This is a genomic window from Zavarzinella sp. (assembly GCA_041399155.1).
GTDB lineage: Bacteria > Planctomycetota > Planctomycetia > Gemmatales > Gemmataceae > JAWKTI01.
Genome location: JAWKTI010000001.1, coordinates 2,018,500 through 2,133,842, shown reverse-complemented (window position 1 = coordinate 2,133,842; position 115,343 = coordinate 2,018,500). Strand labels below are relative to the sequence as shown.

Below are 115,343 nucleotides of genomic sequence, written 5' to 3'. Positions count from 1 at the left end.
CATACGCACGAAACTTAGCTGGTGCACAAGAAAGAATCAACTTGCACGCAGGGCAGGGGGTGCATGATACCCGTGGTTTCAGCAGCTACCACACAGGTGGAGCAATGTTCTGCATGGGGGATGCATCCGTGCAATTCGTTCGTGAATCGATTGACTTGAATGTGTACCGCAACCTGGGACGCCGCGATAGTGGTCAAGTGGGAGGTCTGCCTTAATGCTCTATCGTGCAAGCACTTGTGCTGTCTTGTCTTTATTCAGCGCGTGTGCCCTCTCTCTGCTCGGTTGTGGTGGCGGTGGTGGATCTACTTACGATGTGACAGGAATGGTGACCTTTCAAGGGAAGCCAGTTCCCAAAGGCTTTATTACTTTTGAACCAGATACTGCCAAAGGCAATACAGGCCCCGGTGGTGGAGCCACGATTGTTAACGGGAAATTCAAAACGGATAAAGGTAAAGGCGTTGTGGGTGGGCCATACATTGTGAAAATCGTTGGTTATGATGGCATCGTGGCAAACCAAAGTGGTGAAGAACTGACTGATGGAAAGCCATTGTTTGCGCCCTATGTAACCAACTTTGACTTTCCCAAAGAAGATTCGGATCAGAAGTTTGAAGTGCCTGATTCCCAGGCAAACGAATAACTTATTAAATAATTATAATTTAATGAGTTAATAATCATTTTTAGCTTTTCTTGTGTAACTTCTTCGTGCGATTTCGCAAATATGCATACATAAACTCGTCCAGGTCACCATCAATTACTTCCATTACCTGGGGCGTTTTTACATCCACACCATCGCGTTCGTCCCGCACTAATGTGTAGGGTTGAAAAATGTAACTACGAATCTGGCTACCGAAGGCAATTTCACCCTTCGCATCGTAGTGTTTTTCAATGTCCCCAAGACGTTTTGCCTCTTCCACCGCATATAGACGAGCCTTCAGCATTTTCAGGGCATTGTCGTAATTCTTATGCTGACTGCGCATCGTGCGGCTTTCTGCCCGCATGTTGGTGGGTTTGTGGATAATCCGCACACCAGATTGGGTTTTGTTCTGGTGCTGTCCACCCGGCCCACCTGAAGTGAAGGTTTGAACTTCCAGGTCAGATTCCCGCACCACAATTTCTATGTCATCATCCAGTTCTGGTAACACATCCACCGCGGCAAACGACGTCTGGCGGGTATCCCCACTGCCAAACGGGCTGATCCGCACCAGTCGATGCACACCAATTTCCGCCTGCATGTAGCCATAAGCGTATTCGCCGATGATGCGAAAACGAACGTTCTGTATCCCCGCTTCGATGTTGGGCTCAATATCGTCCTCTTCAACAGTGAAACCATGGCGTTGGGCCCACCGCATGTACATCCGGTACATCGTACCCGCCCAATCGCAGGCATCTGTCCCTCCTGCACCGGGTTTGATCTGGACAATCGCATTCCGGCTGTCCTGCTTGCCCGACATCATTGCCATAATTTCAAAAGCGTCAAACAGTTTCTGGGTGCGTTCCACTTCCGCTGCCATTTCCGATTCCAAAGTGGGATCTTCTTCGGCCAGTTCGGCAAGCGCTTCCACATCTTTCAATGCATTGGTTACCGCTTCATACGGTTTAATCAGTGCATTCAGTGCTTTCTGTTCGCCAATTACTTTCTGGGCTTTTTCGTTATCATCCCAAAACCCAGGTTCTGCCTGTTTATCCAGCAGGGCTGCTGCTTGTGTTTGTTTGCCAGCAATGTCAAAGAGAGTCTCGCAACTGGGTCAAACGGCTGGTCAAGTCTTCAACAATACGTGTGGTTTCTGCGTTCATCGGGATCCTTTTTCCTAAAATGGCTACACATTCGTGCCATATGGCTATTGTAGAATCGCTGCGTCAAATTGAAATCATTCAACACACCTGAGGTGGGGAAAAGATGTCGAATCTCTCTGGAAAAGTCGTTCTGATTACTGGTGCTGGCAGTGGAGTCGGTGCTGCGGCTGCACTGCAATTTCATGCTCAGGGGGCTAAAGTTGCCATTGCAGGCAGAAGTGCGGAAAAACTTGCGAAAACGGCTGCAGGCCACGATGACATCCTGGTGGTGCCCACCGATGTGACCGATTATGGTGCGGTGCAGCAATTATTTCAGAAAGTGAACAGCCATTTTGGCAGAATCGACATTCTGGTAAACAATGCCGGCGTTAACATTAAAGCCCGCAAAATGCGGGAATTGACGATCGACAGCTGGAATCAGTTGGTCCGTACCAACCTCGACGGGGTTTTCTACTGCATGAAAGAAGTGCTGCCCCAGATGATCGAGCGGCAGTCTGGCCTGATCATTAACATCAATTCTGTTTCGGGGAAAAGACCTTACCCTCTGGCGGGTCCCGGTTATGCTGCGGGTAAATTCGGGCTGCACGGCTTGTCAGGGTGCGTTGCCAACGAAGAATTAGAAAGCAAAATTCGTGTCAGCAGCATTTATCCTGGGGAAATCGACACCCCCATCCTCGATGAACGCCCCACCCCGGTTTCAGCAGAACAGCGGGCGAAAATTCTGAAACCAGAAGACGTGGCCGATGCGATTCTGTTTATTGCCAGTCTGCCGGAACATGTCAATATTCCAGAATTGATCATCAAACCCACCAGCCAGATGTACTTTTAATCGAAAGTGTTGATTCGCACGTTTATTTTAATATTCGAGCGTGGCTAAGAATTATTTGATTTTCTTGTGCGCTGGTGAGGCATTAATTGTGCACCCTGCGTGTAGTTTCTTCAGGCAGGGACGGCTCTTTTGTCACCACTGAAAATGAGAATTTGCTCATTATATGGCAATTCTTGTACAAACCTCACCCTGGCTTCACCCCCCGTTCCTTGCAAAGAAAGGGAATGAAAGACAGAAAAATAACTTTTCTCAAAAATATTGTAAATGCTTACAATCAAAGAGGTTGCGGCAAATAATTGCCGAATGGCCTGTAAAATTCTGCAAAATAGTTAATCAATTGCCACCCCCAAAAGGATATATTAGTATATGTGTGAATTTATGTGCACTTATTTCGAATTAACAGATATCACAAAATGGTGCACTTTGTGTGGCGAATAAGCCTGTAGATAACAAAGAGGGCTGAACCATGATGGCAGAAAAAGAAATCCGATTAGCGAATGGCTGGTTGTTTATTCCGGTGTTCTTTGCCTTGTTTCCCGTGGCGTTAGTGCTGATCATAATGCAGCACGAAAAATTGCTTGATGCGGGCTTGCATGCAGCAGTATTTGCTATTCCGTTGATCCTACTCTGGTTGCTTGGGCTTGCAGGGTTTATTGTGGTGAACCCTAACGAAGCAAGAGTGATCACATTGTTCGGGAAATATGCTGGCACTGTGAAAGATTCTGGTTTGTATTATGGCAATCCGTTTTACAAGGCACAAAAAGTCAGTCAGCGGGTGCTGACGCTGGAAACCGGACAGACTAAAACCCCACCTGTGAAGGATGCGGCAGGTAAGGTGCTGCAGGAAGCACAAACAAAACGAGCACCTTCGAAAGTGAATGATAAAGATGGCACCCCGATTGAAATTGCAGCGATCGTGGTGTGGAAGGTGATCAATACGGCAGAAGCGGTCTTTATGGTGGATAATTTCGAAGAATATGTGCAAATGCAATCCGAAGCCGCATTACGGAACCTGGCAACGCAGTACCGCTACGATTCGCCTGAAGGCGAGTTCTCCTTGCGTAGTAACATCGAAGAAATTGCTGAACGACTGAAATACGAAGTGCAGCAACGCGTCAGTCAGGCGGGTGTTGAAATTATTGAAGCACGGATCAGCCACCTGGCATACGCACCGGAAATTGCGGCGGCGATGTTGCAACGCCAGCAGGCAGGTGCGATTATTGCCGCCCGAGCACAGATTGTCGATGGTGCGGTTGGTATGGTGGAACATGCATTGGAATTGCTGGCACAGAAGAAGGTGATGGAACTGACTGATGAGCGTAAAGCAGCCATGGTCAGTAATTTGCTGGTGGTGCTTTGCAGCCACAGTGTTCCCCAGCCAGTGATCAGTGCTGGGACACATTAAGCAGATTAGCCGTTCAATTCTCGACGTAACCTTCCCATTTTCTCACCCAGGATTCGCCCCCACTGGGGTTCGAACCTAAGATAGTTGCATCGGACGCCCGTTCTATCCTTCTACACGCAACATTGATTCATGAAATACGACGCAATTATTATCGGTGGTGGGCATAACGGACTGGTAACTGCAGCCTACCTTGCCAAGGCAGGCAAGAAAGTTCTTGTATTGGAAAAGAGAGAAATGCTGGGAGGCTGTTGTGTCACGGAAGAACTCTGGCCAGGCTACCATGTCAGCACGGCAGCATACGTGAATAGTTTGTTACGCCCGGAAATTATTCGCGACCTGGAATTAAAGAAGCACGGCTTTGAAATGCTGCCCCGCAGCCCATCGTCGTTTACACCATTTCCGGATGGTCGTTATCTGATGATGGGCCCGGATAAGGAAATGACGCACCGCGAAATTGCTAAGTTCTCTGCAAAGGATGCAGAGGCACTGCCAAAGTATGAAGAGATGTTGATGCGTGTGGCAGATGTCATCGAACCCCTGCTCACCGAGATCCCACCTGATCCGCTGGGCGGCTTTCGTGATCTTTGGAAGCTGGGTACTCTTGGCCTGAAGATGCGCAAACTTGGACAGCAGACCATTCAGGAAGCTGTGGAAGTATTAACAGGCGCTGCCACACCGATTCTCGATCGTTGGTTTGAATCTGATCAGTTAAAGGTAACGTTGGCAACCGATGCCGTGATCGGTGCGTTTGCACCCCCATCCCATCCGGGAACTGCATATGTATTGTTCCACCATGTGATGGGGGAATGCGATGGTGCCCGCGGTGTCTGGGGCTACGTTCGAGGCGGCATGGGACAGATCAGTAACAGCATTGCAGCCGCTGCACGTTCCTATGGTGCGGAAATCCGCACCAATGCCAGTGTGGGCAAGATCCTCACAAGAAATGGCAGCACCTATGGAGTGGTATTACAGGATGGCACGGAATTGCTCGCAAATCAGGTGGCTTCATCGGTTGATTGCCACTTGACATTTGAAAAATTTATGGATGCTGCAGATCTCCCAGCCGATTTCCTCGCAACGGTTCGCCAGATCGATTACAACTCTGCAACGTTGAAGATTAATGTGGCCCTAAGCGAACCACCCCAATTCAAGTGCCTGCCGGGATCAGGTGTAGGACCGCAGCACCACGGAACAATGCACATCTGCCCCACAATGGAATACATTGAACGTGCCTATGATGATGCGAAATATGGCAAGCCATCTGCAAACCCAATGCTGGAATGTACGATGGCCACCGCAGTGGATAATACACTGGCACCCGCAGGGAAACATATTTTGAGTATGTTCATCCAGTACGCACCGTACCACCTGAAAGACAGTACGTGGGATATGGAACGGGAAAAATTTGCTGATCGCTGCTTTGACATTTTGAACGAGTACGCACCGAACTTCAAAGCCTCGGTGATAGACCGACAGATTCTAACTCCAGTTGATCTGGAGAGGGTTTACGGCATTACAGGTGGGAATATTTTTCAAGGTGCGATGTCGCTTTCGAACATGTACTCCATGCGTCCCGTAGGCGGATACGCCAAGTACAAAACACCAATTCAGGGATTGTATTTGTGCGGAGCAGCAGCCCACCCGGGCGGTGGTGTGCTGGGAGCGTGCGGCTGGAATGCCGCAAAAGTTATGCTGAAAGATAAGTTTTAATGGTTACCAAAGTGATGATGTACTTTGGTGAAATGCACCTTAGTAGGTGAACATCAGCCCGGCATTTGCACCCAACATCCAGAAGTTAGATGTGGTATTGAAGCTGCTTCCAACCGGAGTGCTTTGCCCACCGAAGCCACCCAGAGCACCTGCGAAGGCAGGATTCACCTGGTTAGAGAACAGTTCAGAAGGCCGTTTGACACGGCTCATGTAGAGGAAGCTACCACCCAGGTTCAACCGAATGTTGGGCGAAAATCGGTAGCCAAGCTGCAGATTCCCTTCTGGAATGTAAGAGAATGCATTTGATCGATCCGTTCCAAGGTTATTCCCACTGGCAAAGAGGCCACTGTTGTTCACATTCGTATTGCGAATTGTCGTCGCAGCATTTTGCAACGTAACAGGATTCACCGGTGCCACACCTACAGTACGGCCTTCTGCTTGTACACGTTCAAAGTTATAACCCAGCGAAAAGTTTGCCTGAGCCAGCAATGACCAGCGACCCAACAGATATTGGCTTCTCAAGCCAATAGTGCCTGCTGGAATGACTGTATGTGCTTTGAACAAATCCTGCGTATATACTTCCACTCCATTATCTAATCGTGTGAAGGTAGGGGTTGTAAATGTCGCAAACTGAGCCAAGTTTAATACGAATGGATTAAACGTATTAATAAACTGACGACCATAACTTTGGATGTTCAAGTGCTCATTAAAATCAAAATAGCTGACACCAGCAATCAGATCCAAACTGAAAGCAGAAGATTCACTCATTTCCTCACGGAACAGGTTTGTCACTGAGTGCAAACTTGCTTGCCAGTAGCGGAAAGAAGATTCAGAACTTACATAACCAATAGTACCAGGAGTGTTGGTAGGTGTAATCAAAAATGGTCCCAAAAATCCGAGTGGTGTCACATTAAAGCCATTCCCACCAGTTCCTGTTGTGACCAAAGCAGAATTTAAGCCAGTGTTCGAATTGACGAAAGCAAGGCCAGTTGCGGGTAAACCACCAGTGCTTGAACTGACGCCTGCCGATTCCGATTGACTTTCATTGAACAAGTAACTTGCCTCGACTCCAAATCGAGCATCCTGATCTAGAAACAACCCCGCAGTAAAGCGAAAACCACTGGTTGCACCATAACTTACGTTTTCATTTCCGAGTACTGTTGTCACACCTGGCTGACCGACAGCAAGCGTAGAACCACCTGGTCCTGTGGTAATAACAGGAAAATTGAACTGCACGCTTTTCGGCAACCACAAAAGATAATCTACTTTCACCCAGAAAGAAGAAGCGATAACGTTCGTCCAGGTGTACCGTGTATCCGCGTTGGGTGGGGCACCTGTTGGATCGGGGAAGCTATTTGGCATGTAGCCATCGAAACCTTGTGGGACAATAATCGGGTTCCCTTCCGGTGTTTGAAAACCGGTGCCAGGGGGCATACCCATGCTGGGATCAAACCCACCAGGAGGCATCCCCATACTGGGATCAAAACCGCCTCCCGGAGGCATATTCGGATCGAAACCTCCCGGTGCACCAGGAGGCACTTGGCCATGAAGCAAACCGCTTCCCATGACGATCACTGCCAGGATTCCCACCAGTCCTTTGCGCATAACTCCCACTCCATTGTCCGCATGCTGCTTTTTTCATCATCAAGAAAAGCAGGCAATAATTATCTTTCCTTAAATCGACCAGAAGAAGGTGCATCATTACACAATTCGGCACAAAATGAATAATCGGTACACTCGAAACAATTCCTAAACCACGTAAATTGTGCAAACCTTCAGAAATTATTAAGAATTAGTCAGTTTGGCTAGGTGTGGAAGAACAGGCAATACAGCGAAGGGGGATAAGTTTCATTCCAAAGAAGCTGAAAATCTGCTATTTCTTTTCCGGTGGGCGTACGCCACGGCGAAATTCTTCCATCATTCTCCGCATCTCTTCCATGCTTCGACGCATTTCTTCCATCTGTCGTTGCAAGTCTGCAATTGGCGGGTTAGGCACACGCAAATTGCCAATTCCGGGACGATCTCCCTCACGTGGGCGTTCTGGGTTTGGTCGATCACCGTCTCGTGGACGTTCCAAATTGCCAGGCCGGTCTCCTTCACGAGGCCGTTCTCCTCGTGGAGGTAAACCTTGTGCACGCATTAACAAACTTTCAATTTCACGCACTTGAGCCATCGCTTCAGCAGCTCTTGCACGTGCGGCTTCCAGTTCGGCACGCAATTTTTGCAATTGAACTGGTGACAGGTTCAAATCGGGCCCAGGCTTCTCCCCATCGCGTGGGCGTTCTGGGTTAGGCCGATCACCGTCTCTGGGACGTTCTGGATTAGGTCGATCGCCATCGCGTGGGCGTTCCGGGTTAGGCCGATCACCGTCTCTGGGACGTTCTGGATTAGGTCGATCCCCGTCACGCGGGCGATCAGGGTTTCCAGGTCGATCTCCCTCGCGAGGTGCAGGACGATCACCTTTTTTACCAGGTTCATCGCCTGCAAGCTGCAGATTGGAACTGAATCCAATCAGTCCTACTGTACAAATTGTTGCAAATGTCCAGCGGGACATTTTTCCTTTCCAATTCCCTTTCATCACCATCTTTATTCTCCTTCTGAGATTACTGACTGTCCCAAAACCACTAACCATGGAGTGTGACAGCCCACCATTCCCAGCGAATGATGCGGATTCCAAAATTGCCGTGGCATACACTGTGCGGCAGCCAAAAATATGAACAACCTGCAAATCGCAAATTGCTTCCTCATTCTGACGTAAGTGTGTGCGAACCAAAACCAGCAAAGGGTGCCACCAGAACATTGTTTGCACGCACAGTTCCAGCCAGCGAACCATGTAGTCTTTTCGCTGAAAATGCACCAATTCGTGGGCAATAATTACCTTAAGTTGTTCTACAGGAAGAGTTTGCACCAATTGCATTGGCAATAACAACGCACAATCCTTCCCACGTGGGCTGGGGGAATATAATGCAGGTGTTATATTACCAGGTGCTAATATAATTTTCGGCAAATGCTTCAGTTTTAATTGCTGTGCCACACTTGCGGCAATTTGCTGTACAAATCCTGACGCTTCACCTGACATTTTCAGCATGAGATTCATTTTTCGACGACGGATAAACACCTGCCAGATCAGTGCCAGGCTACCTAATCCCCAGACAACCAGCAGAATTTTCTTTGCCCCAGCCCACGAAGCCGACCATGAGGAATCACTCATCTTTATGGCGCGTTCCACTTGATTTGGCGCGATCTCTGGTACTAAATGAGCAATTTTCGGTTCACTGGCAGTAGCATCTGCTGGTATAGTTTCAAGTTCCTCCCAATCTTCTTGCCAATCGAAAAATTCCGCAGGTTCTGTGCTGGTGGGAACAGTACTGGAAATCACTTCGGGAATTGCATACTGCGGCACCACCTGTTCAGGTGGCGAAACTTCCCCCATGATTCTGCTGCTTCCCACTGTAATCTGCCAGATCGGTGGGGTGATAAACTTCAACAGTACCACGAACCACAGTGCGTAACGGATTCCCGGGTGGCGGATGCATAAATTGACCAACATTACCACCACGATCAGCACGCTGGTGCTGATTGCATGATTCAAGGTGGTGTCCAGGATTGTGTCAATCATGGTGTTTCACCTGGCTGATGGCCATCAAGTTCCTGAATCAGATCTCGCAACATCTTGCGGTCTGTTTCTGTAAGTTGTTGTCCCTTAACGAGTTGGCTCAACAGCGGTGCTACCGAACCTTCGCACAATTGCTCCGCAATTCCCTGCAGGCGTTGGCCGATCAATTGGTCCTTTTCTGCTGTGGGGGAAAAAAACTGTACTGAGGACGATTTATCCCGCACCACCCAGCCTTTCGCTTCCAGTCGTTCCAGCAATTTTAACACCGTGCTGGCTTGCATCGGCTGAGAATCAGTAGCTAACTCATCCACAATCTGTCGCAGGGTTGCCGGTGCACGATTCCAAAGCACCTGTAGCACTGCAAGTTCACTGTTCGTAACATCTTTCGGAGAACGTGCCATCAATATATCCATAAGACATTCTGTCTTAGATCATAAGACATTCTGTCTTGTGATGCAAGAGGAAATGTCAACACTTTGTAACAAGTTGGTTTATTTTGCGCTCAGCGGCATGATTTCCCACGTACGGACGAAAAGTTCAAAGCCTTCACACTGAACTGCAATTCGCCCCGCGGTGGGGAATACTTTGGAAACCTGATTCACTTGATGACCGTTCACCGAAATGGAAATCGTGTCTTTGTCTGAAATACATTCCAGTCGAGTCCAGTCATCTTTTTTGCTTTCGACATCGTTTTTTCCATTTGTATCCAGCAACTCTTTGAAATCCCAATCGTGGTTATTCCACCATAATTGCCCACGTGCTGGTGGGAATTGCTGCATCTTACCGTTCGGATCCCATCGGTGTCTTCTGCCAGAAGGATCGGTGCTTGTCGTGGTTGTGAATGAGACAGGAACTGGTTGATCGAGGTGATCTTTGCCACGAATGATGATCAGATCGCCCACACATCCCTGGGCTAATTGGCATTCGATGCACGCAGGCCAGGTACCACCTGCCCCACCATCTTTGGTGGCACAATGCAGCAGTAAGCCAGAATTACGCACATACTTGCCACCATCGGTCTTTTTGCCCCAACGGTATTCCAGGTTCAGGCGATAGTTTGCCCACTGTTCTTTGGTGGCGATGTAACCAAAGCCATCACCGGAAACGTGCAACTGGCCATCGCGGATCTGGAACACGCCTTTCGGGTCTTTGGTCTCAGAACCACGCAACCAGGTGCTCAAGCCGCCATGGTCTTTCGCATTCAGCAAGTTGATCTTTTTGGTGGGGGATTGCGGATCTGCAGCTATGGAAAATGAGGTGAAAAAGATCAACAGAACTGCGGCAAGCGGACTATTTTTCATGGTGTGAACTCACTCGATTGATAGGTGTTTACTATCCCACAGGGGAGTACAAAAGTAAAGAAATTCTCATTGTTGAACTTGTTGGCACATCACAAAATTCAATTGACATGCCATAGAATGGCGGTGAAATGATTTCGAAATGAAGAAAAGAACTGTGAAACAACAATTAATTATTGTTCACCTTTGTTTTGCGTTATGTTTGATGCTTGGCAGCACCAGTTTCGCGAAGCCTTTCAAAATAACTGTGGTGGATGTGGCAAACAAACAACCCGTTTGCCTGGTACATCTGACAACTACCGACGAGCAATTGTTTGTGACCGATAATGCGGGTGTGGTGGCAATCGACCAACCAGATTTGCTGGGTAAAGAAACCTGGTTCACAGTGAGCAGCCCTGGCTACGAGATCAAAGCAGATGGGTTTGGCATGCGGGGCTTTCGCACCACACCAAAATTAGACCAGGAGCTGCAGATCGAAATTTCACGAACCAGCATTTCAGAACGAATCGGCCGTCTAACAGGTGGGGGATTGCTTGCGGAATCTTCGAAATGGCAACACGTTACAGAAGCCAATCCCCACCAGATTGTGGGGTGCGACAGCGTACAAATGGTGCGTTACCAGAAAAAACTCTTCTGGCTGTGGGGCGATACCACGCTAAGGCATTATCCATTAGGAATTTTTCATAGTTCTGCAGCCATGACCGAACCTCACTGGGATCTGAAACGACCTTTGCAGCCGAAGTACCAATACTTTCAAAGTTCTGAGAAAAAAGTGAAAGGTGTCGCACCGATGCCTGGCAAAGGCCCCACGTGGATAACCGGGATAACGGTGATTGCAGATTCCGATGGAAAAGAAAAACTGGTTGCCACCTATACCAAGATTGAAAACTTTCTGGATGTTTATGAATATGGACAGTGCGTGTGGGATGAACTGAAAGAAGAGTTTACACCGCATCAGGTGTTATGGAATAAACATCGAACCAAAGAACCGCCACCAAAAGTGCTGGAAGGACATGTGGTGTACTGGCAGGATGAAAAGAAACAGAAATGGATTTTGTTTGGCAATCCGCTGCCCACAATGCGGTGCAAAGCCACCTTTGCAGATTGGAGCACCCCTGCAACGTGGGAGCAAATCGAGGTACCGAAGTCACTGAAAGATGAAAAAGAAATGAAAGTGATCCCACACAGCGGCTCGATTGCCTGGAACCCCCACCGCGAGTGTTGGGTAACTGTTTTTATGGAAAAGTTTGGGAGGCCATCGGCATTTGGTGAATTGTGGTATGCGGAAGCAGAATCGCCGTTTGGCCCTTGGGGAAATGCAGTTAAGATTCTCTCCCACCAGAACTACACGTTTTACAACCCCCGCGTACATGCTGAACTATCTCACGGTCAATATCTCTATTTTGAAGGCACCTATACGCAACAATTCGCCAATAAACCACGACCGACCCCAAGGTATGATTATAACCAGGTGCTTTATCGACTTGACTTGAACGATCCACGCATCAAGACGGCCCAAGTGACAAGAAACGGAAAATGAAAGGTGATCTTTGCAGATCAGCCGAGAAACGAAATCGTGGCTGATTTTCGAATCAAGATGCGTAGCATATTCACGAACAAAGACAGGGGAAGTCCATGAAAGCAGTTTTTTACACCCAAGTGGGTGGACCGGAAGTACTGACGTGGGGCGAACTGCCCACACCCACTCCGGGCCAAGGTGAAGTATTGGTTCGGGTAAAGGCCGTAAGTGTCAATCCAATAGATACTTACATCCGTAGTGGGGCTGTTCCGATGGCCCGTCCGGAGCCAACGATCCCTGGATGCGATCTTGCCGGTGTGGTTGAAGCCGTTGGACCAGGATGCCAGAAGTTCCAGCCTGGCGACCGCGTCTGGGGCTCCAATCAGGGCCTGTTGGGAAGGCAAGGCACCTTTGCGGAATATGCCGCTGTCAACGAAGCGTATTTGTACGCCATTCCAGATGGTGTTTCGGATGAGGTGGCAGCTGCAACAGCGTTGGTGGGAATAACTGCCCACCTGGGCCTGGTGTATCTGGCGAATGTGCAGGCGGGAGAGTACGTATTTGTCAACGGTGGCACCGGTGGCGTTGGTGCGATGGTTGTACAGATGGCGAAATGCCGAAATGCTTATGTGGCCTGCACTTGCGGCAATGAAGAGAAAGAAGCACTGGCAAAAGAACTTGGGGCCACCCGCACGATAAATTACCGCACCGAGGACATCGGGGCAGCAATTCAGGACTTTACCCAGCAACAGGGGTTGCACATCTGGTATGAAACATTACGAGAACCAGATTATGAGAAAATGGTGAGTTCCATGCGCCTGCGGGGCAGAATGATTGCCATGGCAGGCCGCACTGCAAAGCCGCCTTTCCCGCACGGGCCCTTTTATGTGAAATGTTTGACATTGTATGGCTTTGCCATGTTTCAGTTCCCACCTGAAGAGCAGCAGAAATGTGCTGTTGATATTAATGAGTGGTTGTCATCAGGCAAATTGAAACCATTGATTGGCAAAGTCATGCCACTGTCAGAATGTCAGGCAGCCCACCGCCTGCAGGAAGAAAATACCCTGCAAGGGGCGGGCACGTTGACGGGAAAAATCGTGCTAACTGTAGACTGAATAAGAACTTACCGTCGATTTCGTAAACTGGATGATAGGAAGGTAAACATCGAAGCCTGGCTGGCACTGGTAATCACCGGGCCAGTTGGTGCCACAGGTGGGGGATCACCTGCCGCAATAATTGTTGCCGATGCTGTGTTATCAGTCAGGTTCAGTTCATCCGTTACGCCACTGACCGTCGCGGTGGGGGTGTAAACACCTTCAAACGGGATAAACACAGATAATTCCAACACGGCTGATTCACCTGGTGCCAGGTCATCGAGATCCCAGATTGCCCCAGTGGGATCAAATAACCCATTGCTGGAACTTACAATGGAATTGAAGGTCAGCCCACCGAGATTCAACTGAACCGTTCCGTTGCTGGCGATTTGAGTGGAATTATTTGTTACCTGGTAACGAATCGTAAAGTTTTGCCCACGACGGAAGCTGGATTGGCTGAAAGTCTGGATGATTGCCACATTTGGCACCGCAACTTCACCAAAATTGTAGCCAGTACCTGCCCCACCGATTGGCAGGGTGATCGATGAAATCACATCGTTAGTGGTATTCAACCCACTTAGACTGCCCACGGTTTCCTGTCCATCTGCGAAGAATGGCGGTTGCACCTGAGTAATTGTGTAAGTGCCAGGTCGCAGGTCTGTGAAGGAATACTCGCCGTTGGCATCAGTGACAGTGCTCAGATCAACCGCACCCAGATCATCGGTGCCTGTCAGTTGCAGAGACACCCCAGGAATGCCAGTTTCGCCAGTCGTCAGAACCCCATCGGTGTTTTCATCGACAAATACCGTTCCAGAGAGGCTACCGGGTGCAATTTCTGCAAAGTTGAAGCCCGTTGCTGGTGTGTTAATGGTGCGTAAATCGATTCCCGCTAACGAGTCATTAGTCACAGTAGCTGCTGCGGGGGTACCATTGGTATCGATCCCATCCAGGAATCCTACTGGCTGGGTCTCTGTAAGTGTGTAAATACCTGGTAACACGTTGGTAAACGTGTAGGTTCCAGTGGCGTCGGTAGTTGCCTGCAGATTTACTGTGGTGCCAGATACCGATGTGCCCACGAGCGACACGATCACATTTGCAATTCCTGTATCTGTACCGTTCAAAATGCCGTCATTGTCATCATCCAGGAAAACCGTTCCGGACAATGTTGTCAGAGGAATCTCTGCAAAGGTATAGCCAATTGCATCCGTAAATACAGGTAATGTAATACCAGCGATCTGATTCGGTGTGACCGTGCCGCCTGAAGATCCGGCAATGGTTAAGCCATCTACATTCGCAGGAGTGGCTGGCTGTGTTTGCACCAGCGTATACGTTCCTGCCTGCAGATTGTCGAAGATGTAATTTCCATCGACATCCGAAGTGGCGGTAATCGGACCCGTTAAATTGCCGCCAGTCAAAACTACTTCGGCATTCTGGATTCCCACATCCACCGTATCAAACACACCATTGTTGTTGTAATCGAGGAAAATGCGACCTGCGATACTCGAACCTGGGGTGCCCACCACACCAAAATCGACAGTCTGGTTACTTTGATTATCAGGCGCTGCAGCAGGCAGCCCACCCACTTCCCCAGTGGGTGCGTTGGCAGTTGGTCCCAGTGTTACTGGCAACGATTGAATCGAACCGCCACTGCCTAACGTTCCAATGGTGGTGCCATTGTCATCGCCATCGGTGAGAATCAGATCAGGATCAGGCGTGTTGGCACCTTCAAATGGTGAACCCACACCACCAGTGCTGGAATCAAAACCAAATAATACCCCACCTGTATTGAAATTCGCTGCTGCCAATTCCACAACGTATTCACCAGCAGGAAGGTGGTCAAACAGATAATCGCCATTTGCATTGGTGGTGGTTTGCAGGATTTCAGTGGTCGCCGTAGCATCCAAAAGACGCACAACAACACCTGGAACGCCTGTTTCCCCAACGTCTTGCAGGCCGTTATCGTTTGTATCAAGAAAGACCGTACTACCGAGGCTGAAGTTGCGATACACACCAAAATCGAGCGTTGTATTGGTGTCGCCTGGATTGGTACCATCGGTCGGCTCCCCACCTGAGGTCAATGTAATTGGCCCACTGGTAATGAATCCACCTGCCAACAGGTTGCCGGAAATCTGGCCATTGTCATCACTGTCTACATCCAGATTTGCATCTGGGGATGCTGCACCTTCGAATGGGCCAGTAGCAGAACCAATTGTTCCTGTGCTGCTGGTGAACCCTTCCAGCACGTTCCCAGTGGTAAAGTTGGCAGATACCAACCGCACTGTATAAGTGCCTGGTGACAGATTTGTGAATAAATACTCACCATTGGCATCGGTTGTCGCCGTGCCAATTGGGGTGCCACCAGAATTCAGCAGTTCCAGCACCACACCTTGAATGCCTGTTTCTGCATTGTTGAACAAACCATCATTGTTGGTGTCGTCCCACACCTGATTCCCCAAGGTTAAAGGGACTGGAGGAGGCACCGGCACGAAACCAAAATCAAGAGTCAGATTCGTATTGGCATCTGCATCACCATCGGTATTTGGTTCTCCGTCAGCGGTCAGAAAGATCGTGCCACTTTGTACTAAACCGCCCGCTTCACCCAATGTGCCCGATACAACACCATTATTATCGTTATCCACATCCAGATCGGGATTCGCCACAATCGGTGGGGCGCTGGTAAAGTTTTCCAGTGCACCCCCAGTCAAAAAGTTGACTGCAGGTAACTGAACCTGATAACTTCCCGGTGCCAGGTTTGCAAACTGATAAAGGCCACCTGCAGCAGTCGTTGTTGTTGCCAGTGCATTCGTGGTCAACGCATCAATAAGCACTACCTGGACATTCTCAACACCGGCATCGCCAGCATCAAAAATGCCGTTGCTGTTGTTATCCAGGAATACCAGATCACCCAGGGTTAGCGTGGGGCCAGCAGGGGAAAAGCCAAAGTCAATCGAATGATCAACAATACCATCCACAGGCGTAGTCACCGCTGCAATGGCGGTGGTTCCCGTCAAGGTGGCATCTGAGTCAAGTTGATCTTCAGTGCCAGCGCCAGTCGGCGATAAATTTCGCCCACCTAACGCAGTCTGAGTGGTGTCAATTCGAACTTCTAATGCGGTGTTTGGTGGTAAATCGTCAAAATAGTATTCACCTATGGCATTCGTAGTCACGGTGTTTTGCAGCGTGGCACCATTGAACAGTTGTACCACCACTCCGGCGATACCTGGTTCATTGGCATCCTGAATACCATCTCCATCCAGATCATCAAAAACACGGTTGCCAATCTGACGAGTATTCAGAGGTGCGATAATCGCTTCCAAGTCGCCCACGCCATTGGCATTTCCAAACTTTGGTGGATTGGCCTGGGTGCTGATATCGCTGAGATATATTTGGCCACCCGAAATCCGTGTACCATCAATATTACTGAAAGTAAAGACGCCACCACTGAACGCACTGACTGGGTTGATTCCCGTTAAGGCCACGGTGGGGAAACCTGGTACTTGAGCCAGACCACCGGTAGAAATTTCCTGTGATACGGTGGTAAAACTATCCTGGAAGTAGAACTCTCCACCACCCGGTCCTTGACCGTTGCCTGCGCCACCGGTGGTGACGGTGCCTGCGGTGCCGTTACTTTCACTTCCCCAGCCACCAGTGCCGTTCGGGGTTGCCCGCAGAATATCCCCACCACCAATGAAAACAAAGGTATCGTCTAATGCGTTGCTATCGGTGTTGCCTGTGAAATAGCCACCCTGATCGCCATATCGATCGCGGAGACCCAGAATCATGGCATTGTTGTCGAAATCGATGTCTGTCAACCAGGGTTGTGGGTTAGTGACAAAGATTGGATCGGAACCCGGCTGTGCGGCAAATGTACCCGACCATGCCCGCCAGTTCCCGGGTGCTGCTGGTGGGCCACTATCAATGGTGCCGCGGGTATAGGTCAGATCCAGATTCACCACTGGGGCTAATGGATCTGCGGTAAAGGTGGAAGTTGCCTGATTATAAGAAGCAAACGTGCCCGTTGCGGGGTTAAAGGCATATACAAACGCCCGCAGATCTGCTGCCACGCCGGATGTTTGGGCGGTGTAGGTTACCCCCACAAATACCGCACCATCACGCACACCAATAGCGAATGGTCGCAGGTCATTTGCGTTAAACGAAGTAATACCGCTGCCGGTGGGATTGATCAGTGGAATTGCCGTTCGCCGCAGAGTTCTGGTAGTATCAAGAGATCCATCCAGATTGATCGGAATTTCGATCAATTCCCGCGTGGCCAGATTCACCGTATATAACGTGCGGCCATCGTCAGAGATATCCATATCTCCCAGTGCAATCTTACCGACAGCATCATAGGAATTTGTATCGTGATACCAGTCCCCACCATCAACTTCTGCTGTTGTTGGATGTGGGTCAGCACCGGTGGCAAAATCGGCTGCAACGCTACCAGCGGGAATCATGCCCGCAGGAATGTTATTCAGATCGATTAAAACTGAGACTGCGTTGCCACTGCCGCGTGCAATACGATACACCGCACCCGTGGTGCTGGCAGTACCAGCAGCATTCGGCCCAAAACCCGCATGGCGCTTCTGAAAAGATGATGCGTAGACGCTGTCGGACGATTTCTGGTAGGAAAGCCCCCAAGTGGATCCGATTTGACTTGCAGTTGCCAGATCTGTGGTGGTAACTGGTGAACCGTTTGCCCCGTAGGCAATTTCCTGTAGTACTGGCTGGGCGATGTGAGCCCCTCCAGTACGTGCAGAATCATAAACGTAACTGTTGACCACCAGCGTGGGGGTGCCTTGAACCACCTGGGCGACATTGTTCACGCCAAGATTCACATTGGTGGGATTCGTCGAGGCATCGACAAACTGAATCGTGGATCCAGCGGCATTGTTCGCCCGACTGGCACGCACAAAAGCGGGCAATGCAGCAAAGGACAACCGCACATCACTGAGATTCGTATTTAACAGATATTGCCCGGCAGCGTTGGTTGTGGCAGTTTCAATCGCCGCACCAGTCGAATCGAACGCCGTAATCACCACCCCGGAAACGCCGGGTTCATTGGCATCGATGGCACCGTTCAGGTTGTAATCGCGAAAAACCGTCCCTGATACCGATGGAACTTCACGATTTTCCAGCAAATCAAGAGCTAATCGGATGGTTTTGTCTATTTTTGTGTGGGTAGTAGCTTTCTGTGAGAACCAGTTCATCAATCCGCCTCATTGAAGTTCGCGCCATTGCATTAGCATATAGTAGGGGTAATTACAAGCGCTCGCTAGCAAGAAGTAGTGGGCAATAGCTGTTAATTTTGGTAATTTGGGCTGATTTTACCGTCTGAGCACAATTTAATTCTACCCAAAGTAACAACCGATGTTTTTCGTGAAGATTTGTTTAAGAAAAACAGTTTATGAAAAATAGTTCATCTTCTTTAGTAGTTTTTATTCTTCCGACACACCAAAACTCTGACAATCGTTTGTTTGTTAATATGTCGGCGTCCGTTTTTCATCTGTGGCATTCAATTTGGTAAGTCAGGAATCCTGCCCAGGTGGGGTGATTCGCTGAAGTTAGTTTTCACAAAAGTTTTTCCTGAACATGTTCTGATTTTCCTGAAGTTTGCCTTGCGTCATTAGCAAAAGTAGTTATTCCCACCGGTTCTACTTGGATTGGATAGTTTTTTGGTTGCGAGGTCACGGATGTCTCGACGAAATCGAACCAACATGATGTTGCTGGCATTGTTAATGCTCCCAGCATGTAATGTATCTCGCACTCACCACGATATGGTACATGACTATCGCCCTACGCGCTCGGTCGTCGTGCAGCCAAACCGTACGATCCCACCAGATCAAATTCCGCAAATGCAGCGAGTGGGGTTTGCTGAAAACCGATCCGAACAACCCACACCACCGCCTCCATTGCCAGGCCCACCCACGCCAAAACCGAAAGCGGACGTGCCAGCGAAGTCACCTGCAGCGCCAGTGCCGGCTGTAAGACCAACACCAGCACCAATCAGTCCGGCTGCTAATCTGGTACAACCTCCGATCAGACCAATCGATACTTATCCAGCCCGGCTCGAACCGCCTGTCCAGCCGATCCCCACGTTTCCGACGAATAAAAAGCTACCTGTGCCGGATAAGGATGGGATTATTAAGCCAGAATGGCCAACGATCCGCACCACGAACCATGAGCTGCCTTCTGCTGCACCAGTAATGATGCCACCTGCGGCGAGTGAGGCACCTGCAGTAACAGCGCAACCAACAGCTCCTTTTACCGCACCAGATTACCCAAAGTTACCAGAAGAAAAGTTGCCTGAATTACCATCACCAAGCGTGATTGGTGATTCTCAGCAACCTCACAGTAAGCGAGATTCCCACAAACAGGATGAGTTGCCACCAAAGCTGGTCGTGGAAACCAATCGTATCGGCCCTACAGCACACGATTCTCACCTGGTCAATGCACTGCGTTTTGTTGAGCAAGGGGACATCGAACATGCGAACGAAGCTTTGCAGAATTTACCTGCAATCAACCGGCATGTATTGTCTCGATTGCTTCCTCTGACGCACCAGATTGGTCATTATGATCTGCAGGCAGTTTCAACTGCTCAGGCAGATCGCATGTTGGCCGATATTAAACCAGTTTGTGAAATTCTGCGAGCCCGGGCATCGCTTCAAGCAAAAAATGTCTGTTTGTGTCGGGATGTGCGAAGTTATGCCAACCACACGCCTGTGCCTGCCGGGTATCGTTTTCATCCAGGAGACATGGCTTATCTGTATGCCGAACTCGAAAACTTCAGTTGCATTCACGATGCCCGCTCTGGCAAGTTTCAGGTGGTACTAGCCAGCGAAATGGAACTGCGAAATGCCGCGGGAATGGTGGTATGGAAACCTTCGCGGGCGATTCATGAGCCTGTGGAACAGTTTTCGAATATCCCACGCGACTTTTATCGTGCGTACCGCTTTGTTCTTGATCCGAAACTGCCTGCGGGTGATTACCAGTTGGTGTTGCGGATTAAGGATCAACCCACCGGCAAACAGGTGGAACACGCCGTGCTGTTGACTATTGGAACACGCTAAACGAGTCGTAGGCCTGGGGGATCGGGCTTCGACTGTTTTTTTGAAGATTCATTATGTAGGGGGCGATCGTGAAGACGATCTTATTCCGATCTTTGTTGTGTGCATTGCTGGGCATGCCGTTTGCAGTTTCCGTAAACCACTTGCCTGCTGAAGAAAAAGCAATGATGCAGCCGGTGTACACACCACTTACCCTGCTGAAGTTGCCAGTTGATCTGCCACCAGCACTGGCACAATCTGTCAAAGAAGTGCAGATGTATGTCAAGCAATCGGGCAGCAATTGGGCGAAAGTACAACAATTGACAAGTAAAGAGAAGTTGGTGTTCGAGCACCAGGTTGCTGCTGATGGCGAATATTACATCACTTTTGTGATGATTGATCAGCAGGGGAAAGCTTCACCGGAAAATTTGAATCAAGCCCAGCCCCACATGCGGGTGATTGTCGATACGATGCCACCTGAAGTGGGCTTGAAGCCAATCACCAACCGAGGCGAAAGCTATCTCGAATGCATTGTCAAAGATCTTGCAACCAACTGGTCTTCGTTGGTTGTGGAGTATGCTGCTTCCGCAGACCGTTGGGTTCCATTGCAGCCATTGAGCGTTGATTCACCCACGTTGTTCAAATTGCCGAACAACAGTGTGCTGGAAAGTCAGATCCGCGTAAGTGTGAAAGATCACGCTGGCCAGCAAACGAAGCGGATTTTCGATCTGGCCGATCCCACCGCTTCGATGGCACCCCAGGCGGGCAATTCATTTCCGGTGGCACAGGGGAAACCCGATGTTTCCATGTTCCCTGGAACCACTAATACGGTGCGAAGGACGGACTCAGCACCCAGCGTGCCAGTGATTCCATCTCTGCCGGAGAATATGAAAGTTCCCGAAGTTTCTAAACCAGTCGTCGGTGGGCTGCCAACAATGCCGGAATCCCCACCGTTCGGCAAAGCAGATCCAGAAGTAAAACCCGCAGGCTTCGATCTGAGAATGCCAGAAATTCCAAAGATTCCAGGTGTAGGCAACACTCCTGGAAGCACGGTTACGCAAAAACCAATGTCCCCACCTGACGTGCCAGCGGTTCCTTCCATGGGTGATATCATCAAACAGCCAGCTGCACCCGGTGGACTGCCAAAAGATATTATCTCCCCACCCGAGCCACGCCCGACGCCGGTTTCGATGAGTACCGAAAAACGCCCCAGCCATACGATTCTGAACTCGGCAAAGTGTACCATCCATTACCAGCCGGAAGGGGTGGTACGCGTGGCAGCACGCGTTGATTTCTGGGCCACCAAAGATAATGGTCGTACCTGGATCCCACTTCGGGATGAATCAGGTGGAGTGTCGCCAGCGAAACTGGTGCTCCCAGGAGATGGCATTTACGGCATTCGGATTCGACCAGGCTCCGGCAGCAAGCCACCAGAACCTGGAGAAGAGGCTGATTGCGTGATCGAAGTGGATACCACACTGCCTACAGTGAACCTTCTGCAGCCCACGTTGGGCACTGGTTCGGATGATGGAACCATGTTAATTGTGTGGACAGCATCAGACAAAAATCTGGTGATTAATTCGATTAATCTGTACTACGCCACCCACCCGGAAGGTCCGTGGAAGGTGATTGTGCAAGGACACAAGAATGTGGGACTATATCGCTGGACTATGCCCAGTGAAGTAACAGGTACCCTTCATTTAAGGATGGAAGCCAGCGATCATGCAGGGAATGTGGGGAAACACGATCTTCGCACCGTGGTACCTGCCAGTGGCAGTGCTGCTCGTGTGAAAATTCTGGAAATTACCCCCGGGAAGTGATCATCGTAGAATCGAGTGCATGTCGCGGTGAATCCGTTTCCTGACAAGGGCTTCCTCTTCATTGAGCATTTGCTGCGTTGCTTCACCCAGCGTGAATTGATCATTGACGAGTGCTCGCAGTACTTCTTCCACAATGACAACGTGCACCCGCGAAAAGTACTTATTCGTACTGAAACGGTTTGGAAGTTTTGGCAGTTTCTGAAAAAGCTGATTCAATAATTCAATCGATTGCTGTGCAGGCAATTGCCCAATGGCTCCAATAAATGCAGTAAGTACATCGAGATAATGTTTTGAGTGGAGTGCTGCATTTTCTGCAGGAGACTGCACAACCACCGACATTGCTAATTCAAACAGTTCTTTTGGCAATTCACCTGGATCGTACTGCAGTTGGGCCTGTTTGATTCTGAGTAATGCAGCCAGTGCGACCAGCCAATCTGACCCCACTGTTTCAGAGAGGCGTGAGAAAGGAGCATTCCTACATATTTTTGCAGTAACCTCTGCAAAAAATTGATCGAGTTTTTTGAACAGCGATTTACGATGTCTTGTTCCCATACCAGATTTCACCAGTTTCATCACATTGTCAGCAAGTGAATTACCAGTAAGTGCTCTTGCTTCATCGACCAACATTTTCAGCAACGATTGTTCCCAATCGTGCAGTTCGTAATTATTTGCCAGAACCATACTCAGGTGGTAAATCTGCCAACGGTCGGCTTCAGGATCATAATTTGAGATACTTGCCCGGTTATTCCTGGCGTTCGCCGTGGTTTCTGGCACATAGTGTAGTAGCTGGTGAACAAAATCGAGGCCTGCACGACTGGCATACTGCAGGCCGATTTTCAAAATCGTCAGCCGGGCGTGGGGAGTGTTATTGACAGGTGCCAGCCAGATTGCCGACCACGCTGCTGCCAGCTTTTCACCATCGCGCATCGTACCAAGTGGTAGTAAAGAGTTGTAAAGCGGGCTCCCCACAGCTAGTTGTTTACTGTAAGCGTCCAGAGATTCGTCGGGCATCAGCACCCACGATACTTCACAAAACCGTTTGATCGTGAATTCAAACATGGAATCGGAGCTGTTGGCCTGGGCTTTGGCATTAATTGCTTCTGAAAAATTCCCACGGTGTGGGCGTTTTTCTCTGGCTTGCTGAATGCGATACTGAAATGCTTCCTGAAACCACTGGTGCACCGGTTCTGAATGATTCGGAGCATGTTCCAGGTATTCTTTGGTCTTCTGAAGTCGATGGATCGCTGCGTTTTCTTCCGAAAGATAAAACTCTGTAAATGCCAGTGAGTATTGGAGATACGGATAATTTGCGTGCGTATCTTCTGCCTCGTGCCACTGTTCGATACGCGAAAACAATTCACTGATTCTGGAAATAATGGTGCGTTGACGCTGGGATTCTTCATTGTTGTTAAAGCGATACAACCGCGGGAAATCCCGCTCGATGTTCAACCCATTTTCAAGAAGCCGACTGAGGATCCGATCGCGAGTGCGAACGATTGAAAGCGTATCAATCTGATCCGGGTGGCCATGTGCCAGTAACCACTGACTGATCCAGGCTTCTTTGATCCCCAGGTGGGGCTCCAGGGCCAGAATCGCCTGACCGAGTTCGCCAAGCAGTTGCCAAACCCATTGCGGGGGTGATTGATTACTAAAATAGTAGACAATTGTCGCCAGCAACGTGCTAGTAGCGCGAGTGTCGAGTGTTTTTTTCAATGCTTCTTGGGTGAAATGTGATGCACGCATACCCGCTAAATGCTGGAAATAATCTTCGCGGTGTTCTGAAATTGCCTCCGGCGTCCACCAGAAAGCCTGCATCCAGCACTGTCGACATCCAAGTTCATCCTGCATCGCGTGGTGCAAACCCGCCATTTTGACCCACATATTGGTGCGGATCGGATCATCAATGGAGCAGGTTAATTCGCGGAATTCCTGTTCCAACTGTAACAATTCTTCCCGCAGCAAATCGACCGAAGGTGTTGCCAGATCGATTGTTCCGACATTTTCTGTTTGAATTGGTTTGTGTGTATAAGAAAGTTTTTTTCTGCTACCGAACGCCTCCAGGTTATTTTGAGGTGGTGGTTGTTTCGGTTTTTCCATAGGCTGATTTTTCTTGCGAGATGGATTGATCGGGTCGTCTTCATCGCAAATGTACTTATCAAATCGAAATTCGGCTGCACCCAGCCAATGAGCCAGTGCCACTCGGTCGTGGTGAATAATGTAGTCCACCCACTCCGACAGTGGGCGAAAAGCTTTATCTGGCAAAGAGTTAGGAATGAAATCGCCATCAGTTTCTTCCCGCAGCCAGATAATCTGTTCCGGATTCGGTGCGAGCAGTTGCCGCACTGTTTCGCGTCGTAACTGGGGCAAAATCCGTTTTGCGGTGGGGATAAATAAATTAGGAATCTTCCAGAAGGGTTTGTACTGGTGCGCGTGCTTAAACTGGAGTGGGATTTTTGTTGCTTTTTGGTTGCGTGCCCGAATCACTACCCACGTGGTAGGGTTTTGTTCAATCACAGCAAAGGAGAACTGTTCCAGAATGCCATGCGTGGCTTCACGCACAAATGCATCCAGTTGATCAATGGCATCATTTTCGATGACATGTAGTTCCGATGAATCGGCAGCATTGCCCGCAACCAGTTTCAGTGGTACCTGAATTGGTTCATCCCACGTTTGTGGGGTCCAGGTGGTGCTGGAATTGGCGATCCGAATATCCAGAATCTGGTAAATATCGGCAAATTGCTGAGGAAAGATTCGGAACCAATCACCAGTACTGGAAATGAGTATTTCTTCACTTTCGGGGGCCACCAACTGATCTGCAAATGGGTGACGGTAGCCGTATTGCACCCAGATTCCCGTTTTTTGTGGGAGATACGCACGCACCGATTGAGTAGGTGGGGCATCGATCGCCCGTAATACTGTGTAATACGGTGGCTCAATCACCCTCAGATACACATAGTTGTTTTCTCCCACAGAGGTTTGCCAGTAACTGATGCGGTCGTTGCCCAGCCGAAGCAGTTCCTGCACAATTGCGGTCGATTCCGTGGGAGCTAGTTGAAAAATGATCTCCTTCAGTGGCTGGCTATCTGCTTTTGGATTTTTTTTCAGTGGCACCAGGTGCAGCCAATTAGGATGTTGTGCAGCACTCGAAGACAATTTTCCCGCGTTCGCAACCACGCCCAGATCAGCAAGTGCATCAGTTACGTTCTTTGCCCGCGACCAGCTCGAAGGTTCAACAAGAACGATTTCGTTTTCGAACAGATACTTGACTGGGGCGACCACGATTTCTTCCGGGATGGCACCAGTTCGCAGGCATTGCTCCAACGTATTTAAGTTAGGAAACGTAATGATCATAATTCTTGGGAGTCTTGCTGATGAATAAAGATTATTCGCCCTGCTGCAGTGCATGGCGTTCTGCTTCTGTCTGAGGATTTTCAGGCAAGGCTGTTCTTTCTGCCTGTCGCTCGATAATTACTTTCCCAACGTTCTCTTTGCCCAGTAGTTTTTCTACTACTTCACGGTGTTGCTGTTCATGTTCGTGGGGCAGGGCATCATCATCCGACCGCAGATCAATCAGAATATCGTGCTTCCCTGTTTCCGGGTCTTGACGTAACCGGATGGTTATTTCAGCCATCATTTATCCTCATTGCTGGTGGGGCTGCCGTAATGGTTGTGGTCGAGATTCCTTTCGCTTTCTCAGGTGCCAGTTCTGCAAAAGTTCTGGCATCAATTGTTTTATGTTGCAGCAGCAAATCCCGCAGAGTTTCTACTAACTGACGATTTTCGTGGATAATCTGTTGGGCACGAAGACGTTGTTTTTCGACGACATCCCGAACTCGCAAATCGAGTTCTTCAAGAACTTTGGCCGATAAATTGCTGAACCGATCCCCTTTATCCAGGCGACGGTACTGCAATAAATCATCACCCCCTCCATAGCCGTGAACTTCTACCAATTCACGGGCGATCATCGTGGCGGATTGCAAATCACCCGTTGCACCCAAAGAGAGATCATCCAGCAGCAGCCGTTCCGCTTCCCGTGCACCCAGTGCCACGCAGATCATATCCAGGTAAAATCCAATTGTTTGAATGTATTTGTGGGCGGGATCGGAATGGCGGACATAGCCGAATGACCAATGCATTTCACTGGCGATGGTGATCCGTTCAATCGCGGGTGCCAGTGGACAATGCAGCGAGACAATGGCATGACCTGCCTCGTGGGTGGCCAGGACAAACTCTTCTTTCGGAGTCATTTTGGGGCGATCCAGCCACTCGGTCAGTGCCGTTTCAACATCCGCAGTGCTGGTTGGTGCTGTCAGGTTATTTTTCAGTCGAAGGCGGGCGATCGAACGGCAAAGTGCATTCAGATGGTCGCCACTGTAGCGAGTGCCCGCAGCCGCACCGATCACGAAATCGCTAGTTCGTTTGACCGCATAATCAACCACGGCATCGGTCATTTCCAAGTGCATTTTTCGGTTGTAAATCTGCAGAATATCCCGCCGATCATCATCATCAGGGTAGGGGATGTGCAGGTGAAACTCAAACCGCCCCGGACGGAGCAGTGCTGGGTCGAGGCTTTCCACAAAGTTGGTGGTGCCAATCACAAAAACCAGCTCTTCCGACTGGAATCCATCCATTTCGGTCAGCAACTGGTTAACCATGGAATGTTCCACGCCACTGCCGCTATACGTACCACGTGCGGTGGCGAACGAGTCCAGTTCATCAAATACAATGATGGACGGTGCCGACTGGCGTGCCTTGTAAAAAATCTGCCGGAGATTTTCCTCTGACTCGCCCACCCATTTTGATTTCAGTTCCGGGCCGGAAACAACAGTAATCGCCGCACCGATGGCAGCAGCAACCGCTTTGGCAAAAAAGGTTTTTCCCGTTCCGGGTGGGCCCCAGAAAATCATCCCACGTGGGATCAATTCTTCGTATCTTTTAATTTCCGCTTCAGTCGATGCTTCATCACGCTTGCGCAATATACCAATAATCTCATCCAGTAATCTTTTCTTAACCTGTCGATATCCACCGATTTCCGATTGTAGGTCGATGTTAGGGATTTCCAGTGTGCCTGTTAATGTTGATTGTCGTAGCTTTTTGTAGGCCAATGTTGGATCGGCTGGGTAATCTTCCCCGTCCAAAGTAGACAGTAATCGCCGTAAACGGACAGGATTCACCCCGGAAACGTACTTATACAGGCCCCACGGGTTGAAGTTTTTGCCAAATTTCCTGCTTTCGCGTTGGGTAACCATCCGCACCAACTGATTGCGGGGCAATCCCAGGAAACTGGTGCGGTAGGGGAAGAGGTTTTCAATGACTTTCGGCAATGGGAAGCTTGGGTCCTTGAACCCCAGAAACATGATGAGAGGGTTTTCATAGAGCAGCACAATCACTTCCCGAGCTTCACCTGTCAACCCACCCTGACTGGTGGTTAACAAGTCCAGGTGGGGCAGCACCAGAACGGTACGCAGGGCATTACCCTGAGCATCGGTTTGTTCTGTACTGCCTCGCACAGCATCTCGTAACTGGGTGATCATCGTGCCCATGACACCCATCGGCATCTGGCCGGCATCACCAGCACGTTGTCGACCATCCAGATAAGTGCAACGTATCTGCTGTTCCCGCAAGCGGTTACGCAGATTCATAAACAGGTAAGGAGCCAGGTCTTTATCACACTCGATCAGGCAGGGAAGCCCACGTTGTAATTTATCTGACACCACGGCTAATTCAGCAGCGCAGGCGGCTTCGACTGATTGTTCAATGGTCAGTTCCAGCGGCAGGCTGGATTCTGGTACGTGTAAACTCATAATTTTGGTGCGGCGAAAATTCCGCGAGACTAGACCTCAACCTTGATTGTCAGCGTGCCTGCAGCAGGATCTTCGGACATTTCTTTAATAGCACCCATTTGGGCTGCCTTCTGTTTCAGGGCTTCGCGTGTGATGGCGTTAATTGCCTCGTTCAATTCTTTTCGAACGTCGGCCAAGGCACCTTCCAGTTGCTGACTCACTTCTCGCTGCAACTTTTCTTGTTTGTTCGCTTTCTTGCGTTCCAGCTCTTCTTTGGCGGCCTTTTGTAATCCTTCTCGAATTTTTTCTGCAGCCGGCCCCACATCATCGTAGGCGGTTCCTGAAGTCTCTACTTGCAGATCAACATGTTCGGAGCTTTCATTACGCACCGAAACGGTTCCCTGAAGTGGGTCAACAGTGACCACTACTGAGCCAACTTTTTTTGTCAGATTGCCTTCTTCTTCGACATACCCACGTTGGCTGAGTTCTTTCGCCAGCAGATCGGACATGGTTTCTGCGGGCAGAATTTCCAGAATTTCCAGATCAGAACAGATTTCGTCGCTGGCATCCACATCAAGAGAGATGCTTTCTTTCACTCGAATTCGATATGCTCTGCTCATGAAATTTCTCCTGCTGTTAGTCGTTTGATCACGAATTCGATTGAAAAGGTTCCATTTCCTGCCGTAATCTCTGGACTGTCTTGGCGATTGTACCCAATTGGAAACGCTCCCACTCATTCAACCAAAGTCGACTGATTTCGTAATCTTCATCCATAAAACTAGTATCTCTGGCATGGAAATACCACTTCTGTAGCTGTTGCACCTGAGATATTGTACCCAAACCTGCCCGCATCGTTTGCAGGCGATCTGCAATTCGGGTGGGGCCACCAGCTTGCAGATTGCCTGTCCAGAAGTTAAGGCTCATCTCGCCGTTGCCAAAAATCGTTGAGAGCATACTGGAAAAGAAACGACACAGGTCCTTGCGGTTGGTTCGTTCCACTTGTGCGAGAAATTCGCCCAACGTAGTCTGCTGAATCTCAGAATCACGCAGATACTGTTCCCAGTCGGTTGTTTTGCTCTTCTGGTGCTCCATTTTTAACCATTGCTGTGAAAGCTCGCTTTGGTAAACTTCCAGCAGAAAGATCAGGTGGGGCTGGAAAAGCAACGAATAATCAGGTGCCGGTGGGGCTTTGATCCGTGCAAAATCTGTGGGGTAAAACAACCGCACTAAGGCATGTTCCTGAAATAATTTCAGTTGTGAGCAGACCTGGCGCAATTCATGATCCGCTCGGATTGCCCGATAGGCGAGAAAAACCAGCAGATAATCTCCATTCGATTGGGGAAAATGTTCTGAATACCAACTGGTTGTTTGTGCCCGCAGCGAATTGGTATTCAGCCAGAACAGAAACTCCAGAGAGTCTTCTGTGAACGAAAGTTTGATTTCTTCAATCTTTCGCCGTTCCCACAATCGGCCAAAAACTGCCTTTTGCCCATGCCAGAAACGATCACGAATCCATGCCCCACTACGGGTTAGGTTGAGCACCACTCCTTTGCACAGGTGATCTTTCACTAAAGCGATGGCGGCCTTGCTCATGCATTCCTGATGTGGGTGGCTGCCATTCAGCAGTTGTACCCCAATTGCTGTGGGCAGTTGCTGAACACAAAACCGGATGATGCGTAACACGTTTGCTTCAAATCGTGTGACTTGTACTGGTTCCGTTTCTGCAGAAGTCATGGCAGCAATCTTGGCTAAATTAATGAAATTAAATTAATTTTTGGGTGCAATAGGTTTTATTTTTCGCCACACTGGCTTCCACTCGGGGGCGGGAAAACCATTAATGGTGATTTCCTGCCCCACCACACGCAGTTCCAGGGTATTGCGTTCCTTCCAGTAATCATCAGTAGAAGAATATCGGTCAGTGAAAAAATGGATCTGTTGATTTTTGGATCCAATCCACCTGCGTTCCGTGTCGGGCTGGGTGGCATCATACAAACCGTCTACCAGAATATCGCAATATTGTAATAATGCGATCTCTTCTGTGTTCTTCCGAGTTTTTATTTCCTGTAAGGTATTTCCAGTGAAAATCATCACCGTCAGACCACGTTCCTGGCTGAACTTTGCTATTTGCAGTGCCGCACCCGCTTGAAAAAATGGCTCCCCACCTAACAGCGTGATCCCTTCAATTCCCAGTTCTTCGTGGGCACGAACAATCTGATTACACAATTCGCCTATTGCCATTTTCGTGCCACCCTGGGTGGACAGGAATTCTGGATTGCAGCACCCCACGCACCGAAACGGGCAGCCTTGAAACCACAACGCAAACCGCTTTCCAGGTCCTTCTGCCTGCGTACAGGGCACAATTTGTGCCACCACAGCGTCATCAATCGCGTTCATCATGCCATTATAGCTTTTTTCTTGGAACAATTCGGTCTGAAAAGTTACTATCAATGACATGAAGGCCTGAATTTCTGTTCGCAGGAAGAGAACCCTATGATTCGTGGGATCCCCATTTCACCCGGTATTGGCGTGGCACGTGCGATGCGGATTGACCCGCACCTTGCCCGCAAAAATCCGGATATCATCGATTCTGCGGCACTTTCAGCCGAAGTCAGACGCTTTGATGCGGCTTGCGATGTGGTTAATACGGAACTTACCGCAACGATTGAGCGTGTTCGAAAGGATATCGGTGAAAATGAAGCTGCAATCTTTCAGGCCCACCGTTTGTTGCTCAATGACCCCGCTCTGGTATCGAAGGTCAAAGGGATTATCATTCGCGATCAGGTCAATGCGATCGCCGCACTCGACCGCACTCTCGAAGAATATCGCACCTTATTTAGCGCGATTCCCGACGATTACCTGCGGGAACGCCTGGCAGACATTAACGATGTGATTGACCAGATTATTTCTCACCTGACTTACAAGGAAAACGAAGATTACATGGCATCAGGTGAACCTGTGATTCTGGTGGCACCTGAAATTCGGCCGTCGCAGACGGTGATGTTCGACCGCTTTCCGATTGCGGGGATCATTACCGAAACGGGTGGCACCACCAGCCACGCGGCAGTGCTGGCCCGTGGGCATGGAATACCCGCTGTGACTGGCCTGACCAACATTATGAAGCAGATTTCTTCAGGTGATCTGGTCATTGTGGATGGGCGAGAAGGCATCGTCATGATTAATCCGGGGGCAGAAATTGAAACTGCCTATCGGAAAATTCAGCGTGAGTTTGTTAGTTTAAGGCATGCACTTGCAGAAAATCGCGACTTGCCATCCGTTACGAGAGATGGCGAACATGTGGAACTGTTGGCAAATGTCAATGTCGTATCGGATGCTGTAGCTGCACTGGCTGCCGGTGCTGAAGGGGTGGGCCTGTTTCGCACAGAATATGTGTTTCTAAGTCAGCAGGCAGCACCCTCTGAAGACGAACAGGTGGCCCGCTATTCCCAGATTATCGATGCCAGCCCACAAAAGAGAATAATTGTACGGACATTAGATCTTGGCGGGGATAAGCAGGTCACATATCTTCCCCACCACATGGAATCGAATCCCTTTCTCGGGTACCGCAGTATTCGTATGGCTTCGGAACATCCGGAGTTTTTTGAAATGCAGATCCGTGCGGTCCTGCGTGCTGCCACACGCGGCCATGTCAGCCTGATGTTTCCAATGATCAGCACCATTGAGGAAGTTAGGAAATTGAAAAGGCTTGTCGATTCGGCAAGGATGTCGCTTTATCGCGAAAAAAAGCCCTTTGGTTCCAACTTACCCCTGGGGGTAATGATTGAAGTGCCGGCAGCGGTGATGTGCATCGATCACATTCTGAAAGAAGTGGATTTTGTCAGCATTGGCTCCAACGATCTCATTCAGTACACGATGGCTGCCGATCGAGACAATCCCAAAGTAGCCCACCTGTGCGATCCGTGCCACCCCGCATCATTGCGGGTCATCCATCGTGTGATCCGTGCGGCAATCCAGGCCAACAAACCAGTCACAGTCTGTGGGGAAATGGCTGGCCGACCTGGTTACGTTTTACCCTTACTTGGTATGGGTTTACGTCGATTCAGCATGGGGCCAGCCTTCATTCAAGTCATCAAGGAAGTTGTCCGTTCTGTGACAACGGTTGATGCACGCAGAATTGCCCAAAAAGCGTTGCGATTACAAACAGCAGACGAGGTGCGGACCTATTTGAAACGTGCTTTGCACCGCTTGAGTCCCGAAGTGGCTGATCTCGAAACATTCTAAAATATATCAAATTAATTATCTATTCGTGCCGTGAAAAAACTCACCATTGTTGCGGATGATTATGGCTTCGGGCCAGAAACTTCGCGTGCCATTCTGGAACTGGCGAATTCAGGTCATCTCCAGGGCACTGTTTTAATGGTGAATTCCCCATATGCTCCACAGGCGGTGCGAGATTGGCAACTGAGCCAACCAAACGCAGAGTTGGGCTGGCACCCTACTTTGACTTCGGATCGCCCGATATCAGATCCACAATTAGTGCCGAGTTTGGTGGCGAAAGATGGCAATTTTTACCCACTCAAGCAGTTTTTGCAGCGGATTGTGTTGGGAAAAATTCGTGCCACTGAAGTGGAAGCGGAATGGCAGGCACAGTTACAGCGTTTTCAGGAATTAACCGGTCACCTGCCACAATTGGTCAATTGTCACCAGCACTGTGGGATCTTTCCACCAGTAAGCAAAGTCTGGCATCAAATTGTAAGTTCATTGCCTAAAAGTACATACGTTCGAAACGTGGTCGAATCACCAAAAACACTTTGCCGAATCCAGGGTGCCAGCATCAAGCGGGCAATATTGTCTATTTCTCATCGATTATTCATTTCTCAGTGGTCTGGAAACCCACAAAACAATGCCCTGGTGGGTGTTACCGATCCCAAGTGGGTTGCAGATCCTGATTTTCTCATCAGGTGGGTGAAGACAGCTTCAACAGCAACTCGACTGGAAATTTGCTGCCATCCCGGGTATCGTGACGAATCGTTGATCGGTCGCGATTGCAGTACCGGCGAACTGATTCGTAGGGAAGGCGAGCGTAAACTCTTGCTTGATATGCATTTGCGACGATTAATTGGTGAACTTGGCTACCAAATAGTACTACCCACTGAAATGCAATGAATGCATGGAACCGCACCACGGTTGAACCGAAGCACCTGCCATCTGTCAGCATCGTTGTGCCTGCCTTTAATGAAGCCAGTGTGCTGCCAATTTTTCACCAGGCGTTGGTACAGGTTATTGAAAACCAGCCCCACTTTCGGTGGGAAATTGTCTATGTGGATGATGGCTCGAAAGACCACACACTGGCATTGATGATGGGTTGGTCGCACCTGGATGCTCGGGTGCGTTATGTGTCGCTTTCCAGAAATTTCGGCCACCAGGCGGCCCTTTGTGCTGGGATGGATGCGGCAACCGGCGATGCCGTCATCAGCATGGATTGTGACATGCAGCACCCACCTACGGTCATTCCACAACTGTGTCAGGCATGGCGGGAAGGATTTGATGTAGTAGTGACGATACGCTCCAACCACCATTCCCTGGGCTGGTTCAAGCGAGGCACTTCGTTTCTATTTATGAAAATGCTCCGCAGCATCAGCGGGCTTGATATACGCCCGGGGGTGTCGGATTTCCGGTTGCTTTCCAGGCGGGCGCTCACTGCATTGCAGGCGCTACCCGAAAAACAGCGTTTTCTGCGTGGCATGGTCCAGTGGCTGGGGTTTGAAAAGAAAGAAATTCCATTTAACGCACCCCCACGTGCAGCGGGAAAGTCGAAGTATCGATTATTGTCGATGTTGTTGCTCGCCCGCGATGGCTTACTTTCGTTTTCACGCTTGCCTATTCATTTGGCTCTCATTTTTGCGTTGATCTGCCTTGGTGTTAGTTTTGTGGGCAGCATGATTGCAGCCCTGGCCAGCAGTTCGATACCCAGTTGGATCTATGCAGCCATCATCGGTGGGCATGCCACTGCCTTTGGATTCTGGGTTTGTCTCTTTGCTTTCAGCGAATATCTGGCACGTATTCATGAAGAAACCCTGGCACGTCCTGTGTATATGGTGCGGCATCAGTCTGCTGCCACCATCTATCAGGTTTCCACAACCAGCGATGCCCGATGAAGTTCACGGTGAAGCATGCCCTGGGCTTGTGGCTACTGTTGTGGCTGATTGTCAGCGCGCATAGTTTGCTGCCACGCAAGCAGGGGAAGTTGTACATCACTTTTGCCAGCGCAGGTGAGCATTTCTGGCATGAGCAGCCGTTGTATGGAGACTTTCCAGAAACGCACGACCAATATCGCTACAGTCCCTTCGTTGCGGCACTCCTGGGTCCGTGGCATTGGTTGCCACCGTGGCTGGGGGAATTCTCTGGCGTGGGTGCCTCGTGGGTGCAGTCATCATTAGTTGTCGCTGGTGGCAGGATATCTTTCCGGGTATCCCATGGTGGCACGTGCTGATCCTGAGCCTGCCGTTGATCGCACCAAATATCAAGAACGGTCAGGTCAATCCGTACGTTTTTCTGTTGATGACAGGTGCTGTGTGTGGGGCTCTGCGGGGCAACTTCTGGTGGGCTGCCTGGTCATTGGCACTGGCCGTGGCCTTCAAAGTCTACCCCATCTCGCTTGGCTTGTTACTTCTGATCATTTACCCACGCCAATTGCTGTTACGTTTGCTCATTGCCAGTGCTGTTCTGTTTTTTCTGCCACTGTTTTTAAAGTGGGACTATAGTTGGCAGCAATATTTGCTCTGGTTCGAAAAGCTGGCCTCCGAAGACCGCACGATGCAAAGTATCGATCGGGGATACCGCGATTTTCAGAAAATTTTAATGACTTGGGGGTTGCCCACGTCGATCCGCACGTACCGAATCATGGAAGTGCTTGCAGGAATGGTACTTGCGGCGATCTGCCTGAAATGGCGTGGGCTGGTTTTCACACCACGTTCGGAGCGAACAGTGGGGCAATTTGCTCTGTTCAGCAGCCTGTTATGGTGCACCCTTTTTGGGCCGGCGACAGAATCCGCCACATACATGTTGCTGGCCATTCCTGCCGCCTGGGCAGTTCTGATCGGGGCGACGACAGGAGGCAATAACCGCTTTCTGGCTTATCTGGGCTATGGATTATTGCTGGCCATGCTGATAGGGCAGTGGTTCCCGAAAGACATTTCGTACCACGTGCGAGTGGTGAACCCACAGCCCTATGGGGCAATTGCTTTAGGAATATGGCTGATCTGGTATTTCAGGCAGCAAAAAGTGGCAGTGGCTGGGCAGGAGAATCGGCCACCTCATTCAACGTAAATCTTTACCAGACAATCTTTTAGAACTGATCCAGCCAGAAGTGATTGCCACGGTAGTACTTGTGGGGCATCCACAGCATATGGTGCCAGTTTGGCTCTTTGAATGCAGGGTAGGCCATGTATGCGGGTGGACGCATGTAAGGAGCACCCTTAGGTTCCGGGTACTGTGGGCTGTACGAAGGCCAATAGTTGTGTGGAAAATACACGTACGGATAATAGTAACCACGTGGTAGTTGTGGTTCTGCTGCCAGTGATTTTGCTGGTGACATCACAAAAAGGCTGCCAACCAGGAACATGCCGACAATCAAGCGACGAATCATTTGTTTCCTCCTGAACGCACTGACCACCGTAGTGCGGCCAGCATCCACGAACAGTATCGTAATTCCCCCACGGTTCCTGTTGGTGGGAAGCTGGGTAAAGGAAGAAATAAATAGAATTTCCAACCTGCTGTAACTATCCTGAGATATTTACGTATTGCAGCAATCGGGCGGCTGAGATGAATCGTTGCCGGCAGCAGCTCGAATTCAACCAGTTTTTTCAAAATTAGGTTAAAGAAAACGGATGACAACAGAACGCGATTTGGTTTATGAGAATCCTCTCATTGGTAGATATGCTTCCCGCACCATGGCCGAACGGTGGGGGGCTCAACGCAAGTTTTCAACATGGCGTCGCCTGTGGCTCTATCTTGCGGAAGCTGAAGCCGAACTTGGCCTGATGAAAGACGATGGTGTTACCCCACGAATCTCCGGGGACCAGCTTCAGGCAATGCGGGAACATCTGGATGATATTCAGTTTTCCGTTGCAGCCAGTTACGAAAGAAAATTCCGGCACGATGTGATGGCCCACGTGCATACTTTTGGTGACTGCTGCCCAATTGCAAAGGATGTTATCCACCTGGGGGCAACTTCCTGTTACGTTACCGACAACACCGATCTGATTCTGTTGAAAGAATCGATGATTGACCTGGCGGGGAAACTGGCGGCAGTCATTCACCAGCTTTCCGTATTTGCGGAAAAGTGGAAGTCCGAGCCGACGCTCGGGTTTACCCACTTTCAGCCAGCCCAGCTTACCACTGTGGGGAAACGGTGCTGCCTCTGGATCAGCGATTTGGTGCTGGACTTACACGAACTGGAACATCGGATAGCCACCTTGACATTCCGTGGAGTGAAAGGCACCACGGGCACTCAGGCGAGCTTTCTGGCACTGTTTCAGGGCGACCACGGCAAGGTGCGTCAACTCGATGAACTGGTGACACAAAAAGCGGGCTTTGAAAAGAAAACGATCATTTCCGGCCAGACTTATACTCGAAAATTCGATTCGATGGTTCTCGATTCGCTGTCTGGAATTGGCCAAAGCCTGCATAAGTGGGGCAATGACCTGCGATTACTGGCCCACAAACAGGAAATTGATGAGCCGTTTGAGCAGGACCAGATTGGCTCTTCGGCAATGGCTTACAAGCGGAACCCAATGCGGGCCGAGAGAATTTGCAGCCTGAGCAGGGTGTTGATGGGCTTTCCCGCGATGGCTGCCAATACCACAGCAACGCAGTGGTTTGAACGCACCCTGGATGACAGTGCGGCACGCCGGGTTTATCTACCCCAGGCTTTTCTGGCTGCAGATGCCTGTCTGCAGATTGCCTTGAACATTTCATCCGGCCTGGTGGTCAACAAAGAGATCATCCACCGCAACCTCATGGAATATCTGCCATACATGATGACCGAAAACGTGATGATGGCAGCAGTAGCAAAGGGAGAGGACCGGCAGGAAATCCATGAAATTATCCGCCAATTCAGCCACCAGGTAACCGCAGGAATCAAAACGGGCGAAATGACCAGCGCCTTTTTGGTGGAGTTATTAAAGAAAGATAAGCATTTTCAGGGGATCAATATTGATGCGGAGATGCAGCCCAGCCGATTTGTGGGGCGTTCTGCGGAACAGGTTGAAGAATTTTTGTTACAGGAAGTCGCCCCCATTCGTCTCCGCTACCACGATCTGCTGGATCAAAAGGGAATTCTGAAGGTTTAGAGGCACGTTTACTTACGATGAAACCGGAAACCGCGATAATGGCGGTTATGCTATGGGTTCGCCAATCAGATCACTACCGATGGTACCTGGACTTACAGCTACGATGATTCCGGCAATCGCACAAAAAAATCGCTGGGAAGCAGTGCTGAAACCTGGACCTACGAATATGGCCACAATAACCATCTTGTTCGGGTAGAGCAGCGGTCTACCGATGGTACCCTGTTGGTACGTATCGATTACACGTACGATGTCTTCGGCAATCGGTTGAGCATGGCTTGGCTGATACTGTTACACTTCTTGAAGGTTATGGCGTTAAAATTAAGGATGTCAATCATAATATTGGTATACCACTTAGAGAAGTAGACATCGAACTTGAAAATGGAATCATTATTCAAGTAAAAAACCTAGGCGGTGCAAAGAAAATGACGAGGCAGCTAGAAGATACACAGAAGGCAACTGGCAGAACTGTGATTGGCTACATAGTTGAAACTCACGAAAATTCTACTGATATTATCAACAACATAGACAAGGGAAATCAAGTTGCAACAAATAGCATAGATGATTTAATTGATTTGGTTAAATAAAGGTGATACATCCATGGGCGCTCCGATAGTAACGGTTTTTTTGCCTGATAAATGTGAATATAATTCTCTATTGGATTACATTGTGCATCAATTATCTTTGCACGTATGAATTGCCTCCGGGCTTTCCATTTTCTTTTTTGCGCTCAAACTCTAGGCCGCGACTATTTTCTCGTTCAATTTGACAATGACTCATTAGAGATTATAGAAGAGATGTTATTATGGGATAAACCTACTGATTCTTATAAGAAACTTCTTGCAGATTGCAAGCCCAGCATAAATATACACTATAGAAATATTGACTTTGCAAAGCAATGTTTGCTTGTAGTTGCCAAATTTTTAGACAAATTATCTTGCATTAGTATTTTTGAGAATGGCTTAGGATGTTTATTGCTTCTCTCTGATGTGTCAGAATCATTGGCATCCGATTCTACTTGGACATGGGAACGACAGACTTTTAGTGACATTCCAGGAGTTGCCGATTCAGAATGGCTTGAATAGTCTTATGCAAAAAAAAACTAATTCTTAGCAATGGCACTATGCTTCATGCATTCTTAAACACGTATTTCGATACACGATTTTAGTAAGCATATGATTCAATATTTAAATTTCTAATTTTTCTAATATTGGCTTTATGAGTGCCATGATTATTATACGTAATAACAGGTCTGATCAACCTTTTGCATATCTGTTGCTGGCCGAAGGATGCATCCGTGGTGAACGAGAATAGGCCATTGAATTGTTTTGAGAAATGCCCATTCAATTGGCAACTTCTTGCATCGATTTCAATCTGCGCGATAGTTGGTGATCAGAATGACCGTTCTATCGTAAGTAGGAGCAAAGAAATTGAACCCAGAAACAGACATCACACGAAAGATGCAGTTGCTGCACTGGCGGACCCACACCATGCTCGCCGAAATGACTGGCGAACTGCATCATTATTACGTGGCGGTGCGGTATCTGCCGGAATCGGCAGAGAGCAAAGCGCCTTGGGTTGTGCCCTGGCTCGTGCAGGTCATCTGCATGCTGCCCGTGAATATTTGCAGATGGCTGTTGCAGAAATGCCCTGTGATCAGCAAGTGGCCTGGGCATATTATCAGGTGTTGCACGATATTGGAATGCGGATCGAAGCCCGCTGTTTTGCCGAAGAACGGAAAGTGTTGCAAGCAGCCCACCCCGAGCAATTGCCTGTGGAATCCTGGTTCGCTGATGTAGAACGAACTGGTGCGGAATTAACCAGTATTCTGATCCCCTGCCATAATCAGTGGCACTACACTGAAGCCTGTCTGCAAATTTCTTCATAGCCCGAAGCGTGAGCAAGGGTTTTGAGCGAGAAGAACTCTTGCTCACGCTTCGGACTATAAAGATACGAAAACATGAAAGTAAACCCGCGGCATACGCCGTCAGTTCACTTATGATTCGGAACGATAGAAATTCCCTTGTTGGTGCTGCGGGCTAGGGAAGTAAAACAACCTGCGGCTACTAACAAGCTGAACTGGATTCCCGCCTGCGCGGGAAAGACGTTTGTTGTCACAACCGTCTCAAGTTTTACCGCGGCTATCACCGTCGGCTCACAAAATTGCATAGATGGTACTGCACATTGTGGGCATGGTGGGTCCGATGAGCAACGAAACCGCACCCTCACAGCAATTGGCAACTGGCTACCAGCAACTGGAAGAACTGCCGTTTTTTTGCGATGCAGATACAGAAGCAGCACAGCCAGCAGGCACTAAACGTGAAACGGTGAAAAGGTTTTTGCCTGGCGGTGAGGCGTGATGTGGTGCAGCAGATCGGTGCTATGGATGAACAGTTTGGCACCGGTTTTTTTGAGGATGATGATTGGAGTGTGCGGGCGTTGCAAGCTGGTTTTCAATTGCTGGTGGCCAAAGATGTGTATATTCACCATTTTGGCAACCGCACGTTCCAGTGCTTGGGGCTGGACACACCAGCATTGCTGGCAGCCAATTTTCAGCGTTTTCACCAGAAATGGGGCAGTGCGTATTCGGCTGGATACCGTACAGGTGGGCAATCAGATGCTCAGGGCAATGCAGGTCCTGACATGCAGCCCGCTGAAAGACATGGGCGAGACGCCCTTGTTACGAAAATCCCTGCTTCAGAAACCGCACTTGCAAAAGTTTCGCTGTGCATGATTGTGCGGGATGAGGAACACCACGTACTTGCCCTAATAATTTAACAACAGTTCTAATTTGTGTTTTCTTTTCCACGTATCCGTTCGAGAAATCCCTGCAAATCTTTCGGTAAATCCATTTTCCAGCCGATTTGTTCCCCGCTTTCGGGGTGCTGAAAGCCCAGTTCAAGTGCGTGCAGGGCTAACCGTGGGGCATTGCTGGGATCAGCAAGTTCGCGACCATCGACGGTGCGATTGTATACTTTCTCCCCACAGACCGGGTGGCCAGATTCCGAAAGGTGAATCCGAATTTGGTGCGTGCGGCCTGTTTCCAGTTTACATTGTAATACCGTATGTTGGGGCAGTTTCTCAAGCACCGTCACGTGGGTGATTGCCTGTTTGCCGACACCTTCCAGTCCGCTGCCACGTCGACCATCACCGCGATCACGCACCAGCCAACTGCTGATCGTTTGTGGCAAAAACCGTCCATTAACCACTGTCCAGTAAAGCCGTTTGACGGTGTGGCGGTGAAATTGTTTCCCAAGGAGGCGTTCTGCCAGCACAGATCGTGCGAAAACAACGAGCCCACTGGTATCTTTGTCTAAACGCTGCACAATCCGCAGTGGGGGAAGCGATTTGGCATCCCGGCCCAGTTCCTCGGCAATTGCCCACTGCGTAATATCCTGCAACGTGGGGGCCAGTTTCCGACGCTCTTCCCCCCATTGAAGTTCGGCTGGGTGACGCACCGTGTTGATGCCACTGGCCTTTTCAATCACGACTAGATGGTCGTCCAGATGTCTGATTGTCAGGTTTTTGGGGCTTTCCCCACGAATGGTGGGGGCAGGGCGTGCCAACATTTCAACTGTTTCCCCTGTTTTCACTCGCCTGGCGTGGTCCATGCAGACACTGCCAGAGATTTTGACATGGCGTTGCTCAATCAGTTTTCGCACTTGCGACCAGGAATTGGTTGGCAAATAGTGCCGCACCCACCAGGCCAACGTGCGGCCTGTGTTTTCAGAAGTAATGGTAAAGGGTTCGATAAGGAATTCAGACATTCTTGGAACAACAGTTAATAATATTGCAAAATGATTATATAACCATTTTGGCATCTTATGGTTTTTGATACCACTTCAGTGCGTTTTCGCGGAAGAACAGTGCCTGACATCGCTCGCACTGTCCCTGCATGAATTGATCTACGATATTGTGAACTGTTTTGTAACTGGCAAAGCGTAAACAGACCGGCCAGTTGCTGCCGAACATGATGCGATTTTCACCAAAACGGTCCACCACGTGGGAGATTACGCCGTGGTAATACTTCATCTCCGTTGGTGCTGTGCCATCAGATTTTCCACTGCCTTCCACTAACGCGGAAATTTTACAGGCGACATTGGGCAGATCGGTCAAACCATCAATTGCTTTCACCCAGTCTGCCGGTGGGGATTTGCCATCGATCCGTACATTGCCCACGTGGTTGACGATGATTCTTAATTTTGGGAATATCGTGCCCAGTTCTTTTGCCATGTGCAGGCAATCCAGCCCACCATTCAGATCCAGGCTGATCTGGTGGTCAATCAGCAACAGCAGGTGCTGCTTCGCCAATCTGGTTTCCCACACCCGTTTAATTTCGCCAGCGTTCTGGCGAATGCCCACAAACTTTGGCTGGTTCTTCAATTTCTGCAGCGGTGCGGTAAATTGCTCCCCACCCACGGGTAATCTTCCAACGATTGACAAAATATTAGAGTTTTTTTCAGCCAGTTTCAGCAACCAGAAATTATCATCGATCCGTGGTGAAGCTTCCACCACCACCGTTTGTGCTACCTGATGTGGTGCGGCTACTTTGGTAAAATCTGCTGGCAGATAGGGCTTGTACAGCAATTGATCTTTTGGGTTGGGCCAATCAACACCTTCAGAACGAGTGGGATCGTAGAAGTGTGTGTGCACATCAATTTTCTGTAACTCATTACCGGGCAAGCAATTACTGCTTGCTGCCGTGGCAGCCAGTGTGGCCAGAAAGTGACGTCGATTGACCTGAATCATGAAGAAAAACTCACTTTTTAGCAGAAACCTGGTAACACCAGATGGTATCTTTTTCTCGAAGATACATTTTCCCACCAATTACCACGGGGTGGGCCCAGCAATTGCCATCACCATTTGGTAATTTAAACGAACTGATCAATTGGTATTTTGCAGGATTTGCTGAAACCAGACCCACATAACCATTCTGCCAGCGGACAAAGAGCAAGCCATCAGCGTAAGTCATGGATGCAGAACCGCTTGCGCGGATGTCATCTTTTCTGGTCCAGCGGATGGTGCCTGTTTTCACATCTGCACACCAGATCCGACCACTGTCGTCGCTGTCGCCATAGATGAAATTGCCCACCAGAATCACCCCACCGTGCTTGTTCTTCAATTTGTTCGACCAATACACTTCGGTGGCGTTCATCATGCCTCGGTTGTTGCGAATGGTCAGGAGGGCACCACCACGGTCGTAACCTGCGACTGCAAAGACCTGTTCTTTCATTGGAATCGGTGTGGGAATGTTGGCGGTATTGTCTGCAAAGCGATCACCGCGTGCACCATAGTTCCACAGTAGTTTGCCGGAAGTGGCATGAAAACTGACCACGCCCTTCGAAGTCAGTGTCATGTACTGCTTCACCCCACCCAGTGTGCAGGGAACAATCGACGAATAACCGGCGGCATCATCGCTGGGGGCAACACCTTTCCATTTCACTTCGCCGGACTTTTTATCAAGTGCAACCATCGTTGCTTCGGGACCACCGGGAGTGCAAAGGACCAGATTACCATCAACCAATGGCGATTCTGCAAATTGCCAGGCCCCGTGCCTGCCGCCAAAATCATTCGTGAAGCTTTTACGCCAGACTTCTTTGCCATCAGCAAGTTGCACGCACACCAGGTCGCCATATTGGCCAATCCCGTAAACGTAATCACCGTCAATGGATGGGGTGCAACGTGGGCCTGGGTAGCCACCACCACCGCCAGCACGGCCTACTTTAGTCGACCAGAGGGAAGAACCGTCCGATCGCTTAACGGCAAAAAGCTGGCAGGAACCGTCTGCATCACCCATGGTAACAACGGTATCGCCTTTCATGGCCACGCTGGAAAAACCCTCGCCCACACCAGTGGCTTTCCAGACCAGCTTGGGGCCATCTTCCGGCCAGGCTTTCAGAAGTCCTTTATCTGGCGAAATATTTAATCGCCCCGGCCCACGAAATTGCAACCAGTCGGTGGTTGTCGTCTGGCCACAGACCAGGCTCGCAGAAAACCCGCACAATAGTACTGTCAGGGATAGTTTGTTCATCTTCACTGCCTCATTTTCAACATCGTACCACAGGAATGGAATGGCGGCTGCAACAAATTTCTTTCTCCATAAAATAGAAGAAAACTAGGATCTGGAACAATGAAGTATACCTTTTCAGGGGCGAGAATCTTAATCGCTGATGATAACAGTCAGGGCTGTGAACTCCTGGAGGCCTATCTGGCCGATACCGAATGTGACTACCGAATCGCCACCAACGGCGAAGAGGTGTTGCACGTGGTGGCCGATTGGCAGCCCCACATTATCCTGCTGGATGTGATGATGCCCAAGCTCAGCGGGTTTGAAGTCTGCAAGGCCATCCGCAGTAACCCCACCACGGCAAAAATTGGCATTATCATGGTCACGGCACTCGACCAGCAATCCGACATCGATCGTGCGGTGGATGTGGGCACCGATGATTTTCTGACCAAACCGATTGATCGGCTGGATTTGCTGATCCGTATCCAGGCGATGCTTTCCTCTCTTGGTCAGCAAAACGATATGGAACGCTCTTTGCAATATATTGCAGCTGTTGATGCAGGTGGGCATTGAGCACACCACAAGTGATATTGAAAACACGCAAAGCACTCCCATTTTTTGCCCGCCACCCGTGGGTATTTAATGGGGCAATTGCCAAAATCGATCCCACCTTGAACGATGGCGACACAGTGGACCTGATCAGTGCTGAATCGGTCTGGATAGCGCGTGGATTATATAACTCCCGAAGTAAAATAACGGTTCGGTTATATACATGGGATCAACAGGAGTTTCTGGACCGCACCTGGCTGCGGAATCGGATTCAGCAGGCGATTGCTGTACGCACGCAACTTGGGGTCAGGCACCCTTCACGTGGATGTCGCTTGATTTTCAGCGAAGCGGATCAATTATCTGGCCTCGTGGTCGATGAATATGCCAATTATTGCTGCGTTCAGGTGACTTCGCTGGCATTGGCGATGCGGTTGGAAGAAATCTGCGACATTCTGGAAGAAATCCTGCAACCCAAAGGGATTTTTGTCCGCACGGAGCAGGGGATTCGGAAGCTAGAAGGGCTGGAACTGAACGACCACCTGCACCGTGGGGAATTACCACCGGAAGGATTTGGTATATCTGAAAACGGCATTTTTTTTGAAGTAAATCTGGCAGAAGGACAGAAAACCGGTTTTTATCACGATCAGCGGGATAATCGTCTCCGCAGTCGGCAGTTTGCCGTTGGGAAAAAAGTGCTGGATGCCTGCTGCTATACAGGTGGCTTCGGTCTGAATTGTCTCAAGGCTGGTGCCAGCCAAGTTGACTTTCTGGATACTTCCCAACTCGCTTTGGATATCGCTGCCAGAAATGCGCAGCACAATTCGCTGCCGAACGCTAGTTTCTGGAAAGGTGATGTGCTGAAAATTCTCCCACAGTGGGTGGCAGAAGGCAGAAAATACGACCTGATTGTGCTTGATCCGCCCAAATTTGCCCGCGATCAGGCGACTTTTCGCGAAGCATTAAAGGGTTATCATAAATTGCATCAGGCCGCACTGCAGTTGTTGGTGGAAAATGGCACATTGATCACTTGCAGTTGCTCCGGGTTGCTCGACATGGAGCAATTTCTGCGAATTATTCAGGAAGCTGCTTCCCAGCAACGGCGGCACGTGCAAATTATCGAAAAACGTGGGGCAGCTCTGGACCACCCAATTGCACTTAGTTGCCCGGAAACAGAATATCTCAAATGTGTGATCTGCAGAGTGGGTTAAACCATGCGAATCCGTGGCCAGCATTATCGAACTGGTGATTTGATTGATCTGGAACTCCTCCAGCAACAGGTGACTGCCGTTTCGGCAGCACAGTACGATATCGATGTCGACCACCACCACGATTGGCTGATGCCAGGCATGTTTGACCCCCAGATCAACGGGGCAGTGGGGATCAGCTTTAACAGCCCAGAGCTTTCTGAAGCGGGCATCATGAAGGTGGTTGGGCATTGTCGAAGGCATGGCATTACGCAGTTTTTTGCAACTTTGGTCACTTGTGCCCACGAAGTAATGGTGCGGAATCTGCAACTGATCGCTGCCATTCGGGCTGATATCCCTGCAGTTCAGCAGGTGATTGCCGGAGTGCATCTGGAAGGTCCCTGGCTCTCGCCAGTAGATGGCCCACGTGGGGCCCACCCGAAGGAGCATATTCGACCTGTGAATGAACAGGAACTGCGGCGTTGGCTGGAGGCTGCACCTGGTCTGGTTCGCCTGGTGACGCTGGCACCGGAAGTGGCTGGTGCCGTCGAGATGATTCCCACATTAACTGCGAATAATATTGTGGTTGCGATTGGTCACACGGCCGCAACTCCTGCTCAGATAAGAAGTTCCGTCGATGCGGGTGCCACGATGAGCACCCACCTTGGGAATGGATGTTCGGCAATGCTGCCCCGCCACGATAATTTTCTGTGGGAGCAATTGGCGTGCGATCATCTCTATGGTAGTGTGATCGCTGATGGTTTTCACTTGCCCGATGCGGTGCTGCAGTGCATGATCCGCTGTAAAGGGTGGGAGAGGCTGCTGCTGACCTGCGATGCCAGCAGTCTGGCGGGATTACCACCTGGGCCTTACCACGAATGGGGAGTGGATCTGGAAATACTGCCCACCGGGAAAATTGTGTTGCAAGGCACTCCGTATCTGGCGGGCAGTGGGGTATTTCTGGACACCTGTGTCCGACACTTAGTGGATAGGCTGCGCTGCCCATTGGGAAAAGTGCTCCACGCGGTCACCGATCACCCACGCCAGTTTTTTGGATTGGCTGCAGAAGGCACAGATAACGGCTTTGTGCATGGGGTGATCGGCGTCGACTGCGACCCCACCAGCCAACTGCAATTTGATCTGAATTATCTGTTAGCGCCCACGTAAGATGGTGCAATCATTTGGGCGATTTTCGGCTGTATTCTGTTGCGAAGAAGTCTTCGGATGGGTATTCTAATAAAAATGTTGTTTTACTTTCGACACTACGATGAACATTGAGCAAACGATTTCCGATCTTTCGACACTCTCTGTAAGTGATCGATTGCGGATTGTGCAGGAGCTTTGGGATTCAATTCCTGCGACTACCGAGATTTCAGTTTCTACAAGTCAACATGAGGAGTTGTCTCGTCGCATCGCTGCGCATAACGCCAATCCTGAATCCGCTATCTCACATGAAGAACTTCAGAGTCGATTCGAAAGAAAGAACTAATGGCTACTGTTCGTTTTCGCCCGGAAGGTGACCTTGCTGCTATTCAAAAATGTGACTGGAGATGTAATTACTAGGTGTTTCCTTTAGCGACCTTATTCGGTGTAAATGAAAAATACAATTATTGAAAGAGTTCGCGCTTTCTTTCTGCAATCTATGCCAGAAGAAAAGGTAACTGCCTCTTTCAATGCGGATCAACTGCAAGTGATGTTGCCTGATGGAAGCATTTGCATTATGATTCGAACCAAAATCCAGATGATCGGTATTCTAACCACTTCAAGTGGTCCTTTCTTAGAGGATGTCTACTGGGCAATATCGGACCACGAATCTACGATCTTCGTGCCACAAAAATCAGCTGACTTTTCAAGTCTGCTCAGTGATTTTCAGACGATGCCCAACTTTAATAATGATGCATTTATAGACGCAATGTGTTGTACAGAAGATAGATTATTTGTATGCTGGGAACGAGAATAGGATCACCAGAAGTAATTTTGCTTTCAGCCGAAATACACCATTCATAAATCGCTTTTCCCACGGTACATCCATTTATTTGATGGTACCTTCTACCTGGGGTATTTTTGACGTGAACTGGATAAATTGGCTTCTTGAGAATGGCACTACCTCCGATGAGCAAATTGCAGAAGCCTTACAACTTTCGAAAATTCGCTCCATGTCTCTTGCCGACACATTAGTTGCGCAAGGGTACGTGGATCTCTGGGATATCACACAGGCCTTTGCAGTTCAACAGGGTGTTCAGCCCATAAACTTTTATTATGCCACCATTCCATCGGATGTGATTCGGGCGATACCTGATCTATTAGTCAGGGATTTATTGGTCCTTCCTGTAGCATTGAGCAATAATATACTTTGGTACGCAACACCACATGTCATTGATCAAGACCATCAGTTGAGGTTATGCAGGATTTTGAACCGAGATGCTCGCCCGTTGTGGGCCAGTAGTGATTGGGTTTATCGCGCAGAGCAGGAATACTACATCTACTACCATATTACAAAAGCTCAGACAGCGTGGTGTTTCAGAAAATACAACGATGACCAATGGCTACTTTTACCTGGTAACCGCTATTGGGATTACTGTATTGCTAAACGCAGTAGCGAGAAGAATGGAAATGAAAATGACGTATCTAAGATTGAGGACCTAATGTGATGATGGTAGGTAGTAGTGTGTATTCTAAACTGTAATTGCTTTGCTGGTCGTTTCCGCGACATTCCACATCTTGGACCAAAATAAGGTAGCCCCTATGGGTGCTGAAGAAGTCTGGAAAAGTGTTTTTAAGCGATGTAATGTCACCAATTGTTGGCTGGCTTTGCTTTGAAGGCAATCGTTTTCGGCATAATCAGTATCTGCTTTGGTGCTTTAAGCAACCAGCCGATGACTTCTTCGTCATGGATGGCCAGAATCCTGCGTCGATGCGACTTGATTCCTACAAATCTGTTACTAATCGTTGTTACGCTAGGGCGTGTTGACGAATCGGAGTTTCTTTCTAAACCCTTTTATTACAGGCACTTAACGTCAAGGCAGGCGCATCATGAGAGCAATGCTTACACCCAAAATTTGGGCAATTTTTAGGCCATTGGTCGAACGAGCCAAGAGATCCGCTGCTGGTGCAAAGCCAAAACTTACTGATCTTATGTTCTTTGAGGCACTGTTATTTCTTATCAGAACTGGGCTTCCTTGGAGAGATTTACCTTCAAGATTTGGCGACTGGAATGCAGTTTATCAGCGGTTCAAACGTTGGCGTGAAAACAATGTTTTTCAGCGACTTTTTGAGGACATGCCGAAAGATACACCACTGGAAAACATCAAACGAATATTCATCGATAGCTCAGTAGTTCGAGCACATCAACATGCTGCTGGCACGGCAAAAAACTGGTGATGACGATGATCAGGATCTTGGGAGAAGTAGAGGGGATTGAGTACGAAGATTCACGTTGCATGTCTTGACGAAAACACGTTAATCGCAGTGGAAGTAACTCCTGGACAATCTGGAGATGCACCTGAATTCGACAATCTGTTTGATGAAAGCATCATACAAGTTCCTGATATTGAGGAAGTTGTTGCAGATAAAGCTTATGATAGCGATAGTATCCGATCAAAAGTGATCGAAGAAGGGGATATTCCAGTACATATCCCAAACAAATCAAATGCGAAGGAAGAATGGCCAATCGACGAAGAAGCTTACAAAAGCCGGAACAAAATAGAAAGATTCTTTAATAAATTGAAGCAATTTCGAAGAATTGCAACTCGATACGACAAACTGTCAGACTGCTTTCTGAGCTTCATTCATCTGGCTGCTACGTTCATCAAATGCCGTTCATTCGTCAACAGAACCTAGTGTATTGTGTTCGCGAGCAACTTCGAGGCCCCTTTGCTATAAGCAAGTTGCAATGGTGTAGGTTAGTTGAGACGGTCATACAGGCTTGGGCTATCAGAAAAATACATTCTGAGGCCTTATTCGGCCTATACCCCATTGGCCAAAAATGTCCAATGAGCTTGGTTCGACTAATTGAAACCCGCTCCAAATGCAATTCCTTGAAAGGATCTCTGTGCATTTTTCACTTGAGTTTTGCCCCCCAGGGTAACAACCTGGCCAAAGAAAATTGTTTGATTCATACTCAACAATAATGCCTTGAATTCGACATTATTGTAGGTGAATTTTTCCACAGCAACAACTCTGTTTCGAATGCCTGCTCACAGCAGAAATCTTTTGTCCTGGGAAGAATATGTTGTTTGTCCTGGGAAGAAAGTTGTAAGGATTTCTTCCCAGGAAGGTATCCTTAAATGAGTGAAACTGTTTTTGTTTTAACAAAGGAGTGTCATTGCAATGCCTCGAGATACTCTTGAAACAATCATTCTGATTGTTGTAATTCTGTGGCTGTAAGGCTGGTTGGTTGTGCCGATTGGTGGCAATCTGACCCATCTGTTACTGGTAATTATTCTCGTAGTGATCTTATTTCGATTGCTGCAAAGGCAACGTCCTTTGCCGTAGAGAATCCAGTAGTTTTTTGTTTTAATTAACAGGAGATCTATTATGAAAATGCTTGTAGTACTTGTGTTGGTAGCTGGTATTGGTGTTGTATTTTATGGTTATTCCCAGGATTGGTTTACTGCCAAAGTTAAGAACGATGGCAATCAAACCACTATTACCGGGGGAATAGACAAAGAAAAGTTTCAGAAGGATACAGACGCCTATCTGGAAACTGTTCAGGAGAAATTGGCTGATCTCCAGGCGAACCTGGATAGTCTGAAGTCTAAAGCCAAGGATGCTAAAGGTGACACGAAAGAAGCATTAGACAAAGAAATCGCCGCCTTGTCTGAACGCAAAGAAAAACTTGGAGACAAGTTATCTGAGATGAAAGATGCCACAGCTGAGAAGTGGGAAGAGTTGAAGTCCGGTTTCGAGCTGGCATTTTCCGATCTCAAGAAAGGATTCCAGGATGCGGTATCTCGCTTCAAATAGGCGAAGCTGTCTGATGGGAACCATTTTTCTGAAACTTGGTTCAATGATATCGAAAAGTATCTGGACCCGTCATAGTTAATGCATCCTGCTGCTGAACTGAAAACATTTCCGAGAAACCCCGACAAAGGATTGGGATTTTTCTAAATTTATCTCAATTGAGTCAGCGGATGCAAACTATGAAAAAAATCTTTGTTTCAGCTATCAACAGCGACTTTCACAAACCGCCTGTCAATCCTGAAAACGTAGGGTGGTTTGTAGGTGGTCTGTACCAAGCTTTGCACCAGGGAAAAACTGGGTGATTTCGTTGTAATACTGTTTTGGAAATGGCATTGCGGCTGAAAAGTGGGTCAACCACAATTGCTCCACACCCGCAGCTTTGCCCAGCAAGCCCGCTTCGGCAAAGGTCATATGCTTATTTTCCTTTGCTTTGGGCAGATCGGCGGGGTCACCATATGTACCTTCACAAATTAGCAAATTGGAACCTTCCACGAACTCCACCAGATTCTGCGTGGGGCGGCTGTCTGTTATATAACCTAGTCGTAATCCAGGACGATCCTCCCCCATCACCTGGTGGGGGTAATAGGTGGTGCCGTTATGTTCCACTGTTTCACCACGTTGAAGATCTTTCCAGCGTTTGATCGGAATATCTAATGCTTTTGCTGCTTCTGGCAAGAACTCTGCCGCCCGAAACAGGTCGAAGCGATAACTCAGGCAGAATATTTCGTGATCTGCAGGAGTGGCAGAGATACTGAAATCTTTGAACTGGTAAAAATCTTCCAGTTGGGCATCCATTTCGACCAATTCAATAGGAAATGGCAAACGCGGTGCGATGACACGTAACGAGTCAACGACCCTTTTCAGCCCTTTAGGTCCCGCAATAATCAGCGGTTCATTTGCTTCTCTACCACTGTTGCCAATGGTCAGCAGTAATCCCGGTAAACCAGAAATATGGTCGGCATGAAAATGTGTGATGAGGATGACACCAATATTCCGCAATCCCCAGCCCAATTCCCGCAAACTGACCTGTGTGCCTTCCCCACAATCGATGAGAATTAACTCACCCTGATAGCGAATCAGGGCGCTGGCGAGATAACGTTGTGGTAAAGGGAGTGTGCCTCCGGTGCCCACCAGGGCCACATCAAGCATTCCATATTCCTCGTGAAACCGATCAGTTTATGGATTTCAATTCATTCGACATGGTTCGGTGGGGGATAACCATTTGCTTATTTTTGTGCAGTAGCAGGCGATTTCAGTCCCGCACCATTGACAGCCACGACAGAGTAGTTGCTGGAAGCATCTGTGATCGGAAATTGCATTCTTTGAAAATCCGGCATTGGCGTATCGTGGTAGGAAATCGATTGAAACACTTTTGCCGCAACTCCTTTGGCTTTCAGATTTTTGAGTTCGCTGACTACTTTTCCGTTTTGCAGAATTTCAAAGTGGGAAACTCCACTTTCCAGGTCAGCGTGGGCATCCCAGATCAAGAATGTTTTACCATTTTGCGTTACCACCTGCACATCAAACGGAGCTGCCGGTGGGGTATTATCTTTCACCCACCCGGCGGAGACGTATTCCTGCCACAATTTTCGGAAGTCCTTACTGGGAAACCAGATTGGGTGGGTCAGTTCATCATCAACTTCCTGAAATGTAGATGAGAACTCTTTAATTTTTACTTTCTCAACCAGCCTTCCTTCCTTTGGGATTGCCGCCAAGGATGGATCACCCGCTTTTTTAGAGAGTCGCAGGCCCAGGCATGTATCAAAAAATGGAATTGCCAGAAACCGACTTCCCCCACATTCGTGGGCTGTGACTGGATCGGGGCAGAAGCAGATTGGGGCATTTTCGGCACGGTAGGCGTTCATCATGGCTACCGCACCGGTCCAGGCACCGTTAAATTGTTTGTGGCCACGTTCTTTGAAACCAGGATTCAATGCCACGGGGACTTCAAATACTTCTTTGGTCAGTTTTACTTCAGGAATTTCGCCTTTAGTCCAGGCGGGGAGTGCGGTGCCAGAACGGCACCAGATTGCGACAATTCGCGTGGGATACAGTGTTTGCATAATGCTGGCCCAGAACCCGCCACCGGAATGACCCCACAGGCACCACGGAATCGTTGTAAGTTCGGGTCGTTTCGACTGTTGCGAAAAATCGTCCAGACATTTCAGGAACGTTTTTGCAGACCCGTTGCGAGGATCACACCACAAACGACAGTTTTGTTTTTCACCCTGGCCGTACGACGGTCCCAGCAGGGCACAGTTCCATTTGCGTGCCAAAGCCTGCCAGTGCAAATCATCTGCTGCCGTGCGGCCACCCTGACAAGCCCCCACCCCACAGCCGTGCTGGTGCACAATTACTGCACGCAGCGGTTCTTTGGTGTCTGGCACCCACAGGCGGTAGGTAACGGGCATTTGTAACCCCAGCGTATCGGTGGGGTATTCCACCTTATAAATGGTGCCATCTGCCTGAATAGGCCCAGTGCAGCACCACAGCATTATTGCTACAAGCACATTTTTTTTCATTTTTCCTTCATACTCCTGATGAAAATGAGCGATTTTTCACGTTTTCCGATCAAAAAGATAACCGGTTGGTGATATTGACCTCATTTCACCAGAAGGCGGTGCCACTGGCAAACAAAATCTGTTCAATTGGCCCACCGAAAATCTTTTCCTGAAATCCGGTATCAAATGCGTATAATAACTAGATTAGCAATGGAAGACTGCGTCAGGGAGCAGGGGATGGCGGAACAGAAAACCATTTTGATTGTGGATGATGACCGAGAGTTGAGCGATGGATTACGCACGTTACTGGAAAAGCATGGTTTTCGAGTCAGTCAGGCGTCTGATGGCAAGCAGGCCAAAACGCTGATTTCCAACAATCGTCCTGACCTTGTAATTCTGGATATGATGATGCCCGGGATGGGTGGTTATCCGGTGCTGGAGCATTTTCGCGATAAACCAGACGCCCCACCGATGATTATGATTACAGCCAACGAAGGGAGCCGCCACAAAGCTTATGCGGAATACCTGGGGGTAATCGATTACATTCGTAAACCCTTTGCGATGGAACGGTTGATGGAAGCAGTAAATAAAGCGTTCGCAACTCCTGATGAATCAGCAGCTTAGGAAGTTTGTTCTTTCAAATCGAGTTCAATTTATTTGAAAGATGGTGGGTAGTTCCAGAGTTTCTTCTGGAAGTAGTTTACATGTTTGTTGTTTTTGGATCGCTTCCAGCAGGTGCTGCTCAACGCACGATTCACAACTCAGAAAATAAGTTTTCATTTCAGCAGTATTACCATCGCTCCACCGTGCTGCCACTTTGTGGGTAGCAGTTCGCCCACAGTTTTTGGTCTGGCAATAAATTTTGTAAGCAAATGGCTTAGACATCGGTCATTCCGCTGGAAAATGGTACCGGCTGATCTTCAATTTCTGCAAGAGCATTTGCTGCTGCCCGAATCTCAGCCGATTTTTTTGAATTCCCCCACGCGGGGGAGAAGGTGCGGGATTCGTACTGCACCGCAATCAAAAATTGCTTCAGATGATCTGGTCCGATCTCCTTGATTATTAAGTACTTAGGAGTTTTGCCATTCTTGCGCTGGGTGTATTGCTGCAGTTGGGATTTCGCATTTTCAATTTGCAGTACAGGATCAATTGCTTCCATTCGGTGCTTCAACACCGGCAAAAGAAATCGTGTTACCTCTTCCAACCCACCGTCCAGATAAATTGCCCCCAGAATCGCTTCAAACGTGCCCGCAAGAATACTTTCAGGCAATTCTTCCGCATTGCCGAGCCCTTTGCTGATCTTCAGATAAGTGGCGAGACCCAGTTCCAGCAACATTTCTTTACAGGAAGCGCGACTAACCAGAAACGATTTCAGTTTGGTCAGGGTACCTTCATCTGCTTCTTCCTGAAATCGAAACAGAAATTCGACGCACACCAGGCCCAGGACGGCATCCCCTAGCAATTCCAGACGTTCGTAGGAATCCAGGCGGGTGCATGCAGAACTACGGTGGGTGAGGGCAGTCGACAGTAATTTTGCGTCCCGAAATCGATATCCCAGGATTGCTTCGCAACCTTCGATATCGGTAGTGTTCACACTTTCGCTTACAGGCAACATCCTGGTTTTGCTCGCATGACCATTAATTAAGTAGTTTGGTGATCAACTTAGTAGGCTTTGCCAGATTCTCCAGCATATGGTGCCACAAAAAGTTGCTAAATCCCAGCTTTGGAAAATCTTAAAGTAATCTTAACAGAAATTTTCAACGGATTCCAACATTAATTGCTTGCCCATCTGCACGCATTGTGATTTACTAAAGACCGATTTTTCACTGAACTGATCATTTCAGCAGAAATTTCGTCCCTTCTTGTCAATTACTGTGAGTTTGGGTGAAATGATTTCCCAAATGGATGCGATTCGTGGTTGGAAAAGTGCTGTCAGCCCAGATTGCCTTACCGAAGTCGTACAAAATTATTTGAACCGGTTTGTCACATCTGGTGCTGTGTTGCTGCTCAATCGCCAATTGCATCAACAATGGACTGGCTGCCTCTTTCTGCGAGAATCGGGTCAATTTCATGCACATCGTGTTACGCTCAGCAGTGAAGATGTTACGGAGTTGTTACATTCATCGCCCACGATCACACGTCCATTAGAAACTTTGGTACGCACGGATCACAGCATCACAACAATTTTTCCCGGCAGATCAAGTCTGGAGATTTGCATCGTGGTGGATCAAGAGCAGTTGCCCCCCACTTCTGAAAGTAATCATTCGATTCAACTGCTTCTGCTGCAATACTTTACGGAAGTCAGTCGGCTTGCACTGCTGAACGAACTGGAAGAAGTCCGTTTGCAGAATGCCCGCGAAATGCAATTGATCGCCGCTCTGCAAAAATCGCTGTTGCCAAATGCATTGCCAGTCATTTCTACGTTGCAACTGGCCGTGGAATATCTGCCTTCCAGCCACGCGGGTGGGGATTATTACCACGTACTGCGACTCCCACGGGGCAGGTGGGGGATATTGGTGGCCGATGTATCCGGCCATGGTGGCCACGCAGCGATGGTGATGGCCATAGTTCATTCACTGATACAGACATATTCCGGCCCCACTTCGCAGCCTGGATTATTGCTGGAGTACATCAACCGGCATCTGGTGCAGATGGAAACCCATTCCAAGGGCATTTTTGTGACTGCAGTTTATGCAGTTTACGATCAGGACCGCGCGGTGCTGCAGATATGTAATGCTGGCCACCCGGCACCCCGAATGCGAAATTCTGTTGGGAATTCAATCACGGAATTGCGTTCACAGAAGCGAATACCACTGGGTATTATGGCGGAGGTGGAATATCAACACACCGATTTTTCGGTGCGGCCCGGAGACGAAGTGCTGTTTTTCACAGATGGTGTAACCGATGCCACGAACGAAAACGAAGAACCTTTTGGTTTAGACCGACTGGACCAGGCGGTTTTGCAGTCGCAAGGGAACGCACGAAACACTATTCAACAAGTGCTTTCCCACCTGGACGATTATTTGGGGACTGCCCACGCAGCCGATGATTGTACCCTGCTGGTGGCAAGTTTCGTGAAATCGAAGAAAAAAGCGGGCGAGATTACTGGCGAATTCAAGATCCCCAAGCTGAATTAGATTGCATATCAACTAATTGCGGATCAGTTAATTTAAAAGTGATTATCTTGCGATTGAGATATTGATACGTCAATTAATTGGTGGCTGGTAAATCATTTTTCAATTTTCCCCACTTTTTCATTTGACAACCATCGAATTGATCTGGTAATCTCACACTTGTCTCTTCTCTGTTCCGGCCCCGTTGTACAAAGGTGGATGCCTGCGGCAACGGGGTTTTTTTACGCACTCAACAATGAAATAGATTTAGACGCTTCGTGTGGGATGAATTATTTTTCGTTAGCTTTCATGATATTCTGAGCTTCTTGAGCACTAGCACCAAAGTTTTGAATCGCTTTCATAAAAGTAGGTTCACCCATCGAAGCAAGGCCTGCTTTCATCGCAGTTTGGCTCAACGTTTTGCCAATTTCATCAAACTTGGGTTTGAATTTTTCTTCGAGATATTTTTCATCGTCCTTTGTGATCTTCAGATCTTTATTTTTTTCTGCTAATGCCTTAATTTGCTGGCCAAGTTGATCCAATTTGGATGCTGCTGCCTTGGCAGAATCCTTGTCTTTCACTGAAGCAAGTGTGTCGTTGAACTGTTGAAGTATTGACAGCATTTCTTCAACAACTTTCTCTGCTTTGGCTCGATTGGAGCAACCGCTTGCTGTCAGCAGTAATACACCAACGAATGTAATTCCGATCAACTTCTGCATAACATTTCCTTTAAAAATAAACAACTGCCAAACACTGGCAAAATACAGTATATCTTTCGAATGTCTGAATGGTAGAATGTTGTTACCTTTCCCCTACTGGAGTAAGCAAATTGGCTTTCAATTGGTACAAGTATTTTCAAACCGTTTTGATTTTTTCGTTGGCAACATTGTCCTTTGCTGAAGAGCGAAATCTGCCACGTCCCAATGTAGTGTTTATTCTGACCGATGATGCTCGGTGGGATACCATTGGTATTTCTGGCGGAAATCCGCACCTGAAGACTCCCAACATTGATCGGTTGGGAAAAGAAGGTGTTTATTTTCCCAATGCATTTTGCACGACTTCGTTGTGTTCCCCTAGCCGTGCATCGATACTCAGCGGATTGTATGCCCACTCTCATGGTGTGGTAAATAACTTCACTGAATATCCAAAAAACCTGCAAAGTTTCCCGCTGATGTTGCAGCAGGCCGGGTATCAGACTGCCTACATTGGCAAGTGGCACATGGGCGAAGAGAACGACGACAAACGCCCCGGTTTCGATCACTTTGTTACCCACCGTGGGCAGGGAAAATATTTCGATACCGAATTTCGAGTCAATGGTGGGGAGCGCAAAGTGGTACCCGGTTACTACACCCACGTGGTGACGGAAATGGCCACAGACTGGCTGCAAAACGCAGCCCAACAAAAGAAACCCTTTCTCTTAATGGTAGGGCACAAGGCACCGCACAGTTTTTACTATCCTGAAAAGAAATACGAACACTCATTTGATCGTGTGAAGATTCCATATCCGGATTCTGCTTTTCAATTGAAAGACAAACCCGATTGGTTCCAGAAACGGCTCGATACCTGGCACGGGATTTACGGCCCACTGTTTTCGTATCGCAAGAAGTTTCCGGACCGTTCCCCGGAAGCTGTCAAAGATTTTGAAGCGATGACGCGGGCATACTGGGGCACCATTCAATCGGTTGATGATAGTGTGGGGGTGCTTTACGAGAAATTGGATAAACTGGGCGTTCTGGATAATACGGTTTTTATCTACACCACTGATAATGGCCTGTTAAATGGTGAGCACGGCATGGTGGATAAACGCACGGCCCACGAACCAAGTATTCGGTTGCCTCTGGTGGTGCGCTATCCCAGGTTAGTTCCGGTAAATCAGCCAAAAGTATTGAAGCAGCAAGTACTTACGCTCGATTTTGCTCCAACAATTCTGGAGTTATGTCAGGCGAAACCACTTCAGAATATCCACGGAATGTCTTGGGTACCATTGCTTCGCGGAGAAAAGGATGCGTTCCGCACCGCCTGGTACTATGAGTACAACTACGAAAAACAGTTTCCCTACACACCTAACGTACGTGCGATTCGTACCGATCGTTATAAGTACATTCGCTATCCCCACGGTGATGGCACAGCCGATAAGCACATGGCGGAATTGTACGATTTGCAGAATGATCCCACTGAATCGAAAAACCTGATTCGAAGTGCCGAACATGCCACGTTGGTAAAGGAATTACACAACCAGTTAAATGAGTTGATACAGAAAGCAGGGGCGAACCCAGATAAAATGCCGATTGATGAGGGGATTCGCAGTGGGCTGCCCGATCCCAAAATCCGTTAGTGAACGCCGGGTAACATCATTTCGATCCCACCTCGATAATTCATTTCAGAGACAATTCAATGGTTCAATACTGATATTGCAATTCTGCTCGGAGTGAAAAATTCGTTTTTATCCTCAAATTCTACCATGAATTCAGCCATTGCCTGAATTCTCTTCTGGCAGTGTTTGTTCAAAATTCCTGCGAGACAATAGTTGGACGATTTGGATTATTTTTAGTTGAGTTTTATCGATCAGATACTAGTTTTCAGCATCGGAATTATGCTCGCACTTGCAATTCCGACAGCACCAAAACTTTGGTGCAAAAAACTTACCAAGAGCGGTTCACACCTTGGATTCGTGTTGTGAACCAGGAAATTATGTCCGTTTGTGGAGTCAAACATGTCTTTCCCAGCCGTGGAAAAATCCTCAAAGTTTCGTTTCAGTATTGTTGCCGTCGCGTTAACCCCCCTGGTGCTTGCAGGTGGGGCACTGGCACTACAGGGGCAACTCGATACCCAGGCATTACTGTTGATTGTGGGTGCTGGCAGTGCCGTGATCACAGGAGCCTTATTGTGGGTACTGAGTGCACCGGTCGCCCGCCTGACGAGTGCCGTGGGCCAGTTTCATGGAGCCCGGCAATTTGAATCGCTGCCACTTGAGCGACGCGATGAACTGGGCTTCATTGCTTACACGATCGATCAGTTATCGCAGCAGCTTGCTGCACGCCAGGAGTTGTCCAATCAGGTGCAACAGTGGGTGCAGGAAACCAGCAAAGATATTCCCAACGCACAGGTTTCTGTCGGTAAGCAGCTCAATACCAATAATTCAGAACCCAGTTTGGATGCGGCACTAAACGAATACAATAAAGCCGTTTTTCACGAATTGAACGTAACCCGCCAACGACTGAACCTGACCGCACGCATTTTGAACTCATTGGCAAGTCCGGCAGTTACTATTGATGAAAATGGCATCATTCGGTTGATGAATACATCATGCGAAGAGATGTTCCAGCTTCCACGAATGTCGTGGCAGAAAAAGTCGATTACCGACCTGTTTTCACCCAATCCTGCAGAGATGTCGCTCGTTGAAGATCCGAACGTAAACGTATGTCGAAACAGCGAAGTGATGGAGTGGTTGCAGAGCAACGAAACCAGCACGCTGGCTGCAATTGACCAGGGCAATCGGATCGTCCGACTTTCGAAAGGTACACCATTCCAATACGGCAAAGAAAAATGGTTTCCTGTTTCCGTGCGTGAAATCTCTTCTGAACGTGAATCTCTGGCACAGATGCTGGTGCAGGCACGTGGGGAAATGTTCCGCCAGGTAACTGGACGATGGCTGAATGAGACCCGCTCCACCTTGCAATCTCTGGCACCTGTAGTTCGTGGGGCTCTCGACAGCACGAAAAAATCTGCCGATCGTGCCACCTTGCTGCCAAAAGTAAGTGGTATCTCCCGCATGCTGAACGAGTTAACCAGCACCATCGAAATCATGGATTGGTTTGCCACAGCATTCTGGAGTGAAATCCCAGCACCTGGAAACCGCGAGTTTATTGCTGCAGAAGTGGTGCAGAGTGTTGGTGTCCGATTGGAATCGCGTTTCTTCGCACGCGATAACTCCCTGAAGATTATCAACCAGGGTGGCTGGATGTGCTTCGATGAAGAATGGTTGAAAGTGATGGTGGGTGCGTTATTGATCCATGCCTGCGAATCAGTCAAGAATAGCCAGATTGAAGTTCGAATTGGCAGAGCTCAAGCTGGAACCCGCGATATCGAACCACCGATCGAGTTTACTATTCCTGATGCTGGCCCACTGTTGCAATCGAACGAAATGCAGGATCTGCAATATCCCCTGGGTGGCTTGCGGGCTCCTTCTCTTGATTATTACAGCACCGGTGGCTTCCCACAGGGTCTGATTCTGGTTTCCCGCCTGAGTGAAATTGTCGGCGGGGAATTGAAAATCGAAGAATCTGCTTCGAAGCGACTCCAATTGAAACTGGTGCTGCCGGCATTGCTGCCTGCAGTAATCGAAGAGGCGGAAATGGGCGAGTTTATCGAAGTTGGCCCGATTGATGAACTGTGCGTGGGCTGGAAACTGGCCAAAGTGGATTAAGCAACAGGAAACCAACAAGACTCGTAAGGAGAATACCATATGTCGAATACAAATGCGATCGATAAACCGTCCGAACAAAAATTACAGTTGATCTGGCGTCAGGAAGCTGATTTGAAATCGCTCACACTGCTGAGACGCACTGGTGTCAGCGATGGTCGGATCCGCCGCACCATCGGGATTCAGGAAGGCACCCAGGCCTACAAACATAACCATTATCACGATGAAGAATTTTATCGTGAAAACCATGCAGATGGTACCATTAGCAATCCTTACGGTCAACGGATGATCCGTGTGGGAGAAGACTTCATGGTGGCCATGTTGGGTTCACTCGAAGATGAAGTGGGTAATGCCGCTGCTCGGGAAATTATGTACAAGTGTGGCTATCAGTGGGGTATCCGCGATATGCAACGCTTTGTCGGCCGAATGCAGGCAGAGTTTGAAGCCGAACTGGACCGCATGCGGGTTGATTTTCTGATGGAAAGTTGGTGGTGGCCCCTGACAATCACTGGTTGGGGTACCTGGCGTTACGATTTTCGCCAGAAAGACAAAGGTTTGCTCTTTGTGGAACTTTATGAATCTGCAGTAGCAAAATCGGTGGGCGATGTTGGTGATGTTCTTTGCTACTTTTATGCAGGGCTATTGGCATCAGCTTTCAGTGTCATGGTGAAACGCCCACTTGGTTCAACGGAAATCCAGTGCTATGGCACTGGGGAGGATTTCTGTAAGTTTGTGATTGCCGACCATGACCGTGCTGAAGCTGCTGCTTTCTGGCGCTCTGAAGGAGCCTCAGCGAAAGATATTCTCAAGAAAATCAACAATATGTAACGGTTACCTTGAATTGAAATATAAGGAGTTTCGAATAATGTCCAATACTTTGAATGAGCCATTTCAGGGTGCCTTACGCTTACGCGGCAACCTGTATGGCGGAATGAAATACTTCCGAACAAACGTAGAAACAGGTGCAAGCCACAACGCTGATGGAGACCGTGTCTGTGCTTTGACAGATGATTTTCTGCTCGGTTTCCGGGATGCACTGATGTATGAAGTGGGCCAATCCTATGGCCAGGTCATGAAACAGTGCGGGCGAACATGGGGCAAACAGTTTGCCAATAAGTTCCTGCAAAAGCTTCAGAAAGAGTACAACGAACTGCCTGCTGAACTGGGTATTCGAACGATTGTAACCTGTCTGAGCGATGCATTTACCGCCCATGGATGGGGGCGACTTTCCATTCAGCGGATTGATGAAGACGCTGCCACATTGGTCATCGTGTTGCAGAATTCGATCCTGCCCGATCTGGTGATCGAATCAGATCAGCATGAAGATTTTATCTGGACTGGTTTCTTTGCTGCATTCTGGGGTGTTGTGCTTGGCAAAACACTTGATGCAGTGCAAATCGAATGCGTCACACGGAATGGCCGCTTTAGCCGTTTTGTGGTGGCACCAAAAGAAGATCTGGAAAAGCAAGTTGCATTCGTTCAATCGGAAACTTTTGAAAATGGTCAGGAGGTAGGCTGATGAATACCTGGATGATGGAAATTGTTAAAGATAGTAATGAGCGAATCTTTGCTGATGCAGATTTGCAACAGATGATGTCTTATTATCAGACATTACCAAACCGGTTACGACTGATTGATGAAATGGAGCGAGCAGAGAGCAATCTACCTGCTTCCATATGGAAAAAAATCCAGGGAAATACTGAAGCCTGGGTTACGAAAGATACTGTGAAGGATCTGGTGATCAGTTTACGGCACCTCGGCTTGACTATTCTGGCAAATGATCGAGGCATCGTGCAACATCGCTGGATTGGTCATTTGAATCGAACTCTGGAACTGCACCAATTGTCGAAGTCGGTAATTATCGACATCTATCGGCTGATCGAAGAAGAAGTTTCGCAGAACCTGACGGAGAATCTGCGTGATTTGTTTCATGATGCGATGTCGGACATGATTGACCAGTTGACCAAACCAGAAGTAAATACGATCCATCAGGAAGTTTTAGTAGGGAGCGAATCATGATTTTACCTTTAATTCAGAAACTGGATAATCGCTGGCCCACTCAAAAAGAAAAAGCCGATCTGCAGGCCTATCTTTCAACGACAAAATCCCGTCGCGCGGCTCTCGATGAAATTGTTGCCAATGCGGACACCGTTGCAGACTCTGTCGTGCGTGAGATACGTGCTATGTATCCTCAGTTTTCCAAATTTCATGGCAGTGGCTATGAAAAAGGCAAGCGTGACGTGGCACTGTTAACGAATATTACCGCGAATTGCATGTTCCTTGGTGAATCGGAAACGATCGACCATCAGTTTACCATCTGGTATCGAACGATTCTGAAGTCGGTTCACGTGACGCCTCAGTTTATGGCTGACACACTGCATTCCTGGCAGCGTCATCTGGATACTGCACTCAGTTCAGAAGCCTATTCATTGATGAAGCCTTATATTCATCATTTTATTGATCTTCTGACTGATTTTGCTGTGCCAGCACGACCTGAAGTTGGTGATCGTGTTAGTCAAACTGCCCGGAAAAAGTAAGAGTCGTTTTTGATAAATTTTGTATCTGAACATTATTATTTGATTGAGTATCTACCCCCTCACTAGGATGATTGTTATGACAGTATTAGCAAAATTACGAGCAGCAACTGGTCCTATCCACCAGCAGATTGAAAACCTTAGCTTTACCCAACGGATGGTAGCTGGTGCAATCAGCAAAGATGAATATCTCGATCTGCTGCAACACCTTTATCACGTGCACGTTGCATTCGAGCAACATCTGGATCAGTTACCAGTCGATTTTGTTCACGGGAACATCCAACGCTCCCATCGTGTATGGAGTGATCTACAGTTCCATGGTGTTGATCAACTGCTACCGGTGCACGAAGAGATCAATAGCTGGCTGGTCGAAATGGATCAACTAGCCACGGTCAGTAGTGCCGCATGGGTGGGCGCATTGTACGTATTTGAAGGATCGCGAATGGGCTCACGGATGCTGGTGGGACCACTATGCCAGGCGTTACAATTGCCTCCGGAAATGGGTAATGGCCTGGATTATCATGTGGAAAACATGCATGATCGTGGGCAGACATTCCGACAGTTTATGGCTGCTCTGGATAATTATCCTGCAAAAGAAGAGGTTGCGACGGTCATCGTTGAAGCAGCAGTGAAAACTTTCCAACTGCTATATCAACTGCATCTGGCGATGACGGAAGCTACTGTGGCTGTGTAATTAGTTTTTATTTGTGAAGGACTCTACCAGGCAACATTATCACGCATGAAAAAGATCAGTATTCAACCGATCAACGAAGCTGCGATTGTGCAAACGGGCACAAAATTATTGACCGCACTCGTTTCCAAGGATCTCAACATCCCAATGTCCTGTGGTGGGAAAGGGATCTGTGCCACCTGCCATGTGCGGGTGAAACAAGGTTCTGATAATCTCTCTCCGATGCGGGATCGCGAACGTCGAACCCTGAAAATGGTTGCTGATTCTTGTGCAGAAAGCCGCCTTGCATGCCAGGCGGGAATTTTTGGCGATGATATCGCGGTGGAAGTCCCCGAAGGAATGTATCTGCAACGTTCTGAAGATCTGGTGGCACTACTCGGAACGCCCGCGCCAGAAAATATTCTCCACCCGATCCGTGGGCATATTCTGATTCCGAAAGGAAAGCTGATTACTCGAACGCTTCTAGAGCAATCCCGTAACCTCGACAAAGAACTGGAACAGTTGCGAAAGTTTGAAACCGATACGGGGCATTCCCACCACTCCCACAGTGGGCCGCGTTTTGATTCGACATTACGGAATTCTCATCATTCGACCCAGCACCGCACTGCGCCGATCATCAGCATGATTAAGGCTGCACCGAGCACCCGCTATTCAGACGATTCGCAACGCCATGATACTTCGCAATCTCCATTTGCCACTGCTACCGGTGGGGCGAGTACCCATAGCGACGCCAGGCCACGCACTGGGAAGAATTTTGTTCCGGAACCAGGTGCCACGATCGATAAATACCTGCTGATTGAAAAAATTGGTCAGGGTGGAGTGGGGGTTGTTTATCGGGCACTGCACCAGAAACTCAACTGTCTGGTAGCCATCAAGTTTCTGCGGGATCGCAGCACAGATACGGGGCGACTGCAAAGTTTTTGTGCGGAGGCCAGACTGCTGGCACAAATCAACCATCCAAACATTGTGCGGGTGCTGGACTTTGAAGATTCGCCCGAAATGCCCTATGTCGTCATGGAATACGTTGATGGGGTCAGTGGTGCGGATTTGTTGAAACAGACCAACAAAATCACTCTGGATCGTGCTATCAATCTTGTAGTGAATGTCTCTAGAGGTCTTGCTGGGGTGCAGCACCTCGGCATTGTTCACCGAGATATCAAACCTGCGAATATCCTCCTCGACCGTGAGGGCGGGGTACGCCTGGTCGATTTCGGATTGGCATACCGACCGATCGGGAATTCTGAAAGTGCTGATGGTTATGTGAAGGGAACTCCCGCTTATATGTCGCCGGAACAGATCAAACATGTGAGCAAAATTGATCATCGAGCAGACATTTACTCCCTTGGTGCAACCTTGTTCCATCTGGTAACTGGCCAACCGCCTTTTCATGCTGGCAGTCCGCAGGATATTATGAGAAAACAATTAGATTCGCCGATTCCGTTGGCCCACTTGGTGAATCCTGATTTGCCCGAGTTGCTTTCAAAAATTATCGTGAAGATGATGGAAAAAGATCCATCTCAGCGGTATGCAGAATATGCGGAACTGATTGCGGATTTGAACCAGTTGCAGCCAGAAGCAGTGGGCGTCTAACGACTCAATTCACAGGCAGTTTTTCGAAAATAGATCCCTGTTTACCACCCAGAATCAGAATATCCAGTTTGTAGGAATATTGCAATGAAGTAATATTCTGATTTTTTCGAATCGTTTTTACTGTTTTGCCTTTCGTCAGATTCCAGAACAGAAGATTGTTTTCTTCATCTACAGAAATGAGAGTGTTATCATCTTTGCCCCAGGTCAAGTGGGTTACGTCTGCTTGATGCTCAAACAGTTGTCGAATCTTTTTCCTGCTGGCGGTGTCCCACAGAATAATGGTTTTATCTCTGCTGGCGGTGGCAAACATTTTACCCGAACGGCTGCTGGCAATTTCTGTAATCGCACCTTCATGACCGGAAAGTGATTCCAGTTCTTTCCATGTTTTGGTAGACCAGACTCGAATTTCAGCATCACCATCGACACTGATCAGCAGCTCGCTGTCATGTGGGATATTCAATCCAGCGATGTCATATTCATTTTCATGTGTGAGAATATTTTCACATTTCTGCGTTTTCCGATTCCAAATGCGAATTGCATCATCGCCACTGCCACTAATCAGGTGTTGGCCACCGTTTGCCCATTGAAGTGCGGTGATATTTTCACGATGCCCTCCAACATTAATGGTTTTCTTTGCTTGATAATCCCAGAGAATGATCTTGCCATTCCAGCCACCCACCGCAAGGATTTGTTCTGTTGGGTGAAAGGCCAAAGCGGTTGCACCTTTGCCACCGAGTTTCAGTTGGCCAGCCAGCTTTAGTCCCGGAATGTGCCAGAGAAATACCTGGTCATCATCCCCAGCAGTGGCAATGTAGTTTGGAGAAACGGCAACAGCATTCACCCAGCCACGGTGGGCCTTTTCCATTTTGGGAAGTTCTTCGGACTGAACAGTGAAGGTAGCGGTTACAAGCAGGATGAAACAGAAGTGTCGATTCATGGAACGCCCACCCATTCTAGGGCAGAATATCGAAAGTTATTGTGAATTAGGAACTTACGACTGCCTTGTGGGCTGGGCTTGTGCACTGTTGGCAGTGGTTTTGTAGTTGCCATAGCGTGGGTCTTCTTTGTCCAGGATTTCGACGCTTTCTTTCGCAAGATCGTACCAGGCTCCGTCGCCAAAATCGACCAGAATTTTGCCGGTGCAGTTCACTGTAACCACTCGACCTACCCAATCGGCAAAACGCTGAAGTTCAGGCACGTCCGCACGCACCACGACGCGTAAATCAGTCCATTCTTCTCGAACCTGTTCAATATTATGAAAGGAATTTAACATAGATATTCTCAAATTTATGAATTTTTATTCACATTCGTGGTTGGGGCAGGAAAGTTCAATCGGTGGGCAAATTGAAAAGCCTCGCGTGCACCAAACTCACGATCCATCCCACGATCATGGAATTCTACGGACATGGCACCTGAATATTGAATATCATTGAGAGCCCGGATAAAGGCTTCCCAATCAACGCCCCCACGTCCAGGACAGCGAAACTGCCAGCCACGGTGCGGGTCGCCACTGGGCAGCCCACTGTTTAATAAGCCCGATCGACCATTTAGGGTAATTGCAGTATCCTTCAAATGTACATGGTAAATCCGATCGGCAAATCGATGGATGAAGGCAACAGGATCGAGCCCCTGCCACAGAAAATGACTGGGATCGATAGTAAAGCCAAATTCGGGTCGGCCATGGATTGCATCCAGCAGCCGTTCAGCAGAATAATAATCAAATGCTAATTGTCCTGGGTGTATCTCAAAGGCATAGCAGACACCAATCTCTTTTGCATGATCCAGAATCGGGTTCCAGGTTGCGGCAAACTCGTTGAGTGCATTCACCCACTGTGTTTCGGTGGGGCCCGGATAGCCAGTGATTGCCGACCACATCGGCGAACCGGTAAATCCACTGATCGTGGAGGCTCCGAGTTCTTTTGCAAAGCGGAACCCTACTAATAACTCTTGAATTGCCCGTTGTCGGATGTGTTGTGGCTTCCCTTCGCCCCAGATCCGCTCGCTGACCAATGATTGATGGCGGGAATCGATGGGATCGCCAATCACCTGGCTTAGTTGGTGAAATGACACCACCGGTATCGAAAGCTCGTATTCCGCCAACAGGGCAATAATCGCATCCAGATATTCCCCACCTTCCTCTGCTTCCTGGATGTTGAAGTGGGGATTTCTAGCCGAAAGTTCCAGCCCACCGTAACCCCACTCGTTTACTTTGGATGCAAGTAAATCGAGTGGAAGGTCAAGCCATTGATTCGAAAATAAAGTAATAGGACGAGCCATCCGTGTATCCTTTTCAGCAATTCGTACTGGTTAAGCTACAAAATTGGAAAAGGAAAGCATTGGCTGTGAAAACTGTGGGTGATTGAAAAGGAAGGGCAACTTAAATTAGGAAGCGGCGGGATCTTTGCCATTGATCCAGGGGCCTTCAAGCTTCTGGTATTCGGGTGGAATCACCACGCTACCAGCATCGCCACCTTGCCAGCCAATGATCTGGCTGGGTTTGTCACGCTTTTTACTGCGTGCTTCCAGTTTATCAGCCCAGGAAGAATCTGCCTCTTTGACCTTACGTTGTTCTTTATCCCAATGCAATGCTTTACCAAAACGGTAGCTTTGTACGCCCATGTTCACTGTGGAAAAAGCAGCAGCACCCAGTTCTGGTGTGCACAACGTAGCACGTTTGCGAGATGCAACGCAGGTAAGGAAATCTTCCCACAGTGCGTAGGTGGCATTACCTGTTTTGCCTGTGCGAATTTGTTCGATTGGCTCACCAAAACCTTGTTTCGGTTTTGCAGGACCACCAGAAATACTTTGACCATAAACATCAAAGCCCTGCAGGAAATCGCCCCCACCGACGAACTTGATGGTTCCTAATCGACCGCGGATTACTTCACCGAGCTGGGTATCATTACACATTGTTGCGGAAATGATCACCTGGCAGCCTTCATCGTAGTCAGCCACAACCGTGCCTACGTCTGGAACATCGCGACCATCATATTCAAGATAAATGCCACCACCACCAACTACTCGGCCTGGGAAACGGACGCCCATGGCTGCAATCAGGTGGGTTGTCTGGTGCACGAACAGGTCAGTAAACATGCCACCGCCAAATGGCCAGTAGCAACGCCATTGTGCCCACAAGGCGCGGTCAAAAGGCATATCTTTTTCCGCAGGTCCCAGTTTCTGGCCTGCACATTCAAATTCATGGCCCAGGAACATTTTCCAGTCAATGGTCTTGGGGGTCATGTCTGCTTTCAAAGGATAGTAGCGCCATTGCCCACCGATGTAGTTTCGGTAGTAGCTGGTTTGGCCCTGCATGATATGGCCCAGTTTGCCAGAAGCAATGTAGTCGTGTGCGGCCGTCCACACCGGATCGGCCATCGACTGAACACCCACTGTCATTACCTTGTTATGCTTGACAGCAGCATCGACAACAGCGATTGCCTCTTCAATTGTGCGGGTCATTGGCTTTTCGCAATAGACATCTTTACCCGCTTCAAACGCGTCAATCGTCATCTTGGCGTGCCAATGGTCTGGGCTGGCCACAGTGACAATATCCACATCTTTCTGTTCGAGAATAGTGCGATAGTCTTTCGATACGTGTTTTTTGTCCATCGTGTCGATGCCACAGCGTTTGGCAGTGGGGTATAATCCACGACCTTTGCCGGAGCCCAATTCCTGATCACCGTCCCACACATCGCAAACGGCGACGGGTCGAACAGCTTTTTTCTCTTTTTGCATCTGGAGGATGACATCAACATGCTGTTGACAGCGGCCACCAACTCCCAGAAATCCAACACGGAGAGCTTCGTTGGCACCCAGAACACGGTCGTAACTTGCGGCCGTCATGGCGATCGTGGCACCAGCGACGGTGCTTGTCCGCAGAAAATTGCGGCGATCGATATTGGCATGGTTTTCGGACATGGCGGAACTACCTCCAAATGTTGGTAAGAGAGCCTGGTATAGCCCATTTGGCAACCAGGTGGATTGAGATCGTCTGTTATCTTACACGGTTGTTGCGTAATGGCACAGGAGACGGGGTAGATTTTCCCGCAGTGTAATACTGGTGATGAAATGTGATACGTGAATCAATTAGCCTGAGATTTTACATCACAGGTTGGATTTCATTTGCTTTGCTGTAGCCAGTGCAGTAATACACCCCACCTGGCGGCAGATTGAGTGGCACCAGTTTGAAGGAAACATTACTGAAATATCGCTTGTAAAGTTTACGGTAAATCCAGGGCATATTGGTCAATTGGCGAAAATCGCCTTCAGGTGTGAGCACTTTTGCGGACATCGCAATAATGGAATCCCGCAGTGCAGCAGGAAAAGAGGGGAGTGGGAGGCCGCTGATGACGTGGTCTGCGTGGGAGATTCCGCGTTCTGCCAGAATCTGATCCAGCTTGCAGGCGTCCCCTTCAATAATTTCATGGTTTGGAAACTTGTGCCGCAGCACTTTGCAGAAATCAGGATCAAGTTCCACAATCACCAGGCGGGTGTTCGGGCCAGCTGCTTTCACCAGTTCTCTGGTAATCGGTCCGGTTCCCGCACCTAATTCAACGACGCATTTCGCCTTGTCCCAATTGATCCCCTTGACAATCGATCGGCAAAGAAACCGTGAACTCGGAGAAAATGATGCAATTGAAGTGCCATGGGAGACGAACTTTCTTACCATCAACCACCATTCCGGGCCACGAGTCCCTGCTGGTTTTGTGTTGGTAGGTTTGAGAGAAATCGGGTTATTCGGTGGTGTCATCAGCTTGTTTGCCTGCTTGGTTTATTCATGATTAACTTGACAAAACTGGGGTGGGCTGTGGGGGTTGTTGCCGTGAGAAAATGAACCACGAGTCGGTTAATCAGCCACGGTTTTTCGATCTGCGGTGCATGTCCACACTGTGGAAGTGTGATGGAAAAACCATTCGGTAAATCCTGAGCTGCCCGCTCTCCTTCCATCGGATCAACGATTTTATCTTCCCGCCCACCTATTAATAATGTAGGGCAGTGCATTAATTTCATACTTGGGCGTACGGTATGGTCGTTTGTGCCCTTAACTGTACGAATCAGGCCCATTTTCCAGCGGCGACTTTCGAAACAGCGTTTGTAATATTTCAACAGGTTTGAATCTGCTTTCCGTGGGGTGTAAAACACGCTTTTAATGATTTGATTGTAATCATTTTTGCGGACGCCATCCATAATGGGCAACCGTTCCACGTCACCCATGCCGGATGGACATAACAGAACAACGCGATTGACAAGTTCGGGGTATTTTACTGCAAACTCAATCGCGATTTTGCCACCAAGACTACTGGAAACAATATGGTATGGGGGTGTTTGGGCAAACTGGTGAAGATAGATGTATAGTTGCTCAACCAGGTAATCAACGGTAATTGGTTGATCACTTTTGATCCTTTCCTGCAGAAAGGTACCTTCGTATGCCAGCAAATTTGGAGTATGAATGTCGAAAAATTTGTTCCAAAATCGGACATTCCTGTACCAAGACTCGCTTTGTTCAGCAAGTCCATTCAGTAAAACTAATGAATGCTTTCGTCCGTATTTTTTCGGGCGTACACGTTCCAAAAACTCTTGCCATTTGGACGGCATGTATTGATTCCGACAATTAGAAGAGGAAAAATACCACACCAGTACAGTAGTGTTTTTTACACGTTCTGTGGGCAAGTGCCAATGGAATGCCACAACTTTTTTTCGGAAAGTCCACTACAAGCGGCATGATTTCCCTATCTTATTGGCCTATCAAGAAGAACTTTTCACAGGGAAAGCCGTCAATCCGTTAAAAAATGAAAAATTGATGAAATTCAAAGAAGGTGGCAATAATTACGGTATTGATATGTGACAATATTGCAATAAAGATGCTTAGCGCTGGGTCAGATAATCCTGAATGACACGTCGCACATTTGTGAGATCCTGGTTGCTGGCACTACCACGCCAAAGAACGTTGCCTTTTCTGTTCAGCAAAATTAGTGTGGGGACATATTTTACCTGAAACTGGTCCCGCACTTTCCCTTCGCTGCCATCTGGTTCCAAGTAGACGCGATAGTTCAATTGCTGATACCGTGCGTATTCATCAACGGTCTGGGCACGATCTTTGAAGCGATCCCCTGGTTCCAGTGCCAACGCCACCACTTCCAGTCCGGAATTACCGAAATCGCTCTGTATTTTTTTCATTCCTGGCACTGCTTTCTGGCATGGCACACAACTGGTGCTCCAGAATTCAAGCAGAATCAGCCGAGATTCCGATTTTCGGAAGCTCCAACTGCGGCCAAGTGGGTCAACCAACTGCAGATCCGTAATCTCTTTTGTCAATTCTGTTGCTGAAACTGGTGGTGCGGGTAAGTCTGTTTCCGTGCGGGTCACTGGTGCAGGTGCCCCACGAATATTTAATGTGGGCGGAATTACCCCAGCAACCTCGGCGATATTTTCTGGTCGCCGTGGTGGGGGAGGCAACGGCGGAAGTTCTTGTCTGGAAGGTGGTTGCGGCGTTGCTTTCGCATTGTCATCTCCAAACAATTTATCATTGGTGCGGAACGGACTGTCGTAGCCAATTGGCGGTGGAGGCAATGGGCTAACGGAAGAAACAGCCTTTTTGCTCAACATCAACTTAATGTTGCGGTGCGGCGGTCGCACCTGGACACCACCGGCAAGTTGAGTGCCAAACTGTTCGCGGGCAGCTTCCAGTTCGTAGGTTTTACTGTATTGCAGGTCGGGGATCATAAAGTGCCCCTGATCGTCCGTATCGACGGTCAGGCCACGACTACCGGATTCCGAATCAGCCAGCCGAACGCGGATAGTGGTTCTGCCACGTATGATATCATGCCCGGTTTCATCATAAACATCCCCTTCGAGGATACCACTTTTGACTGTTTTCTGCAGAGAAGATGGGAATTCGCGGTTCGATTCCGGTGGTTCACCAGAACCTTGCCAGAATGGCTGATTGGGTGCACGCCCACCAACATTGTCCTGAACAGCGTTGTTCCTTTCACGCGATAGGGGGGCACAGCCAACATTCAGGACGTTAGCGCACAGCACAGCGAATACAAAATACCGTATCATGGTGATCCCCCAACTCAATCGGGCTTCACAACCTCAGTCTGTGGATAACGATGTCCCACTTGGGTAGTGCAATATTTGCATTCCTGTAACGCTCTCTCCTGTCGTTCATGCAAAAATCCTTTCATTATGTATCGACGAATCGACCCTTAAGGATGAAGCAGATCCTACTACCGTTCCGACATGGTCGATTCAACTAACACGCAAGTTGCGAAATGCCAGCAACTTATACTTAATTGTGAACTTCGGCAGGTTGCTGGTCAAACGTATCTTCGCTATCTTCCGAACTTTCCCTGTATTGCGCACTCTTACATTCGCACGATTCTGTACAACCATTACAATTTGTTGGCCACTACTTTGCGGTACAATCGGTATAAAATGGATAGATAACGCACTGTGAACTGGACAATTGCGGCTGTAAGTATACAAAATTATACAAGTGTTGACGCCACCCGCAATTTGGGGTATGGGAAATCGAAACGAGGCAGAAAATGAATCAGACAATTAGACGATCATATCAGTGGCTGCTTTTTGCTCTGGCGATTTCTGGCTTTTTGGTAGATCAGGCAAGTAAATATGGTGTTTTTCGTGTCTTGGAACAGGAAGACAGCGATTTTGCCAAGCGAGATCTGATTCCAGGTGTTTTTCAATTTCATGTCGAGTTTAATTCTGAAGAACCACCATGTGATTGTGTGTTCGTCCGTATGAACAGCGAAAAGACACCCCACGTCAATAAGGGGGCGTTATGGGGCCTTGGTGGGAATCAGGCACAGGGTAACCGCATTTTTACGATTGCCAGTGGTTTGGCGATTCTGGGCATTTCGCTCTGGTCATTTCGTCGTAACGTTCGAGAAGACAGGCTCTTATGTATTTCCCTTGGCCTGATCATGGGTGGGGCACTTGGCAATATGTACGATCGAATTGTCTTTCAGGGAGTGCGAGATTTTATGCATTTTTATGCAATCCGCTGGCCAGTGTTCAACTTTGCTGATTGCTGCCTCGTGTGCGGTGCGATTCTTTTACTGATCCAGTCCTGGTTTACTGGAAAGTCAGAGGTATCAACAACTGCACCTCAAGTGGCACCAACATCGCCCACGGAATGACTGACAATTGAAGGGACACAATTTCTAAAGCAATCAATTAATTCCCTTTCCCAAATCTGAGCTTTTCTGAAAATCAGTTTTCTGGGTTCCCTTTCATCCTTTATTTCTGTTTGAGAATCGGTTACACTGGGCAGAAATAGAACCAAAGGTACCAGCAATGAAAAATGGATTTTCACTGAAGCGATTGTCGATTCTCAGCCTGTGCATGATCGGAATTGGTGCGTTCGCACTGATTGGCAAAGATAAACCTACTGCAGCCGATGAAATGACTGTGGCGGCTAGTGCATTTTTAGATTCCTTGACGGCTGAACAGCGCAAACAGGCAAGTTTTGGCTTTGATGATCCCCACCGAACGGCATGGTTTTTCACTCCACAGCAGAATGCTGAACGGCAATCAACGCGAAAAGGGATTCCTCTTGAATCATTGAATGCCAAACAGCGAGAGGCCGCACTGCAATTGTTAAAAGCAGGCACCAGTAAATCTGGGTACGAACAGGCAGAAACAATCATGAGCCTTGAAGCAGTTCTGCGGGATTCTGAAAAAAACGGTCGCATGGTGCGTAATCCGAACTGGTATTTCATCAGCATTTTCGGCACACCCGGCATGACCACGCAGTGGGGCTGGCGCTTTGAGGGGCACCACCTGTCGATCAGTTTCACCATGGACCGTGGGAAAGTGTTGTCTCCCACACCATTCTTTTATGGTGCGAATCCCGCAATTGTGAAAGGTGGGGCCAAAGACGGTAACAAAACGATCTCGGAAGTTCAGGAGCTTACCGGGAAACTGATTGCAAATCTGACCGCAGACCAGCGAAAAATTGCCCACCAGGCAAAACATTTTCCAGAAATTGCTGAAAACACACCCGCTGCCACTCTGACCAAACCCGTAGGATTGGATGCCGGCCAGTTTACCCCCGCACAAAAAGAGATGTTGCTTGCGATTCTGCGTGCGTACACGAACCGGATGAATAGTGAAATTGGTGCCACAGAATACCAGAAAGTGCTCGACGGTGGGGTGGATAAAGTCTACTTTGCCTACTCCGGCAGTGAACTTTACAAGACAGGTACGCCATTTACTTACCAGATACAAGGACCGACTTTCCTGGTGCAGTTTTTGAATGTACAGGCAGACGGCAATGGCAATCCGAATAACCATATCCATAGTTCGTGGCGAAAAATTCCTGCCGATTTTGGTATTTCCAAATAATTCCAAGCAAAAAATTTCCAGATTGCTTCACCTTTCATGTTCATTCTGACCAATTCATCAGAATTACCCGAAAATTTTGTTCCATGTTTTCTTCCGGTTCGGGTATAATTTTGAAAATTCAGGGATTTTGATCACAAATCGTTAAAATGATCGCTGTTTCACATCGAAGTTCCTGATGTGATTACTTTTTTCTGCTTAGGAGAGTTGCAATGTCGGTAGAAGACATCAAGAAACGGTTTTTAGATGAGATCAAACTGCGTGCCTATGACGATAAATATATCGACAAAGGCGAAGAGCGGGAAATCCTGCAGATTGCGATTCAACAGGGAATCAGCATCGACAGCGCCCGCAGTGCTCTGGTGCAGGTTTGCGAAAACCAGGGTTATATCATGGAAAGCGTTCTGCTGAAAATGATTAAAGACCAGGTCGAAACCGCTGCTGGCAACGATGGGAAAGTGGATCAGAAAGAATTCGATCTGATTTTCCAGAATCTGAAGCGTGCTGCACAAGGCAAGAAAAATGATCGTGAACTGAAGAAAATGATCATCACGGTGATGGAAGACACTGGTAATAACAAAATCAAAACTGGCTGGTTCAGCGATTGGTATTCCGCTTTGAAGAAAGATCTGGGGATGTAGTTTCTCAACGTTGTTCAGACAATTCTTCTTGCTTTGGTGCAGCCATCATCTGACTGCCAAGCATTGTACCCAGATAAATCGCTAGAAAATTCGCAATTGAAAAGCCTATCAAAGCCTGGTTGAAGTCTTCCAGTTGAACTTTCCAGACTTCGACTGGGGGAACCATTTTACCCGCCGTGCTGTAACCCATTCCAAGCAGGACAAGTGTCACCAGCATCGCACCCACTCCAGCTACCATACCGGCATTCTGGGTTTTCAAGCCCAGGACGATCCCACCAACAATGCAAAAGATGGCCCCAGACAGACCAATGAGCAGTGGGGATCTGCCACCTGCAGAACCACCCCAGCGAAGAAATTCGATGAGAATTTTTTCAGAAAATATCTGCAGCAGCACCACTAGAAATGCCGCTACAAATAATCTGATGGTTGGGAAACTGTTGCCCGTGGCTGAGTTGGTATTTGAAAGTTGGGCTACTTTTCGATCTAATTGTGGTGCAGCAGGAAACAGCCATTTGGCGTACAATGCTGTCGTAATTCCACAGAGAATTGCCGAACAAAACACCAGGATTGTTTTCGGAATGTTAATCCTGGAGTAAAAGTAATCGCTTGCAACCACCCCCGTTGCGACCACGATGCCGATGATTGCCCCTGACAATATAGCGCGGCGGTTATCAAGTCCGATCAGAAACGCACCGATCAGGGTCGAAACGATTGCAAGCAGGAAATTGTGCTGAACAAACACATCCGGGAATTTCGGTGTGGAGCGGACTCCAATTAAATGGTAGACCACCAGCATCCCGCCAGCGATCCCAGCAAGCATGATGCCCCACCGTTCGAGGGAATTGCGACCATCAGACAACATCAGGTTGCCGGAGCCTTCCTGGTGCACAATTGACATTGCACGGTGGGAATCATAATCCGGTGACAGTTGGATGCCACAATTGGGGCAAATCATCTGATTGTCGTACAAGCGTTGGCATTTGGTGCACGTTCCCTGCATGGGTTGAGTCTCCAGAAATCACTCCGTTGAAAATTAGCATAAAAAAATGAATAACAGGGAATCTGAAAGAAAATTCATCCATTTTAGTTCAGAGAATCGTTAGAATGTTGGTGTTTCCACTGATCAACCAGTCCGTTTTCAGTGGCCGTGCCGCACCGATTGACTAGAAAATAACTTGTCTTTGCTGCCCCCGTAGCTCAGTTGGATAGAGCGGAGCTTTCCTAAAGCTCAGGTCGCAGGTTCGAATCTTGCCGGGGGCATCTGTGATTGTGTTCACATTTTGTGTCGATTGGTAGTTTCTGCCCTGATCAAAATTTTAATTAAAATCGTTATGTTTGTTCCATTGTTCAGGCAATTCTGCAGGTCTGCCAAGAACATTTGAACGGATCACATTGTTCTCACCTCCCGTTACCTTGAGTGAAAATGATGTTGCTTCTTTGCGATCATCCCGAATAAAGCAATCCGCGATGCGGGATCGTGTTACGTTCTTTAAGACTAAACCAGCATGATCACAATCCAGAATGGTCAAATTGGAAATATTCATTCTGCTGCATTCTTCAATGACCACTGCACCCGCTTCTTCGTGCACTTCACTGACATGAAAGCCATTCAAGGTGCATTCGGAACAACTACGGAAGGCGATCGCGTTTCTGGCTTGTGTGCTATCGCCATAGTCATATCGGGGATTTCGTTCGAAACTGTTTTCACCTACGATGATATGTGAACTGTTTTCAACCAGCAAATTGTGTTCAAACGACATCCAGGAGGTATTCCCGCTAATTACCACACCACGGGCGTCCTGCAAATGGATGCCAACCTGAACATCGCTCAACACATTTCCGGTAATGGTGACATGCCCGTCGCGACGTTCCGGCGTTTTCTTCGATTCGATTGTCGGCCCGATGATGCGAATATTTGCAGATCCTTTTGCCTGATGATTGTGCTGTATTGTGTTGCCAGTAATTGCGATTTCCGCATTTGTTCCACCAACCGAATCGATTAGCACATTAGCAGTTGGTGGCGAGTTAGTCCTATGATTCGATTCGATATCACAGCCAGTGATGTGCAGATTTCGCACTTCACCAGCTTTGACTACCACACCACCGAGATTGTTGTAACTGATGTGACTGCCCGTGACATTCATCTGATGCAGATTCACATTGTCCAGAAACACCCCAACCCCGCGATTTTCGTAGAGATGACAATTCGAGATGAGAACATTACGATTTCGCTTTGTCAGATGAATGCCATGCAGGCAATTTCGAACAAATAGTCGAGTGATTATCAGGTTCATCGTGCCGTGGGCCTCAATACCGCTTGCTTCTGGATGCGCACCAGTGATTTCGATTCCATCAACAATTGGCATACGCTCTGTTGTCCAGATTTTTGGATTGACAGACTTCGGATCAGCGGTGCCACCATGGGACCCAATGAAGCGAAGAGCTGGGCCAGGTCCAGTCATGATAATACGGGCCAATCCGTTGCCAGTGATGGCAACCGGGCCGGATTTACTTAAATCAATTTCAATTGTTTCACTGATCTGATAGATACCTGCTGGAAAATGAATATGCCCAATACCGCTTTGAATGGCTTGGCGTATTGCGGTTGTATTATCGAATTCGTTATCACCAACAGCACCGAAACTGAGCACTGTCTTTCCAGAATCATGCACAATTTTCGGTGTGTGTTCCGGCTGACCGGAAAGATGTGAAACAATAAAAACGCTGATCATGACACCAAAAACAGCAAAAATGAATAACCAACGCATGATGATCCCTTTGGGAAATTTCGAATTGTTTTCTCTGGATATAACAAAGAAATTCTTGAGATGAAAGAGTTCAGCGTCGATTCAGGGATTTTTATTCGAAAACGATCAAAATATGGGCGGTTCTAATTTTCTGTAACTCATCAGGAGCGGAATTGGCACATATCCAAACTGTGCCGGATGAAGGCAAAATCAACAATACCGCAGCGTAAGGAAGCAAGAATTCTGAAAGCGGGGATAAAAATGAAAGCAATTTCATTTTCAATCTGCGTTCTTATTTTTCAATGACACGAGAGACGGGCACTCCTGCCACATTGTTTGGACGCGTGATTCGATTTAGGCCCGAATCAACATTCATCGCGGGAGGTTGTTTCGTCGTTGCTTGCAGACTCGTTGTGGCTTCTGACGACTTCCCTGTATTGCCTGGTTCCTTCTGAAAAAACAAGACCGCGATCAACACGACCAACACAACCCCCACGAGCAAACCCAGTTTTGCATCGTTGGGCATGGTACCACCCATGTTGGAGTTAAAGTTTTTCTTATTGGTATTCTTTCCCATTTCGCAAGAAATACAACCGCTAACGTTGTTACTCAGGGAAATTTTGGCACGCTTCAGCTTGCGGAACCCAAGAAGTTTATGCATTCCCTTTTCTGATCATTTTTGGTACAAGAGTCAGAACTCCTACAGCTTCACAATGGTTTTGATGCACGAATCGATTATTCTTCTGGTTTCGTCACTGGGGATTCTGCTTGCAATGGTTGGAATCGTCCGTGGGTACGACGTGCGTTTGTGCCTTTTTGGTGCCGCACTCTGGATGGGCCTACTAGCTCAGAAAGTGACAGCGATTACCAGCCAGTTTTTTCAATCGTTTGCCAACGAAAAATTTGTAATTCCTATCTGCACTGCAATGGGTTTTGCCTACGTGTTGAAACACACCGGATGTGATGCCCACTTGGTGCGGTTGCTGACGAACCCGTTGCGGCATGTCCGTTTATTGCTGATTCCGGGTGTCGTGTGCGTGGGTTTTCTGGTGAATATTCCGGTCATCAGCCAGACCAGCACCGCTGTCTGCATCGGTGCCGTGGTGGTACCTTTGCTGCGGGCCGCCGGTTACAGCCCGTTGGCAATCGGGTCGTGTCTGGCGTTTGGGGCTTCCATAGGTGGCGAATTACTGAATCCGGGGGCTCCTGAACTGAATACGATTGCGAATCGGTTGAAAATCGATTCGAAAAGCGTCATCCCGTATACTTTTCAACTGCTCCTCATTCATGTGCCGGTTGCCCTGGGGATTTTCTGGTATCTTACCATTCGTGGGGAAAAACACTTCCCACCAGTGGGAGATGCCAAGGCACTGCAAATTGAAGATAAAGACTTACCAATTAATTACTTACGCGCATTTGTTCCGATTGTTCCGCTCGCCTTGCTGTTTGTGACAGGTCCTCCTTTTGACTGGTTGCATATTCCCAAAAACTGGGTACTGACACCCACCACTTCCGAATCGGTTTACAGTTCACGTTTGATTGGTCTGGCGATGCTGATTGGTGTGGCAATTGCCGCACTCAGTAACCCCTGGAAACTGCGTGGAGTTGCCAAAGAATTTTTCTCAGGTGCAGGTTTTGCATTCACGGAAGTAATCTCGCTCATTATTATTGCCAATTGTTTCGGAAAAGCGATCGAACTGGTTGGTCTGGCGGATTGGCTGGGCAGAATGATCTCAATGGTGCCTTCCCTCTTAAACCCTGCTGCAGCAATCCTGCCATGTGGGTTTGCCGCGATCAGCGGGTCTGGAATTGCTTCAACGCAAAGCCTTTACGGCTTTTTTGTAGAACCCGCAATTACTGCGGAAAAAGATCCCGCACGGATGGGTGCATTAATATCGGTAGCTGCAGCCGCAGGACGCACACTTTCTCCCGTAGCGGCTGTCGTATTAATGTCTGCCAAACTGACAGGTGTGGAGCCATGGAAAATTACTGGTCGTCTGGTAATCCCACTACTGAGTGGCCTGTCGGTTCTGGTGGTTCTGAAATTAATGGGGATTCTTTCATAACTGTAAGCTTGTTGTTTCAATTCAGCAGGATTTCTCATTTATTTCTGATTTCCGTAAATTTATTACGAAAAATCACTCCTGCGGTGCTTGCATCAAACAGCAAAATTATGTTAAAATATTGTTAAGTTTTGTCGATCTTTTTGTCTCAAGGTGGTGTTTGAACTGATGTAGCCTTGCCTGAAAGGCGACAAACAAGGCGATTTATTCATTCATTTGTGAGAGATTCTCACAACATTTAAGGGGAAAACAATGTTACTGGCCTCTTCCCGTAACAAAACCCGAGCGTTCACATTGATTGAACTACTCGTGGTGATCGCAATCATTGCGATTCTGATCGGCTTACTCTTGCCAGCCGTGCAAAAAGTGCGAGAAGCAGCAAATCGTTCGAAATGCTCGAACAACTTAAAGCAGTTGGGCGTGGCGATGCATGCCTACCACGATGTGGCAAACAAGTTTCCCAGAAACTATCGTCAAGTAGGTGGCAATGCCTGGGAAGCTCTCAGCTTGAACTACGACATGCTTCCTTACATTGAGCAGGGCAACCTGCACGCACAGGGCGAAGCCAACATTGGTAACTGGGGTTTCATCTACGGTACCGTAATGAACACTTCGATTCCGACGTTTCTGTGCCCATCTGCTGGCAACGCACCACGTCGTGGCACGCACCCACATGGCTGGGACGGTCCTGGTTCGAACTATGCCTGGTGTACCGGTAGCAATATTGAGGTGGTCTGGGCTGGCAATCGCTTTAATGGCATGATTTCTTACCAGCAGGACACCAAAATGGCCGATGTCACCGATGGTCTTTCCAACACCTTGATGGCTTCGGAAATTCTGCCCGGTTCCGGTCAGACTGGTGGCAGCGGTAAGTTCCCGAACGACATTTTCTACGCCACCAATGCTCCGTTTAATGCCGTGGTCGACAGAAACTTCCCCACCGCAGCTGAACTGGCTGCAATTGGCAACCAGGCCAGAACTTCACCGGCAGGTTACAAATCCAATAACGGTACTATGTGGGGCTGGTACGCAGCTGGTCATTCAACCCTGAACACCGCAGCTACCCCGAACTGGAGCTTCCCCTCCGCAGGTGGCGATTGTTGCCCAGGTGGGGCACATGACTGGGGTTTCGGGATTATCCCACCTCGTTCGATGCACACTGGTGGCGTCAATGCCGTTCTGGGTGATGGTTCCGTGCGTTTCATCCGTAACTCGGTGGATCTGCGAACGTTCCAGATCCTGGGTAATGCCAAAGACGGTTTCCCTCCAGGTGATATTTAATTCGACTGGAACAATTTGTTAAGTGATTTTCATTAATAAGTATTAATCTTTTCATCCCCCATAGTGGGGGTTGGGAAGATTTTTTCATTTGAGTGCAAGCTGTTTGCATCCAAAAAGTTTTGAAATAAAGAGCAAGCTATGAAATTCCTCTCATTAATCTGTGTGTTTTGTTTACCGTTGGTGATTGGGTGTGGTTTGGGGTCGCGCGAAGAGCAAATTGAGGTTAAACCTCAAACGGACCCACTGAAACCGGTAAAGGATATGTTGGAACGGTATGTCCGTGGGGAGCCAGTGGGCAGTGAAGCAACCAGTTTCGATTATATGGTGAATGAATTACGCAAAGCTGACCCCGCGAAAGCCGATGAAGCCGATAAAGCATTCAAAGCAATTGTTGCCAATCCAAATAATCGGGTTAACATTGCCAAAGAAGCTTTGAAAAAGCTGCAGTAATTCCTTAATATCTACACCACTTTCGTTGCAGATGATTGAGGAGTGGTTGTGGGTAAAGTTGCCATTGTAACTGGTGGAAGCCGTGGGATTGGGCGTGCGATCTGTTTGTCACTTGCCCAGGCAGGCTACCAAGTTGTGGTTAATTACTTTGGCAATGCCGCCGCTGCTTCTGAAACTGTCGATTTGATCCACGCAGGTACCGCATCGCAGGCGGTAGCAATTCAGGCAGATGTCGGCAGTGAAACAGATCGTAAAGTTCTGTTGGAAAAGACGTTAGAGCGATTTCAGCGAATTGACTTCCTAGTGAACAATGCTGGGATCAGTTCCATCGGGCGCAAAGATATTCTGGAAGCGGATGAAGCCAGTTGGGACCGTGTCTTTTCCACCAATCTGAAAGGTCCATACTTTCTCAGTCAAGCTGTGGCAAACTGGATGATTGCCCACGCCAGTGTGGTGGAAAAGCCCGGCATTATTAACATTTCAAGTCTTTCTGCAGTTTCTGCTTCACTGAACCGTGGCGATTATTGCATTGCCAAAGCGGGCATGACCATGATGACGCAACTTTTCGCATTGCGACTTGCTGAACATGGTATTCGAGTCTGGGATGTCCGTCCGGGGATTATTGACACCGATATGACTGCAGGTGCCCGTGATAAATATCTGAAGAAAATTGAGGAAGGATTGATTCCGATACCCAGGATGGGTGCTGCCGATGATGTGGGTAGTGTGGTTGCCTGGCTGGCCACCAGCCCGATGACCTACTCCACAGGCGATGTCATCAATGTGGATGGTGGCTACCATCTCCGAAAACTGTAAGTCAGTGCGTGGCATTTTGCCTGTTCCCTTTGTTCGAATCTGCGGCCTGTCTGTGCCAATCTCCATCTCGCTTCTAAGATAATAAGCATGGTAACCATTTACACGGAGAAACAGCATGCCACATACTTTACCAGCATTGCCTTATGCATTTGATGCCCTCGAGCCACATATTGACGCACTGACCATGGAAATCCATTCCCAGCGTCACCACAAAGCTTATGTGGATAACCTGAATAAAGCCCTGGATGGCCAGGAAGCAGCGTTCAAATCAATCGAAGACCTGTTGCGGGATATCAATAGTGTTCCGGAAGGGATTCGCCAGGCCGTCATTAATAACGGTGGTGGGCACCACAACCATAGTCTGTTTTGGGAAATCATGGGCCCCAATGGTGGTGGCGAACCATCTGGTCCGCTGGCCGATGCCATCAATGCTACATTTGGTGATTTCGCTACTTTCAAGGCCAAAATCAAAGAAAATGGCTTAACTCAGTTTGGCAGTGGCTGGTCGTGGCTGGTGTGGAATCCCACCACGCAGAAACTGGAAGCAGTGAAACGCCCCAACCAGGATAGCCCATTGATGGCGGGCCTGGTACCACTGATGGGTGTGGATGTGTGGGAACACGCCTACTACCTGAAATATCAGAACAAGCGTCCTGATTACCTTGATGCATGGTGGGGCACTGTAAACTGGAAAAAGGTTGACGAACTGTTTGCCAAAGCCAAATCAGGTAGTTGATTTCCAGTAAATCGCCCAATTTTCACCCCTACTTCGTGAATTTCAGCATCCAGGCCCTTTTCAGTGGACAATTTTTGCCGATCTGTTTACACTGCTACCTATTCCTACGATAATTTTTTTCGATCACCTGGGACAACAATATGTCGGTTGGCACACCAACAAGCCGTGGTTTGATGTTCAAGCTATCGCTGATGATGTTTCTGCAGTTTTTCATTTGGGGTGCCTGGTTTGAAACCGGCTTTTCGTACATTCCCGGGATGAAGTTTGCCGAATCTTGGATGACAACGCTGGTTTTCGGTGCGTTTAACGTGGGTGCTTTGGTCGCCCTCTTTTTCAGCACCCAACTGGCAGACCGGAAGTTTGCGGCTGAAAAATTTCTCGCAGTCAGCCATCTGATCGGTGGCCTGGCGATTGGTGGATTGTTTTTTCTGCAAACTCCTCTGGGAACTGAAGTTGGGACGTTTAATTCGGCTCAGATCGTCAGTAAAGCGACTCCCACGTCTGCTATTGCGAAAATGACTGACGGTACTCAGGTTTTGGTTGAAAACGTCACCACTGAGGCATCTTCGAACAAATACTGGGAAGGTGTCGACAAACTGGAAGCAGAGAAAAAACCAACGGTGACGTTCACCATTACTGCCAAAGAAGGCGATCAACTGGTGGGTGATTTCTCAAAGCCACTTGCTCCGTTCTGGTTGTTCTTGGGACTGATGTTGCTCCACGCCGTTGTGTATGTTCCCACGATATCGATCACCAATTCGATCGCATTTACCGCTTTCACGAATCCGGAAAAACAATTCGGCCCTGTTCGACTGTGGGGCACTATCGGCTGGATTGCGGCCAGTTGGCCATTCATCTTTATTCTGGTGGATTGGGCTCTGGTCAACAAAAACATGGCTGGTGGTGGCGGGTTTACTAAGTGGTTGGGGGTAGTGTTTGAATCTTCGTTGTCGGGTGCGGGTGCACTGGATGGCAAACGATATGTGTTCCTGGTGGCAGGTTTGGCTTCATTGTTGTTGGCTGCCTACAGCTTATTGCTGCCACATACACCGCCGAAACCAGCAAGTGGGCAGGATTCCCTGGCATGGCTAAAGGCAATGCGGTTGCTGAAACATCCATTTGTGTTGGTACTGTTTCTGGTTACGTTTATTGATGCTGCGGTACACCAGAGTTACTTTTTCTGGACATTTGACTTTCTGGCAGGTCCGGTGGGTATTCCCACGAACTGGGCCGGAGCCGTGATGAAAATTGGCCAGCTTGCGGAAATCCTGACGATGCTTGTTCTTGGATATGTGCTGAAAAACCTGGGCTGGAGAATTACTCTGACCATTGGGGTGCTCGGCCATGCAGCTCGTTTTGCGGTGTTTGCGTTTTATCCGGGACAGACACCTGTTATTCTGGTTATCGCACTTCATGGGGTGTGTTATGCCTTCTTCTTTGCGACTGTGTATATTTTTGTAGATACCTATTTCCCGAAAGATATTCGTTCCAGTGCTCAGGGTTTGTTTAACGTCCTGATTCTGGGTGTGGGGCCATTTGTAGCGAACTATTTCTGTGGTGTTCTGAATGACAAATACCCCGTATCGAATCCGGAAAATTACAAAATTGTTTTCCAGTACTCCATGTTTGCCGCACTCATTGGTGCTGTCATGCTTTTGGTTCTCTTCCATCCGAAGAAGTTGTTCAACGGTTCGTCTGAATCGTAATGATATTTCGGAAATCCTTACAGGATAAGCACTTTGGACGCAATGGTCCTGTTGTCGCGAAAAAGGCCCCCCGCACCCCCTGTGTTTGTAGTGGTATACGGTGATGAGATTTTTCTCAGAAGTCGCATCAAGGAATTGCTGATCAGACAAGTTCTGGACGATGCAGAACCAGAGCACGCGCTGACCGTTGTGCGTGGCACCGATACGACTTTCTCAAATTTGAGAAACGAATTGGAATCAGCATCATTTTTCTCCGCACGACGGCTGATCTGGGTGGAAGATGCCGACGAATTTATTTCAGAACATCGCTCAGAACTGGAAAAACTTGCGGAACAGTTGCAAAAAGCCAGTTCAGAATCCGAAGTAGACACTTCCACAGCAAATGTGCTGGTTTTGGAAACAAAACTCTTTCAGAGTAATACTAAATTATACAAAATTGTGGGTGATACTGGTTCCATCACCTGTAAGACTCCACGGGAACAGGATTTGCCCAAATGGTGCGTCGAGTGGGCAAATGCCCGTTACGAAACCAAGCTGAATCTTGAAGCAGCCAAAATGCTGATTCTGTACGTGGGCACCAGCTTGGGAATGCTCGATCAGGAACTGCATAAATTGGCAGATGCCACCACCGATGGCACGGTAACACCAGACCTGGTCGAAGAACTTGTGGGCAAGAATAAAGGTGGCAATGTTTTTCATGTGCTGGATCACATTGGCAATGGCAGGGGTCCGCAGGCGATTCAGATTGTTCAGGATTTGCTGGCGATCGGCGATGTGCCACTCAAAATTCTGGGTGCCTTGATGGTCCAGATTCGAAAATTGGCCCGCGCCGCACTCCTGATCAAAAAGCATGGCTTGGGTATGGACGAGGCTCTCAAACAATCGGGCATCCCAGCCTACCCGGCGATTCTCGAAAACAGTAAGCGACAATTAAGGCACCTCGGCTGGCAGCGTTTAGAAACATTGTTGGATTTAGCTGTCGAAATTGACATGGGTCTGAAAGGGCATAACCCATTACCAGAAAATGTGCAGTTGGAAGTTTTTCTGGTGAAACTGGCCAAAGCCAGAATCGAGTAACACTATTTATTTGATCAAGCGGCAGCAGCAACCAGAGCAGGTTGGCTTGGTTGCATCAGTTGTAACCAAGCCGCAGCACCCACTTCAATGCTGTATTTCTCTTCGACAATTCTGCGGCCTTCCATTCCCATCTGTTGGCGAATTTGTGGGTGCCGTTGCAGGAAGCGAATCGCTTCAATCCATTCAGCGGGCGTTTTCACCAAAAATCCATTCAGACCATCATGAACCATTTCGCGGTGGACACCAATATCATTCGTGACAACTGGCAAGCCTGCAGCCATGTACTGCAGGATTTTCAAACCACATTTGCCACGGCTCCAATCGTCTTCAGGCAGCCAACTGATTCCGATTGCACCTTTGGCGATCTCATGAGCTTCCGTCTCTTCTTTCCATGGGATTTCCACAACGGGCATTCTTTCCAGCCGGGGGTGGTGGTCGCAAATGGAGCGTAAACGGGTTTTGGGTAGTGCCAGATGGATCTGGTCTAATATTCTGCCAAACATCTGAATGCCTTTCAGCGTGCTTGAAGACCCAATCCAGACCAGATCTCGGTTCCATTCGGAATGCTCAGCCAATGGATACAAATAAGGATCGACACAAGTTGGAATCAAGCGGGCCCGTTTTGCACCCATGTCTAGTGCCTGTTCCAATAAAAATTGATTGCCGGCGACAACGGTGTCTGCTGCCCGGACTATCCTGCGAAATCTTGCCATTTGCTTACTTGAATACAATCCTTTGTTTGAATAAGAGTCGCGTAGCCAGACTGCGTCATCAAAGTCATAAATGAAGCGATGAGCACGATCCGCCAACAGGTCGGTTTCATAGCAACTGATGGTTTTCCGTTGCAACAAAGTGATTTCTTCGTGACGTTGAGAGTACAGAGAACGGAATCGGGAAAAACGATTCGTTGGTAGTTCTTCAAATACCAGTTTGCACCCTTGTTCCTGCCAGGCAGCACGGAATGCTTCCAGCCGATAACGCACACATACGTGGTGCGTCGAACTGACGAGTGCACGAACTTGCAACATGACATCCTCTTCATGCAGGCAATAGTGAATCAGCTACCGGCGACGGTTCATTGCACGTGCGATCTGTCGCTGGGCATCCGCTTTTTTCAGCGCCTGCCGTTTATCGTGCAATTGTTTCCCCCGTGCAACCGCAATATCTACTTTCGCTCGCCCGCCACGGAAATACACACTAATGGGCACTAATGTAAATCCACGTTCGGCAGCTTTTTGCGCGAATTTTCCAATTTCTCTGCGATGTAGCAGTAACTTCCTTGTCCGCTTGGGTTTATGGTTCAGTGAATTCCCTTTGTCGTATTCAGGAATTTCACACCCCACCAGCCACAACGCACCACCTTCCAGTTTGGCGTAAGCATCTTCCAGGTTGCAATGCCCCTGGCGAAGACTTTTCACTTCTGTGCCCACCAGTACCATGCCGCATTCCAACCGATCGGACAGCTCATATTCGTGGGACGCTCTGCGATTGCGGCACACAACGGTGATTTCGTCTTTGTTCTTTTCCTTTTCAGCCATGAAACATCTCGATTGACACAGAAACAGTTATTTTAGCTCCCAGGCCAATCTTTGCTTTCACCAAACTGGAATCTTTGCGGAATTGTCTGCGAATTGTCTGAAACGTGCAAGGGCGCTTTTTGTGGGCAAAAAAACAGGATACCTAACTCTTCTAATCGTCTTTTATTATCCAGTTAGACTGGATTGCCTAGCTTTCCTGGTTTTCCGGACGCAGGCGGCGAACCTGGGCACCTGCACGCCACATTTCGCTCTCGGCAATTTCTGCCAGTTCTTTTTCCAGTTGTTCGCGGTAATCGGGCCGGCTATTCACTTCCAGAACCCGTCTGGTTTCTTCACCAGTGGCCACCGATTTGTACAGTGATTCAAAAACTGGTTTGCTGGCGTCACGGAACTTGCGGAACCAGTCCAGCGCACCCCTCTGTGCGGTGGTGGAGCAGTTAGCGTACATCCAATCCATCCCCTTTTCTGCAATCAGGGGATACAGACTTTGAGTGGCTTCTTCCACAGTCTCGTTGAATGCTTCGGAAGGACTGTGACCGTTGGCTCGTAATACTTCGTATTGTGCCAACCAGAGGCCATAAATCGCACCCATCAGCACACCACGCTCACCAGTCAGGTCGCTGACCACTTCTTTTTCGAAGGTGGTTTCAAACAGATAGCCCGAACCAATGGCAATACCCAGTGCCAGGCAGCGTTCACGTGCTTTACCGGTGGCATCCTGATAAACTGCGAAGCTGGCGTTAATTCCTTTGCCTTCAACAAAATGCCGACGCACGGTGGTGCCGGAACCTTTTGGTGCCACCAGAATAACATCGATATCTTTCGGTGGGACAACGCCGGTCTGATCGTTGAACACCACGCTGAAACCATGAGAAAAGTATAATGCTTTGCCCGCAGTCAGCAATGGCTTCACTTGTGGCCACATTTCTTTCTGGCCTGCATCGGAAAGCAGATATTGCACAACGGTGCCACGCTTAATCGCTTCCAGCGGTTCAAATAAGGTTTCGCCAGGTACCCAGCCGTCTTCAACAGCGGTTTGCCAGGCTTTGCCACCAGAACGCTGGCCCACAATCACTTTCACGCCATTGTCGCGCATGTTCAGAGACTGCCCACGGCCCTGCACGCCATAACCAATCACAGCTACGGTTTCGCCACCCAGGATTTCTCGGATCTTCTCAGGTGGGTAATCTGCACGTTCTACTGCGTATTCAACAATGTCACCAACTCGAATCTCTTGCATTTTTGTCTCTCCAAGGGAAAGGTTACGATGAAAGTATCTTATTGCAAAGTAAATTAGCATCAAGTATCTTAGTGTGAATTATCTTGACAAAAAGTATCTTCTAAATAAACTTTTTACATATGAACAATCATGATGTCATTGATCGGATGATGCTCCGCTGGGGGGAAATCCTTCCTGAACTGGATGGCGATGCCATGCATCTGGTGGGTAGGATCATCATTCTGGCACAGCACCTCGAACGCAGCGTGGAAAGTGCTTTATCCTTGCACGGTATGACGTTAGGTCAATTCGACATACTCGCAACATTGCGACGTGCAGGCCCACAGTCCCCCAAGCAGTTGATGCAGAATGTGATGCTCACTTCAGGTGGGATGACGAATCGGCTAGACCGATTGCAGCACGCAGGTTGGGTGGAACGCACACAGGACCCGAATGACAGACGGGCACTGATTGTCCGTTTGACTGCGGCAGGGCAGGAATTAATTGACGTCGCCACCAAAACTCGGTTTGCCGATGCTGAAAACAGCCTCCCCGCCTGGGACCCGGCAACCAAAACCAGTTTGGCAGAGATGTTGCGGCAATGGCTGAGCCACCTGGAAGCACAGGGCAAGGCAGAAAAATCCTGACGTAAATCATTTGATAGTAAGAAGTTGTGTTGAATCCTATCGACTGATCAATCAATGATCTTTGTGATCACATATTCAACAATACCTCGGGCCCCGGCCTGGTGCAGTGCGGGCATGATGTGCCGCACAATATCTTCGGGAATAATAGTTTCCAAAGCCACCCAATCCGGATCTGTCAAATTGGAAATTGTCGGTGCGTTCAGCGAAGTCTTTGGGTGTTCGCGAAAGACACTCAGTACATTTTCCAGATCTGTCTTTGGCACGTTCAATTTCAAACCAGTTTTACCTTCGGCAGCAATGGCCCCTTGCAGCATCAGAATCAAATCGTTCATTTTGCTGCGTTTCCAGGGATCTTTGGCGGCCTGCTGATTTGAAATAAACCGTGTGGTGCTGACCAGTAATGGTTCACCCACAATGCGTAAGTTGTTGGCGCGTAGGGAACTTCCGGTCTCAGTGACTTCTACAATCGCATCGGCTAGTTTGGGTGGTTTTACTTCTGTGGCACCCCAACTGAACTCGACTTTGACATCCACACCCTGTGCCAGAAACCAGCGACGGGTAAAATCAACCAGTTCTGTTGCAACTCGTTTACCAGCAAGATCTTGCGGCGATTGCACCGGACTATCCTGTGGTACGGCAAGCACCCACTTGACTGGTTTCCGGCTGACTTTGCTGTAAACCAGTTCGCACAGAATATCCACCTGGGCATTATTTTCCTGAATCCAGTCAAATCCTGTCAGCCCACAGTCCAAGGCACCATTTTCCACATAACGTGGGATTTCCTGTGCCCGGATGAGCGTGCAATGGATCTCCGAATCATCGATCGTTGGGAAGTAACTGCGGGAAGAAAAAGTAATCTGGTAACCAGCTTTACGAAACAGTTCCCCGGTAGCTTCTTGAAGGCTGCCTGCGGGAATTCCCAACCGTAACACATTTTCCATGAAAAGTAATCAGCTCCAAATGATGAGAGAGTGATGAGAAAATTAAACTACTTCCACTTCTGCCGGCATCAGCACCATGGGGTCTGCAGAATCAGGCAGTGCGGGAATCGCCATCGCTTTTACACGCCACCCGGAGTGCTGGAGAATCCCTGTGAACGGTGGTTTGCCAGAGACATTTCCGATAACACTGATCGTCGATGGATCGAAGCCTTCTTTCACGGTGACGCTTTCGCCTTCTTTTAAAGAAAGTACTGGATCCAGAGTGAGGATTTTTTTCAACTGAGTCTGGGATTTTCCATGAATGTCCCGCACCGAAGCACCAATCTGCTCGTCACTGAAAGCTGCCACATCTTCCATCAGGAAATCGAGTAATCGGGCTTCACGCTGTAGAATGCTGAGGATGCGAATTGCTTCGCCAGACGGTTTCGGTGGTGGTGGATTAATGATTTTGTCCACCTTTTCAGTGATGCTGGCATCCAGCTTCATTTTTTCTGCAAGTTTGGTTAATTGCTGCACTGTTGCAGGGGATCCGAAGCGCGCAATGGCCATTTTCATTCCCAGAAAGACACCAACACCGGCGCCCACCAGTAGTCCAATGATGATTCCAATCACATATTCCACAGTTCGTTACTCCGAAGTTGCTTGTCGGCGGGGAGGAATATCCTCTGCCTTTTTGGGTTTTTTGGGACGTCGAATTCCTTTGGTGTCGGCAATTTTGGGACTGTTGTCCGCAGTTAATTCCCGGCGGATCGCACGATTGCTGGCAAGTTCCAGAAAATGAGACTGGCTGCGAAACGGAGGTTCATTTTCTGCTGGCTGAACTCGCACATAACTGCCATCTGCCTGCAGCTCACGTGCTTTGACATTGTCTCGCACAGAACTCATTAAAATTTCATTGATGACGCGGTCTTTCATTTCCGGATTTTCAATAGGAAACACTACCTCTACCCGCCTGCTGAGGTTTCGATCCATCCAGTCTGCGGAGCCAACATAAACTTCTGGTTCGCCATCATTTCCGAAGTAAAAAATTCGGCTATGTTCCAGAAAGCGGTCAACAACGGAAATCACTCGGATATTTTCACTGACACCAGGAATTTTCGGACGCAACGCGCAGATCCCACGGCAAATAATGTCGATTTTGACCCCCGCCTGGCTTGCCTGGTAGAGTGCCTGCACCACAGCGGGTTCGAGAAGGCCGTTAATCTTGGTGATAATGCGGCCCTTTTTCCCTTTCAATTGCAGATCACGCTCGCGAAGGATCTGCTGAATCATGAAGCTTTGCAGGCGGGATGGGGCTACAATCAGTTTTTTCCAGACAGGTAGCTCGCTGTAGCCTGTCAGATAGTTGAACAGTGCTGATACATCGTCAGCGTAATCTGCATTGGAAGTGAATAAACCAATGTCAGTGTAAACACGTGCGGTCTGTGGGTTGTAGTTCCCAGTACCCAGGTGGATATAGCGTCGAATGCCATCATCGTCTTTCCGCACCACCATTGCAACTTTGCAATGGGTCTTCAGGCCCACGAAACCAAAGACAACGTGTACGCCGGATTTTTCTAACTCCCTGGCCCACAGGATGTTACGCTCTTCATCCAGCCTTGCCTTCAGTTCAATGACGGCTGTGACCTGTTTGCCAGCATCGGCAGCACGCTGCAAGGCACGGACAATCGGAGAATCGTGGGAAGTACGATACAATGTTTGTTTGATTGCAAGGACCTTGTCGTCTGAGGCGGCATATTCAATGAAGTCCACCACCGGTGCGAAAGATTCATACGGGTGGTGGAGCAGGATATCTTTCTGTTTTATTGCAGTCCAGATGTCCGATGCACTGGAAATTTCATGATTGGGCTGCGGCACAAATGGTGGGTCTCGCAAATCTGTATAGCCCGGCAGTGCATAGACCTGGAACAGGCAACTCAAATCAAGCAATTCAGGGATTGCAAAGACATCGGCAACGGTATCCAGCTCCATCGAGGTGGACAGGTTAAACACGATTTCTTCGCTGGCCTCTGCTTCCACTTCCAGGCGGATCGCGGTCCCACGTCGCCTTTTGCGAACGCTGTCCTCAATCGCCTTCATCAAATCTTCTACTTCTTCATCTTCAATTTCGTACTCAGTATCGCGGGTCACCCGAAATGCCGTGTTATGGACAATTTTCATCCCGGGAAACAGATCTTTTAGATGTAAACGGATGACTGTTTCCAGTGAGACAAACACTGCACTGCCAGTGGGGGAGGGCAGCTCAATCAGGCGTTTGAGTACCCCAGGTACCTGCACCACGGCAAATAATTTGTCTGTAGCTTTCGGTCGTTCCAACTGGACTGCCAGGTTGATCGAACGGTTGGATAAGTGTGGGAAAGGGTGGCCAGGATCGATTGCCAGTGGCGTTAACACGGGAAACACTTCTTTCACAAAATATTCATGAATGAAGGCTTTATCCGCATCGCTGAGGTCTTTTTCGTAACGTACGATGCTGATGTTGTTGTTTTGCAATTCGGGCATGACTTCTTCTGCCCAGGTGCGGTATTGCTCCTGAACCAGTTCGCCTACCAGTTGCGAGATTGCTTCCAACTGTTGAGTGGGTAGAGAGCGATCAGCACCAAAAGAGCGGGTGATGCCAGCGTGTACTTTCTGCATCAGCCCACCCACACGGACCATGAAAAATTCATCTAAATTGGCAGAGAAGATCCCCAGAAATTTGGCACGTTCCAATAGTGGTACGGTGGGATCACGTGCCTCATCTAAAACCCGTCGATTAAATTCCAGCCAGGATATTTCGCGATTGATGTAGAGCGAAGGATCGTCCAGGTTGATTTCTGCAGGTGAAATAGTTTCGCTCGTAGTCATAGTTGCACAATACCGCACTGAATGACGGATTGCTGATTTTCTGGTTGAATATTTTTGCTTGTATCCACCTGTTTTTGTAACAGGTAAAACTTAAATCAGTTTATGAATTGTGGGCAATATTGGCTTAGTTTGCAGGTGCCAGCCGCAGTAAAAATTCAGCCAGTTCTTTACCGATATTTTCTGCTTTGGTTTGCGTGGCAGCATCTTTCAAATTGCCAGATTCGTCAAATGCCTGGCCTGCCTGGCTGACAGCGAACTGACCTGGCAGCACAGTCACGCCAATGTTTTGCAGAATCGCCCTGACATGCACCAATCCACGCAGACCACCCATGGCACCCGGTGAAGCTGCCACCAATGAGGCGATTTTGCCTCGGTAGGCCATCATCGGTTGTTCCCCAGCCACTTTGCGGGAAACCCAGTCGATGGTATTTTTCAAAAGTGGGCTGATGGAAGAATTGTATTCGGGCGACGCAATGATCAGCCCACGGTGCTGTGCCATCAGCGCCTTTAAATCCGCTGCAGCTTTGGGTAGACCTTCCGCTTTCTCCAGATCTTCGTTAAAAAGTGGCATTGGATAGTCGTTCAAATCGACTATAGTGACTTTGGCACCGGCTGCTTCAGCACCACGTGCGACAATTTTTAACAATTTCGTGTTAAACGACTCTTTCCGGGTGCTGCCAGAAATCGCCACAATCGTTGGCTGTTCGCTCATCGCCTCAGAATCCTCGTGTCAATGGAATAGACAATAAAAGGATAGTGATATCAGTGAACTTCGCACGTTGTTGGCAGAATTGCTTCTAACGGACCTTCTTGTTGTGATTTGGTTATATAACTATGAGTAAATATTATAGGTCGGATATATAAACACTCGGCTAATTTTCATTTTCGCCGTAACTGCTTATTGGTTAGTAACTTGAGAATTTTTTCTCTCGCCACAAGAAATTGCTATTGCCATAACTGTTACAGACGTTGTAAACTTTCCATCCCGGGTAATCCGCAAACTCTTACTCGGTGGGGAACAGGAAGTACATAAGCCGACCGAATAGACACCAGGAGGGTGCATCATGGCTGCCAAGACTTTTGCTCGACCAATCATTGGCATCAATTGCGATTTTTACAATTCCAGCAAAACAATTACTGCCCATTCCCGGGTGAATGCTGGTTACATTGATGAAATCCTGCGGGCCCAGGGTATCCCACTGCTGATTCCCCCAATGGCAGACGATTTTGCCTTGAAAACACTGCTGAATCAGGTGGATGGAATTATTCTGACTGGTGGTCTGGACATGGATCCCCGCCGCAATGGTAATATGAATCCAAAAAATGTGCAGCCGATGGCCGATCGACGCGATACCAGCGACCGAAATCTCATTAAAATGGTGATTGATCGGCAGCTTCCTGTGCTGGCAATTGGCGTCGGAATGCAGCAACTCAATGTGATGATGGGTGGTACACTCCACCATCACATTCCAGAAGCGCTGCCAGGCACCATGCCCCACTTTGATGCGGAACAACGGGCCCACAAACATAGCGCAGAGGTGATGAAGAACACCCTGTTACATAAGATTTACAACACCACCGAACTGATTGTGAACAGCCGACACCACCAGGCGATTGCCACTTTGGGCAACGGCCTGCGGGTTTGTGCCACCGCACCGGATAAAGTAATTGAAGCGATTGAATCGGAAGACGACTGGTTCTGTCTGGGTGTCCAATGGCACCCGGAAGCGGATACCGCCAGTGCACTGGACCGACAATTATTTGCTCGTTTTGTTGAAAATGCCGCAGAACAGGTAAAACCCAAAGTGTTTGCTGCTGCAGCGTAAACCGAAATCAAATCAGGTTCGATGCCAACGATCAGAAGGCTTTGCATACAAACTTCACGTGATTCGCATTGATTTCGCGAGAACTATTTTTGTTGAAAGCACCTCTCAAGATACAATAGCAACAGTGGAACAGTTGCGAAGGTATCTCTGGTGAATGCGAGTATTTCAAAAGAACGTGGCATAATCAGCCCACCACCCGTGCAGGACTATTCCGGTCGCCTTGGCCCCATCAAATACAATCAATTGATTGCCAAATTGGGACTCGGTGCCCAAAAGCGGTTGGCCAATGCGGCTACTTTTCTTCCTGCTATCAGACATTTTGAACAGGAATTCGGCAATCTCAGCGACCAGGATTTGATTTCGCAGGTAAACGCGCTCCGAGGACGGGCTCGTGCGGGTGATATGTCGCGTGATTTTGTGGCACGCGGTTTTGGACTTTGTTCCGTGGCAGTCTGGCGTGTGCTGGGCTATCGTGCCTACGACGTGCAATTGGCAGCCGGTGTGGTCATGTTTTACGGTGCCTTGTGCGAGTTAGCTACCGGAGAAGGAAAAACGCTGACGGCTTCTTTCCCGGTCTGTGTGCGGGCACTTGCGAAAAAAGGGGTGCACGTTGCCACCGTAAACGATTACCTGGCAAAGCGCGATGCGTTGGAAATGGGGCCGGTATATGAAAAACTTGGGCTGAAATGTGCTTTTTTGCAACAGCAGATGGAAGAGCCACAACGTAAGGCGGCTTATGCTTGCGATATCACCTATGCCACTGCATCCGACTTTGGTTTCGATTTTTTGCGCGATCGGTTGAAAGTTCGGGGTGGGCAGGTTGCGAAATCCCACTTCTGGACACCTTGGTTAAGCCAACCAGGCGCAAATGTTGCCGATAATCGTGTGCAGCGGGGTCATTATTTTGCCCTAGTGGACGAGGCAGACAGTATTTTTATCGATGAAGCCCGCACCCCACTGATTATTGCCTCCCCCACGCGGGATGCAAAGCCAGAAGAGTGTATCATGTACCACTGGGCGGACGGGGTCGCACGAAAACTACGCCGATCAGAGCATTTTCGACTGGATATCAAGAAAGAAAAGCTGGAACTGACGGAATCAGGACGGATGGAAATTCGCTATTCCAATCCCCCAAGTGGGCCCCATGCACCTGCCATGGATAAATTGGTGGAGGCGGTGGAAAAGGCAGTCCATGCCCATTATCGTTTCATTAAAGACCAGCATTATGTGATTCATGATGGCGAAATTGTGATTGTGGATGAAAGCACGGGACGCCCAATGCCCGATCGCCATTGGCAGCAGGGCCTGCATCAAGCGGTGGAAGCGAAAGAAGGGGTAACGATTCACCTGGCGGCGGATCACGCTGCGAGTATTACCTACCAGAGCTTTTTTCGGACTTATGAAAAGTTAGCCGGGATGACGGGTACGGTGGTGCAGAACGCCCGAGAAATCAAACGTGTTTACAAACTAACGGTGGTGCCCGTGCCCACGAATCGGCCTGTGATTCGGGAAGAACTACCTGACCGGATTTTTCCGACCGAAGAGGCCAAATTTGCCGCAGTGGTGGAGGATGTGAAACGCTTTCACGAGTTGGGCAGACCAGTGTTGATTGGTACCCGAGCGGTTGATAAATCGGAGCGAGTTTCTGAATTACTGACTGCTGCAGGTATCCCCCACGTGGTTTTGAATGCGAAACAGGACAAAAATGAGGCTGAAATCGTTTCGAAAGCCGGTCAACGTGGCAGTGTGATGGTGGCCACCAATATGGCCGGACGTGGGACAGATATCAAACTGGGGCCCGGAGTTGCGGAACTCGGTGGCTTGCATGTAATTGGGACGGAACGTCATGAAGCGATCCGTATCGACCGCCAGTTAAAAGGTCGTGCGGGACGACAAGGCGATCGGGGCAGTGCCCAATTTTTCCTCTGCCTGGAAGACAAAATTCTGGAAGCACTGGGACCGGTACGGCAGGAAGCGTTGATCCGGTTGGCCCACGGTGGGCAGCGAGATTGGCAGCAGTTTGCAAAATTGTTTCCAATGGCTCAAAAATTACTGGAAAAACGCCATTTGAAACAACGCCTCGACCTTATGCACTATGAACGGCAGCGCAGAGAACTGCTTAGTGATTTAGGAGCTGATCCTTTTGTCGACTGATTTATTAACAGATCCTCATTGTCAGCCATGGCTTTTCCCAAAAGCACTCTACATTCATCTGCCATTTTGTGCCCACAAATGTGGCTATTGCGATTTTGCTGTTGTCAGTGGGCAGGATTACAAGATTGATCGCTACCTGCTGGCATTGGAAGAGGAAATTCTTCAATCGGGTTGTTCTGGACACCCAACATCGATATTTGTGGGTGGAGGCACGCCTACATATCTGCCAGAAAAACAACTCGAACAGTTCTTTACAATGTTGGCCCAATATTTCCCTTTAGCACCAGGTGGGGAATTTTCGATCGAATCGACGCCTGAAACTCTCAATCCCCAGAAAGTGGCCATATTGCAGCACGCAGGGGTGAATCGGATCAGTCTGGGCGTCCAATCTTTCCAGGATGCCCTACTGTTGCAATTGGATCGCGGTCACCAGTCGCAACAGATCGATCGAGCCATTGAATTGTTGAAACCAGCAATTCCAGTTATTTCAATTGATCTGATTTTTGGCATCCCCGGTCAGTCCCTGTCGCAATGGCAGCTCGACCTGCAGCGGGCGGTCGATTTCGGTTTGCAACACCTTTCCACATATGGACTTACTTACGAAAAAGGCACACCACTATGGAAGCAGGTGAATCAGGGCTTGTTAGCCCCACTTGGGGATGACCTGGAACTGGAGATGTACCAGTTGGCAATCGATTTTCTGGAAACCAACGGTTACCAGCACTACGAAATCTCTAATTTTGCTCTTTCAGGTAGTCAATGCAGGCACAACCATGTGTATTGGGCCAACCACGCCTACTGGGGCTACGGTTTAGGTGCCGCACGCTATGTGCAGGGTAAACGGGAAACCAACACCCGGAATTTCGATGCATATTTTGCGAAAGTCTTTACGGGGCAATCACCTACGTTTCAATCAGAACTACTTTCACCATCGGAAACTGCCCAGGAAACTGCCGCAATCCAACTTCGCCGCACGATGGGGATTCAGATCGATGATTTTCTGAAGCAAACGAATTACGACATTCGAGATCTGCTTCAAAGTAATCTTCACAACCTGGTGCAGCAGGGTTATGTGCTGGAAAGCACGGATTCGATCAGTCTGAACAAAAAAGGCCGCCCGCTGGCAGATTATCTGATTAGTAAACTGGTGTGGGGATAAATAAATTACGATTGAGATTCTTCAGTGTAAGAATCTTAACTTTAAACTAAAATATCGCCGAGTGTGCCCGTGCTTTCCTTGAATCGATCCACGGGGCAGCCAAGTTGTTGCAAGATGGTGAGATAAAGGTTCGACATCGGGACTTTATCTCCTTGATATCGAATGTGTTGACCATGTTTGAAGCCGAGGCGGTTCCCACCTGCAAGCAACGTGGGGAAACTCTTCCCAGAGTGGCTGGAAATCTGTGCCCCACCAAACAGGATTACGGTGTGATCCAGCAAAGTGCCTTCCTGTGCTGGGATGTTGTGCAAACGATCCATCAGTTTTGCCAGACAACTACATAACATGCGGTCGCGATTGCTGATAACTTGATCATCTGGCGAATCTTTGCTTGCCTGCCCACCTTTGTGGTGAACATCGTGGGCCCCGCGTACAGGGGCGCCGGCCTTCAATGCCCAATCTTTATATTCATCGTAATTCGGTCCACCTTCCCCACCCAGGCTCTGGGTGACGACGCGGGTCATATCAGTTTGAAATGCGAGAGCAATCAGGTCCATCATCAATTCGATATGTTCCTGCATTTTATTTTTGACCTGCGGTTCCAGACGCACGGCAGATTCGTCGAACTTCGGTCGACCTCTCTGCAGAATTGACCTGTTGTCGTTAAGCCGTTTTTCGACATCACGAATCGAATCGAAATACTGTGTTAATCGCTGTCGATCAGCACCGCTCAACTGATGATTCATCCCACTCAATTGCTGGCCTGCTGTATCCAGAATACTTCTGTCGGTTTCAAGTCGTTGTTCGGCCTGTTTTAACTGTTCTTTATCGGCAGGTGGGAACAGTTTTTCGAAAACGGTACGATAATTTGCCGTCGCAGGGATATCCACACCCAGAGAATTTCGAGACAATGTGGTAGTTCCCACCCCATCTGCAAATGAGAGAACCAGCGACGACAGCCAGGTGGAGCCAAGGTGTTTGGCAGCCACTTGATCCATCGAGACAGTATTGGTGATTGTTCCCGGTGTCAGATTAATGTTGTGGCCGGTGAGCCAATTGTAAGGATGAACATGACCACTGATTCGGCCTGCGATGTGAGAAAGGTTCGACAGTACCGAAAATCGCTCTCGATGGTGGGCTAACGGTTGATGCGTGGGGGCCAAAGTATATTTGGGGCCGGTGTCTTTCGGAAACCAGCCATGCCTACCAATCGCACCGGGAATGTAAAAACAGGCCAAACGACGAGGTTCTGCAGTGCCATGTTCTTTGGCAAGCGTCGTGCCTTGCATGATTTCCAGGTAAGGGAGAGCTAATGTGGCACCAAAACCACGTAAAAGCGTTCGGCGGTGCATGGGGTATGATTTCGGATTCATGTTATTTCTCTACTTTCAGTTCGTTACGTAAAAATGCCTTTGAAAGCAATGTGCTGACCACTAAATCTCTGAGGGAATAATCATTTTTGGCATTCGCTTTCAGAATTGCTTCAATTTCTTCCATCTCCACCACACCAGGTGGGTAACCAGTGGTGTACAGAAACAGTTTCTTCAACACTCCACGTGCAATGTCATTGGAGTAATGAGAAACTACTAATTTTTTAAACTCCGGATAGGTCTGAAATGTCTCCCCACGTGGGAGGCTGCCAACGGAATCAACGGGCCGGGACTTGCCACTGCCGACCCAGGCGATTTTACCATCCAGTTCACTACGTTTGTAGTTTTCAAATTCTTCCGTTCGCCACCTACCGCTGATATCAAAGTTCTGGAAAGCAAAACCAAGTGGGTCGATATTTTTATGGCACACCGCACAATGTCGGTCTTCCTGGTGAATTTTCAAAATCTCGCGGTAGGTTTTCCCTTTGGTTCTGGCAGGATCCAGTTCTGGAACCTCCAGTGGTGGGGCAGGTGGGGGCATATCCAGAATAGCCCTCGCAAACCAGACCCCACGATAGATGACCCAATTGTCTCCCATCCAGCAGAGCATTGATTGAATTCCTGCATGAGCTATCAGGCCCCCACGTTGGAATGTTCCGGGCAGGTTTACTTTTCGAAGTTCTGCCCCCACAACAGGTGGGAGTTGATAATGGTATGCAAGACTTTCGTTCAACATTGTCCAGTTGCTATCAATCAATTCTGAAATGGGGCGATTTTTTGATAGCATTTCGGCTATATAAGCAGTTGTTTCTGCTTTCATTGATTCTTTCAAATGGCGTGCGAAACGAAAATCCTGTTTGGAAATGTGCGATGAAGTGATCGTAATGGGCTGATCCAGTTCCAGCCATTGTCTGGTGAATGGTTTCAAGAATCCTGTTTTACACCTTGGACTTTCAAGCAGTCTGTGAATCTGTCGATTTAACTGCTTTGGCTCCGATAACTTACCGCTGGCAGCGACATTTAATAATTCCTGATCGGTTGGGCCACCCCACATATCAAAACTAATTCGAGATGCCAGTTGAAACGGATCATTGTTGGGGGAATTTCCTCCACCAGGACTGCCCAGAAAACGAAATTGTGTGGTCATCAGGATCGATTGACACGCCGCCCGCACAGCGGCATCAAAGGACAACCCGAGTTTGCGTTGTTGTTCATACAGTGCGATGAATGGCTTGCTTTCTTCAGCGGTAATGGGTCTTCGCCAGGCTTTTTCCTGCCACAACCCGATAAGCCGGGCTGCGTACTCGCTGTTGGGCTGTTTTTCAGGTAGTTTCACCTGCCAATGGGTTGGTGGCCAACTGGCGTTGTAGTTGGTGTTCAGTTCAATCGCGTGCAGCACAAGATAAGGAGCAGGGTGCTGCTCCAGTGGCAGAGATTTTCGATCAAACTTTGGTCGAAATAACCCCGTCCCACCTGGTGGAGCATCGTTGGGATTCGATCGATCATCATTTTCGTAACCATTGACAGCATAAGGAACCTCCACCTTATTGCTCAGCGAAATTTTCACTCCTTTGTCCTGCACTGCCAGATCATCCAGTTGTACCTCATAAATCAGTTCACGTGGCCGGTCAGGTGGATTGGAAATTTCGCAAAAATCGATGTCTTGACCTGCCACATCCACCCAAAGGTGGGGACTGGGCAATTCCGGTCGAGATTTATGGACTGAAACAAGCAGTTTGAGCCGCAACACGCCAGTGCGCGATGGCTGGACAGGAATTGTGAAGGAAAACTCATCTCTTTCTCCAAGTGCTTTCGGTTCCAGCCACAAACCTTGCCCCACCCGTGGGATACCTTTCACTTTGATCGTTGCCCCACCTTGTTTCCAGGCTTCGAGAGTTTTTTTGGGATCCTTAGCACTCTGTAGATCGGCAGAAAACTGTAATTGTGTTGATGGCGGTTCAAAAAATGAGAGAGCATTCACCGCACGCTGGGTCATTGTCAGCCAGTGTGCAACACCGTCGGGAGAGTCTGGTAGATTTTCTGCACCCGTATCGAACCCAGCAACGGTACCATCAGCAGGCATCGAAAATCCGTAGTCGATATTCAAACCAGTGATTTCACGTAGCGAAGCGGCTAATTCTCGTCGGTTCAATCGTCGAAAACCCACAGGTGGCTGCTGGATCTGCATATTGCGGATCCAGGTGAGCATGGCCTCTTTCTCTTTTGCACTGGGCTGGACGGCAGTTTTCGGTGGCATCTCCCCACGCTGAATTTTTTGATGGATCATCGTCCAGAAGTTTCGTTCGCCTGGCCGATAATCAGCCAGTTGATCGACCCGCACGCCCGATTCCTGGATAGTTTCTCCGTGACAATTGGTGCAGTATTGCTGCAAAAATCGTGTGCCAGTATTTTCGGCACCGTCAGCCAAATTGAAATGAAAGAAAACCAGGGTGCATGTCAAAACAGCATGAAACCATGAAAGGTGGTTTCTACCTCGCCAGAGAAAATCAACGAACATTACCATTCAATGTCGCTCGGCAGTCCCACTGCTTAGATGAAAACTAACTAAATTAGGTAATCGGTGGGCGGAATTAGGCAGTTAATTTGTGTTTTTTCAGAAAAAAAGCAGACATGAATACATCCCGCGTTGTTTCCCACCCAAAATGCCCCAATGTTCATAAAAAGTTCCTATTCTCCTAGATTTGAGGTACCGATGGAAGCAACTGGTGATTTGGCGTTGATTGGTCTGGCGGTAATGGGTCAGAATCTGATTTTGAACATGAACGATCATGGTTATCAGATTGTGGCATTCAATCGAACAGTGTCGAAAGTAGATGAGTTTCTCGCCAAAGAGGACAAAGGTACCAACGTGGTCGGGGCACATTCCATTGCAGAAATGTGTGCCAAATTGAAACGCCCACGTCGCGTGATGATGTTGGTGAAGGCTGGACAGGCAGTGGATGACTTCATTGCCCAGATTGTTCCTCACCTGGAGCCTGGAGATATTATCATCGACGGTGGGAATTCACTGTACCAGGATAGTGCCCGCAGGCACAAAGAACTGGAACAAAAAGGGTTGCTTTTCATCGGAACGGGCGTTTCCGGAGGAGAAGAAGGGGCACGGCGTGGCCCCAGTATTATGCCGGGCGGTTCCCCCGCAGCCTGGCCCCACGTGAAAGAGATTTTTCAGGCAGTTTCCGCCAAAGTGGAAGGTGGTGCCCCTTGTTGCGACTGGGTCGGTGAAGGTGGGGCAGGGCACTATGTGAAAATGGTCCACAATGGTATTGAATATGGCGATATGCAACTGATTTGCGAAGCATACCAATTGATGCGTGATGGTCTGGGTTATTCTGCCGAGCAGATGCATGATGTATTTGCTGAATGGAACCTGGGAGTTCTGGACAGCTACCTGATTGAGATTACACGCGACATCCTTGCTTATCGCGAGCAGGATGGAAGTGCTCTTGTTGACCATATTCTGGATACAGCGGGGCAAAAAGGTACCGGTAAGTGGACAGTAATTGATTCAATGGAACTGGGAATGCCCATTACCCTGATTGCCGAAGCAGTCTATTCGCGATGCGTATCTGCTTTGAAAGAAGAACGGGTTATTGCATCTGGTATTCTTCCTGGCCCCGCCTCCAGCAGAATTCAAACAGACGAAAAAGCGTTTGTGGCTGCGATTCGCGATGCTCTATATGCGTCAAAAATCGTGAGTTATGCCCAGGGTTATATGCTGATGCAGGCCGCCGCCAAAGCCAACAACTGGAACCTGAACTATGGAGGCATTGCTCTGATGTGGCGTGGGGGATGCATTATCCGAAGTCGCTTCCTCGGCAAGATCAAGGATGCCTTTGACAGCAATCCCAATTTAACAAATCTGCTGTTGGATCCCTATTTCTGTGAAGAAGTCAATCGCTGTCAGACGGGTTGGAGGCAAGTGATTGCTGCTGCCGTGCAGGCTGGCATTCCTGTGCCTGCATTTTCTACCGCTCTCAGCTTTTATGATGGCTATCGCACAGCAAGACTACCTGCAAACCTGTTACAGGCTCAGCGGGATTATTTTGGTGCCCACACCTACGAGCGAATTGATCAGCCACGTGGCCAGTTCTTTCACACCAACTGGACTGGTCGTGGTGGGGATACTTCCAGCAGCAGCTACAACGTTTAGTGCAGCATTTTGATGCCGGAAACCAGCAATTCGTGGTTGAGTGGAATGTTGGTTGCAAAGCGAATATACGCACCAGGAAGTTCCGAGGTTTCGATAACCACCTGGTGGGGATTAGGGAGCAGATAACCGTTATCGCATGGAATATGGCCAGTAATCAGCCAATCACACGCTACTTTACCGAGAAAGTTCTTCACATTTTCTTCAGAAACATCCCGGCCCCACAGGAGTTCGTAAATACTGCCACCAGGCAACAGATCCTGATTCGGTGGGCTATCTGTTTCCAGGTGATGTAACGCAAATTGATCTCGATATTTTTTCCCTGGAATACTGTGGCTGATAAAGACACGATTGCTGGTGCGGATGGCTAAAGGCAACATTTTGAACAATTTCTTGTACGCATCTTCGATCCTGTCTACATGCGTGGCACCATAATATTCGGCGATGCCTGCCAGAAACCGATCATTGTTGTTGGTACCACCTTTCACAATTGGCCGATCGATCCATTGCGATAACTCATGGTTACCCATTATCAGGTGGACCTGTTGCGGAAACTGGCTTTTCATCGCACAGAAAACGTCCAGCAACTGGTGCGACTTATCACCACCTGTGGGATAGCTGTGTTTGCCATGAATTACTTCCTGCAGCACCAGATGACGATGAGGGTTATCTTTCAATTGTAATTCGGGAAGGATCCGTTTGAAATTGTCCAGGTTACCGTGTAGATCCCCCACGACAATCACTTCGTGTGCTGAGTTGAGTTCAATCAATTTGCCACGCCGACCAGCCGTGCTTCGAACCGCTTCGATGGCACGATAGATCATCGTGATGAGTTTCTCTGCATCTGGCATAATTTTTCTGAAAGTTTTCGCAGGAGTCAACCATCTACTATAGCAACGCCCAGGTAGAATATCTTTATTGTGTTACAGGATGCAAAAATGAAAACCCTCCCCCGCCATTTGATTGTAAGTGCCATACTGCTGGCATTTTCATCAGTGCTGCCTGCAGAAGAAAAGCCAATTGCCATTACCAGAGGAGTGGATCTTTACTCCCATTGTGATTTGGTGGAGTGGAACAAACAGTATTTTGTTTCTTTCCTGACCAATTCCAAAGATATCAAGACAGATGGCACTATTCAGATCTACTCTTCCAAAGATACCAGGACCTGGGAAAAGCTGGCAACGATTTCAGCGCCCATGGATGCAACGCGACTTTATCAGCCTGCATTAACAGTTAGTCCAAACGGCTTATTAATGCTGACGGCATCTGGTGTCTATCCCGGAGATTATTCCAATCGGCCATTGCCGATGTATGGTGCCAGTTTTTCCACGCTGGTCTGGTACTCCAAAGATGGTAAGAAGTGGTCTGACCATAGCCGCCTGTTGCCATCTGGCACGCACCCAAACCGAGTCACCTGGAATGAGAAGTCGCCTTATATGTTTGTTCGTGGCTGCATCTGTGGCAGTGCGACAACAATACAAATGCACCGTGTGGATGGCACCATTGATTCCGGTATCAAATATGAGGAAACTTTCACTGGCTTTTTCCCGGAACAACTTGCTGCGGTTGTTCAAGATAACAAACTGGACGTGATCTTTACCCGCAGTACCGGCCAGGCTGGGGCCAATTTACCTGCGTACTACATCCTGAATCAGAAGTTAGATGAAAAAGATTGGGAATGGAAAGAAATGAAACAGATCCTTGCCAACCCAAGTCTGGTGCGTACTAACGACGGTCGTATTTTTGTGGCCTGCAACATTCTGGAAAAAGACCCCCGCGTGGTTGTCGGCGAACTTGATAAAGAACAGGGAATAATCCGGGAGTTGCAGGCGTTACCGAATGCCCGCAAACATTCGAACGTGGGGCTGCTGTTGAAAGACAATGCCTTGCATATCACCTATGTTGCCATCGAATCTGACAAATCGGTGAACTACCTGAAAGTACCACTGCCGAAAAAATAATACTTCATCGATGATCTATTTCGGTACTTTCAAAGGATCTTTGTTCATTAGGTACCCAATCAGATCCACCACTTCTTCAAATCGCAGTGGTTGCAAAAGATCCTCTGGCATGAATGATTTGTTTGACCTTTTCATTGCCTGAATATCCTGGCGATTCAAGGTTACCTGCTCATTAGGCAGTTGCAGCACTACCACCTGAGGAGATTCACGAACAACTATCCCACCCAGTTGTCTGCCGTCGGTCATTTCCACAATCGTATTCAGGTACTGAGCGGGAACTTCACTACTGGGATCGATGATGTTCCCAAGCAGATAGTCCATGTTATCGCGTTGGGAACCAGTAATATCTGGACCAATTGCCCCGCCTTCACCATACATTTTGTGGCAGGCCGCACAGTTTTTTACGAACAGGGCTTTTCCATTAGATAGATTGGCCTCAGCCAGCACTTTCTTGGTCAGCTTGCTTTTCAGTTCTGCAATCTGCTGTTGGCGTGCTGCAGTTGATTCCTGCAAAGTGCCCCACTTCGCCATGAGAAGTTGCTGGAGATCTTTGTCATGAAATGAGGCAATCTGCCTGGCCTGGGCTGCGCTGAGATCGCTAACAGGGACTTGATTTGGTGCACTGCCAATATTCTGAAGTAGAATTTTCGCAAAAGTTGTGCGTGAACAAAGAACATCCAGTAACTTACCACGCTCGTTGGCACTCACCAGGCGATAACGATTGAGGATGGCCTGGGCAATTTTCGGATCATCAAATCCCGCCAACCCGCGTGCCGCAACTACACACATTTCCCGTTCACCAAGCAATGTTTCGCCAATCGAACGAAGTGACATCGGCTTTGCGGCGACGAGACTGTTCCATGCTGCAACGCGTGCACCATGATCTTTCTTTTTGTCCCGCACTAATGCTTCGATCTGTGCAATGCTTAAGCCAGTTCCAAAAACAGCATTCAGTGAAATCAGCCGTGGATCGTTGGCAATTTCGGGTAATGAAATAAATTGATCCCAGCATGTAGGTTTGGGCAATTTCACATATCCCTGTAATCCCTCTGCAATGCCATTAAGAACTTCCTGCTTCAGTTTCATCTGCAACTGCAATGTCGCCTTGATCGCGGCACTAAAAGCTTCTGGTTTCTGTTCTATCTGCGTGGTCAGTTTCCTTATCATCCAGCGAACTGTTTGTGGCCACTGGCACTGCGGGAGTAATTCTGCCAAGGTTTCCGGTTGTTGATCGCCCACGGCCATTAAACCATACCACACCAGGTAAGGCAGAAAAGCATCACTGGCATATTCTTCGTGGGTAAATAATGCACTTGCCAATTTGCTGCGTGCTGCAATGGGCATTCGTTGCATTGTTGTGGCTAACGTCAGATGAACCAGACTTGACTGATCGGTTTTAGCAAGTTCAATCATTGCCTGCAAAACATGATCTTTCGCGGGATAACTTACACCTGGTAGTGGACCCGATAAGCGATCCAGTGGCCAGGTGTCTGCAAGCAGGCGAATAGCCCAAGCTCGCAGGTGTTCATCTGGATTAGTCAGCAACTGAAGCAATTGTTCTTCAGTTACTTTTTCATCCTGATAATCCTGCCACAACTGTGCCAGTGGGGTAGAGTGATTCATGCACCAGGGGCGTTTGAATTGCATCTGGCTTGATGGTTTGCCGTAACTTAACTTGAAGATTCGCCCACTGGTGCGGTGCACGCCAGATTGTTCGTGACATTCTCCCGTGTCACTCCAATCGACAAGATAAATATTTCCATCGGGGCCTGTGGTCAGTTCCATACCGCGGAACCACGGATCCTTTGCCAGAAACAGGTCAGGTTCGTGCTTGCCCACATATCCAGAACCGGACCGCTCCAGTTTTTCCACGTTGGTACGCCGGCCATGCATGTTTAATGTGTACAGTTTATTTCGATAATACGCTGGCCATTGATTCGCCTGATAGATCATCATGCCGATATGTGCATGACCGCCACCCAGGTCGTTTGCTTTGCCATCTCGGCTTGCCTGCCAGCCACCTTTCACATCAAAGTGGTAGTGGTCAGCGATGGTGTCCATTCTTTCGAAGACACCTGGATTTCTACTGACGCCGAAAGATTCTTTGAAATGTGCCCCAGGCATGCAGTGCCATAGATGCCCATTGACAGTATTAATGAAAAAGAGTTCGCCATGTTGATCCCAATCGTGGCCCCATGGGTTCGTTGTTCCCTGTACCAGAACTTCAACAGTTTTTCGCTTGGGATGATACCGCCAGATACCACCATAAATGGGATAACGCTGTTCCGGTGGGGTGCCAGGCAAGCCAATATTTCCCGGGCAGGAATGCCCACAGCGGCCGTAGAGCCAGCCATCCGGCCCAAATCTCAAACCGTTCGCAAAGTTGTGGTAGTTGCTTTCTGCAACAGTAAAACCGTCCAGCACGACAATCGGCGGTCCATCCGGCACGCAATCCTCATTCGCATCGGGAATAAATAATAACTGTGGGGGGCACATTGCCCAGACTCCACCTTTTCCCACTTCCACGCTGGTCAGCATTTGCAATTGATCAGTAAATACTTTGCGTTGATCTGCCACCCCATCCTGGTTGGTATCTTCCAGAACAATGATGCGATCTCGCAACTTCAGATCAAAGCGTGTGGGGCGCTCTGCGTAAGTGTAGTTTTCTGCTACCCACAGACGGCCTTTTCTGTCCCAATTCACCGCAATTGGATTCTGTACATCAGGTTCGGCAGCAAACACAGTTACAGATACTCCGGGTGGCACCTGCAACCCACGTGCGGCATCCGGAGCGGACATCAGTGGCACATCGGTTTTCTTTTCTGTATTATTTGGTGTTGGAAAATCTGTCTGGGCAAGCACCAGGCTTGTCAGCAAAAAAGTTGTCATCATGGAGAGGCTCCTTTGGGAGTTGCAATATTGCTAAGCAATATCAAATGTATCTAATAAGCGTTTCGATGCAGAAATCCGTTCCAAACCGTCATCAACATAATTTTGATATCAAACCACGGATTCCAGTGGGTGATGTAATAGAGGTCAAACTGCACCCTCCGACGCAAGGAAGTATTCCCACGCCAGCCATTCACTTGTGCCCAGCCAGTAATACCACATTTCACTGAATGGCGAATCATATAATTGGGTACGGTTTTACGAAACTTTTCAATAAATACTGGTCGTTCTGGCCTGGGGCCAACAATCGACATATGCCCAAGCACTACGTTGATGAACTGGGGCAGTTCGTCGATACTGGTTTTTCGTAAAAAATTGCCGATCGTCGTTTTGCGTTCATCGTTCTGCTTGGTCCACACTGGACCGGTTTCCTTTTCAGCATCTGGTCTCATGGTGCGAAACTTCAGCATCTGGAACGATTTGCCATTCAGACCGCACCTTTCCTGGCGGTAAAACACTGGTCCTTTGCTGGTGAATTTGACCAGCAGTGCAACGAAAATCAGCAAAGGTGAAATGACAATTAAAAAGATGCTGGAGATCACTATATCCATGACTCGTTTAATAATAATATTCGCCCCATAGTGGGGTGTTTCCCGCAACCCGAGCATCGGCATGCCATCCAATATCGACATGCGTAATGAAAAACCAGTCAGGGCGGGCAGATCAGCCAATAATCGAACTTCGACCATCTCCTGAGACAGCACATCAAATACCTTGCGTGCTTCATGAAAGCGATTCATTGGTAAGGCGATGAAGACATGGCTGATTTTGTACTGATGAATCAGATTTGGCAAATCGTCGATGGTACCCAGAATGTCCAGATCGCTTGACCATCGGGTGGGGTTGTTTTCAATGAAGCCCACGTTGCGAATTCCCATCCAGGTGGCACGTCGCAAGGCACTGGCTGTTTTTCTGGCAACACGACCCGTGCCGACAACAACGGAAAAAGTTGGGTTGTAGCCACGCGATCTCAAGAAATGCACCCCCCACCAGGATAAGCGACGGGTAAAGATGACACCCAGAAAGCCGAGTGCTGCAAACAGCGACATGGCACCTCGAGACACATAGGGATCCTGGGTGTAAAAACCAATTCCCATCACGATAAATACTGTGAAGAGGGTGCCTTTGATCACCGACCAGATGTCTTCACGCAAGCGATTGAGTCGTTGTACTTCGTAAGCTTTAGCAAGGCGAAAAGCGGGCACGACCGCAATTGCGACCGCGGGCAAATTGTATAAACATTGTTCGAACGGTGGCTGTTCTTTGGTGATCGGCAGATAGCTTGAGAAGCGAATAAAATACGCCATGATCCAAGCACCGGACATCGTAAGAATGTCCCAGAGTTGGAACCAGATTAACAGAGTCTGGCTTCGTTGCTTGATCATAACTGTTGCCTTCGTTCAATTGTTCCTTGTTCAGCTTTCATGCTTTTGTTCAGATTAACCCAAAGTATTTTCATTTACCAGTTGAGAAATTTCCTGCACGACATCCGGGGCAAGTGGTTCACCACTGTGGTAGGTGACATGACCTACTTTCCTGCCATACCTGGGGGCTTTGCCATATAAGTGAAGGTGCACGCCAGGAATGCGTAACATCGTTTCTGGTGGTGGCCAGGAACCAATCAAGTTCCACATTTTTGTATTGCCCACTAAACCGCAACTTCCCAAAGGCAAATCGGTAATGGCACGCAAATGATTTTCAAACTGACTGCTCACAGCTCCTTCGATAGTCCAGTGGCCGGAATTGTGCACCCGTGGGGCCATTTCATTTACCAGCAATTTGCCTCGAAGATCAAATAATTCAATGGTCAGCACCCCAACATAGTTTAAATGCTGCATTGTCTGTTCAACGATCCTGTTGGCTTGTGCTTGCTTTGCAGTGCTGTCGGCAGCAGCATACGGCTCGGAAAATCGCAGGATTCCCTTGGAGTGGGTATTTTCAATTAATGGGTAACAGTTCATTTCGCCGTTTGGCCGGCGTACGGCAATGATGGAAAGTTCTCTGTCAAATGGAATCATTTCTTCCACGATCAACATATTGCCCTGCAACAGATCCCAAGTGGTGCGAACCGATTCGGCAGAATGTACTACCGATTGGCCTTTGCCATCGTAACCAAAGCGTGTTGTTTTTACGACACAGGGAAAGCCAATCTGCTCGCACGCTGCCTGAAGCTGTTCGTAGGTATCTGCCGGAGCAAAACGTGGCACAGGAATGCCTAATCCTGCAAAGAATGTCTTTTCTTTGATACGATCCTGGGCAATCTTTAACGCTGGCACTGGTGGATAAACAGGATAATCATTTGCCAGTTTTTCGATCTCGATCGTGGGAATGTTCTCAAATTCGTACGTCACTACCTGAGAGCTGTTTGCTAGGCGTGCCAAGCCAATTGGATCTGCATAACCTGCATGAATCATTTCTGCTAGGGGTGCTGCAGGACAGTCAGGCGAATTTTCCAGAACAGAAAATTCCATTCCCAGCGGATAACCTGCCAGAGCAAGCATCCGCCCCAACTGACCCCCACCAATGATCCCAATCTTGATTTGATCTTTCATGGTGCAGTCTCTGGATCAGGCTGGGCCAGGACACGCTCGGTCTGACTTGTTCTATATTCAATCACCTTTTGTGCTATTTCAGGGTATCGATGAGCCAGCATCGCACCTGCAAAGAGTGCTGCGTTAATTGCACCTGCTTTGCCAATTGCAAATGTGGCTACTGGTATACCAGCGGGCATCTGCACAATGGAAAGCAAAGAATCGACACCGCGTAAGACGGCAGATTCAATCGGCACCCCTAATACAGGCAAGTGTGTTTTGCTTGCCGCCATTCCCGGAAGATGCGCGGCCCCACCTGCACCAGCTATGATTATTTCCAGCCCACGTGAGGCAGCGGTGGAGGCGTATTCGAACAGCAAATCAGGTGTACGATGGGCAGAAACCACCTTCACTTCGTGGACAATGCCCAGCAATTGTAATGTGACCGCACAATGGTTCATGGTTTGCCAGTCGGACTGGGAGCCCATGATTACGCCAACTTTCATGGTGGATTCGAACCTCCTACAGCAATGGGTTGTTATACTTCCATTGTGGATTTCGTTGAAGGGAAACTTTGCAGTTGAAGAAATCAGTGCGAGGTAATCCCCGTTCAGAAGAACTTTTGCGAACTGCACGGCTCAATTAAGTGAACTTAATTTCACATATATTAATATTGCCTTGTATACTCTCAAAATGATTCAAATTTTGCGGAAAATTGGAAAATGGTGCAAAAAAGCGGGGAATGGCGGATTGAAATGAATGATTTCTCACAAATCACTCACTCTCTACCAAAGAATTGTTCCTCGCGGGGCAGGGCAATCACTTTCCATGCTGCGGGGTAAAGCCGCACCACTCGTTTGGGTCGGTAGCCTTCCAACAGCAGGTCCATTTTCAGCTTTATTTGCCAGCCACTGCTGCCTGGTTCGGTGGGAATTTGCTTTAAGTCCAGTATCGATCCGCGTTTACGATCGTTTACAGGATCGTATGTCATCAGCGAATCACGTGAGACAGCAACCCCCACACTTCCAGGTGGCGTGGGAGCCTTCAAGTCACCAAACTCCGATATTAACTTGGTGTCCAGTCCACCAAACATCGCTACGGTGATGATCTGTTTTTCGTCATCCACACTACTTACCCAGCCGGGAATACCCCGTTCGCGAATGTGCTGGTGATGTTTTGCTAACTGCTTTTCAGTAAAGATTTTGCGTGCAGTTTCGTTTAGCCACAATTCGGTAATTCTGCCAGGCCCATACAGTGTTGCCCAGGTCAGGTTGAAAACAATTTCCTGGTTCGGCTGAATTTCCTGCATAGTTGCAAATCGTTTCCCCAGATAGACCTGCGTGCTGGGTTGCAGATCAAATGTCACTGGTTTGGCTTCATCTTGCCCACCTGTCTGTGCCTGAGCTACCAGTTTCATCGTTTCCAGATCGACTGAAATTACTTTCCAGACTTTCTTCAACCGCACGGATCGGGAAAAATCGTCTTCTAGTGCAAAGCACCTGCGAAAATCGATTTCGGGTGTTATTCGCTGATTCTGCGTATCCGGTGGGGGTGTTTTGTCATTAGCATCACGCAGATAAAACAAACCGTGCAGGTGCGTGCCCAGCGGAATATCCTGCAATGCAGCAGGTGCTCCGTGATAGGTGATCGTGCCATAAGGCAACATCGTAGCTTCCAGTGGTAAATCCCACACACTGCGATCCTGGCTGTCATTGCGATCGACCCGCAATTGAAACAGTCGTTCCGTGTGGTTCACCTGGATTAGTTCGCCGGAAATGGCATGGGCAGAATCAGCTGGCGGAAACTTTCCATCTTCCAGTGTGTACCATTGCAGCACACTGTCTCGCATTTTGCCTTTTAACTGTTTCAATTCTGCAGGTGTGTAAGGACCGTCTTTATCTGTGCGGAACTTTGCAGGGGACTGTGCCAGAATGACACTGATAAAACATAAGAAACCCAACGCGGGCAGTGTAAAGCGATACCGATTCATGAAAGGTTCCAAATAAACGCAATAATTATGAGGGCTAACTCATTAATTCGGTCAGGGTACGGGTGCTGTCATTGAACTGCTTTGCAGTTACTCCCGCCTGATTGACCATTGTCAGCAGTAAATTGCTCAAACGGGCATCTGAATCAACAGGTTTTGAACAGATCTTGTAGTGGGCACCCGCATCAGCAACATTATATTTCCCAATTTTGGGAAGGTTGAAGTCAATGTGTTGACCGTGGCGATAGCCAAGTGCTTTCCCACCTGCAAGGATTGTGGGCAAGTTGGCGTTACCGTGGCTATGGCCATACGCCATCCCGCTGCCCCACAGAATCTGGGTGGTGTCCAGTAACGTGCGATCCCCTTCACGTGCTGTTTGTAACTGATCCAGGAAATAGGCAAATTGCTCCACCAGAAAAGCATCGGTTTGGGTCAAGCGGCGAAGTTGTTCCGGATCGCCGTTGTGGTGAGACAAACCATGGCGGGTTTGTGAAATTCCGATGTCCGGAATCCCACTGCTGTGCGATTCACTTCCGATCATACAGGAAATAACCCTAGTTGAATCGGTGCGCAGAGCCATGACCATCAGATCGTAAAACAGTCGTTGGTATTCTGCCACCACGGTCATATCGAGTTTTCTACTTAACCGAGACTGTTCTGAAGCACTAAGTTGTGGTTTGGGTATATTCAACCAGGCATCCGCACGCTTGGTGCGTTTTTCGACCTGCCGCACCGCAGTCAGATATTCATCCAGTTTGCGGCGATCATCCGCCCCAAGCTGCCGTTGCATCTGGCCGGCATCATCAGCAACCAGATCCAAAATACTCCCTTTGCGGGACAATTTTTTGCGGATCGATTCTTTGCTTTCTTTGGTGGCACCAAACAACAGATTGAAAATCTGCACGGTGTTTCGTTCCACTGGTAACTGAATACCATCCCGTGACCAGGCCAGGGAGTGCCCTTCAATCGCCAGTTCCAGAGAAGAATGGCGGGTTGCTTCACCTTGCACTTCTGCAATCAGTTGATCTGCCGATACACTGTTCCGAAATGCCCCACCATCACTTGGGACATCAGCACCTGTCAGCCAGACTTTATCACAGTTGTGGTGCTTGCCAATCACCATTGGGTGGTGAAGCCCACTGATCGGGGTAACAACCGAACGGTGCTTTTCGAGTGCCTTCATTGGCCCGCTGAATTGATAGTCTTTCCCCGCCTGCTGAATCTGCCAGGTGAGGGTGTTCACGCCGTTAGGGATATACAGAAAAACACTGCGTTTGGGTAATGTGGCAGCAGTTTCTGCACTGGTTGCCAAAGGTTGCATGCAGTCGAGCATTGGAAGTGCAATTGAAACCCCTATCCCACGTAAGGCGGTGCGGCGATTGAGAAACCAGCGATTCGAAAGTATATTTGCCATCGTTTATCTCAAAATATTAGTGAAAATTCATTCATTTATCGTTTCAGGAACAAATCGGATGTAATCAGAGCTCGCACCGCATCTTGCGTGCGGTATTTTTGCTGTTTGGTTTTGGTAGCAATCGCAGTGAGGAAGACGCGATCGTCGAAAGTCATGGTTCTTCGTGTGGCATAAATGGCCAGTTTCTCAACAAAAGTGTTGTTGAGCTGATCAATATCTTCCAGTAGCAGCTTTTTGAAATCAGCCACATTTTGAAACTTTCGACCGTCCGGCATCGTCCCACTGGCATCCACGGTAGGGTTCGGTCCTTGACCTTCCGTTATTTCTTCGGTTCGCCAACGCCCAATAGCATCAAAGTTTTCCAGAGCAAAGCCATAAGGATCGATATTCGCATGACAACTCGCACATCGCGAATCGTGAATGTGGGCGGCCAGCTTCTGGCGGATGGTCGCCTTTTTCTCAGTAACCGGATTAGGTTCAATCGGATCGACATTCGCCGGTGGGGGTGGGGGAGATTTTCCTAACAGATTTTCCGATATCCAAACCCCACGATGTACAGGGCGGTGGCGGGTGCCGTCGGAAGTGAGCGACAGAATCGCCGCCTGCGTAAGAATCCCCCCACGTTGACTGTTTGCAGCCAGGGTAACCCGCTGAAACTCATCACGTGGCAAGCCATCTGTCGGCAAGCCATAATATTCTGCCAGCCGCACATTCAGCATGGTCCAATCGGACTGAATCAGGTCACTGAGTGGGCGGTTTTGCAGCACTAATTCGCTAAAGAATGCCTTGGTTTCACCCACCATACAAGCTTCGAGGTGGGCATCGTACTCAGGATATAACCGCTTATCTGGCGGGAATTTACCCACATTTTTCAGTCGCAGCCACTGGGTGGCGAACGAGTCGAGAAAACGTTTGGCTTTCGGATTCCGGATAAGCCGTTGAAACTGTTCAGCACGCACCTGGGGGTCGCGTAATT

General features: G+C 48.6%; 100 protein-coding genes, 1 tRNA gene and 1 pseudogene (2 of these 102 only partly in view). 54 read left to right on the top strand and 48 right to left on the bottom strand.

All coding sequences use genetic code 11. The features are described from left to right. Together R3B84_08825 and R3B84_08820 are read left to right on the top strand one after the other, a co-directional pair. Nucleotides 1–215: pseudogene (locus tag R3B84_08825) on the top strand (DUF1559 domain-containing protein); it begins 562 nt to the left of the window's first position. Continuing rightward, the gene (locus R3B84_08820) at nt 215–637 is read left to right on the top strand and encodes a hypothetical protein (protein MEZ6140660.1); all 423 of its coding nucleotides are present in this window, start codon (nt 215–217) and stop codon (nt 635–637) included. The pseudogene R3B84_08825 and the gene R3B84_08820 overlap by 1 nt, the downstream one beginning before the upstream one ends. A 40-nt stretch (nt 638–677) precedes the next feature. Here the strand turns inward: R3B84_08820 and prfB are convergent. Beyond that, a protein-coding gene (prfB, locus tag R3B84_08815) for a peptide chain release factor 2 (GenBank protein ID MEZ6140659.1) occupies nt 678–1,794 on the bottom strand; the annotation gives its coding sequence in 2 pieces (ribosomal slippage) (nt 678–1,724 and nt 1,726–1,794; 1,116 coding nt in all). 103 nt (nt 1,795–1,897) lie between these two features. Here prfB and R3B84_08810 point away from each other — a divergent pair. The 3 genes from R3B84_08810 (at nt 1,898) to R3B84_08800 (ending at nt 5,738) form a co-directional block, all read left to right on the top strand. Further along, nucleotides 1,898–2,623 carry an SDR family oxidoreductase gene (locus tag R3B84_08810; protein MEZ6140658.1) on the top strand — a complete coding sequence of 242 codons (726 nt, stop codon included), beginning with the start codon at nt 1,898–1,900 and terminating at the stop codon, nt 2,621–2,623. 466 nt (nt 2,624–3,089) lie between these two features. Beyond that, nucleotides 3,090–4,028 carry an SPFH domain-containing protein gene (locus R3B84_08805; protein MEZ6140657.1) on the top strand — a complete coding sequence of 313 codons (939 nt, stop codon included), beginning with the start codon at nt 3,090–3,092 and terminating at the stop codon, nt 4,026–4,028. Between the two features lie 129 nt (nt 4,029–4,157). Further along, nucleotides 4,158–5,738 carry an NAD(P)/FAD-dependent oxidoreductase gene (locus tag R3B84_08800; protein MEZ6140656.1) on the top strand — a complete coding sequence of 527 codons (1,581 nt, stop codon included), beginning with the start codon at nt 4,158–4,160 and terminating at the stop codon, nt 5,736–5,738. Between the two features lie 39 nt (nt 5,739–5,777). Here the strand turns inward: R3B84_08800 and R3B84_08795 are convergent, their stop codons facing one another. The 4 genes from R3B84_08795 to R3B84_08780 all read right to left on the bottom strand — a co-directional run bounded on the left by R3B84_08795 (nt 5,778) and on the right by R3B84_08780 (nt 10,655). Continuing rightward, nucleotides 5,778–7,343 carry a BBP7 family outer membrane beta-barrel protein gene (locus tag R3B84_08795; protein MEZ6140655.1) on the bottom strand — a complete coding sequence of 522 codons (1,566 nt, stop codon included), beginning with the start codon at nt 7,341–7,343 and terminating at the stop codon, nt 5,778–5,780. Nucleotides 7,344–7,611: 268 nt separating this feature from the next. Next, nucleotides 7,612–9,357, bottom strand: coding sequence for a M56 family metallopeptidase (locus R3B84_08790; GenBank protein MEZ6140654.1), 1,746 nt, complete (start codon nt 9,355–9,357; stop codon nt 7,612–7,614). Continuing rightward, on the bottom strand, nt 9,354–9,755 hold the full coding sequence (locus tag R3B84_08785) for a BlaI/MecI/CopY family transcriptional regulator (GenBank protein MEZ6140653.1): 402 nt from the start codon (nt 9,753–9,755) through the stop codon (nt 9,354–9,356). Before R3B84_08785 ends, R3B84_08790 begins: the two co-directional genes overlap by 4 nt. 90 nt (nt 9,756–9,845) lie before the next feature. Continuing rightward, on the bottom strand, nt 9,846–10,655 hold the full coding sequence (locus tag R3B84_08780; GenBank protein MEZ6140652.1) for a DUF1080 domain-containing protein: 810 nt from the start codon (nt 10,653–10,655) through the stop codon (nt 9,846–9,848). Between the two features lie 139 nt (nt 10,656–10,794). Between R3B84_08780 and R3B84_08775 the strand changes: the two genes are divergently transcribed. Beyond that, a complete protein-coding gene (locus R3B84_08775) occupies nt 10,795–12,192 on the top strand; it encodes a hypothetical protein (protein MEZ6140651.1) in 1,398 nt (465 codons plus the stop codon). 95 nt (nt 12,193–12,287) lie between these two features. Next, nucleotides 12,288–13,286 (top strand): NADPH:quinone reductase, encoded by a 999-nt coding sequence (locus R3B84_08770; GenBank protein ID MEZ6140650.1) that lies wholly within the window; start codon nt 12,288–12,290, stop codon nt 13,284–13,286. Nucleotides 13,287–13,294: 8 nt separating this feature from the next. On the opposite strand, the gene R3B84_08765 is transcribed toward R3B84_08770, so the two are convergent. Next, nucleotides 13,295–18,472, bottom strand: coding sequence for an SdrD B-like domain-containing protein (locus tag R3B84_08765; GenBank protein ID MEZ6140649.1), 5,178 nt, complete (start codon nt 18,470–18,472; stop codon nt 13,295–13,297). A 483-nt stretch (nt 18,473–18,955) separates the two neighbouring features. Here R3B84_08765 and R3B84_08760 point away from each other — a divergent pair, with 483 nt between their 5' ends. Both R3B84_08760 and R3B84_08755 read left to right on the top strand, forming a co-directional pair. Further along, complete coding sequence (locus R3B84_08760) at nt 18,956–20,332, top strand: hypothetical protein (protein MEZ6140648.1); 1,377 nt, start codon at nt 18,956–18,958, stop codon at nt 20,330–20,332. Nucleotides 20,333–20,400: 68 nt separating this feature from the next. Further along, a complete protein-coding gene (locus R3B84_08755) occupies nt 20,401–22,128 on the top strand; it encodes a hypothetical protein (protein ID MEZ6140647.1) in 1,728 nt (575 codons plus the stop codon). Here R3B84_08755 and R3B84_08750 read toward each other — a convergent pair whose 3' ends face one another. Genes R3B84_08750 through R3B84_08725 form a run of 6 tightly spaced genes read right to left on the bottom strand, consistent with a single transcriptional unit; the run spans nt 22,129 to nt 30,365 of the window. Continuing rightward, entirely contained in the window at nt 22,129–25,479 is a 3,351-nt protein-coding gene (locus tag R3B84_08750) for a hypothetical protein (GenBank protein ID MEZ6140646.1), read from the bottom strand. It lies immediately after the preceding gene. Between the two features lie 31 nt (nt 25,480–25,510). Then, nucleotides 25,511–25,762, bottom strand: a complete 252-nt coding sequence (locus R3B84_08745; GenBank protein MEZ6140645.1) for a hypothetical protein — start codon at nt 25,760–25,762, stop codon at nt 25,511–25,513. After that, nucleotides 25,752–27,932, bottom strand: a complete 2,181-nt coding sequence (locus R3B84_08740; protein MEZ6140644.1) for an AAA family ATPase — start codon at nt 27,930–27,932, stop codon at nt 25,752–25,754. Before R3B84_08740 ends, R3B84_08745 begins: the two co-directional genes overlap by 11 nt. A 29-nt stretch (nt 27,933–27,961) precedes the next feature. Further along, on the bottom strand, nt 27,962–28,531 hold the full coding sequence (locus R3B84_08735; protein ID MEZ6140643.1) for a hypothetical protein: 570 nt from the start codon (nt 28,529–28,531) through the stop codon (nt 27,962–27,964). Nucleotides 28,532–28,559: 28 nt separating this feature from the next. After that, a complete protein-coding gene (locus tag R3B84_08730; GenBank protein MEZ6140642.1) occupies nt 28,560–29,645 on the bottom strand; it encodes a hypothetical protein in 1,086 nt (361 codons plus the stop codon). Between the two features lie 33 nt (nt 29,646–29,678). After that, nucleotides 29,679–30,365, bottom strand: coding sequence for a 4Fe-4S single cluster domain-containing protein (locus R3B84_08725; protein MEZ6140641.1), 687 nt, complete (start codon nt 30,363–30,365; stop codon nt 29,679–29,681). A 36-nt stretch (nt 30,366–30,401) separates the two neighbouring features. On the opposite strand from R3B84_08725, the gene ptsP reads away from it, so the two are divergent. The 5 genes from ptsP to R3B84_08700 are packed head-to-tail and all read left to right on the top strand — an operon-like array spanning nt 30,402 to nt 35,198. Then, nucleotides 30,402–32,150, top strand: coding sequence for a phosphoenolpyruvate--protein phosphotransferase (ptsP, locus tag R3B84_08720; protein MEZ6140640.1), 1,749 nt, complete (start codon nt 30,402–30,404; stop codon nt 32,148–32,150). A 30-nt stretch (nt 32,151–32,180) separates the two neighbouring features. Further along, complete coding sequence (locus R3B84_08715; GenBank protein MEZ6140639.1) at nt 32,181–33,035, top strand: ChbG/HpnK family deacetylase; 855 nt, start codon at nt 32,181–32,183, stop codon at nt 33,033–33,035. Continuing rightward, nucleotides 33,032–34,027, top strand: coding sequence for a glycosyltransferase family 2 protein (locus R3B84_08710; GenBank protein MEZ6140638.1), 996 nt, complete (start codon nt 33,032–33,034; stop codon nt 34,025–34,027). The genes R3B84_08715 and R3B84_08710 overlap by 4 nt, the downstream gene beginning before the upstream one ends. Next, nucleotides 34,024–34,362, top strand: a complete 339-nt coding sequence (locus R3B84_08705) for a hypothetical protein (protein MEZ6140637.1) — start codon at nt 34,024–34,026, stop codon at nt 34,360–34,362. The genes R3B84_08710 and R3B84_08705 overlap by 4 nt, the downstream gene beginning before the upstream one ends. Beyond that, a complete protein-coding gene (locus R3B84_08700) occupies nt 34,290–35,198 on the top strand; it encodes a glycosyltransferase 87 family protein (GenBank protein MEZ6140636.1) in 909 nt (302 codons plus the stop codon). The genes R3B84_08705 and R3B84_08700 overlap by 73 nt, the downstream gene beginning before the upstream one ends. Before the next feature lie 19 nt (nt 35,199–35,217). Here the strand turns inward: R3B84_08700 and R3B84_08695 are convergent, their stop codons facing one another. Continuing rightward, a complete protein-coding gene (locus tag R3B84_08695; GenBank protein MEZ6140635.1) occupies nt 35,218–35,640 on the bottom strand; it encodes a hypothetical protein in 423 nt (140 codons plus the stop codon). Between the two features lie 118 nt (nt 35,641–35,758). Between R3B84_08695 and purB the strand changes: the two genes are divergently transcribed. The 5 genes from purB to R3B84_08670 all read left to right on the top strand — a co-directional run bounded on the left by purB (nt 35,759) and on the right by R3B84_08670 (nt 39,997). Next, a complete protein-coding gene (gene purB / locus R3B84_08690; GenBank protein MEZ6140634.1) occupies nt 35,759–37,222 on the top strand; it encodes an adenylosuccinate lyase in 1,464 nt (487 codons plus the stop codon). A 275-nt stretch (nt 37,223–37,497) separates the two neighbouring features. Then, nucleotides 37,498–37,806 carry a hypothetical protein gene (locus tag R3B84_08685; GenBank protein MEZ6140633.1) on the top strand — a complete coding sequence of 103 codons (309 nt, stop codon included), beginning with the start codon at nt 37,498–37,500 and terminating at the stop codon, nt 37,804–37,806. A 710-nt stretch (nt 37,807–38,516) separates the two neighbouring features. Then, nucleotides 38,517–39,107, top strand: a complete 591-nt coding sequence (locus R3B84_08680; GenBank protein ID MEZ6140632.1) for a hypothetical protein — start codon at nt 38,517–38,519, stop codon at nt 39,105–39,107. Nucleotides 39,108–39,423: 316 nt separating this feature from the next. Further along, a complete protein-coding gene (locus tag R3B84_08675) occupies nt 39,424–39,579 on the top strand; it encodes a hypothetical protein (GenBank protein MEZ6140631.1) in 156 nt (51 codons plus the stop codon). 22 nt (nt 39,580–39,601) lie between these two features. Further along, the gene (locus R3B84_08670) at nt 39,602–39,997 is read left to right on the top strand and encodes a hypothetical protein (protein ID MEZ6140630.1); all 396 of its coding nucleotides are present in this window, start codon (nt 39,602–39,604) and stop codon (nt 39,995–39,997) included. An 8-nt stretch (nt 39,998–40,005) separates the two neighbouring features. Here R3B84_08670 and R3B84_08665 read toward each other — a convergent pair whose 3' ends face one another. From R3B84_08665 to R3B84_08655, 3 genes are read right to left on the bottom strand one after another with little or no spacing between them, the layout of a single operon-like run. Further along, nucleotides 40,006–40,986 carry an RluA family pseudouridine synthase gene (locus R3B84_08665; GenBank protein ID MEZ6140629.1) on the bottom strand — a complete coding sequence of 327 codons (981 nt, stop codon included), beginning with the start codon at nt 40,984–40,986 and terminating at the stop codon, nt 40,006–40,008. A gap of 55 nt (nt 40,987–41,041) precedes the next feature. Beyond that, nucleotides 41,042–41,968 (bottom strand): amidohydrolase family protein, encoded by a 927-nt coding sequence (locus R3B84_08660; protein MEZ6140628.1) that lies wholly within the window; start codon nt 41,966–41,968, stop codon nt 41,042–41,044. Nucleotides 41,969–41,978: 10 nt separating this feature from the next. Continuing rightward, nucleotides 41,979–43,250, bottom strand: coding sequence for a PQQ-binding-like beta-propeller repeat protein (locus R3B84_08655; protein MEZ6140627.1), 1,272 nt, complete (start codon nt 43,248–43,250; stop codon nt 41,979–41,981). 99 nt (nt 43,251–43,349) lie between these two features. Between R3B84_08655 and R3B84_08650 the strand changes: the two genes are divergently transcribed. From R3B84_08650 to R3B84_08615, 8 genes are all read left to right on the top strand, one after another. After that, the gene (locus tag R3B84_08650) at nt 43,350–43,799 is read left to right on the top strand and encodes a response regulator (GenBank protein MEZ6140626.1); all 450 of its coding nucleotides are present in this window, start codon (nt 43,350–43,352) and stop codon (nt 43,797–43,799) included. Continuing rightward, nucleotides 43,796–44,983, top strand: a complete 1,188-nt coding sequence (locus R3B84_08645; GenBank protein ID MEZ6140625.1) for a class I SAM-dependent rRNA methyltransferase — start codon at nt 43,796–43,798, stop codon at nt 44,981–44,983. The genes R3B84_08650 and R3B84_08645 overlap by 4 nt, the downstream gene beginning before the upstream one ends. A 3-nt stretch (nt 44,984–44,986) precedes the next feature. Then, entirely contained in the window at nt 44,987–46,126 is a 1,140-nt protein-coding gene (locus R3B84_08640) for an amidohydrolase family protein (protein MEZ6140624.1), read from the top strand. A gap of 427 nt (nt 46,127–46,553) precedes the next feature. Further along, complete coding sequence (locus R3B84_08635) at nt 46,554–46,919, top strand: hypothetical protein (GenBank protein ID MEZ6140623.1); 366 nt, start codon at nt 46,554–46,556, stop codon at nt 46,917–46,919. Nucleotides 46,920–47,028: 109 nt separating this feature from the next. Then, nucleotides 47,029–47,610, top strand: a complete 582-nt coding sequence (locus tag R3B84_08630; protein MEZ6140622.1) for a hypothetical protein — start codon at nt 47,029–47,031, stop codon at nt 47,608–47,610. 382 nt (nt 47,611–47,992) lie between these two features. Beyond that, the gene (locus tag R3B84_08625; GenBank protein ID MEZ6140621.1) at nt 47,993–48,340 is read left to right on the top strand and encodes a transposase; all 348 of its coding nucleotides are present in this window, start codon (nt 47,993–47,995) and stop codon (nt 48,338–48,340) included. Between the two features lie 36 nt (nt 48,341–48,376). Further along, entirely contained in the window at nt 48,377–48,799 is a 423-nt protein-coding gene (locus R3B84_08620) for an IS5 family transposase (GenBank protein MEZ6140620.1), read from the top strand. Between the two features lie 696 nt (nt 48,800–49,495). Next, a complete protein-coding gene (locus R3B84_08615) occupies nt 49,496–49,924 on the top strand; it encodes a hypothetical protein (GenBank protein MEZ6140619.1) in 429 nt (142 codons plus the stop codon). A gap of 228 nt (nt 49,925–50,152) precedes the next feature. On the opposite strand, the gene R3B84_08610 is transcribed toward R3B84_08615, so the two are convergent. Together R3B84_08610 and R3B84_08605 are read right to left on the bottom strand one after the other, a co-directional pair. Beyond that, nucleotides 50,153–51,070: a ribonuclease Z gene (locus tag R3B84_08610; protein MEZ6140618.1), complete on the bottom strand. Its 918-nt coding sequence runs from the start codon at nt 51,068–51,070 to the stop codon at nt 50,153–50,155. 77 nt (nt 51,071–51,147) lie between these two features. Beyond that, nucleotides 51,148–52,443: a hypothetical protein gene (locus R3B84_08605; GenBank protein MEZ6140617.1), complete on the bottom strand. Its 1,296-nt coding sequence runs from the start codon at nt 52,441–52,443 to the stop codon at nt 51,148–51,150. Nucleotides 52,444–52,659: 216 nt separating this feature from the next. On the opposite strand from R3B84_08605, the gene R3B84_08600 reads away from it, so the two are divergent. Then, nucleotides 52,660–53,046 carry a response regulator gene (locus R3B84_08600; GenBank protein MEZ6140616.1) on the top strand — a complete coding sequence of 129 codons (387 nt, stop codon included), beginning with the start codon at nt 52,660–52,662 and terminating at the stop codon, nt 53,044–53,046. A gap of 24 nt (nt 53,047–53,070) precedes the next feature. Here the strand turns inward: R3B84_08600 and R3B84_08595 are convergent, their stop codons facing one another. Both R3B84_08595 and rnc read right to left on the bottom strand, forming a co-directional pair. Further along, entirely contained in the window at nt 53,071–53,307 is a 237-nt protein-coding gene (locus R3B84_08595) for a hypothetical protein (protein MEZ6140615.1), read from the bottom strand. After that, on the bottom strand, nt 53,300–54,037 hold the full coding sequence (gene rnc, locus R3B84_08590; GenBank protein MEZ6140614.1) for a ribonuclease III: 738 nt from the start codon (nt 54,035–54,037) through the stop codon (nt 53,300–53,302). Before rnc ends, R3B84_08595 begins: the two co-directional genes overlap by 8 nt. 286 nt (nt 54,038–54,323) lie before the next feature. Here rnc and R3B84_08585 point away from each other — a divergent pair, with 286 nt between their 5' ends. Next, on the top strand, nt 54,324–55,559 hold the full coding sequence (locus R3B84_08585) for a PP2C family protein-serine/threonine phosphatase (protein ID MEZ6140613.1): 1,236 nt from the start codon (nt 54,324–54,326) through the stop codon (nt 55,557–55,559). A 266-nt stretch (nt 55,560–55,825) separates the two neighbouring features. Here R3B84_08585 and R3B84_08580 read toward each other — a convergent pair whose 3' ends face one another. Further along, nucleotides 55,826–56,254, bottom strand: a complete 429-nt coding sequence (locus tag R3B84_08580; protein MEZ6140612.1) for a hypothetical protein — start codon at nt 56,252–56,254, stop codon at nt 55,826–55,828. A gap of 158 nt (nt 56,255–56,412) precedes the next feature. On the opposite strand from R3B84_08580, the gene R3B84_08575 reads away from it, so the two are divergent. The 8 genes from R3B84_08575 to R3B84_08540 all read left to right on the top strand — a co-directional run bounded on the left by R3B84_08575 (nt 56,413) and on the right by R3B84_08540 (nt 64,773). Beyond that, nucleotides 56,413–57,870: a sulfatase gene (locus tag R3B84_08575; protein MEZ6140611.1), complete on the top strand. Its 1,458-nt coding sequence runs from the start codon at nt 56,413–56,415 to the stop codon at nt 57,868–57,870. 378 nt (nt 57,871–58,248) lie between these two features. After that, on the top strand, nt 58,249–59,961 hold the full coding sequence (locus R3B84_08570) for a PAS domain-containing protein (GenBank protein MEZ6140610.1): 1,713 nt from the start codon (nt 58,249–58,251) through the stop codon (nt 59,959–59,961). Between the two features lie 39 nt (nt 59,962–60,000). Beyond that, on the top strand, nt 60,001–60,786 hold the full coding sequence (locus tag R3B84_08565; GenBank protein MEZ6140609.1) for a V4R domain-containing protein: 786 nt from the start codon (nt 60,001–60,003) through the stop codon (nt 60,784–60,786). A gap of 37 nt (nt 60,787–60,823) precedes the next feature. After that, a complete protein-coding gene (locus R3B84_08560; protein ID MEZ6140608.1) occupies nt 60,824–61,477 on the top strand; it encodes a hypothetical protein in 654 nt (217 codons plus the stop codon). Next, complete coding sequence (locus tag R3B84_08555) at nt 61,477–61,977, top strand: hypothetical protein (GenBank protein ID MEZ6140607.1); 501 nt, start codon at nt 61,477–61,479, stop codon at nt 61,975–61,977. The genes R3B84_08560 and R3B84_08555 overlap by 1 nt, the downstream gene beginning before the upstream one ends. After that, a complete protein-coding gene (locus R3B84_08550; GenBank protein ID MEZ6140606.1) occupies nt 61,974–62,495 on the top strand; it encodes a hypothetical protein in 522 nt (173 codons plus the stop codon). The genes R3B84_08555 and R3B84_08550 overlap by 4 nt, the downstream gene beginning before the upstream one ends. Nucleotides 62,496–62,571: 76 nt before the next feature. Further along, nucleotides 62,572–63,186 (top strand): biliverdin-producing heme oxygenase, encoded by a 615-nt coding sequence (locus tag R3B84_08545; GenBank protein MEZ6140605.1) that lies wholly within the window; start codon nt 62,572–62,574, stop codon nt 63,184–63,186. A 45-nt stretch (nt 63,187–63,231) separates the two neighbouring features. Next, nucleotides 63,232–64,773 carry a protein kinase gene (locus R3B84_08540; GenBank protein MEZ6140604.1) on the top strand — a complete coding sequence of 514 codons (1,542 nt, stop codon included), beginning with the start codon at nt 63,232–63,234 and terminating at the stop codon, nt 64,771–64,773. Between the two features lie 4 nt (nt 64,774–64,777). Here the strand turns inward: R3B84_08540 and R3B84_08535 are convergent, their stop codons facing one another. The 7 genes from R3B84_08535 to R3B84_08505 form a co-directional block, all read right to left on the bottom strand. Beyond that, nucleotides 64,778–65,710 carry a WD40 repeat domain-containing protein gene (locus R3B84_08535; GenBank protein MEZ6140603.1) on the bottom strand — a complete coding sequence of 311 codons (933 nt, stop codon included), beginning with the start codon at nt 65,708–65,710 and terminating at the stop codon, nt 64,778–64,780. 54 nt (nt 65,711–65,764) lie between these two features. Further along, the gene (locus R3B84_08530; GenBank protein MEZ6140602.1) at nt 65,765–66,046 is read right to left on the bottom strand and encodes a hypothetical protein; all 282 of its coding nucleotides are present in this window, start codon (nt 66,044–66,046) and stop codon (nt 65,765–65,767) included. A 14-nt stretch (nt 66,047–66,060) separates the two neighbouring features. Next, a complete protein-coding gene (locus tag R3B84_08525) occupies nt 66,061–67,050 on the bottom strand; it encodes a sugar phosphate isomerase/epimerase (GenBank protein ID MEZ6140601.1) in 990 nt (329 codons plus the stop codon). A 105-nt stretch (nt 67,051–67,155) separates the two neighbouring features. Beyond that, nucleotides 67,156–68,691, bottom strand: coding sequence for a Gfo/Idh/MocA family oxidoreductase (locus R3B84_08520; protein MEZ6140600.1), 1,536 nt, complete (start codon nt 68,689–68,691; stop codon nt 67,156–67,158). 181 nt (nt 68,692–68,872) lie between these two features. Beyond that, nucleotides 68,873–69,523: an rRNA adenine N-6-methyltransferase family protein gene (locus R3B84_08515; protein MEZ6140599.1), complete on the bottom strand. Its 651-nt coding sequence runs from the start codon at nt 69,521–69,523 to the stop codon at nt 68,873–68,875. After that, nucleotides 69,523–70,368, bottom strand: coding sequence for an alpha/beta hydrolase (locus R3B84_08510; GenBank protein MEZ6140598.1), 846 nt, complete (start codon nt 70,366–70,368; stop codon nt 69,523–69,525). Before R3B84_08510 ends, R3B84_08515 begins: the two co-directional genes overlap by 1 nt. Before the next feature lie 270 nt (nt 70,369–70,638). Continuing rightward, nucleotides 70,639–71,835, bottom strand: a complete 1,197-nt coding sequence (locus tag R3B84_08505) for a thioredoxin-like domain-containing protein (protein ID MEZ6140597.1) — start codon at nt 71,833–71,835, stop codon at nt 70,639–70,641. A gap of 488 nt (nt 71,836–72,323) precedes the next feature. Between R3B84_08505 and lspA the strand changes: the two genes are divergently transcribed. The 3 genes from lspA (at nt 72,324) to R3B84_08490 (ending at nt 74,780) form a co-directional block, all read left to right on the top strand. Next, the gene (lspA, locus tag R3B84_08500) at nt 72,324–72,935 is read left to right on the top strand and encodes a signal peptidase II (protein ID MEZ6140596.1); all 612 of its coding nucleotides are present in this window, start codon (nt 72,324–72,326) and stop codon (nt 72,933–72,935) included. A gap of 157 nt (nt 72,936–73,092) precedes the next feature. Further along, nucleotides 73,093–74,142, top strand: coding sequence for a DUF3500 domain-containing protein (locus tag R3B84_08495; protein MEZ6140595.1), 1,050 nt, complete (start codon nt 73,093–73,095; stop codon nt 74,140–74,142). Nucleotides 74,143–74,351: 209 nt separating this feature from the next. Continuing rightward, entirely contained in the window at nt 74,352–74,780 is a 429-nt protein-coding gene (locus tag R3B84_08490) for a hypothetical protein (protein ID MEZ6140594.1), read from the top strand. A 4-nt stretch (nt 74,781–74,784) separates the two neighbouring features. On the opposite strand, the gene R3B84_08485 is transcribed toward R3B84_08490, so the two are convergent. Next, nucleotides 74,785–75,780: a hypothetical protein gene (locus tag R3B84_08485; GenBank protein MEZ6140593.1), complete on the bottom strand. Its 996-nt coding sequence runs from the start codon at nt 75,778–75,780 to the stop codon at nt 74,785–74,787. A 186-nt stretch (nt 75,781–75,966) separates the two neighbouring features. On the opposite strand from R3B84_08485, the gene R3B84_08480 reads away from it, so the two are divergent. After that, a tRNA-Arg gene (locus tag R3B84_08480) sits at nt 75,967–76,040 on the top strand. Nucleotides 76,041–76,096: 56 nt separating this feature from the next. Here R3B84_08480 and R3B84_08475 read toward each other — a convergent pair. Further along, nucleotides 76,097–77,548: a right-handed parallel beta-helix repeat-containing protein gene (locus R3B84_08475; protein ID MEZ6140592.1), complete on the bottom strand. Its 1,452-nt coding sequence runs from the start codon at nt 77,546–77,548 to the stop codon at nt 76,097–76,099. Between the two features lie 271 nt (nt 77,549–77,819). Next, the gene (locus R3B84_08470) at nt 77,820–78,188 is read right to left on the bottom strand and encodes a hypothetical protein (GenBank protein ID MEZ6140591.1); all 369 of its coding nucleotides are present in this window, start codon (nt 78,186–78,188) and stop codon (nt 77,820–77,822) included. A 112-nt stretch (nt 78,189–78,300) separates the two neighbouring features. On the opposite strand from R3B84_08470, the gene dcuC reads away from it, so the two are divergent. From dcuC to holA, 7 genes are all read left to right on the top strand, one after another. Further along, nucleotides 78,301–79,593, top strand: a complete 1,293-nt coding sequence (dcuC, locus tag R3B84_08465; protein ID MEZ6140590.1) for a C4-dicarboxylate transporter DcuC — start codon at nt 78,301–78,303, stop codon at nt 79,591–79,593. 249 nt (nt 79,594–79,842) lie between these two features. Further along, on the top strand, nt 79,843–80,871 hold the full coding sequence (locus R3B84_08460) for a DUF1559 domain-containing protein (GenBank protein MEZ6140589.1): 1,029 nt from the start codon (nt 79,843–79,845) through the stop codon (nt 80,869–80,871). Nucleotides 80,872–81,009: 138 nt separating this feature from the next. Next, on the top strand, nt 81,010–81,321 hold the full coding sequence (locus R3B84_08455; protein MEZ6140588.1) for a hypothetical protein: 312 nt from the start codon (nt 81,010–81,012) through the stop codon (nt 81,319–81,321). A 48-nt stretch (nt 81,322–81,369) separates the two neighbouring features. Next, nucleotides 81,370–82,137, top strand: coding sequence for a 3-ketoacyl-ACP reductase (locus R3B84_08450; protein MEZ6140587.1), 768 nt, complete (start codon nt 81,370–81,372; stop codon nt 82,135–82,137). A gap of 115 nt (nt 82,138–82,252) precedes the next feature. Then, complete coding sequence (locus tag R3B84_08445; GenBank protein ID MEZ6140586.1) at nt 82,253–82,873, top strand: superoxide dismutase; 621 nt, start codon at nt 82,253–82,255, stop codon at nt 82,871–82,873. A 140-nt stretch (nt 82,874–83,013) separates the two neighbouring features. Beyond that, complete coding sequence (locus R3B84_08440) at nt 83,014–84,579, top strand: MFS transporter (GenBank protein MEZ6140585.1); 1,566 nt, start codon at nt 83,014–83,016, stop codon at nt 84,577–84,579. Between the two features lie 42 nt (nt 84,580–84,621). After that, nucleotides 84,622–85,656, top strand: a complete 1,035-nt coding sequence (gene holA / locus R3B84_08435; protein MEZ6140584.1) for a DNA polymerase III subunit delta — start codon at nt 84,622–84,624, stop codon at nt 85,654–85,656. Nucleotides 85,657–85,670: 14 nt separating this feature from the next. On the opposite strand, the gene R3B84_08430 is transcribed toward holA, so the two are convergent. From R3B84_08430 to ilvC, 3 genes are all read right to left on the bottom strand, one after another. Further along, the gene (locus R3B84_08430) at nt 85,671–86,684 is read right to left on the bottom strand and encodes a glycosyltransferase family 4 protein (GenBank protein ID MEZ6140583.1); all 1,014 of its coding nucleotides are present in this window, start codon (nt 86,682–86,684) and stop codon (nt 85,671–85,673) included. A gap of 33 nt (nt 86,685–86,717) precedes the next feature. Continuing rightward, entirely contained in the window at nt 86,718–87,194 is a 477-nt protein-coding gene (gene smpB / locus R3B84_08425) for an SsrA-binding protein SmpB (GenBank protein ID MEZ6140582.1), read from the bottom strand. Between the two features lie 187 nt (nt 87,195–87,381). After that, nucleotides 87,382–88,434 carry a ketol-acid reductoisomerase gene (ilvC, locus tag R3B84_08420; GenBank protein MEZ6140581.1) on the bottom strand — a complete coding sequence of 351 codons (1,053 nt, stop codon included), beginning with the start codon at nt 88,432–88,434 and terminating at the stop codon, nt 87,382–87,384. A 119-nt stretch (nt 88,435–88,553) separates the two neighbouring features. On the opposite strand from ilvC, the gene R3B84_08415 reads away from it, so the two are divergent. Continuing rightward, nucleotides 88,554–89,060 carry a MarR family transcriptional regulator gene (locus R3B84_08415; GenBank protein MEZ6140580.1) on the top strand — a complete coding sequence of 169 codons (507 nt, stop codon included), beginning with the start codon at nt 88,554–88,556 and terminating at the stop codon, nt 89,058–89,060. A gap of 47 nt (nt 89,061–89,107) precedes the next feature. Here the strand turns inward: R3B84_08415 and hisG are convergent, their stop codons facing one another. From hisG to R3B84_08395, 4 genes are all read right to left on the bottom strand, one after another. Next, nucleotides 89,108–90,001: an ATP phosphoribosyltransferase gene (hisG, locus tag R3B84_08410; protein ID MEZ6140579.1), complete on the bottom strand. Its 894-nt coding sequence runs from the start codon at nt 89,999–90,001 to the stop codon at nt 89,108–89,110. Between the two features lie 42 nt (nt 90,002–90,043). After that, the gene (locus R3B84_08405; GenBank protein MEZ6140578.1) at nt 90,044–90,622 is read right to left on the bottom strand and encodes a DUF2760 domain-containing protein; all 579 of its coding nucleotides are present in this window, start codon (nt 90,620–90,622) and stop codon (nt 90,044–90,046) included. A 6-nt stretch (nt 90,623–90,628) separates the two neighbouring features. Beyond that, the gene (ppk1, locus tag R3B84_08400) at nt 90,629–92,848 is read right to left on the bottom strand and encodes a polyphosphate kinase 1 (GenBank protein MEZ6140577.1); all 2,220 of its coding nucleotides are present in this window, start codon (nt 92,846–92,848) and stop codon (nt 90,629–90,631) included. Between the two features lie 124 nt (nt 92,849–92,972). Next, on the bottom strand, nt 92,973–93,560 hold the full coding sequence (locus R3B84_08395) for an NAD(P)H-dependent oxidoreductase (protein ID MEZ6140576.1): 588 nt from the start codon (nt 93,558–93,560) through the stop codon (nt 92,973–92,975). Nucleotides 93,561–93,912: 352 nt separating this feature from the next. Between R3B84_08395 and R3B84_08390 the strand changes: the two genes are divergently transcribed. The 3 genes from R3B84_08390 (at nt 93,913) to hemW (ending at nt 97,987) form a co-directional block, all read left to right on the top strand. Next, nucleotides 93,913–94,674, top strand: a complete 762-nt coding sequence (locus tag R3B84_08390) for a gamma-glutamyl-gamma-aminobutyrate hydrolase family protein (protein MEZ6140575.1) — start codon at nt 93,913–93,915, stop codon at nt 94,672–94,674. A gap of 150 nt (nt 94,675–94,824) precedes the next feature. Next, on the top strand, nt 94,825–96,828 hold the full coding sequence (locus R3B84_08385; GenBank protein MEZ6140574.1) for a preprotein translocase subunit SecA: 2,004 nt from the start codon (nt 94,825–94,827) through the stop codon (nt 96,826–96,828). Further along, nucleotides 96,818–97,987: a radical SAM family heme chaperone HemW gene (gene hemW, locus R3B84_08380; GenBank protein MEZ6140573.1), complete on the top strand. Its 1,170-nt coding sequence runs from the start codon at nt 96,818–96,820 to the stop codon at nt 97,985–97,987. The genes R3B84_08385 and hemW overlap by 11 nt, the downstream gene beginning before the upstream one ends. A 41-nt stretch (nt 97,988–98,028) precedes the next feature. Here hemW and R3B84_08375 read toward each other — a convergent pair whose 3' ends face one another. Both R3B84_08375 and R3B84_08370 read right to left on the bottom strand, forming a co-directional pair. Next, nucleotides 98,029–99,360 (bottom strand): DUF1552 domain-containing protein, encoded by a 1,332-nt coding sequence (locus tag R3B84_08375; GenBank protein MEZ6140572.1) that lies wholly within the window; start codon nt 99,358–99,360, stop codon nt 98,029–98,031. A gap of 1 nt (nt 99,361) precedes the next feature. Continuing rightward, on the bottom strand, nt 99,362–101,785 hold the full coding sequence (locus R3B84_08370; protein MEZ6140571.1) for a DUF1592 domain-containing protein: 2,424 nt from the start codon (nt 101,783–101,785) through the stop codon (nt 99,362–99,364). A gap of 285 nt (nt 101,786–102,070) precedes the next feature. Here R3B84_08370 and gnd point away from each other — a divergent pair, with 285 nt between their 5' ends. Continuing rightward, entirely contained in the window at nt 102,071–103,528 is a 1,458-nt protein-coding gene (gnd, locus tag R3B84_08365) for a decarboxylating NADP(+)-dependent phosphogluconate dehydrogenase (protein ID MEZ6140570.1), read from the top strand. On the opposite strand, the gene R3B84_08360 is transcribed toward gnd, so the two are convergent. Beyond that, entirely contained in the window at nt 103,525–104,376 is an 852-nt protein-coding gene (locus R3B84_08360) for a metallophosphoesterase (protein ID MEZ6140569.1), read from the bottom strand. The genes gnd and R3B84_08360 overlap by 4 nt on opposite strands. Nucleotides 104,377–104,463: 87 nt before the next feature. Here R3B84_08360 and R3B84_08355 point away from each other — a divergent pair, with 87 nt between their 5' ends. Next, nucleotides 104,464–105,486: a hypothetical protein gene (locus R3B84_08355; GenBank protein MEZ6140568.1), complete on the top strand. Its 1,023-nt coding sequence runs from the start codon at nt 104,464–104,466 to the stop codon at nt 105,484–105,486. Between the two features lie 15 nt (nt 105,487–105,501). Here the strand turns inward: R3B84_08355 and R3B84_08350 are convergent, their stop codons facing one another. The 7 genes from R3B84_08350 to R3B84_08320 form a co-directional block, all read right to left on the bottom strand. After that, nucleotides 105,502–108,378: a c-type cytochrome gene (locus R3B84_08350; protein MEZ6140567.1), complete on the bottom strand. Its 2,877-nt coding sequence runs from the start codon at nt 108,376–108,378 to the stop codon at nt 105,502–105,504. 50 nt (nt 108,379–108,428) lie between these two features. After that, nucleotides 108,429–109,820, bottom strand: a complete 1,392-nt coding sequence (locus R3B84_08345) for an undecaprenyl-phosphate glucose phosphotransferase (GenBank protein ID MEZ6140566.1) — start codon at nt 109,818–109,820, stop codon at nt 108,429–108,431. Between the two features lie 54 nt (nt 109,821–109,874). Further along, complete coding sequence (locus R3B84_08340; protein MEZ6140565.1) at nt 109,875–110,987, bottom strand: 5-(carboxyamino)imidazole ribonucleotide synthase; 1,113 nt, start codon at nt 110,985–110,987, stop codon at nt 109,875–109,877. After that, complete coding sequence (gene purE, locus R3B84_08335; GenBank protein MEZ6140564.1) at nt 110,984–111,472, bottom strand: 5-(carboxyamino)imidazole ribonucleotide mutase; 489 nt, start codon at nt 111,470–111,472, stop codon at nt 110,984–110,986. Before purE ends, R3B84_08340 begins: the two co-directional genes overlap by 4 nt. A gap of 272 nt (nt 111,473–111,744) precedes the next feature. After that, on the bottom strand, nt 111,745–112,956 hold the full coding sequence (locus R3B84_08330) for a hypothetical protein (protein MEZ6140563.1): 1,212 nt from the start codon (nt 112,954–112,956) through the stop codon (nt 111,745–111,747). A 34-nt stretch (nt 112,957–112,990) separates the two neighbouring features. Next, on the bottom strand, nt 112,991–114,367 hold the full coding sequence (locus R3B84_08325; protein MEZ6140562.1) for a DUF1552 domain-containing protein: 1,377 nt from the start codon (nt 114,365–114,367) through the stop codon (nt 112,991–112,993). Between the two features lie 35 nt (nt 114,368–114,402). Continuing rightward, a protein-coding gene (locus tag R3B84_08320) for a DUF1592 domain-containing protein (protein ID MEZ6140561.1) crosses the window boundary here: on the bottom strand, nt 114,403–115,343 show its 3' portion. Its footprint extends 1,453 nt past the window's final position; the window shows 941 of its 2,394 coding nt (coding positions 1,454–2,394); the start codon falls outside the window, past its right edge; the stop codon is at nt 114,403–114,405.

What these genes read in the sequence shown, in the direction of transcription:
- R3B84_08515 (MEZ6140599.1), bottom strand. Translation starts at nt 69,523, where the DNA reads ATGACACCACCGAATAACCCGATTTCTCTCAAACCTACCAACACAAAA.
- R3B84_08780 (MEZ6140652.1), bottom strand. Translation starts at nt 10,655, where the DNA reads ATGAAAAATAGTCCGCTTGCCGCAGTTCTGTTGATCTTTTTCACCTCA.
- hisG (MEZ6140579.1), bottom strand. Translation starts at nt 90,001, where the DNA reads ATGGAAAATGTGTTACGGTTGGGAATTCCCGCAGGCAGCCTTCAAGAA.
- R3B84_08795 (MEZ6140655.1), bottom strand. Translation starts at nt 7,343, where the DNA reads ATGCGCAAAGGACTGGTGGGAATCCTGGCAGTGATCGTCATGGGAAGC.
- R3B84_08785 (MEZ6140653.1), bottom strand. Translation starts at nt 9,755, where the DNA reads ATGGCACGTTCTCCGAAAGATGTTACGAACAGTGAACTTGCAGTGCTA.
- R3B84_08660 (MEZ6140628.1), bottom strand. Translation starts at nt 41,968, where the DNA reads ATGATTCAGGTCAATCGACGTCACTTTCTGGCCACACTGGCTGCCACG.
- R3B84_08360 (MEZ6140569.1), bottom strand. Translation starts at nt 104,376, where the DNA reads ATGCCAGATGCAGAGAAACTCATCACGATGATCTATCGTGCCATCGAA.
- R3B84_08655 (MEZ6140627.1), bottom strand. Translation starts at nt 43,250, where the DNA reads ATGAACAAACTATCCCTGACAGTACTATTGTGCGGGTTTTCTGCGAGC.
- R3B84_08475 (MEZ6140592.1), bottom strand. Translation starts at nt 77,548, where the DNA reads ATGCGTTGGTTATTCATTTTTGCTGTTTTTGGTGTCATGATCAGCGTT.
- R3B84_08510 (MEZ6140598.1), bottom strand. Translation starts at nt 70,368, where the DNA reads ATGCCGTCCAAATGGCAAGAGTTTTTGGAACGTGTACGCCCGAAAAAA.
- R3B84_08565 (MEZ6140609.1), top strand. Translation starts at nt 60,001, where the DNA reads ATGTCGAATACAAATGCGATCGATAAACCGTCCGAACAAAAATTACAG.
- R3B84_08350 (MEZ6140567.1), bottom strand. Translation starts at nt 108,378, where the DNA reads ATGATGACAACTTTTTTGCTGACAAGCCTGGTGCTTGCCCAGACAGAT.
- R3B84_08485 (MEZ6140593.1), bottom strand. Translation starts at nt 75,780, where the DNA reads ATGCAGGGAACGTGCACCAAATGCCAACGCTTGTACGACAATCAGATG.
- R3B84_08740 (MEZ6140644.1), bottom strand. Translation starts at nt 27,932, where the DNA reads ATGAGTTTACACGTACCAGAATCCAGCCTGCCGCTGGAACTGACCATT.
- holA (MEZ6140584.1), top strand. Translation starts at nt 84,622, where the DNA reads ATGGTCCTGTTGTCGCGAAAAAGGCCCCCCGCACCCCCTGTGTTTGTA.
- R3B84_08545 (MEZ6140605.1), top strand. Translation starts at nt 62,572, where the DNA reads ATGACAGTATTAGCAAAATTACGAGCAGCAACTGGTCCTATCCACCAG.
- R3B84_08445 (MEZ6140586.1), top strand. Translation starts at nt 82,253, where the DNA reads ATGCCACATACTTTACCAGCATTGCCTTATGCATTTGATGCCCTCGAG.
- R3B84_08355 (MEZ6140568.1), top strand. Translation starts at nt 104,464, where the DNA reads ATGAAAACCCTCCCCCGCCATTTGATTGTAAGTGCCATACTGCTGGCA.
- R3B84_08555 (MEZ6140607.1), top strand. Translation starts at nt 61,477, where the DNA reads ATGAATACCTGGATGATGGAAATTGTTAAAGATAGTAATGAGCGAATC.
- R3B84_08430 (MEZ6140583.1), bottom strand. Translation starts at nt 86,684, where the DNA reads ATGTTGCAAGTTCGTGCACTCGTCAGTTCGACGCACCACGTATGTGTG.
- R3B84_08650 (MEZ6140626.1), top strand. Translation starts at nt 43,350, where the DNA reads ATGAAGTATACCTTTTCAGGGGCGAGAATCTTAATCGCTGATGATAAC.
- R3B84_08530 (MEZ6140602.1), bottom strand. Translation starts at nt 66,046, where the DNA reads ATGTTAAATTCCTTTCATAATATTGAACAGGTTCGAGAAGAATGGACT.
- R3B84_08775 (MEZ6140651.1), top strand. Translation starts at nt 10,795, where the DNA reads ATGAAGAAAAGAACTGTGAAACAACAATTAATTATTGTTCACCTTTGT.
- smpB (MEZ6140582.1), bottom strand. Translation starts at nt 87,194, where the DNA reads ATGGCTGAAAAGGAAAAGAACAAAGACGAAATCACCGTTGTGTGCCGC.
- R3B84_08550 (MEZ6140606.1), top strand. Translation starts at nt 61,974, where the DNA reads ATGATTTTACCTTTAATTCAGAAACTGGATAATCGCTGGCCCACTCAA.
- R3B84_08330 (MEZ6140563.1), bottom strand. Translation starts at nt 112,956, where the DNA reads ATGAATCGGTATCGCTTTACACTGCCCGCGTTGGGTTTCTTATGTTTT.
- R3B84_08735 (MEZ6140643.1), bottom strand. Translation starts at nt 28,531, where the DNA reads ATGAGCAGAGCATATCGAATTCGAGTGAAAGAAAGCATCTCTCTTGAT.
- R3B84_08585 (MEZ6140613.1), top strand. Translation starts at nt 54,324, where the DNA reads ATGGATGCGATTCGTGGTTGGAAAAGTGCTGTCAGCCCAGATTGCCTT.
- R3B84_08625 (MEZ6140621.1), top strand. Translation starts at nt 47,993, where the DNA reads ATGAGAGCAATGCTTACACCCAAAATTTGGGCAATTTTTAGGCCATTG.
- R3B84_08745 (MEZ6140645.1), bottom strand. Translation starts at nt 25,762, where the DNA reads ATGATGGCTGAAATAACCATCCGGTTACGTCAAGACCCGGAAACAGGG.
- R3B84_08345 (MEZ6140566.1), bottom strand. Translation starts at nt 109,820, where the DNA reads ATGATCAAGCAACGAAGCCAGACTCTGTTAATCTGGTTCCAACTCTGG.
- R3B84_08805 (MEZ6140657.1), top strand. Translation starts at nt 3,090, where the DNA reads ATGATGGCAGAAAAAGAAATCCGATTAGCGAATGGCTGGTTGTTTATT.
- R3B84_08790 (MEZ6140654.1), bottom strand. Translation starts at nt 9,357, where the DNA reads ATGATTGACACAATCCTGGACACCACCTTGAATCATGCAATCAGCACC.
- R3B84_08415 (MEZ6140580.1), top strand. Translation starts at nt 88,554, where the DNA reads ATGAACAATCATGATGTCATTGATCGGATGATGCTCCGCTGGGGGGAA.
- R3B84_08390 (MEZ6140575.1), top strand. Translation starts at nt 93,913, where the DNA reads ATGGCTGCCAAGACTTTTGCTCGACCAATCATTGGCATCAATTGCGAT.
- R3B84_08540 (MEZ6140604.1), top strand. Translation starts at nt 63,232, where the DNA reads ATGAAAAAGATCAGTATTCAACCGATCAACGAAGCTGCGATTGTGCAA.
- R3B84_08495 (MEZ6140595.1), top strand. Translation starts at nt 73,093, where the DNA reads ATGAAAAATGGATTTTCACTGAAGCGATTGTCGATTCTCAGCCTGTGC.
- R3B84_08670 (MEZ6140630.1), top strand. Translation starts at nt 39,602, where the DNA reads ATGGATGAACAGTTTGGCACCGGTTTTTTTGAGGATGATGATTGGAGT.
- R3B84_08705 (MEZ6140637.1), top strand. Translation starts at nt 34,024, where the DNA reads ATGAAGTTCACGGTGAAGCATGCCCTGGGCTTGTGGCTACTGTTGTGG.
- R3B84_08770 (MEZ6140650.1), top strand. Translation starts at nt 12,288, where the DNA reads ATGAAAGCAGTTTTTTACACCCAAGTGGGTGGACCGGAAGTACTGACG.
- R3B84_08520 (MEZ6140600.1), bottom strand. Translation starts at nt 68,691, where the DNA reads ATGTCCGAAAACCATGCCAATATCGATCGCCGCAATTTTCTGCGGACA.
- R3B84_08340 (MEZ6140565.1), bottom strand. Translation starts at nt 110,987, where the DNA reads ATGAAAGATCAAATCAAGATTGGGATCATTGGTGGGGGTCAGTTGGGG.
- R3B84_08490 (MEZ6140594.1), top strand. Translation starts at nt 74,352, where the DNA reads ATGTCGGTAGAAGACATCAAGAAACGGTTTTTAGATGAGATCAAACTG.
- R3B84_08470 (MEZ6140591.1), bottom strand. Translation starts at nt 78,188, where the DNA reads ATGCATAAACTTCTTGGGTTCCGCAAGCTGAAGCGTGCCAAAATTTCC.
- R3B84_08710 (MEZ6140638.1), top strand. Translation starts at nt 33,032, where the DNA reads ATGAATGCATGGAACCGCACCACGGTTGAACCGAAGCACCTGCCATCT.
- R3B84_08580 (MEZ6140612.1), bottom strand. Translation starts at nt 56,254, where the DNA reads ATGCAGAAGTTGATCGGAATTACATTCGTTGGTGTATTACTGCTGACA.
- R3B84_08325 (MEZ6140562.1), bottom strand. Translation starts at nt 114,367, where the DNA reads ATGGCAAATATACTTTCGAATCGCTGGTTTCTCAATCGCCGCACCGCC.
- ilvC (MEZ6140581.1), bottom strand. Translation starts at nt 88,434, where the DNA reads ATGCAAGAGATTCGAGTTGGTGACATTGTTGAATACGCAGTAGAACGT.
- R3B84_08505 (MEZ6140597.1), bottom strand. Translation starts at nt 71,835, where the DNA reads ATGATACGGTATTTTGTATTCGCTGTGCTGTGCGCTAACGTCCTGAAT.
- R3B84_08460 (MEZ6140589.1), top strand. Translation starts at nt 79,843, where the DNA reads ATGTTACTGGCCTCTTCCCGTAACAAAACCCGAGCGTTCACATTGATT.
- ptsP (MEZ6140640.1), top strand. Translation starts at nt 30,402, where the DNA reads ATGATTCGTGGGATCCCCATTTCACCCGGTATTGGCGTGGCACGTGCG.
- R3B84_08440 (MEZ6140585.1), top strand. Translation starts at nt 83,014, where the DNA reads ATGTCGGTTGGCACACCAACAAGCCGTGGTTTGATGTTCAAGCTATCG.
- R3B84_08560 (MEZ6140608.1), top strand. Translation starts at nt 60,824, where the DNA reads ATGTCCAATACTTTGAATGAGCCATTTCAGGGTGCCTTACGCTTACGC.
- purB (MEZ6140634.1), top strand. Translation starts at nt 35,759, where the DNA reads ATGACAACAGAACGCGATTTGGTTTATGAGAATCCTCTCATTGGTAGA.
- R3B84_08595 (MEZ6140615.1), bottom strand. Translation starts at nt 53,307, where the DNA reads ATGTCTAAGCCATTTGCTTACAAAATTTATTGCCAGACCAAAAACTGT.
- R3B84_08610 (MEZ6140618.1), bottom strand. Translation starts at nt 51,070, where the DNA reads ATGCTTGATGTGGCCCTGGTGGGCACCGGAGGCACACTCCCTTTACCA.
- purE (MEZ6140564.1), bottom strand. Translation starts at nt 111,472, where the DNA reads ATGAAAGTTGGCGTAATCATGGGCTCCCAGTCCGACTGGCAAACCATG.
- R3B84_08570 (MEZ6140610.1), top strand. Translation starts at nt 58,249, where the DNA reads ATGTCTTTCCCAGCCGTGGAAAAATCCTCAAAGTTTCGTTTCAGTATT.
- R3B84_08665 (MEZ6140629.1), bottom strand. Translation starts at nt 40,986, where the DNA reads ATGTCTGAATTCCTTATCGAACCCTTTACCATTACTTCTGAAAACACA.
- rnc (MEZ6140614.1), bottom strand. Translation starts at nt 54,037, where the DNA reads ATGTTGCCTGTAAGCGAAAGTGTGAACACTACCGATATCGAAGGTTGC.
- R3B84_08600 (MEZ6140616.1), top strand. Translation starts at nt 52,660, where the DNA reads ATGGCGGAACAGAAAACCATTTTGATTGTGGATGATGACCGAGAGTTG.
- R3B84_08765 (MEZ6140649.1), bottom strand. Translation starts at nt 18,472, where the DNA reads ATGAACTGGTTCTCACAGAAAGCTACTACCCACACAAAAATAGACAAA.
- R3B84_08455 (MEZ6140588.1), top strand. Translation starts at nt 81,010, where the DNA reads ATGAAATTCCTCTCATTAATCTGTGTGTTTTGTTTACCGTTGGTGATT.
- R3B84_08675 (MEZ6140631.1), top strand. Translation starts at nt 39,424, where the DNA reads ATGAGCAACGAAACCGCACCCTCACAGCAATTGGCAACTGGCTACCAG.
- R3B84_08800 (MEZ6140656.1), top strand. Translation starts at nt 4,158, where the DNA reads ATGAAATACGACGCAATTATTATCGGTGGTGGGCATAACGGACTGGTA.
- dcuC (MEZ6140590.1), top strand. Translation starts at nt 78,301, where the DNA reads ATGGTTGGAATCGTCCGTGGGTACGACGTGCGTTTGTGCCTTTTTGGT.
- R3B84_08820 (MEZ6140660.1), top strand. Translation starts at nt 215, where the DNA reads ATGCTCTATCGTGCAAGCACTTGTGCTGTCTTGTCTTTATTCAGCGCG.
- R3B84_08725 (MEZ6140641.1), bottom strand. Translation starts at nt 30,365, where the DNA reads ATGTCATTGATAGTAACTTTTCAGACCGAATTGTTCCAAGAAAAAAGC.
- lspA (MEZ6140596.1), top strand. Translation starts at nt 72,324, where the DNA reads ATGAATCAGACAATTAGACGATCATATCAGTGGCTGCTTTTTGCTCTG.
- R3B84_08810 (MEZ6140658.1), top strand. Translation starts at nt 1,898, where the DNA reads ATGTCGAATCTCTCTGGAAAAGTCGTTCTGATTACTGGTGCTGGCAGT.
- R3B84_08640 (MEZ6140624.1), top strand. Translation starts at nt 44,987, where the DNA reads ATGCGAATCCGTGGCCAGCATTATCGAACTGGTGATTTGATTGATCTG.
- gnd (MEZ6140570.1), top strand. Translation starts at nt 102,071, where the DNA reads ATGGAAGCAACTGGTGATTTGGCGTTGATTGGTCTGGCGGTAATGGGT.
- R3B84_08395 (MEZ6140576.1), bottom strand. Translation starts at nt 93,560, where the DNA reads ATGAGCGAACAGCCAACGATTGTGGCGATTTCTGGCAGCACCCGGAAA.
- R3B84_08525 (MEZ6140601.1), bottom strand. Translation starts at nt 67,050, where the DNA reads ATGGCTCGTCCTATTACTTTATTTTCGAATCAATGGCTTGACCTTCCA.
- R3B84_08730 (MEZ6140642.1), bottom strand. Translation starts at nt 29,645, where the DNA reads ATGACTTCTGCAGAAACGGAACCAGTACAAGTCACACGATTTGAAGCA.
- ppk1 (MEZ6140577.1), bottom strand. Translation starts at nt 92,848, where the DNA reads ATGACTACGAGCGAAACTATTTCACCTGCAGAAATCAACCTGGACGAT.
- R3B84_08635 (MEZ6140623.1), top strand. Translation starts at nt 46,554, where the DNA reads ATGAAAAATACAATTATTGAAAGAGTTCGCGCTTTCTTTCTGCAATCT.
- R3B84_08535 (MEZ6140603.1), bottom strand. Translation starts at nt 65,710, where the DNA reads ATGAATCGACACTTCTGTTTCATCCTGCTTGTAACCGCTACCTTCACT.
- R3B84_08760 (MEZ6140648.1), top strand. Translation starts at nt 18,956, where the DNA reads ATGTCTCGACGAAATCGAACCAACATGATGTTGCTGGCATTGTTAATG.
- R3B84_08750 (MEZ6140646.1), bottom strand. Translation starts at nt 25,479, where the DNA reads ATGATCATTACGTTTCCTAACTTAAATACGTTGGAGCAATGCCTGCGA.
- R3B84_08605 (MEZ6140617.1), bottom strand. Translation starts at nt 52,443, where the DNA reads ATGAAAAAAAATGTGCTTGTAGCAATAATGCTGTGGTGCTGCACTGGG.
- R3B84_08375 (MEZ6140572.1), bottom strand. Translation starts at nt 99,360, where the DNA reads ATGAATCCGAAATCATACCCCATGCACCGCCGAACGCTTTTACGTGGT.
- R3B84_08615 (MEZ6140619.1), top strand. Translation starts at nt 49,496, where the DNA reads ATGAAAATGCTTGTAGTACTTGTGTTGGTAGCTGGTATTGGTGTTGTA.